This window comes from Micromonospora sp. NRRL B-16802, from assembly GCF_001279555.1.
Taxonomy (GTDB): Bacteria; Actinomycetota; Actinomycetes; order Mycobacteriales; family Micromonosporaceae; genus Micromonospora; species Micromonospora profundi.
Genome location: NZ_LGEB01000001.1, coordinates 1 through 113,343, shown reverse-complemented (window position 1 = coordinate 113,343; position 113,343 = coordinate 1). Strand labels below are relative to the sequence as shown.

The window sequence follows — 113,343 nt, the reverse complement described above, 5'->3', positions numbered from 1 at the left end:
AACGGTAGCCTTCTTTCCCGTGAGAATCGTGGTGGCACACAACCGGTACCGGGAAGCTCAGCCCTCCGGCGAGAACACGATCGTCGACTCGGAGATCGCCCAGCTCACCGCTGCCGGGGTCGAGGTGCTGCCGTTCATCCGCAGCTCCGACGAGATCCCGTCGATGTCGAAGGCGGCCAAGGCGCTGCTGCCGATCTCGCCGATCTGGGCGCCGCGTGCCCAGCAGGACCTGAGCCGGCTGCTCACCGAGCATCGGCCGGACGTGTTGCACCTGCACAACCCGTACCCTCTGATCTCGCCCTGGGTGGTGCGGACCGCGCACAAGCACGGCGTGCCTGTGGTGCAGACGGTGCACAACTACCGGCAGGTCTGCTCCTCGGGGATCTACTTCCGCGACGGCGTGATCTGCCAGGACTGCAAGGGTCGGGCGCTGGGTATACCGGCGATCAAGCACCGCTGCTACCGCGACTCGGCCGCACAGTCCGCGCTGATGGCGACGACCCTGGCCGTGCACCGCGGCACCTGGCGGTCGGTGGACCGGTACATCGCGCTCACCACGGCGATCGCCGACCACCTGCGCGAGTACGGCATTCCGGACGATCGCATCGTGGTGAAGCCGAACGCCGTGCCCGACCCGGGCCGGCCGGCGCCGCTGGGTGACGGGTTCCTCTACATGGCCCGGCTCTCGCCCGAGAAGGGTGTGGACCTGCTGCTGGACGCCTGGCGCCGACACCCAGTGGGCACGCTCGGCACGCTGCGTATCGCCGGGGACGGGGAGCTGCGTCCGCTGGTGGAGGCCGCCGTCGCCGAGCGACCGGACGTGGTCTACCTCGGCCAGCTCGACCGGGCCGGGGTGCAGGCAGCTGTCGAGGCGAGCGCTGTGGTGATCGCCGCCTCCATGTGGCACGACGTGCTACCGACCGTGATCATCGAGGCGTTGTCCAGCGGCCGGCCGGTACTCGGCACCGCGCTGGGCGGCATCCCGTACCTCGTCGGCGCGGACGCCCCGCACGAGCCCGCCGGCACCGGCCCGGCGGCCGTCGCCTCGGCCGTCGCCGGCCATTACCCGCCACCGGCTGGTCCGCCCGCGGTGCCGGCCGGCCTGGTCAGCGGCACCGCCGGCTGGGTGGTCCCGCCGGACCCGGCCGTGTTGGCCGCCGCGCTCCCGGTCGCGCGGGCCGGTGCCGCCGCGCTCTCCGCACCCGCCCGGCTGCGGTACGAGCAGACGTTCCACCCGGACGTCGTCATCAAGCGGCACCTGGACATCTACGCCGGCGTGACCCGCTCTCACTGACCTCCGCATCGCCCAGCGGTGGTTAAAAAGGGGCCCTTCCTATGCAAGAGGCGATAGTAGGGGGCCCTTCCTTACAGGGAGGCTCGGGCGGAGAAAGCGATGCTGGCCAGCAGGAAGCCGCCGTTGACGATGGTGAACGCCACCATCACCCAGAGGACCAGCGCGGGGGCCACGGCCAGCACCACGGCGGCCACGAAGATCACCGCGCCGTAGTCGCGGACCAGCTTCACCAGGCGGACCGGTAGCGAGGTCGAGGTGACCATGCTTGCCGCGTTGGGGCCGGACTGCATCACCGACGTGACCAGGTTGACCATCCAGGTGCCCGCGAAGGTCGCCACAAGCCAGGTCGGCGTGCCCGGCTCCTGCGCCACCGCCGTCGCGGCGAGCGCAGCCACCAGGGCGATCTGCGCGGCCACGTCGCAGAGAATGTCGATCCGCGCGCCGGCCGGGCTGCCCTGGCCGGTCACCCGGGCGAGCTGCCCGTCGGCGCAGTCCAGGGAGTACGCCACCTGCCAGCCGATCAGGGCGAGCAGACCGACCACCCAGGCCGGTACGTCACCGGCGGCGACCGGCCCGGCGAGCGCCACAACTGTGATCGAGGTGGCCAGTCCGAGCACCAGGTTGGTGAGGGTCAGCGCGGTGGGGCGCAGCCCGAGCCGCTGGGCGACGAGCGCGAAGACGGCGCCCAGCCACTGGCTGATCGACTCGCTGAACAGGCCGCCGCCCCGGTTCACCCGGTGGAAGTCGGCGACGGTGGGACGGGGGTCAGCCAAGCTGGTCGCGGATTGCACCGGCGTAGTCTGCCAGCCGCTCCCGCGTCTCGGTAGGCGACAGCGCCAGGTGTTCGAGGATGGTGTACCGGTCCGGTCGGGTACGCGGCGCGAACTGCACGGCCTCCACGAACTGGTCGTCGGTGAGCGCCACCTCGGCGGGGAGACGCGGCAGACCGTGCCGGGCCAGGCAGGCCGACATCTCCCCGAAGCGACGCAGGTCCCCGCGCAGCCAGGTGCAGAACAGCGCGCCCAGGCCGGCGAGTTCGCCGTGTGAGGCGGTGCCGGGGAAGAGCGAGTCGATGGCGTGCATGATCTCGTGGCAGCCACCGCTGCACGGGCGACTGGTGCCGTCGACAGCCATGGCCAGGCCGCTGGAGATCAACGCCTCGGCCAGCACGATGACGAACGCGTCGTCGGTCATGTCGCCCGGGTGGTTGAGCACCGCCTCGGCGCCCGCCCGGGCCAGCGATGCGGCCAACCCGTCGACCGGCTCACCGCGTACCCGGCGGGCCAGCTCCCAGTCGGCCAGGGCGCTGATGTTGCTGATGACGTCACCGATGCCGGCGCGGTTGTGCCGGTCGGGGCCGCTCTCCACGAAGTCCAGGTCGACGATCACCGCGATGGGGATGTGCACCCCGTAGGAGCCCTTGATCCCGTCGGTGATGAGGCTTGCCACCGGGGAGGCGATCCCGTCGTTGGCGAGGCTTGTCGCCACCGACACCATCGGCAGCCCTCGGCGGGTGGCCGCGTACTTGGCCACGTCTATCGTCTTGCCGCCGCCGATACCGACCACCGCGTCGTACGACCGGGCGCGGAGCTTGCCACCCAGGTCGTCGGCGGCGTCCAGGGTCGCCCCGGCGACAGTGAACACGTCGGCAGTCCGCAGCGACGGCCGGATCAGCTCCGCGATCTGGGCACCCTGACCCGGGCCTACCACCACCGCGACGTCACCGCCCGCGGAGATCCGCCCGTCGGCAAGGATCGCGCCCAGGTCGGCGACCGCGCCCCGGCGTACGTCGATGTGCAGCGGGGTGAGGACGCTCCGGGCTAGTAGAGGCACGCGATCTCCCGTGCGCGGGCCAGGTCGGCGTGGTTGTCGACCTCGACCCAGGGGACGTCGCCGATCGGTGCGGCCCGCACCTCTCCGCCCCGGTCGGCGAACTCCTGGTAGCCGTCCTCGTAGTAGAGGTTCGGGTCGCGTCGCCAGGTCGCCTCCAGGGCGTCGGCGAGCGCGTCGGCGACCTGCGGCTCGATGAGCGTGGCGCCGATGTACTCCCCGTACGCCTCGCCCGGGTCCATGATCTTGGTGATCCGGGTGAGCTGGCCTGCGGCGTCGAAGGTGGTCTTCATCTCCTCCTCGGCCAGCGGCTTGAGCGTGTCCACGGCGAGCAGGATCCCCGGGCCGCGCTCGGCGAGCAGGGTCTTCTCCACGCTCACAGGGTGCACGGTGTCGCCGTTGACGAGCAGCACCCCGCGCGCGAAGTGCTCCCGGGCCAGCCAGAGGGAGTACGCGTTGTTCCACTCCTCGGCCTTGTCGTTGTGCACCAGGGTGAGCGTGACCCCGTACTTCTTCTCCAGCTCCGCCTGGCGGGAGACGACCGCGTCCGCCGCGTAGCCGACCACGATCACGATGTCGGTGAGCCCGACCTCGGCGAGGTTGCCCAGCGCGATGTCCAGGATCGTGATCTCGCCGTCCACCGGCACCAACGCCTTCGGCAGGGTGTCGGTGTACGGGCGCAGCCGGCGTCCTGCTCCGGCCGCGAGCACCAAACCGATCATCGCGACATCCTCCCTCGTCCTGCTCCCGTCACCGGTGGAGGATAGCCCCGGGCGGCCCGGTGACTCCGGTCAACCGGTCAGCCGGGCAGCGCGGCCAGGTCGGCGAGCATTGTCAGTCGCTCGTCCGCGGTGAGGACGGCGTACGGGCCGGCCGCCCGTCGGTCGGTCTCCAACTCGATGGCGAGCCGTTCCGGGCCGGGCGGCAGGGCGGCGACGCTCGACGCGGTGTGCCCGGCGGCCGTCCAGGCGGCGGCGTGCGCGTCGGCCCGGTGGTAGCGCAGCGCGCCGAGCCTGTTGAGCAGGAGCACGCCCGGCGGGGTGCCGTACGGCTCGTGCGGCGGCGCCATCGCGGTGAATGCCGAGTCGCCCCGGTCGCCCTCCTCGTCGGCCAGCACCAGGGCGTACGCCAGCACCCGGCCGAGTGACGCCACCAGCCGCGCCACCCGTTCGTCCTGCCCGGCCCACAGTTCGTCGGTGACCTCGGCGTGCACCTGGTACAGCTCGGTGAGGAAGGCCAGCCCGCGTTCGGTGGCGCAGAGCCCGCCGTCGGGGCGGCGATGGATCATGCCGTAGGCGACCTGCTTGTCGACAGTCCGGCGGCTGACCGCCGGATCGAGGTACCTGGTGACCGCCGCGAACCCGGCTTCGTCGACTATGCCGCCGGGTGCGGCGAGCCTGGTCCGTAGTTCGACCAGGAGGCCGGTGGCGGCCGGCCCGCCGTACCGCTGGCTCAGCTCCGCCCCGCCCCAGTCGTGACCGGCGAGCATTCCGGCGCGGTACGCGCGGTCGACGGCTGGGGCGACCAGACCGGCGGCCCGGTGGGGCGCCAACTCGATGGTGTTCACAGACCGATCGACCGCAGGACGGCGAAGCCCTCCTCCGCGATCCGCCGGATCAGGCCGTCGTTGACGTCGCGGTTCTCGTCCAGCACCGTCACCTCGTGCTCGGCCAGCCAGCGGTACTCGGTGTGCTTGCCGGCCTCAAGCGTCGGGTGGGCGAGGTCGCCGTCGACCCGTACCAGGAAGTCGTGTTCGATCCGGGCCAGGCCGTCGTCGCCGACGTAGTGGTATTCGCCCACCGGGCCGAGAACGTGCGACAGGAGCCAGCCGGTCTCCTCGGTGATCTCCCGGCGGAGTGCCTCGTCGACGTCCTCGCCGGGCTCCAGGTGCCCTCCGACGATGTCCCAACAATTGGGAAAAAGTCGTCGGTGCGGCGACCTGCGCTGGAAGAAGATGCGGCCGTCGTGGTCGACGATCAGCGCGCCGGCGCAGCGCAGGGGGTCGGTGGGCACCGTTTGACAGTAGCGAGCGCTCCGGCGATTCGGCGATGCCGTGGTCTTGTCCAGGAAACATCCACAGACCACCATGTCCCTACCGGATGCCAACGTCGGCAGGGGTGATGCGTGATGCAGGTACGGGAAGCAATGTCCAGCCAGGTTCTCGTCGTCGGTCCGGAGCACACGCTCCGCCAGGCGGCCCAGATGATGTCGGCCCGCGGTGTCGGGTCGGCCGTCGTGATCGACCCGGAGTCCGAGGGGGTCGGGATCATGACCGAACGCGACGTGCTGAAGGCCATCGGTGCGGGCCTCGACTGCGACGTGGAACGCACCCGCTCCCACCTGACCTGGGACGTCGTCTACGCCGGGCCGGAGTGGACGGTCGCCGAGGCAGCCGCCGCGATGGCTCGGGGCGGGTTCCGGCACCTCGTGGTGCTGGACGGCCGGGAGGTCGCCGGCGTGATCTCCGTTCGGGACATCATGCGGGTCTGGGCGGAGAACTCGGCCCTCACCACGAGCTGACCGCTCCATGCGGGTGTGCCCGGCGGAATCGACGGGTAAGGATTCCGTGCGGGCGCGGAGATTCCGCCACCCGTGGGGGAGGGCCCGATGCGTGACGCGGAGCGCCTGGTCGAGCAGCAGTACGCCATGCTCCTGAGTCGGGACGTGGCCCGACTCCCGGATCTGTACGCCCCGGAGGCGTTCTACGCCATGCCCGGTGTCACGGTCCGCCCGATCGAACTGCCCGCCCTGCTGCGTACCTGGACGGGTGCCTTCCCCGACCTGCGGGTCGACCCGCTGGGCTCGGTGCGGACGTCCGGCGGCGCGGCAGTCGAGCTGCGCCTGACCGGCACCCACACCGGCACGCTGCACTCGCCGTACGGCACCGTGGCGCCCACTGGCCGGTCGGTGAGCTGGGAGGTGGCGGACGTGGTGCGGGTTCGCCGGGGCCGGATCGTCGCGTGGCGTTCCTACTTCGACTGGAGCCACCTGCTCGACGTGCTCGGCGTGCAGTTGGAGGGGCTTTCCCGGTCGGCGCAGCACGACGCGCTCGCACTTCCGGTCTGATCTGACGGCGACCGGTGGAGTCGGGTCACCCGTCCGGTGGCTCAGGATGCGGACATCGCCGTGCCGTCCGCGCGCGCCCCGCCGTCGCCCGTACGCTCAATGTCCATGACCGCCGAGCAGCTGATCTCCTTTGCCCGTGGGGCGCCCTCGCTGGACATCGTCGATGTCGAGGGCCTCAAGGCCGCCGCCGTACGCGCCTTCGACGCCGACCCTGCGGGGATCACGGCGTACGGCACATCCGTCGGCTACCTTCCGCTGCGGAAATGGATCGCCGACAAGCACGGTGTCGAGGCAAACCAGGTGCTTGTCACGAACGGCTCGCTCCAGGCCGACGCGTTCCTCTTCGACCACCTGGTCCGTCCCGGCGACGCTGTGGTGGTGGAGCGTCCGACGTACGACCGGACGCTGCTCAACCTGCAGCGGATGGGCAGCGAGTTGTACGGGGTTCCGGTCCAGCCCGACGGCGTGGACACCGCCGAGCTGCGCAAGCTCCTGGAGTCCGGGGTACGTCCCCGGCTCGCGCACATCATCCCGAACTACCAGAACCCGGCAGGCGTGACGCTGTCGTTGGAGAAGCGTCGCGAGCTGCTCGACCTTGCCGCGGAGTACGGGTTCATCATCTTCGAGGACGACCCGTACGCGGACATCCGGTTCCGTGGCGAGGCGCTGCCGTCGATGCTGTCGCTGGACACCCGCGGCGTTGTGGTCCACGCGTCGAGCTTCACGAAGACGGTCTGCCCGGGCGTCCGGGTCGGTTACCTGGTCGGCTCCGCGGACCTGATCGCCGACATCGCGAAGAACGCGACGAGCCTCTACATCTCGCCCGGCATGGTGTCCCAGGCGATCGTGCACCAGTTCTGCGTCTCCGGTGACATCGACCGCTCGATCGACACCGTCCGGGCGGCGCTTGGCGAGCGGTCCCAGGTGCTTGCCGAGTCGCTGCGCCGGCACCTGCCGCAGGCCCGGTTCGTCGAGCCCGACGGTGGCTACTTCCTCTGGGTGGAGTTCCCGGAGGACGTCCTTGTGGACAAGCTCGCCCCGGCGGCGGCCGAGCGCGGGGTGGCAGTGGTCAAGGGCAGCGACTTCGTTCTGGACGGTGGGCAGCACGCTCTGCGGCTGGCCTTCTCGGCCGTGACCGCCGACCGGATCGACGAAGGTGTCCGCCGTCTCGCGGAAGCCGTCGAGGCCGTCCGGAGCTGATTCTGTCGGGTTCCTGACAAAACGACGATGCCGGCCGCCCAGGGCTCCCGCCCGGGCGGCCGGCGGCTCACAATGCTGCGAGCGTTATTCGTCATACGTCGTGAGCGTCGCAGGCGACTGCGACCGCCGTGCCGTTGCGGGTCACGCGTGCAGCACAACCCCCGCCCCCAATGGGCGCCGGGTGGGCCGTGTCGTCCTCTCACCCCCCGACGCGACCCGGCCCGCCCGGCGCCGCCCCCGCGACCGCCGTCACACCTGCCGATGGCGACCATCGGCGTAGCCTGCAAGCCGCAGGCGAGCGCGGGGAGGTGTCGAGATGACAGATCGGGCAGATCGCGGCCGGTCGGTGCTGCCGAGCACCGGACGGGCACTGCGACCCCGGGCGTGGCCGTCCCCGGTGCGGGCGGTCACCCGGATGCTCAACGCCGACGGCTCGCCCCCCACGCCGGCCCCCGCCGGCTCCGGCCGCAGCGGCGTGGTCGACTGCGCGCTGTACGTCGACGGCAAGCGGCAGCCCGGCGACTGGACGTACGCGGACGCGCTGGAGGTGGCCCGCCGCGAGGAGCACGGCTTCGTCTGGCTCGGGCTGCACCAGCCTGAGTTGACTGAAATGACAGCCATCGCGGAGACCTACGGTCTGCACGAGCTGGCCGTCGAGGACGCGGTGAAGGCAGCGCAGCGGCCCAAGTTGGAGCGGTTCAACGACGTCACGTTCCTTGTGCTGCGTACGGCCCGGTACTGCGAGCACGCCGAGCTGACCGAGAACTCCGAGGTCGTCGAGACCGGCCAGGTGATGCTGTTCATCGGCCCGAAGTTCCTGATCAGCGTCCGGCACGGGGACGCCTGCCGGCTCTCTCCGGTCCGCGCCGAGTTGGAGACCAAGCGGGATCTGCTGCTGCACGGCCCGTGGGCGGTGGCGTACGGCATCACCGACCGCGTGGTCGACCTCTACCTGGAGGTGGCCGAGCAGCTGGAGGACGACCTGGACGTCCTGGAGGCCGAGGTCTTCGACCGCAACAGCCACGGTCGGATCCAGCGGATCTACCAGATGAAGCGCGAGCTTGTGGAGTTCAAGCGGGCTGTGATCCCGTTGCAGCGCCCGCTGATGACGCTGACCTCCCAGGTCAACCGCGAGGTGCCCAAGGAGATCCGGCGCTACTTCCGGGACGTGCAGGACCACCTGAGCCGCACTGTCGATCAGGTCAACTCCTACGACGACCTGCTGAACTCCATCCTCCAGGCGCGCCTGGCCCAGGTCACCGTCGACCAGAACAACGACATGCGCAAGATCGCCGCGTGGGCGGCCATCGCCGCGTTCTGGACCGGCGTCGCAGGCATCTACGGCATGAACTTCGAGAACATGCCCGAGCTGAAGATGACGTACGGCTATCCCGTCGTGCTTGCCCTGATGCTCGGGGTCTCCCTCGCCCTGTACCGCTGGTTCCGCCGCAACGACTGGCTCTGACCCGCGTACACCGGGCAACCCGGGACCGGTAGGGCGGCCGACGAGCTGGATACGCGAAAGCGCCGGCGAGCGGGGTAACCCGCGTCGCCGGCGCCCGGTAGCGCTGCCGCTGCGGTCAGCGGCGGCCGTTGGTGCGGGCAGTGTCCTTGCCCAGCGCCTTGGTGAGGTCATCGGCCGGGCGGCCGGAGACGTCCTTGGCGCCCTCGGCGACCGCCGGGACCTTGTCGGTCGGGCGGATGCCGGTCGTCGACGGGCCGGGGGTGGCGGGGGCTGTGGTGCTGGCGCTGTCGCCGCCGGCCACCGCCGAGCTGCCCGCGCCGGTCATCCCGGTCATGGCCGACCCGTCGGTACCCTTCGGCGTCGACGGGGTGCGCACCTCGAACGAGTCGACCTCGTCGCGCATCGGCTCCAGGGTGCGGGTCGGGTCGTACTCGGCCCACTCCTGCTGCTCCCGACGACGGCGCAGAGCGACCGCGCCGGCCAGGCCGGCGATGGCACCCGCCGCCAGAAGGCCGGTCATCATCGGGCCGCGACGACGCGGCTGCTTCTTCTTCCCAGTGATCCGCATGCTCTTCGACTTGGCCTTCCTGGTCAACGGCCCTGCCTGCGCGGCGCCGTCACGGGCCGCCGCGGCCAGCGGTGCCAGCGTGGTGAGTGTCGTCCCCCAGCCGGTCGACGCACGATCGCGTACCTTCGCCGCGGTCGGCGCGACGTAGCCGCGGGCGACCTGCACCCGCGGGCCGACCGTCGAGCCAGCGCCCTTAGCGGCGTGGTTGGCTGCTTGCATCAGGTGGCTGATGCTCCGGTTCAGCTCCGCCTTGGCCAGCTGACCCTCAGACTTACGCCGCCCGATTCCAAACACGGTCCCACCTCCTGGGAGTTGTTCCTTCGTCATCCTCCACCTTCGGATGCCTCCGCGATGCCAGATCGGGCACATGGGAGGATCCGCATGGAACTGACCAACGAGTGAGGAGTACCCGTGGCCGAGGCTGTCTACGCCACCTTGCACACCAACGCTGGGCCGATCCGTCTGGAGCTCTTCCCGAACCACGCGCCGAAGACGGTCCGCAACTTCATCGACCTGGCCGAGGGCAACCGGGAATACACCGACCCGCGCACCGGCCAGCCGGGCAGCGGGCCGTACTACGACGGCACCATCTCGCACCGCGTGATCAGCGGTTTCATGGTCCAGATGGGCGACCCGACCGGCACCGGTCGCGGCGGACCGGGCTACAAGTTCGCCGACGAGTTCCACCCGGACCTGCGCTTCGACCGGCCGTACCTGCTGGCGATGGCGAACGCCGGACCGGGCACCAACGGTTCGCAGTTCTTCATCACCGTGTCGCCGACGCCGCACCTCAACAACCGGCACACCATCTTCGGGCAGGTTGCCGACGAGGAGTCGGTGAAGGTCGTCGACTCGATCGCGAACACCCCGACCGGCCCGAGCGACCGTCCGCTCCAGGACGTCGTGATCGAGCGGGTCGAGATCGAGCGGTCTGCTGGCTGACGAACCAGCGAGGTACCTTTGCTCGCATGATTGAGCGCTCCGGAGCACCCCACCGGCCAGCGCCGGTGCCCCGCGCGGTGACGGACGGAGGGTCGGCCCGGTGAGCGAGTCCCCACCGACCACCCCGGTCTGCTACCGGCACCCCGGTCGGGAGACCTACGTCCGGTGCACCCGCTGCGACCGGCCGATCTGCCCGGACTGCATGCGGGACGCGTCCGTCGGGCACCAGTGCCCGGAGTGCGTCAACGAGGGACGTCGTAGTGTCCGGCCGGCGCGTACCGCCTTCGGTGGTGGTGCGGCCGGCCGGCACGGCTACGTCACCAAGGCGCTCATCGCGCTGAACGTGCTGTTCATGGTGCTCTCCATCGCCTCCGACCGGGGTGGAGACGCGGCGGTGGGCGGCTCCGGCTTCGGCGGTCTGATGGGCGGCAGCACGCCGCTTACCAACTGGGGTTCGGTGCTCGGGCTGGCGGTCTTCCCCGACGGCACGCTCGGGGGCATCGCCGACGGCCAGTGGTACCGGCTGGTCACCGCGATGTTCCTGCACTACGGCGTGATCCACCTGCTGCTCAACATGTGGGCGCTCTGGGTGCTCGGCCGTTCGCTGGAGGCCAACCTGGGGCGGGCCCGTTTCGCTGCGCTCTATCTGATCGCGGGCCTCGGCGGTAACGTCGCCGCCTACCTGTTCAGCGCACAGAACTCGGCCACCGCCGGTGCGTCCACCGCCGTCTTCGGTCTCTTCGCCGCGCTGATCATCATCGAGCGCAAGCTGGGCCGGGACATCTCCCAGGTGATCCCGATCCTGGTGATCAACCTGGTGTTCACGTTGACAGTGCCGGGCATCTCGATCCCCGGACACCTGGGCGGCCTCGCGGTCGGTGCCGCGATGGCCCTGGTTCTCGCCTACGCGCCCCGGGGCCGGCGCACGCTGGTGCAGGTCGGCGGCGCTGCGGTGATCCTGCTCATCCTGCTGGCCCTTGTCCTGTTCCGCACCGCGCAACTGTTGGGCTGACCGCCGGCTGTCCGGTCGTGTGGGCTGACCGCAGGTTATCCGGTCGCGCCCGGACGGGCGGCGTGCAGCTCGGCGGCCACCTCCTCGGGCATGGTGCCCAGGTCGTAGCGGCCGAAGAGGTGCAGCGACTCACCCGCGTCGATCTCCAGCATCTCGGTGGTCAGCCCCAACCGGGGTCGACGGTCCACGGTGATCGCCTCGATCGCCGGCCAGGGCAGCATCCGCCGGCCAGCGAATCCGTGGATGACGGTGACCCCCTCCGGGTCGACCGCCAACCGGACCGGCGCGATCAGATCGCGTACCGCCCAGCCCGCCAGCGCGACGGCCGCCAGGCAGGCGAGGACCAGCCGTACCGTGTCGCCGTCGGCGAAGAGCAGACCGAGCGCGACGAGCGCCGCCGCGCCGGCCAGCTTCGCCGCCGGCAGGCTCGCGGGCACCCGCCACTGTCGGGCCGGGGAGATCTCATCCATCCGCCCAGCATGCCCGCGGGCGGACGACCGGTCCACCGACGACGTAGGATCGGGTCAGTCAGGTTACCGGGGAGTAAACATGAGTGACGCGGTCATCGTCGGCGCGGTACGCACCCCGGTCGGGCGGCGCAAGGGCAGCCTCGCCGGTGTCCACCCGGTCGACCTCTCGGCGCACGTGCTGCGCGCCCTCGCCGAGCGCACCGGGCTCGACCCGGCGCAGGTCGACGACGTCTTCTGGGGCTGTGTGTCCCAGGTCGGCGAGCAGTCGTGGAACATCGCCCGCAACGCGGTGCTCGCCGCCGGCTGGCCCGAGTCGGTGCCCGGCACCACGCTCGACAGGCAGTGCGGCTCCAGCCAGCAGGCACTGCACTTCGCCGCCGCGACAGTCCTCTCCGGCCAGGCCGACCTGGTGGTCGCCGGCGGGGTGGAGTCGATGACCCGTGTGCCGATGGGTTCCAGTGTGGGCGGCGGCATGCCGTTCAGCGACCAACTCCGGTCCCGCTACCGGGGCGTCGAGGGCTTCGCCGACGACGAGCCGCTGCCGTTCAACCAGGGCGTCGGCGCCGAGCTGATCGCCCGGCGGTGGCGTCTGTCGCGTACCCAGCTCGACGAGTTCGCGCTGGCCAGCCACGAGAAGGCAGCCGCCGCGCAGGACGCCGGGGCGTTCGACCCGGAGTTGACGCCCGTGCCGCTCGCCGACGGCGGCAAGTTCGCGGCCGACGAGGGCATCCGCCGGACCACCTCCCTGGAGAAGCTCGGTGAGCTGGCCACCCCGTTCCGCGCCGACGGCGTGGTGACCGCCGGCTCCGCGTCCCAGATCTCCGACGGCGCCGCCGCGCTCGCAGTGACCACCTCCGACTGGGCCAGCCGGCACGGCCTGCGCCCGCTGGCACGGATCCACACCGCAGTCGTCGCCGCCGACGACCCGGTCACCATGCTCACCGCGCCCATCCCGGCCACCGCGAAGGCACTGCGCCGCGCGGGGCTGGGCATCGAGGAGATCGGGGTGTACGAGGTGAACGAGGCGTTCGCCCCGGTGCCGCTGGCGTGGCTGGCGGAGACCGAGGCCGACCCGGAGCGGCTCAACCCGCGCGGCGGCGCTATCGCCCTCGGTCACCCGCTCGGCGGTTCCGGTGCCCGGATCATGACCACGATGCTCCAGCACATGCGGGACAACGGGATCCGCTATGGCCTCCAGACCATGTGCGAGGGCGGCGGCATGGCCAACGCCACGATCGTCGAGCTGGTCTGATCCCGAGCCCCTCTGCGACTGGCGAACTGTCGCGGCGCGCCGCCACTGAAAAGGCGTGGCCCGGAAGGGGCAACCGCCCTAGGGTGCCCACCGTGGAGACGATCGCCGGTGAGCGTGCCCCCGACTGGTCCAGCGAGCAGTGGCAGACGCGGGCTCGCGGCTGGGTCGACGAGCAGCTCGCGGCAGCCGGCCGGCGGATCACCGGGGCTGTGGAGCCCCGGGTCCGTCCGTGGTCGCTCGTCTGGCGGGTGCCCACCGACGGCGGGCCGGTCTGGTTCAAGGCAAACAACCAGGGCACCGTGCACGAGGCCGTCCTGATCGCGACGCTGGCCGAGCTGACCCCCGACCGGGTGCTGACACCGATCGCCGTGGACCCGCAGCGGGGCTGGTCACTGCTGCCCGACGGCGGGGAGTCGCTGCGTGACGTGCTGGGCCGAGATCCGGACCTGGCGCATTGGGAACGGGCGCTGCCCGGGTACGCCGCACTCCAGCTCGCCACCGCGCCGCGCGTCGACGAGCTGGTCACCCTCGGGGTGCCGGACCACCGCCCCGAGGTGCTGGCCGGGTTGCTCGCCGACCTGCTGGAAGACCGTGAGTCGCTGCGGATCGGCGCCGAGGACGGGCTCGACCCGGAGACGTACGAGCGGCTGCGGGCGGAGGTTCCGGCGTACGCCGAGCGCTGTCGCCGGCTCGCCGACCTCGGCATCGCGTCCACCATCCAGCATGACGACCTGCACGACGGCAACGTCTTCGCCGGCCCGGACGGGTACCGGTACTTCGACTGGGGCGACGCCTCGGTGGCGCACCCGTTCGGCACGCTGCTCGTGACAGTGCGCTCCATCCGGTACGCCGCCGAACTGGCTGCCGACGACGCCGCGCTGGTCCGACTTCGCGACAGTTATCTGGAGGCGTGGACCGACAGGTACGACCGCCGGACACTTGTCGAGGCAGCCGACCTGGCGATGAACCTGGGCGCGGTGAGTCGCTCACTGTCCTGGCGGCGAGCCCTGGACACCGTCGACCCGGCACGCGCCGAGTACGCCGAGGCGGTGCCCGGTTGGCTCGCCGAGCTGTTCGCCGCCGCCCCGTTGCAGCCCGACTCCTGACCAAGATCCGTCCCCGTCGGAAGTCGGACATGCAGTGCGACGGGCGGCGTGGAACTTCCAAAAAGCGCCGTGACCCGCGTCACCCCTGCCGGGGGGTCGTTGGGCAGGTCATGGACGTCTTCTCCCGAACGTTCCTCCCGGCCGCTGCCGAGGCTGGCCTGGCCGTGCAGACCGTGAGCCGGCACATGCCGGTGTTCCGGCGCTGCGTCGGCTCCGGTGACGCGACAATCCTGGTCACCCGTTGCAGCCGCCCCGACCGCCCGGTCACCGGCGACTACCTGCTCCTGCTCACCCACCGCCGGCTGGTGGTGACCCAGCAGACGCGGCTGCTGCACCGGCTGCGCCTGCACCTCAACACCGAGCTGCGCGAGCTGAGCAACGTCACCTGGAGCCCTGATCCGCGGCTGCACTCGGTCGAGCTGGCCGCCACAGCGATCGACGGGATACGTGAGCGGTTCCTGATCCGCACCACCCACCCCAAGCAGGTGTGGCAGATGGACGCCCTGCTCAACCACGCGTTCCGTACCCGACTGCGGACGCCCCGCGAGCGGATCGTCGCCACCATCGGCGACGCACCGGCGCCCGTACTACCGAGCGTGTTCCGCCCCGCCGTGGCGCGCTGACGGCACGCGCCTTTACCGAACCCGAACACGCGTCGATCGCGCCGGGGCCGCCCGGTCGGCAATCATGGGCCGGTGACCGCCGAAACGTCGTACCGCGGGCTCGTCCTCGTGGTCGAGGACGAGCCGGCCATCGCCGACCTCGTGCGGCTCTATCTCACCCGCGACGGGTTCGGCGTGCAGATGGAACGCGACGGCGAGGCGGGCCTGAGCGCCGCCCGCCGGCTGCGACCGGTGGTCTGCGTCCTGGACATCGCACTGCCCGGCCTGCCCGGCACCGAGATCTGCCGGCGGCTGCGCGAGGCTGGCGACTGGACGCCCGTCATCTTCCTCACCGCCCGTGACGACGAGGTGGACCGGATCGTCGGCCTGGAGTTGGGTGCCGACGACTACGTCACCAAGCCGTTCAGCCCGCGCGAACTTGTCGCCCGGGTGCGTGCCGTGCTGCGCCGCGCCGCAGGCCCCGACGGGGCGGAGCAGCCACGCGCCGTCGGCGCGGTGACGCTCGACCCGGCCCGCCGGACTGTCACCGCGGCGGGCGCCCCGGTGCAGCTCACCTCCACCGAGTTCGACCTGCTGGCGCACCTCATGGCCCGACCGGGGCGGGTGTTCAGCCGGGAGGAGTTGCTGGCCGGGGTGTGGGGCTACGCCGCGCACGCCGGCACCCGCACCGTCGACGTGCACGTCGCCCAGGTGCGGGCGAAGCTCGGCCCGGCAAGTGTCATCCGCACCCACCGGGGTGTGGGGTACGCCGTCGATGCCTGACCACCCCGTACCGCGACAGCCCGCGCGCACCGAAGCGCAGGCCGGGGCGCTGCCTGTGGTCGCCGTTCCGCCGCCGGCAGCACCTCGACGCCGCCGGTTCGGCGAGACGCTCACCGCCCGCGCTGTGCTCGTCACCTGCACTGTGGCGCTGGTGTCGGTGCTTGTCACCGCCATCGTCGCGGTGCCGCTGGCGATCCGGGGCGCGGAGCGGCGCGATCAGGAGGCGCTCGCCGCGCAGGCACGGCTCGCCGCCGAGGTGCTGCGCACACGGTTGGACCGGGGTCGCACCGCCGACGAGGAACGGCTCATCAGGCAACTGCGCAGCCAGGGCATCGACGCGTACCTGATCAGGGGCGGGACCGCCGACCGGGCGGGCCTGCCGCCCCGCGTGGTGCAGCGGGTCGGACAGGGCCGCAACGTGTCGGCGCGCCGCCCGGTCGACGGCCGCCGTGCTCTCGTCGAGGGCCGGGCTCTGCCCGGCGGCAACGGGGTGGTGCTCTCCCGCGCCTCGTCGCCGGGCCTGTGGCGGCAGGTACTGCTCAGCCTCTGGCTGCCGCTGCTGGCAGGGCTGGCCGCCGGCGTGGTGGCCGGGCTGCTGCTGGCCCGCCGCCTGGCCCGGCCGATCCGGGTCGCCGCGACCGCAGCGGCTCGGCTGCGCGCCGGGGACCGCGCCGTACGGGTGCCGGTCGAGCCACCGGACGAGGTCGCCGACCTTGCGGAGGCGTTGAACGGGCTGGCCGCCGCGCTGACCACCAGCGAGGGGAGGCAGCGGGAGTTCCTGCTCTCCGTCTCGCACGAACTGCGGACCCCGCTGACAGCGATCCGTGGGTACGCCGAGGCGCTGGCCGACGGGGTGATCGAGGCGGACGGCACGGCTGCCGCCGGCCGGACGATGCTCGCCGAATCGCAGCACCTCGACCGGCTGATCGGTGACCTGCTGGCGTTGGCCCGGCTGGAAGCCGCCGACTTCCCCCTCGAACCGGCGCCGGTGGACCTGACCCGTCTCGCCGCCGACGCCGAGCCCACCTGGTCGGGCCGGTGCGCGGCGGTGGGAGTGTCGTTCCGGGTGGAGAGCCCCGACCGGCCGGTCCCGGTGTACACCGATCCGGGTCGGATCCGGCAGGTGGTGGACGGGCTGCTGGAGAACGCACTGCGGGTCGTACCCCCGGGAGCGCCCGTGGTGCTCGCGGTCCGGCAGACGGGCGCGGACCCGGCTGCCGGCGGGGTCCTGGAGGTCCGCGACGGCGGGCCGGGCCTCACCGACGACGACCTGGCCGTGGCGTTCGAGCGGGGAGCGTTGCACGAGCGCTACCGGGGGGTGCGCAAGGTGGGCAGCGGTCTGGGGCTGGCGCTGGCTGCCGGGCTGGTCCGTCGGCTCGGTGGAGACATCACCGCGGGTCACGCGCCGGAGGGCGGTGCCGCGTTCACGGTCCGGCTGCCAAGTGATCCTTACCGGATCCGAACATCGGCCTGACGTTGCGCTCGTCATCGCCGGGCAGGCTGAGGGCTCCACTGACGAGAGGGAACGCCATGCCACGTTGGGGACTCGCCACCGCCACCACGTCACTGCTCGCAGCTGTGGCACTCGGCGCCAGCGGCTGCGGAGCGGCCGAGGTGGCCAGCCCACCGGCCCGGGACGCCGCCGTCGAGGTCGCCGCCGCGCTGGGCGTGGAGGGTCAGGCGCTCACCGCGATGGGCTTCGACGCCGATGACCTGGACACGCAACCGGTCGCCGCGCCGGCCAGCCCGTCTCCCACCACTGCGGAGAAGGCCAGGCCGAAGCGCGGTGAGGAGTGGCGTCAGCGCCGCCAGGCCCGGGTGCTGCTGCGCAAGAACACCCTGCACGGGGAGGCCGTCGTGCAGACGAAGGACGGCGGTACGCGGACCGTCGCCGTGCAGCGCGGCGAGGTCACGGCGATCGACGGCAACTCGATGACGGTCAAGTCCACCGATGGCTTCACGATGACCTGGACCTTCGGTGAGGACCTGCGGGTCGTGGAGCGGCGCACCACGGTGCAGCCCAGCGAGGTGAAGGTCGGCGCGAAGCTCGGTGTCGCTGGCGTTAAGGACGGTGACAAGGGCGTCGCCCGGCTCATCCTCATCCCCCGCACCAAGTGAAAGGAAGGGCCCCTTCTTATCGCCGAGGCGATAAGAAGGGGCCCTTCCTTTCGTCAGTAGACGCGGGAGCCGATGAAGTCGCCGTGACCGTAACCGACCGGGTTCGCGGCGGTACGGGCCTCGGACGACCACTGCTGCCGGGTGCTCGTGGAGCAGGCGGCCAACCGCAGTCGGGGAGTGCCCGCGGTGTCGAACGCCACGCAGAGGTTGCTGGCGCTGGCCGGCTTGAGCTGGTTGCCGACGAAGGCGAACTGCTGGGCGGGGGTGCCGTTGCAGTCGTAGATGTTGACAGCGGTGCCGGACGTCATCGATCCACCCGCGACGTCCAGGCAGCGGTCGTGGGAGAGCTCCGAGTGCAGCGAACGCCGTGTCGAGTCGTACCAGAAGCCCTGGTTGCGCCCTCCGTGGCAGCCGTACGACTGCTGGGGTGTGCCGTTGCGTGAGTCGTACCCCTTACCGTCGACGCACGTGTTGGTGGCCAGGTTGCGCAACTGCTTGAACTGGAGCAGGCCGGCGTAGAGCACGCCGCCGCCGGTGCTGGCCGGGTCGACGCAGGTGGCCTGGTTCTGCCCGGAGTTCCAGAACTGCGTGATGCACTGGGCGAACATGCCGTGCCCACGGGCGTTCGGGTGGAACGACTGCCGGGCGGCGTTCTCGTTCCAGATCCCCACCTCGATGAAGAGGCCACGGACCGAGGTGTTGTCGGTGCACACCTCGTGGCCGTGGAACAGCCGACTCGCGTCGAGGTAGCGGGTGCCGGTGTTCGCGGCGGCCGAGCGCAGCGCCGACTCGAACAGAGGCACCGCCTTGTTCCTGGCGAACGCTGCGTCGGCGAGGTAGAGCAGGCAGCCACCGGAGTACCAGCCGGGGAAGTTTGGGTTGTCCTCCACGTCCGGGCTGGCCGGGCCGGGGTACGACATCAGCACCAGCTCGTAGTCCGAGCGCAGGTAGCCGGCTTTGGTCATCGTCGCCCGGATGTCGGTGAGCGCCGCCTCCACCGCGCGCCGGCTGCCGTCGGTCCGGATCGTCCACTGGTCGGTGTAGGCCGGGTAGCAGTTGCCCTGTAGGAAGACCCGGCGTACGGCGCAGTCGGTGGCGACCGGCCCGAACTGGATGGTGCCGTCGCCGTTCGCGCCGACCACCACCCAGATCAGCTTGACGTGCGTGTTGCGCGCCTTGATGCCCAGGTAGTCGCCCTGGTTCAACTCGTTGTGCTGGGTCGGCCCGCCTGCGATGAGGTTCCACGGGGTCGCGCCGGAGCACGCCAGGTTGTATCGCGTGTCCGACTGGATTCCGGTGCGGAACACCGCCTGGTCGTACGAGCGGTCGCACCAGTTGCCGTTCTGGTGGGTGCCGGGGACGTAGTTGCCGACCCCCTCACCGGAGATCTGACTGTCACCCATGGTGATCAGCGCGGTGCGGCGTTGCTCGATCGGGCGGATCGCCGGGCTTCCGTAGAGAGCTGTCGCTTCGGCGGCCCGGACGGTCTCCAGGTTGGCGGGCAGTGGTTGGACAGCGGGTCGGTCGGCGGCAGCGGCGGGAGCGGCGGTGGCGGTGGCGGTCGGTCCGGCGAACATCGGCAGGACAAGAGCGGCGACGGCGACGGCGGTGGTGCAGGCCCGTCGTCGGGTCGCACGTTCGGGCCTGGCGGGGGTGACAGGCATCGACGCACTCCTTTCGGCTCGATCGCGGGACGTCGATCGAGTTACCAGAAGGTAACCCGATGATCGGTGGATGTGAATGCAGCTCGGGTTCTTGCGCGCGGGTTGCCGAACCGCCCGGATCGGACGATCCGGTCACCCGACACGGCTCGCGCGCGTTCGCCCCGCCGGGTCAGCCCCGCCGCGTCAGCCCGGCCAGGCCAGCCCGCCGGGGCGTCAGGTCAGCGCGACGAGTCAGCGGCCGGGCGGCAGCGCGTAGCCGACGTAGCCGCGGAACTCCAGCCGCCAGCCGGCCGGAACCAGCTTGGCGCAGGCCGGCTGGCTGCCTGTGCAGACGATCGCGTCGACCGAGGTGGGGTCGGCGGGCGGCCGTTCCGGAAGGACCGACTGCAACGCCACCAGATCCGGCGACCGCCCGTCGGTGTGGCGCAGCAGCAGCCACCACGGGTACTCCCAGTTGTCGTTCTGCTGCACCAGCCCGATCCGCTGGGCGCCGCTGTCGCGGACGGCCGTCGCGGCCCAGCGGAACTCGTCGGTCCACTGCGGGCGGCGCAGGAACCGGGTGTCCCAGTCCGAGGTGGTGAAGACCGAGCCGTCGCCGACGAGCCGGCGCGGGAAGCCGTAGGACAATGAGAGCACCCCGGCCAGCGCCGAGGTGGCCAGCACCGCGACAGCGGTCATGGTGGCCACCGAACGCCGTCCGCGCCCACCTGTGGCGTGGCGCCGGAAGAGCGCGTCAAGCCACAGGCCGGCGAGCGGGATGGCGAGCACCAGGGCGTAGAGGATCAGGCGGTTGCCCCACGGCTGCCATTTGATCATCGAGGTGTGCAGCAGGACGGCGGCGAGCACCACAACGGCGTACGCCCGCAGCGGCCCCGCCAGCCCGGGGTCGATCCGGCGGGGGCGGGTGAGCGCGACCACCGCGCCGATCAGTGCCAGTACCCCGGCGATCGGAAAGGCCACCCGGTCCTCGTCCGGGTACCAGGCGGGCTCGGGAAAGATCTCCCGGCCGAAGGTGATCTCCCGGTCCTGTGGGTCGACGCCGATCGCCTCCGCGCCGTTGATGATCGCCTCCGCGCCGGCCCGCCGCAGCGGCGCCAACGGCGTGTCGAACGCTGTGTGCCCGATCCGCAGGGCGTTCACCAGGATCGACTGCGGATCGTGGCGTTCCATCGGGATCGACTCGCGCAGCCGGGGCGGGCCCAGCGGATGCCCGAACTCGGCAGTCACCCGGGCCATGAACGGGCCGACCACAGTGGCCGCGACCAGCAGGATCAACACCGAACCGCCGACGGTACGCGCGACCGGACCAACCGGTCGGGCCGTTCCCGCATGCGTACGGCCGCTCACTGCAAGCCGGAGTTGGGCCAGTCCCCAGAGCACAAGCAGCGGACCCACCGCGATGAGGCCACTGGTCTTCGTCACGGCGGTCAGCCCGGTGGCCGCCCCCAGCCCGAGCAGGGTGCCCAGGCCAGCCCGTCGGTGCAGCCCATCCAGCACCAGGGTCGCCGCGCACGCCACCCACGCCGCGCAGACCAGGTCGGTCTGCGTGCTCGTGGCCTGGAGTACGACCATGGGGGTGCTGGCCAGCACGAACGCGGTGATCAGTTGAGCCCGCCGGCTGCCGCCGAGCTGCGCGGTGATCCGGGCGACCGCCAGCAGGCAGATGATCCCGGCGGCCCACTGCACCAGGTTGTGCAGCGCGTCCCCGCCGGTCAGCAGGCGCAGGTGCAGCAGCAGGTACTCCGCGCCGGGCGGGATGGTCACCTGCCTGTGGATGGCGGTCGGCCAGAAGTCGAGGTCGCCCTGGGCGACCCAGTGCTCCACCTTGGGCAGGTGGTACGTCTGCGAGTCGAAGTTGTTCGGCTCGGCCAGCAGTGCGACAAGCAACTCCACCAGCAGCAGGCCGCCGATGGTTCCGGCGAGCAGCCGCTCGCCCCGACCCGCCGTACGCCAGGCGTCGGCCGCTCGGGCGAGTGGGTTCGCGCGTACCCGATCGGGTTGGACCGGCGCGACGTCGTGCGCGCCGCCGTCGGTGACCGGGGCGGGCGTCGCCGGGCCGGTGCCGGCGGTCATCGCCGCGCCGACCGGCACCGGGCGGGGCGCGGCGACCTGGGGCTGCGCGGCAGCCTGCCGCTGGCGCAGCACCGCGGCGGTCCCGGCGGCAAGCAGGAACAGCAGCCAGGCGACCACGAACGCCGGCCGGGTCAGCGCGTGCAGGGCTCCGAGCAGTTCGACGACGAGCACCGCGTACGCGCCGGTGAGCAGGGCGGCGCGCACCACGGCGAGTCGTAGCGGCGCCACCGTGTCAGTCCGGCGCGGCCTCGTCGCGACGGTGAGTAGGAGCACCGAGGCGGCGGGTAGCACCGCGAGCAGGAAGCCGGCAGCCGACATGGCGCGAAGTAAACACCATCCGGCTGAGCCCGCCACGCCGGCTGCCCGATGGTGCGGCCAGCGTTTGGCTGACCAGCCACGCTAGGCTATGCCCGACGTGTTGTCGCCACCGTGGAGAATCCCGTGAAGCTGTCGATCCTCATGCCGGTCTACAACGAGGAAGAACGCATCGCGGATGCCCTCAAGCAGGCATTGGCGGTGGATTACCCGTGCGAGATCGAGTTGGTAGTGGTCGATGACGGCAGCCGTGACGGCACCGGCGAGATCCTCGGTCGCGCCGACGACGCACGCCTGCGGGTCATCACCCACCAGCGCAACGCCGGCAAGGGCGCGGCCATCAAGACCGCGGTGGACAGCGCCGAGGGTGACTACATGGTCATCCTCGACGCCGACCTCGAGTACGACCCGCAGGACATCCCCAAGCTGCTCGACCCGGTGCTCGACGGGCGGGCCACGGTGGTCTACGGCAATCGCACCTTCGGCAGCCACAGCGCCTACAGCTTCTGGTACGTGATGGGCAACAAGGGCGTCACGATGGCGGCCAATGTTTTGTTCAACTCGTACATCGGCGATCTGGAGACCTGCTTCAAGCTGATGCCTGTGGCGCTCTACAGGTCGCTTGAGGTGCGCTCGCGTGGCTTCGGCATGGAGGCCGAGGTGACCGGCAAGCTGCTGCGTCGGCGCATCCGGCCGTACGAGGTGCCGATCAGCTACCGGGCTCGCGGGCGCGAAGAGGGCAAGAAGATCACCTGGAAGGACGGCGTCGAGGCGATCTGGATCCTCGGTCGCGAGCGCGCACGCCGCCGTCCCGCCCCGTCAGCGGTGCGCTGACCTCAGGAACGCGCTTATCGACCGCCGCAGGCCGTCGGCGTCCAGGCCGTGCCACCGGGCGTGGTCGGCCGGGTCGCCGTACCGTCGCAGGTCGGTCTGACCCACCCCGAGCGCCAGCAGCCGATGCGGTACGTCCGCCAGGGCGCGGCTCACGACAGCGCTCGACGTTCCCGCCAGGTACGGCTCGACAAGCACCACCTCGGTCCCGGCGAACGCCCGCAGTCCGGCCGTGTCGAAGGGCCGGGGTGTGTGGGTGTACGCGACAGTCACGTCCATCCCCTCGGTCGCCGCGATCGTGGGATCGAGCATCGGCCCGACGGCCACCACGAGCGGCGCGTTCGTCCCGCCCTGCCGCAGCACCCGGAGGCGGTCGGCGTCCGGGTACCCGTGCGTGTTGCGCTGTTCGCTGAGCCTCAGGTAGACCGGGTCGTCGGTGGCCGCGGCGGCACGCAGCAGCGGCGTGACCTCGTCGGGGTGCCCGGGCGCCCGTACCGTCCAACCGTCGCCCAGCGTGTCGAAGAGCGCCACGTCGGCTGGCGACTGGTGGGTCCGGCCCTCCCGTGACCCGTCGTACGACGCGCCGATGCTCACCAGGACCGCGCCCACGCCCTGGTGGTCCAGGTCCAACTTGATCTGCTCGTACGTCCGGTCCACCAGGAACGTCGCGTACGAGTGCACGATCGGGCGGAGCCCGGTCAGGGCCAGCCCTCCGGCCATGCCGATCATCAGTTGTTCGCGGATGCCGACGTTGAGCACCCGGTCCGGGTGCCGTCGTCCGGCGGGCGCGAACTGGCTGGCCGAGATGTCGGCAAGCACGAGCGCGGTACGCGGGTCCTCGTCGAGCAGCGCGGCGGTGGTGTCGATGAAAGCGGTACGCATGGTGGTCATCCCTTGCTGTCGATGCGGGCGACCACAAGGTGCGGCCGTGGTGGCCGGTGTCCGGTCAGCGCCGTGTACAGGGCGGTGTGGTCCCGGCCGTCGACGGTGTCGGCGGTCCAGCCGTTGACGGTGAACCTGCTGGCGATGCCACCGGCCCAGCCGTGCGTGGTCGACGAGTTGTCGATGACGATCGCGGTGAGACTCTCCAGCCCTGTCGCTCCCGCGTACGCGATGGCCTCGTGGTTGGAGCCCTCGTCGAGTTCGGCGTCGCCGAGCAGGACGTACACCCTGGGTTTGAGCAGGCCCTGGGCTCGCAGGCCGAGGGCGGTGCCGACGGCCAACCCGAGCCCGTGGCCGAGCGAGCCGGAGCCGATCTCGACGCCGGGCACGAGCAGTCGGTCCGGGTGGTGGCCGAGCCGGCTGTCCGGCCCGGCCAGGTCGTCGAGCCAGGCGTCCGGAATGAAGCCGTGCGCGGCGAGCACCGCGTAGTAGGCGGCCGGCCCGTGCCCCTTGGAGAGCAGAAAGCGGTCCCGCTCCGGGTCGTCGACGGTGTCGGGGGTGACCCGCAGGACCCGGTCGTAGAGCACCTGGAGCACGTCGATGGTGGAGTGCGCGCTGGGCCCGTGCTTCTCGTCGCCGGTGAGCCGACGAATCAACTGAGGCAGCCGGGAGCCGGTGTCAGTGGTCAGTGTCGAGGTCATCACACTACTGTGGTAGTTAAAGCGCACTTCACCTCAAGGGCATGGGATGCATGATCTGCTGACGATCGGCGAGTTGTCCGTCCGCTCCGGCGTGGCACCCTCGGCGCTGCGCTACTACGAGCGACTCGGGCTGATCCGCGCCGACCGGACCAGCGGCAACCAGCGTCGCTACGCCCGCTCGGAGCTGCGGCGGGTGGCCTTCATCCGGATCTCCCAGCAGGTCGGAGTGTCGCTTGACGAGATCCGCGCGGCACTCGAATCCCTCCCCGACTCCCGCACGCCCAGCCCGCAGGACTGGGAGCGGCTGTCCGCGAGCTGGCGCGGCCGGCTGGACGAGAAGATCCGCCTGCTCACCAAGCTCCGCGACGACCTCGACAGCTGCATCGGCTGCGGCTGCCTGTCCCTGCAACGCTGCACGCTCTACAACCCGGGGGACGCCCTGGCCGGAGAGGGACCGGGTGCGCGCCTCATGCTGCCCCGCCCGACGGGCACGCCCGCCTGACTGCCTACTCCCGCCGCCCTCACCCGATCGTGAGCACTACCTTGCCGAAGTGCTCGTTCGACTCGACGAGCCGGTGCGCCTGCGCCGCCTCGGCCATCGGCAGCCGCCGGTCCACGACCGGTCGGATCGCGCCGGCCGTGACCATCGGCCACACCTCGTCCCGTACGCCCTGGACGATCTCCGCCTTCTCCGCGAGCGGTCGGGCGCGCAGCGACGTGGCGCTGACGCTCGCCCGCTTCGTCAGCAGCGCGCCGAGATCCAACTCGGCCTTGCGTCCGCCCTGCATCCCGATCACCACGAGACGACCGCCGGTGGCCAGCGCGGCGACGTTCCGCCCCAGGTAGGACGCGCCCATGATGTCGAGGACGACGTCCGCGCCCCGGCCGTCGGTGACCCGCCGAACCTCATCGGCGAAATCCTGCTCCCGATAGTCGATCGTGTGTGCCGCGCCCAACTCACGTAGCCGGTCGTGCTTGGCCGCGCGGGCGGTCGTCAGCACTGTGGCGCCGAGCGCTGCCCCGAACTGGATCGCGAACGTGCCGATCCCGCTGCCGCCACCATGCACCAGCAGCGTGTCCCCGGCGCTGAGCCGCCCCACCTGGATCAGGTTCGACCAGACCGTGCAGGCCACCTCGGGCAGCGCCGCCGCGTCCACCGTGTCGCAGGCCGGCACCGGCAGCAGTTGCCCGGCGGGGACGGCCACCCGTTCGGCGTACCCGCCGCCGGACAGCAGCGCGCAGACCTGCTGCCCGACCGCCCACCCGGCGACGTCCGCGCCCACCTCCGTGATGACCCCGGAGCATTCCAACCCGGGGTACGCGGAAGCGCCCGGCGGCGGCGGGTAGTGGCCCTGCCGTTGCAGCAGGTCAGCGCGGTTGACGCCGCTTGCCCGCACATCCACGATCACCTCCCCGGGACCCGGCTCAGGATCGGGCACCTCGGCCCAGACCAGGGCATCGGGTCCACCGGGCTGCGGAATCGTGACGGCTCGCATGGCTCAGTCTTACCCGACGCCCGACCGGGCCGCAGGCGCACCCAGCTCATCCCACTGGACACTGTGGACCTGGCGGGCCTCCTGCCCGCGTATTCGGGGAGGGACGCCGGGCCGCCCGGCGGGAGCCGTGGCAGACTATGCGTGGCCGTACACCCTTGGGTGACGGCCCGGGAGGGTTCGCCTAGTGGCCGATGGCGCTGGTCTTGAAAACCGGTAAGGCAGCGATGTCTTCGTGGGTTCGAATCCCACACCCTCCGCCCATCTGGACAGCAAAAACGCCCCCTGACCAGCGCGAACGCTGATCAGGGGGCGCGTTTATCGATGGTGAATCAGTCTCACTTTGTCTCGCCCGGTGCCGCCGTGTCTCACTGATTGTGTCGTCTACGTGTCGGCGTCACCCGGCGCTCTCTCGGCCTGGTCGTCGGTGCCTAACGCTCCCTCGATCCGCTTGCGCGCGACCTCGTCCTGTCCGTCGATGCACGAGGCGTAGACCTTGAGCAGGACGTGCACGCTGTGTCCGGCCCATTGGGCAACCTGGGTAGCCGGCACTCCGGCGTTGAGCCAGAGCGACACGGCGGCGTGCCGCAGGTCGTACGGCCGGTGCGCCAGTGGCGAGCGCTGCTGAGCCGGTGCCAACGCTGCCTCGCGTGCCTGCCGCCAGGCGCGCAGATAGGTGCTCTTGGACACCGGGACCGGTCGCGCACCAGCGGCGTTGAACATCCGGCTGTTGGGGTCTCGGCAGTGCTTCCGAACGTGATGCCGCAGGATGCGAACCAACTCCGGGCAGGCGGGCACATCGCGGGTCGCCTTCTTCGCCCGGTGCTTCAACTCCCGGTCTTCCAGCGATTTCCCGCTATCGCTCCAATCCTCGCCGACCTGTTGCGTTGAGCCGCTGAGGTGAAGCCAGCCCCACCCGCTTTCGGGTAGCTCGCATTCGTCGGCGCGTAGGTGGACTACCTCGGAAGGTCGGAGTGCGGCGAAGTACATGCAGGCGAAGAAGCCTTCCAGGTGCGGATCGCGTTTCCGTACTGCCGAGAGCAGGGAACGGGCTTGATCGGGATTTACCACCACCTTCCGGTCGACCTGATCGGTGTTCTTCGGTGCTCGCCACTGAATGAAATCCATCGGGTGTGCGTCGAGGTAGCGGAGTTCAACGGCGTACTTCAAGGCGCTGTAGAGAACGGCCCGCTTCCTTGCGACGGTGTTTGCTGCGGCCGGACCGCCGTCGATCCGAACCGTGAGCGCGTCGAGTGCCTTCCGGGTGGTGGCAGGATTCGCCACGTCGGTTAGCGGCAGCGTGTTCGCGGCGAGCCATCGGATAGCCGGCGCAAGGTTCTCCGGGGAGACGCTGCGCGACGCGCTCGCCGAGGCGCTCGACAAGGTGCGTGTCGGCCGGCTCGCGCCGGAGACGATCGCCGTGCGGGTCCTGATCTCCGACATGGCCGTACCGATGGCGCTGCCGTCGCGGGCCGAGACGCAGGCAGACGATCCAGCAGTACGCGAACGCGCCGAGCGGATCACACGCCGGGCGGCAGACGGCATCATCGATCAGGTAGGCGAGTTGGGCGACCTTGGGCTCATCCGGTCAGCCACCGTTGACGTGCGGATGCATCGGGCGTCCCCGCTGTTCAAGCTCTACATCCTGAACGGCGAAGAGGTCTTCTACGGCTTCTACCCGGTCGTTGAACGCACCGTCTCAATCAAGGGTGAGCCGATGGCGATCTACGACCTCATGGGTAAGGACGTCCCGCTGTTCCACTATGCGGTGACCGACGATGACGCCTCGCACGGCACGCAGTTCGTGGAGGCATCCCGCCAGTGGTTCGACTCGGTGTGGTCGACCATCGCCTACCGGTACGACGGATGAACCCCGATTTGGGCCGGCTGCTCGGCGAGGTTGGCGCGGTGCTGCTCGACTTCGACGGGCCGGTGTGCAGCATCTTCGCCGGTTACCCGGCCCCGCAGGTCGCCGCCGAGCTGGTCGAGGTGCTGAGGCGGCGCGGCGTCGAGGTGTCGCCGGACTTTGCCAGTGAACCGGACCCGCTTGAGGTGCTGCGCCGGATCAGCGTGGCCGGCGACCACGCCATCACGCGGGCCGTAGAGGATGCGCTCTGCGCGGCCGAGCGTAGGGCCGTCGAGACTGCCAAGCCGACGCCATACGGCCGTGAGGTCATCGTGGCTGCGCGGCAAGCCGGGATGTCGGTGGCGGTGGTCAGCAACAACTCGGCCGGGGCGGTAACCGCCTACCTGGCAGCACACCGGCTCGCCGGGTACGTCTCACCGGTGGTCGGCAGGGCGTACGCCGATCCGGACCGCATGAAGCCCAACCCAGAACCGATCCTGCGAGCCGTGCGCGCTGTTGGTGAGCCGTCGAAGCGGTGCGTTCTGATTGGCGACTCGCTATCGGATATTGAAGGGGCGCGGGCCGCCGACGTGCGGGCAATTGGCTACGCGAATCGGTCCTCCAAAGCCAATGCGCTCCGTGCGGCCGGGGCAGATTTGGTGATCACAAGCATGAGCGAATTGGCTGGGGTGCTGATCGGCACTATAGATTAGGAAGGTCTGTCGGTCTGCTCGACCTGCTGGCCCGGTTCGAGGACGCATCAATTATCGCTTGAATCGAGATCAATCTCTGGAGCGAGTGGTGCAAGTCTAGAGTGTCGCAAGACAAGCCACATTATTTGGCCACTTTCGAAGTTGACCTGCGCGCGCTGACCTGCCCCCGCTCCAGCGATATCGATGACTTCCCCCTTTCCGAATTTTGGATGACTGACCAAGTCGCCAACTCCGATTTCGTACTCCGCTTCGCGCTGCTGGTTCGTCTCCGCCCGGTCGACACTCACCCTCTGTGCCGTTGTGAGTTCTCTTTCGCTAAATCGAAGTTGTTCGAGTCGGTTTACCGAGTGGGCGAACTCCGCAATGTAATTTGTCAGGAGGGATAGGCGAGACACTGAGTCGTCGAGTGTCATAACGGCATGGTCAAGCATTCTAAGATCGCGGCGAGATGGTCCGCTAGATTGCTTTTCGGTCTCAGTGTCCCGCTCAAGATTCCGGACACGTGTCACTAGCTCTGCCAGCATGTCGTCTGGGCTGCGGCGGGGGCCTTCGGCGTTGATGTGCTGGGTGGCTGCTAGCCTGACCTGCTCCTCTAGCCCTGGCCACATTGCTTCGAATAAGCGGTCGACGGGTTCGCGAGGCATGGGGTTATCAGACATCTCGCGCAACTCGTGGATCAGACGTCTCATGCCGTCCATGTCCAGCTTCCGCGACTGAAACGATTGAAGTGGTGAAATGACTTCAGCCGGTTCGAGATCAATGCACAACGGTACTAATCGTGCTACATCTAATCGTTTAGCCAGCGCCCCGGATTCGAACATCAACCACGGAGCTGATTGATTAGAGCGAGTTACGCATACTAGGCCGAAGTCGGCGCTTTCTAGGTTCGCGGCGATAACATCATTCCACCTGGTGCCGCTCTCGATCTCGACGTCAGACATCCAGGGCCGAACGTGCTGGACAACGACGCGCAGCCAGCCGTGCAGCTCGGACGCTATGGAGCGGCTCGGTTCGCCGCTCCAGGAGATGAAGACCTTCAACAGCCCTCCTGCGATATCAAATGGGATGACGTTACCTGACTGTGCACGTGAGCGGTAGAGCCATTCGGATGACTTAGCTGGCGCAAACTGGCTTGGTGGCCGACGACGAGGAGTCCTTGCTCCCCTCGGGGGTGACTCTCGGTTGCAGGTGCGGCAAGCTAACCTAGTGACCGCCGCAATCATTGCTGCCAGTGCGAGCATCGTCGTAGCCGTGTTCGCCTTTCTTCTCAACCAGTATGGGCAGGTGCGGCTGGAACGGAGACAGGCTCGCCTCACCCGAATTAACAGTCAGCTCCGTGATCTCTACGGACCCCTAAACGCCATGGTGGACGCGAACGAACGGATCTGGGCAGCGCTGCGCCAGATGCATATGCCGAAGTCATCCGAACGGAATCCAGAGGGAGGCAACCCCGAATGGCAACGATGGCGGGACGAGGTGCTTCAACCCGCGAATCGCCGAATGAGTGACCTCATCCTTGCGCATGCCGACCTGGTGGTGGAGGTCGAGGTCCCGGCACCGTTGCGCGATTTCTGCGCCCACGTAGCGGCCCAGGAGATCCTTCGTGTCGCAGAGTTCGAGGAGGGCGTCCGCGAGCGGGCGCTCATCCGTCATCCCGGCGATGCATATGTCTCCTATGTCCGGCGTACATTCGCCAACCTCAAGAAGGAACAAGCGCAACTCCTGCGCCAGCCAGTGTGAGCCGCCCGTGACGCCAGCCCTCCCGTTGATGTCGTATCCGTGTCGCTCCTTCTGGACTGGTCAGCATTCGCGCTGGTCACGGCCTTGATCGGTGTGGTCTTGAAAACCGGTAAGGCAGCGATGTCTTCGTGGGTTCGAATCCCACACCCTCCGCCCATCTGGACAGCTAAAACGCCCCTGACCGTCGGTCGGGGGCCGCGTCTGTGCTCGTCAGGTTGCCGGCAGGTAATTGGTGATCCAGTCCCTGAGTCGTTCCAGCACCCGGGGATGGACGTCGACCATCTCAATCCGCTCAGCGACTACGGATGGCTCGATGAGCCCTGCCCGGATCAGCGCGTTGGCGAAGGCGTGGTCCTTCTCCCTGCCGGCTATCAGCTTGGACACGACACAGTCGTGCGGTTCGAGCGTGTAGCCACGCCCCGGCTGGGTGCTTTGCGACTCCACCAGGATCAGCCGATCGCGCCAGCCATCGGGCAGCACTGCGGTCGAGACGCTCACGCCTTGGGCGTAGTAACCGTACGTCTCGTGGAACGGTGAGAGTTCGCCGATGGCACCGTCGACCTGGTCAGCCTTATGGTCGTCCGGGTCATCGAAGAATGCCACGTCGACCTCCATGGAGGCGGTGGCCTCCAGCGGGAGTCTGCTCTCCGGGATCGCCCCCAGCACCGACTGGCTACCAATGACGAGGACGTCCGGGTCTCCCGCGATTTGGCACGCGGACCGCAGGACATGCTCCAGTTGCTCGCGCCTCATGCCGCTCGTTTCCAACCGGTGCGCGTGAACGACTCAAGGACCTTCTTGCGCTGGGACTGTGACAGGACCCCGGCGAAGGGCGAGTTCTGTCGTAGCTCCACAGCTTCCGGATCATCCGAGGTCAGCGTCTTGAGAACGGCACCGACGCCCTCTTCGATCGTGATTTCCCAGCGCTTCAGCCACACCTCGGTCATGGTGTCCCGGTGCTGCCGGAGGAGCCGATCGAGATTTTCCCTGGCCTTGCCCAGTACCGCGTCCGGGTCGGTAACCAAATTGCCCGCCACCGCCTGGTGCAGCCACAGTGACTTGAGTTGATCGCGAGTCAGCTCAGGCTTGGGGCGCAGCATCGCCTCAACCTGGCTGCGCTCAATCCTCCGATGCATGCCGACCTTCACGAACGGCAGGTCTCCACGCTCGCAGAGGTTGACCACCTGCTGGCGCGACGACCCCAGCAGCTTTGCAGCCTGACCCGTTGTCAGCAGGTCTCCACCCGTCGTCACCATGGGTGAAGCATGCGTCGCAAACGCTAAAAACGCAACTCGTTGGACCGCTACTCGGGTGGGTCGGCGGGCGGCTGGTGCTTCCGGATCGTCTCGTCGGCCAGTCGTTCGACAGCGCGACGACGCTCCTCGGCGAGCGACCGCTCGTCCGGCTTGCGGAGCGCGGTGACGACGGCGATCAGGAAATCACGCCATATTGATGCCATAAGGTATCCCTGTGGAACATTGTGGCGGCAACAGTATTTTCCCTCACTAGTTCTGTGGCCGGCAGGGCCCATCCGGTCGTCGGCAGCCGCCGAACGGGGTATGAAGGGGCAGGAACTGCCCGCACCGGAAGGACGCGTCCTGATGACCCTGGAACGACCGATCGCCCCGGACCCGTACGAGCTGCTGCCGACGGTGCCCTCGTTCACGCTGACCAGTGACGACGTGCAGAACGGCGAGCCGATGGACGCCCGGCACGCGCACGGCAGCACGGGGGGTGACAACGTCTCTCCGCAGCTGACCTGGTCGGATTTCCCCGCCGAGACGAAGAGCTTCGCGGTGACCTGTTACGACCCGGACGCGCCGACCGGCAGCGGTTTCTGGCACTGGGTGCTGGTGAACGTACCGGTCGACGTGACGCAGCTGCCCAGCGGCGCAGGCGGCGCGGCGGGCACCGACCTCGGCGGTGCGTTCTCCGTCCGTAACGACTACGGCGAGCAGGGCTACGGCGGTGCGGCGCCACCGCCCGGTGACCGCCCGCATCGGTACGTCTTCGCAGTGCACGCCGTGGACGTGGACCGGCTCGATCTGACCCCGGATGCCAGCCCGGCCTACGTCGGCTTCAACCTGACCTTCCACACCCTGGCCCGAGCGGTGATCCGCCCGACGTACCAGGTCAAGGAGTAACCCCAGCCCACCTCCCCCGCGATCTTGCAGTTCCTGTCTCGGCATCCCTGGTGTAAGACGCGCAGGGGCGACCGAAGTTCAAGATCGCGGGGCGGGGCGGGGCCCCGGGGTGCGGGGTTAGGCGGGGACTCGGGCTACGGCGAAGACGGACTGGCCGAACGGGGGGCGGACCAGTTGTTCGGCTGCCTTTGTCGCGGGGAGCACGAGGGTGTCGTACACCTTGACCATCGGGCCTTCCTTCGGCATCAGGCGGAAGACCTTCGTGGCCATGAAGTAGCCGATCAAGCCGAGCGCGTTGGCGTAGTGGATCTTCTCGATGGTCAGGCCGGCGTCGGTCATCGCCGCTCCGAGGGTCTTCTTCGTGTACCGCCGGACGTGCCCGGTGGCGACGTCGGCAGGGCTCATCGCGAACTGGAAGGCCGGCACGATGATGATCACGGCACCGCCGGGGCGGACCAGGTCGCGCATGCTGCGCAGCGCGCCCACGTGGTCATCGATGTGCTCAAGGACGTTGTACGAGACGGCGGCGCTGTAGTCGCCCCGCTCGTGGTGCGGCAGCAGCATCTGCCGGACGTCGATGCCCGGCTGGGCGGCGAGCCGCTCCTTGAGCTGCACCAACCGGTCGGGGTCGGCCTCGGTGGCGGTGAACCGGGGTAGCAGCTGCGACCACTCCAGCGCGTAGTCGCCGAGACCGCTGCCGATCTCGATCGGGTTGTCACCGAGGTACGGCACCGCCAGTTCGACGAACCAGCGGCGGTGGTTGACGGCCGTCGCCAGACCCTCCAGCACCTCGGACTGGACGCGCTGGTCCCCAGTGATTTCTGCCATGCGTCGATTCCTCACGATATGAACTCGACCCGTGCCTGAACCGACAGAGTGAATCATCCGCTTGGATGGCAGAAGAATCGGGGCAGCATTGTGGCCGAATTGCGGTCGGGGGGTGGGCACGTGATCGGCGGTCGGCGAACCCGGCACATAGTACGGCAGTACCCCGAAACATGTCACGGCAGAGCCATACGCTGACTACCCTATGAATTGCGATGACTACTCCCGAACCGGACGCGCCGAGCGCCGGCCCGGCCACTGCGCCCAGTGACGGGCCGGTCACTGTGCTGCCTGTGGAGGGAGTCGGCGGGGACGGGTTGCGCCGCAACGGGAAGTGGGTCGATCTGGCCGCCGTGGTGAGCTTCGTGGCGCTCGCCTTTTGGGTCACTTGCCGCCTCTGGTTGAACCCGGGCAGTGGGGTACGCGACAACCGCACTGACCAGTCGCAGTTCGAATGGATGTTGGCGCACGGTACGCGGGTCGTCACACGCTTCGTGTATCCATTTCATTCCGATCAGATGAACGTGCCTGACGGCGTCAACCTCATGGCCAATACGTCCGTATTATCCATTTCGCTGCCAATGACGCCCGTCACACTGCTGTTCGGCCCGCGCGCGGCATTCCTGCTCTTTCTCACGCTGGGGATGATCGCCACCGCCGTCTCCTGGTACTTCCTGCTCTCCCGCGTCCTCATCGGCGCTCGCGGGCCGTCCTGGCTGGGCGCGGGCTTCTGCGCGTTCGCGCCGGCCATGGTGTCGCACGCCAACGCGCACCCGAACATCGTGTCGCAGTACGTCGTTCCCTTGATCATCTGGCGGACGCTGCGGCTCGCCGAGCCCGGCCGTTGGCTACGCAACGGGGTGCTGCTCGCGCTGGTGATCGTCTGGCAGGCGTTCCTCAACCTGGAGATCCTCCTGATGACCGCGATCGGCCTGGGCGTTGTCGTCGTCGCGCTCGCCATCGCTCGCCCACCTCTGCGGTCGCGCGCCCGGCCGTTCCTCGCCGGCCTGGCCGTTGCCGCCGGGGTCGCCGCCGTGCTGCTGGCGTACCCGCTGTACGTGCAGTTCTTCGGCCCGGGCGCGTACTCCGGGCTGTCCAGCCTGATCCGCGGCTACTCCAGCGACCTCGCCTCGTTCGTCGCGTACGCCCGGGAGTCGCTTGCCGGCAGCCCGCGCACCGCCGGAAGCCTCGCCAAGAACCCGACCGAGGAGAACAGCTTCTTCGGCTGGTCCCTGCTGGTGCTGGTGGTCGCACTGGTCTGGTGGCTGCGGCGCTCGGTGGTGGTGCTCGCGCTGGCCGGGCTCGCCCTGCTCTTCGCGGTGCTCTCGCTCGGCCGGGAGGTCCGTTTCGCCGGTCGGGGCACCGGCGTGCCCGGGCCGTGGGCAGCCTTGGAGAACCTGCCGATCCTGCACTCGGTGGTGCCGACCCGCTGGGCGTTGGCCATAACCCCGATCATCGGAGTGCTGCTCGCCTACGGCGCCGAGCGCGTACGCGAGATGGCTGCCGCACACCCGACGGCCCGGCGGCAGATCCGCTTCGTCACCGCCACAGTGCTGACGATGGCCCTGCTGCCGATCCTGCCCACCCCGCTGCCCGTTGTCCGTCTCGACCCGGTCCCCACATTCGTGACGAGCGGAGCCTGGCGCCCCTACGTGGCCGGCGGACGCAGTGTGGTGACCCTGCCCCTGCCGGACACCACCTATGCGGAGCCGCTGCGCTGGTCGGCTGTGACCCGGCTGGACATGCCGCTGGCCCGCGGCTACTTCCTCGGCCCGGACACCCGCCCGAGCGCGGATCCGCCGAAGGTCGCGCTGTTCGGCGCGCCGCCCCGCACCACCAGCAGCTTCTTCTCCACCATCAGGCGTACCGGTGCGGTGCCGCCGATCACCCCGCAGAGTCGTGTGGACGCGGTCGACGACCTGCGCTACTGGCGCGCCGGCGCGGTAATCCTCGGCCCGCAGGAGCACGAGGACGCGCTGCGTCGGGGGATGACCGAGCTGACCGGAATCCAGCCGGTCTTCACCGGCGGCGTATGGGTGTGGGACGTCCGGCCGCTGACCGACTGAGCGGGGTTCAGGCCTGGAGTACCAGCGCGTTCACGGCTGGCGGACGCAGCAGCCCTGGCAGACCTTCGGGCTGGGCAGCGTGAAGGCGAGGCAGCAGGTGCGCCGCTGCACTGTCGGCTCGCCGGCCGGGCCGGGCACCAGCTCGACCAGGTCCGCCAGATCAAGTGCCCCGAGCACCGAGTCGATGTTCTGCACCGTCGGGCCGGGCAGGGCGTCAGCAGCCCGAAGGAGGCCGTGCGCGATGCCGGAGGCGACCGAACCGAGCAGGGTCCGGGTGCCCACCCGAACCTCGGACTGGATCGCCGTGATCAGCGGCGCCAGGTGCGCGTCGAGCAATGAGGCGCGCAGCTCGCCCAGCAAGGCCGTCTCGTCGGCGACGACGCGTACCTGCGGCAGGCCGGCCACCGCCAGTGGGTCGTTGGGCAGCACCGCCACAGTGATGCTGCGACGCAGGCCGAGGGTGATCAGGGGCCGGTGGTCCTCGAAGTGGATCAGTACGTCGGACGGGTCGAGCAGCGGCACCCGTCGGGCCGAGGCCCAGCCGAGCACGGCCGGCAGCGCCGTCCAGTAGCTGTAGGACTTCCAGGCCAGCGCGGCGCAGGCGTGCGGGGTGCCGCGCCACCGGACGCCTGCGCCGCGCAGCAACTCCGGCAGCCGGGTGCCGTCGATCAGCGTAGTGGCGGGTGCCCAGACGAACTCGTCGTCAACAAGCAGGCCGCGGGCGAGCCCAGGGAGGTCGTCGGTGCCGAACATGGCCTGCAGTGTGGCGGTGACGGGGGCGAGCGGCGTGGCGGTCATGTCCCGCCTCGGCATCACCGCTGTCACCGTGTCATCCCCTGTCCACGTGGCCGAGGAAGACCTCGGCGGACGGCAGTTGCGTCCTGAGCTAAGGCTAGCCTAACCAACCCGGGGTTATAAGGGAAGCCTCACCTCGGTCGGAGGCGGGAGGCCCGGGTCACGTCGGCTCCCAGCACGAGCGGCGCTCCGCCGTACTACCCGACGCTGCTCCTCGAAAACGCCGACCTCACGCCCGCAGCTCCACGGGTGCTTGTCAAGCGGAGTGTCGCCAAGTTGCCAGATGCGTGTGCGCTTCGCCACAGAACGTGAGAATGATATTCCCGGCCACGAGGACGCCGATGACGACATCCCCCCTCGAACGGGCTGCCGACTCCTTCGCGGCCGAACTCGCCCGGCAACGGACCGGACGCGGGCTCTCCAAGAAGCAACTCGCCGTCCTCATGGGGTTCGACCCGTCCTACGTGAGCCACGTCGAAGGGCGCCGGCACCGCCCCACCGAGGACTTCGCCCGCCGGGCCGAAGCCGTCCTGGAGGCCAGCGGCGCGATCTGGCAGCGCTTCCGGGAGTACGACGACCTCCGGCACGCCCGTACCGGCCACCCGCACCGCGAACCCCCCTCGCCCGGCCAGTGGCTGCCACCCGGCACCGGCCTGATCGTCGAACGGGAGCTGGCAGCCCTCACCCACACCGACAACGGCTACCGGTGCGTCATTCGCCGCGAGCTGTACAACGCCGGCACCGAGCCGGTCACCCGCTACCTGGCACGCGTGGCGGTCGACCGTTACCCGAACGACCCCGGCCGCTCCAACCGGCATCACCGCGAGCACCCCCTCACCTTCGCCGAACTGCAACTCCAGGCTCGCCGGGACGACAACGTCGGTGACCCCGAGCCGATGCACTGGCGGGCGAAGCACGACCGGGACGCCTTCAAGGAGATCTGGCTGCTGTTCGAGAACGGTGAGCGGCGCTTCCCGCTCTACCCCGGCGACCGGGCCACAATCGAGTACGCGTACAGCGTCGGCCAGGAGAAGTGGGGGCCCTGGTTCCAGCGGGCTGTCCGGCTGCCCACCCGTCATCTCGCCGTACGGCTGGACCTGCCGGCGGCGCTCGACCCACAGGTCTGGGGCGTGGAGACCTCGCTCTCGGCGGAGGAGGGCCCCCTGAGGACGGCGCCGCAGCGTCGCGACGCGGGCGACCGGGCGCTCTTCGACTGGCAGACCGACGACCCCCCGCTGAACGCCCGCTACCGCATGCAGTGGCGCTTCCGCGCCCGCCCGGACACCGACCCGGACGTCGGGCCCAACGGCGTCCGGGTCCGGCCCAGCGACCGGATGCGGGGGATCGGCATCGTGCAACGCGGCGACGACCTGCTGCGCCAGCGCGTCCGGCAGTTCGACCTGCCCGGCGAGGAACAGGCCGCCCGGGACATCGTCGACCGGCTCACCATGGCGCTTGCCCGCCTCGACGAACTGCATCCGTTCAGCAAGGGCGTCGGTATCGCCGCCCCGCAACTCGGCATCGGCCGGGCCGCGGCGGCAGTCCGGCCTCCCGACCGGTCGGCGGAGCCGGTCATCCTGCTCAACCCCCGGGTTGTCGACGCCGACCCGGAAACCGACGAGCAGTACGAGGGATGCCTCTCCTTCTTCGACCACCGCGGTCTGGTGCCCCGGCCGCTACGCCTCGACGTGGAACACGCCCAGTGGGACGGCAGCCGGGTCATCACGTCGTTCGAGTTCGGCATGGCCCGGCTCGTCGCCCACGAGATCGACCACTTGGAAGGTCGGCTCTACGTCGACCGGATGGCGCCCGGCGTGCCGCTGGTGCCGGTCGAGGAATACCGGGAAACCGGGCGTCCCTGGCGGTACTGAGCAGGGCGCCCCGGGCGGTGCTCAGCGGTGCGGAGCGACGACGGGGGCCGGGGCGCGTGCCCCAGGGGGCAGGGGCACGCGCCCCGGCTATGGGGGGAGGAACGTTCTAAAGGTCGCCGAAGGTGTCGTAGCGAATGTTCGGCGGCGGCACCCCGTCCGCTGCCAGCACCCGCAGCGCGGACCGGACCATCTGCGCCGAACCGGAGACGTAGCAGTCGTGCGTCGTCCATGGCCCGTACCGGGCCACCACGTCCGGGATGTCACCCACCTCGCCGTCGAAATCCCTGTCGTCGCTGCACGCCGCCGTGACGGACAACCACGGGTGTACGGCCACCAACTCCTGCAAGCCGGCCAGCCCGTACAGGTCAGCGGCCTGTCGTGCGCCGTAGAAGACGTGCACCCACCGCGTCCGGTTGTAGGTGGCCAACTCCTCCACCAGAGCCTTGATCGGCGCCAGCCCCACCCCGCCGGCAACGCAGAGGATGTCCCGCTCGGACGTGCGGTCCAGCGTCATCGAACCCATCGGCGCGGCCAGCCGCAGCAGGTGCCCCGGCCGCACCCGGCGGACGAGCGCACCGGACACCCATCCCGCGCCGGGGCTGCGAACGTGGAACTCCAGCACGTTGTCGTCGTTCGGGGCGTTCGCCACCGAGTAGTTCCGCCACACCCTCGGGTGGAAACGCGGCAACTCCAGGCTGACGTACTGGCCCGCCCGCCACGACAGCGGATGCTGCAACGCCCGGCAGGTCAGCACTGCGGTGTCCGGGCCGTACCGCTCATGGGTCAGCACCTCGGCGTGCCAGAACGGCGGGTTGCCGTCGTCGGCGGCACCGGCCACCATCTTCGCCGCGATCGCCGCGTACGCGTCCCGCCACGCCTGGTCGTACTCAAGGTTCCAGCCGTCGCCCGCCGTGCTGCGCAGGGCGTCCAGCAGCGCGACGCCCATCGTCGCGTAGTGCTTGTCGTCGACGTGGTACTTACGGTGGTCCCGGCCCAGCGCCCGCAGGAACTCGTCGAAGCTCTCCGGGTCGTCCACCGTGTGGATCGCCGTGATGATCGCCTCCAGCAGGCGGTCACCCTGACCGGTCATCTGCACCGGGAAGAGCTGCCGCAGGGCTGGGTCCAGCAGGAACAGCCGGGCGTAGAAATGGCCGCTCAGCCGCTCCCGGTCCTCCTCGACCAGGGTCCAGCTCTCCTTCAGCAACCGCGCGACATTCTCCACCGGGTGCTCCTTCTCCAGACGTCAGCGGATCGGGCATCCATAGAATCTCCACGGAGCGTGCACGCCGGTCGCACAGAATGTGCGATCGGCTCACGCGGCCCGATCGGCCGTACCTGCGGTGCCACCCGTCGGGCAGAGTGGTGCGGTGACCGTTGAGCTGACCCGCCCGGTGTCCCGGCGAGTGTTGGGGACAGAGACGCTGCTGGTCCTCGGCCTCTCCCTCGGCCAGTCCGCTGTCTACGCGGTGGTGTCGATCATCGCGAAGCTGACCGCCGAGGGGCCGCTCTCCAAGCAGACCGCCTCGCTGAACACCTCGGCGTCGGCCCGCCCCTGGCTGGACCTGACGTACCAACTGCTCGGCATCGCCTTCGCGCTGCTGCCCGTGCTGCTCGCCGTACACCTGCTCAGCCGCGACCCCGGCGACCCGGCGCGGACCCTCGGCCTGGACGCCCGACGGCCTGGTCAGGACCTGGCCCGAGGCGCCGGCCTCGCCGCGCTGATCGGCCTGCCGGGGCTGGCCCTGTTCTGGGTGGCGGCCCAGCTCGGCATCAACGCGACGCTGGTGCCGGCCGCGCTGCCGGATCTCTGGTGGACCGTGCCGGTGCTGATCCTCGCCGCCATCCAGAACGCCGTGCTGGAGGAGGTGATCGTGGTCGGCTACCTCGTCACCCGGCTGCGCCAGCTGCACTGGCGGCTGGTCACGATCATCGCGGCCAGTGCGCTGCTACGCGGCTCGTACCACCTCTACCAGGGCTTCGGCGCGTTCGTCGGCAACGCCGTGATGGGCGTCGTGTTCAGCCTCTTCTACCTGCGGACCCGGCGGGTGATGCCGCTGGTCATCGCGCACACGCTGCTCGACGTGGTCGCCTTCGTCGGCTACGCGCTGCTGCCCCGTGAGTGGTTCGACTGGCTCTGACGCGGCCGGTAGAGGGCCACCGCCCGCGCCGCGAGCCGTTCGGTCGCCGCCGAGTCGCCCAACGCCGCGGCGAGCACCGCCGCACCCGGCAGCAGCCGGGACGCCAACCGCAACGCCAGCCACCCGCCAGCCTGCGCCGTGAGCGGCGCGGCCAGCCGCCACGCGGCCTCCGCCGCCCTCGGCCACGGCTCCTCCGCCGGATCGCCCGCCGTCTGCGCGGCGGCCAACGCGGCACGCGCGCTCTCCGGATCCGGGTGCACCTGGGTCAGCACCAGCAGGTCGACGGCCCGGTCGGGATGCGCCGGATCCTGCCCGTACGCCGCCGCCAGGTGCAGCACCAGGTTCGACTGGGTCCAGAGCACCGACGCCAACTCCGCCACCGGCGCGAAGAGCCCCGCGAGCGCGGCCGTCGCCCCACCCGCTGCGGCCGCACCGACGTACCGCCGGGTGGCCAGCCGGGCCAGGCCGTCTGCCGGAGCGTCCGGATACCGACCCCGGAGCCGTTCGGCCCACTCGGCGGCGCTCGGCCCGAGCGCGGGCACCGCCGCCAGGGCCAACAACTCCGGCGCGAAACCCGGGTGGTCAAGCACGCGGGCGGTAACCGCCCGAAGATCCCATTCCGGGGTACGCCCCAGAGCTGGTGCCCGCTCGTGCGTGATCTGCTGTGCGGCTGGCGTGTGCACGACCTGCTGTGCGGCTGGCGCGTCCGCGACTGGTGCTTGAGCGGTCTGCTGTGCGGTCGGCTCGTGTGCGGCTGGCTCGTGTGGGGTCTGCTGCGCGGCTGGCGTGTGCGCGCGCTCGTGTGCGGCTGGCTCGTGTGAGGTCTGCTGCGCTGCCGGCTCGCTGCTCGTGGCGGCGCTGCTCGTGGCGGCGCTGCCGGTGAGGGCGAGGGGCGCCGCGACGTCGGGCTGGGGCTGCTCGGTCGCAGTCTCGGGTGCTGCTGTCGTGGCTTTCTTCGACGCGGCACTCTTGCGAGGGCTCGCCGCCCGCTTGGTCGGTGTGGCTGCCTTGGCCGGCGTGGTCGCCTTAGTGGGTGTGGCTGCCTTGCCCGGTGCGGCTCGCTTGGCCGGCGCGGTTCTTTTGGTCGAGGTGTCTTGTTCGGCCCGCCTGGCCTGGGCGGCTTGCTCGCTCTGAGTGGCCTGCTCGCTCGGGTCCGTCGTTGGTTCGATCGGGACGGCTGCCGGCACGGCTGAGGTCGGCGGAACCGGCGGCGCGGTCGTCGCGCTTGGGTCGCCGGCCGACGCTCGCGGCTTCTTGCCGGCGGGAGTCTTCCGCGTTGGGGTGGCGCGCGCCTTCGGTACCCGCGTCGCCGGACCGGCGGCTGCCTCTGCGCTTCTCTCGGGCGCTGACCTGTCCGGCGTGCGCGCCGTCGAACCCTTCGCATCGGCGGTACCCGCTTCATTCGCGTCCGCCGCAGGGGCGTCCGTCGCCACAGGGGCGTTCGGCCGGCTCGGGCCGTTGACGTCCGCTGGCGGGCTTTCCGGCACCTGGTTGGGGCCTGACTCCGCCCGTTCCGCCGGCCCTGCTTGATCGGCGTCCGGTGCCGAGGGTTGCGCGCGGGTGATCGTGCTGTCGGGCGTAAGAGCCGGCGGCCGCCTCGGCTGCCGGGGCAGGGGGCGCTCCGGCTCCGGTGGCTGGAACAGAACCGTCGGGGCGGGTCTGGTGCGCCTCGGGCGCTGCTCACCCGACGTATCCCCGGCCGCTGCAGGCTCCGACGGTGCCTTCTCCACGGCCTGCTCAGCGGCCGTCGGCGGAGTGAAGGTCGCCCGCGGAGGGCGCCGCCGCGCTCGGTCAGCAGGCTCTCGACGGGTCGGCTCGCTGGGCGGCTGCTCCTGCATATCGATGCAGCGTAGTCCCGATCACGCTGCCGCACAGCTCGGAACACGGGCTCCAGGAGCCGTGGCAGACGTACCCTGGAAGTCGTTTTGCTCCCGGTGGGTGGGGACCTGTATCCTCGGGCGCGGTGGTCTGCGGGCCACCTGGGAGACTTCGCCTAGTCTGGTCTATGGCGCCGCACTGCTAATGCGGTTGGGGTCTTAAAGCCCCTCCCGGGTTCGAATCCCGGAGTCTCCGCGCGAAAGTCAGGTGTGTACACTGGCTGAGCACGAGCGCCCGTAGCTCAATGGATAGAGCATCTGACTACGGATCAGAAGGTTAGGGGTTCGAGTCCCTTCGGGCGCACAGCAGATAGGGGCCGTTTCGGGAAACCGAGACGGTCCCTTTTCGGTGCGGTACAGCAACAAAGTGCAGCGCACCTGTGGATTAGTCGACGGCGCCCCCCCCGCACACGGTCGTGACGGTGCGAGCGCGACCAACCGGATCGCACCGCCGGTGACGCCTGGACGGTTCGTCACACCGGCTACCAGGTTCGACGGGCACGGCGTCGTTGATCATGGGCGGAGGGGCGGATCTGCGATTCGGCACCGCGCCCGTCGGCAGAAGCGTCGGACCTGTCGATGTCCGATATACTGCATGCGGCAACGTGACTACCTGTTGGTTCCCCGTCCGGTCCAGCGAAGGCCGCCTCGCAAAGAGGCCGGGGCGCCAGCCGAGCTACGCCGCTGGTGCCCTTGCGGACTGAGTCGCCGCCAGGCGGCCGTGCTGAATGACGGAGGTCACCGCCATGGAGCTGTTCGGGCGCGAGGTAGAGCTGGCGAGCATTACCCGCTTCCTCGAGTCGGCACGCGCTGGCGGTGACGTACGGATTGTCCGTGGCGAACCGGGTGTCGGGAAGTCAGCGCTCCTCGGTGCCGCCGCAAAACTCGCGACCGACTGCGGGATGCGCGTCCTCCGTGCCTCGGGGTCGGAGTTCGAAGCTGACATCAGTTACTCGGTCCTCAACCAGTTGCTGCTGCCCGTCCACTCGGAGATTCCGCGGCAGCCGCCCGGCCTGCGTGACGCGCTGAACGTCGCGCTAGGTTTCGGCCCAGGCCCGCCACCGCCTGTGTTGCTGGTGTGCAACGCGGCGCTGTCACTGCTGTCGACAATTGCGCGGAAGACACCCGTCCTGCTGCTCGTCGACGACGTGCAGTGGATCGACCGGCCGAGCGCTGTCGTGCTCGGTTTCATCGCGCGACGCGTCCAGGGCACACCGATCGGAGTTGTGGCGTCCTCGCGCACCAGCACCGAGAGCTTCCTTGACCGCCGCGGCCTCACCGAGGTGGTCGTACAGCCGCTCAGCCGGGAGGCCGCCACACAATTCGTCACCGTGCGCTATCCGGACATGTCGTCCCAAGTTCGGCAGCGGCTACTGGACCTGGCGGAAGGCAACCCACTCGCTCTTGTCGAGCTGCCGGCCACGTTGGCAGAGGCCGATCTGCCCGATCCCCTGTCGGAGCCGGGCGCGCCCGGCTCCGATGTGGTCCCGCTCAACAACCGGCTGCGGACCGTGTTCGCCGCGCGGGTCGGCGGACTGCCCGAGGCCACCCGACGACTGTTGCTGCTGGCGACCTTCGAGGGCAGCGGGGAGATCCGGGTACTGCGCGGGATGGCCAGCCTCACCGATCTGGCCCCGGCCGAACGCGCCCAGCTCGTTCGGGTCGACGACGTCGCCGGCCGGATAATCTTCCGCCACCCACTGATCCAATCGGCGATCGTCGCCGCGTCTACACACACCGAGCGGCGGGAAGCCCATCTCGACATCGCTGCGGCGCTCCCCAGTAACTGGGAACGCCGCGCCTGGCACCTGGCGGCGGCGGCGGCCGACCCCGACGAGACGATCGCCGCCATGCTTGACGAGGCGGCTCGGCGTGTCATGCAGCGCGGCGACGTGCTCGGCGCGGTGTCGAACCTGGTCCGCGCTGCTGAGTTGAGTGCGCTCGGGGAGAACCGGGCGCGACGGCTCGCGGAGGCGGCCTACCTGGGCGCGGAGGCAGGAGGAGCGGGCGCTGAGCTCGGTACGCTGCTGGCCGACGCGCAGACCGCCGATCTGGGTCCGTCCGGGGCACTCAGCGCGGCCAGCGCGGCCGCCTTGCTGATGATCAACGGCGACGGTGACGTGCACACCGCCCACCGGCTGCTCGCCGGGGCCATCGAGACCGGACAGCACGGCTGGCGAGCCGACGACCCGGCGTTGGACGAGGCGATGCACACCCTGCTTCTGCTCTGCTGGTATGCGGGAACACCCGGGCACTGGGCGGTTTTCCACCGCGCCTTGGACCGTCTCATTCCCGGCCCGTCGGACATTCTCTCGGTGATGAGCAGAACCTTCCCGGACCCGGTACGCACCGGCGCGGCCGCGATACCCGACCTGGACGCCCTGCTCGGCACCCTGGCCGACGAGCGCGACCTCACCAGAGTCATGCGCATCGGAACCGCCTCGGTGTACGTCGACCGGCTCGCCGAGGTCCGGGAGTCGTCGTGGCGGCTGGTCCAGCAGGGCCGTGACGGCGGCGCACCGCGTCGTCAACTCGGAGCGCTCCAGCATCTGTGCGTCGACGGCTACTTCACCGGCCGGTGGGACGAGGTCGAGGAACTGGCGAAAGAGGGCCAGAAAGCCTGCCGTGAAGCTGGTTTGCCTTTCCTCACCTGGTATTTCCTGTTCAACCGGGCGAACGTCGCGGCGGGCCGTGGCCTGACCGACGAGGCCTACGCGCTGGCCGACGAGATAACCCGCTGGGCACTCCCACGAGGAGTCGCCGGCGCCGTGGCCGTCGCGCACTACCCGCGTACGCTCGCCGCCGCGGCTGAGGGCGACTTCCAGTCCGCATACCTGCACGCCACCGCTATCAGCCCGGCCGGAGTGCTGGCACCGTACACGCCGATCGCCATGTGGGCCATCATCGATCTCGTCGAAGCCGCTCTGCGTACTGGCCGGACGACCGAGGCGCGGGCCCACGCCGACGCCGTACGCAGGGCGGACCTGGCTGCGATCTCCCCTCGAATGGCGCTGATCCAGCACGGCGTCGACGCCCTCGTTCTCGACGATGAGGAAGCGAGCCGGCGCCTTGAGGAGGTGCTCAGCGCCCCCGCCACGCAACGGTGGCGCTTCGAGGCTTCTCGCATCCGGCTGGCCTTCGCCGAGAAGCTGCGCCGGGGTAAAGCCTTCGCCCGCGCCCGCGAACATCTGCTCGAAGCGCACACCGGTTTCGCCGCCATCGGCGCCGAGCCGTGGTTGACACGCGCCGCGCAGGAGTTGCGGGCCACCGGATACCGCCCGGCCATCGTCGACGAGCCGGGACCGCTCACGTTGACCACCCAGGAGCTCGAGATCGCTCACCTGGCCGCGAGCGGCCTGAGCAACAAACAGATAGCCGAGCGAATGTTCCTGTCCCATCGCACAGTCGGCGCCCACCTCTACCGGATCTACCCGAAACTCGGAATCTCCTCCCGCGCCGGCCTCCGCGACGCGCTGTCGACCATCCGTCGCTACAGTCCGTGACCTGATCTTCACGAGGTTCACCCCCGGGTGCCTCCTTGCCGAAGGCGCCGCATCGTCGGCGCAGCGGTCCCGTCATCCCCGCAGACGCAGGGCTGCGGGAGAACGCGCGGGGACGGCCGGTTGCCGCGGGTGTCGCCGACGGACCCGGCCGGCTCCCCACCACCGATACCGGACGTCGACGTCCGGGGCGTTGACCGACCCGCCGTATCTGTCGAATGACTTACGTGCTGCCCGTCGCACCGGGCAGGTGGCCGTTAGTGCCGGGTTCGTAGACATGGCGGGTGAGCCGATCCGGGCTGCGGCGGCCTCGCCGATCCGCTCCCGATGCCACGCGTCTTGTCGAACCGGCCAGCAAAATGACTGATTCTCGCAGCGCCCTCCGGGACGAACCTGGAGTTGGCCGGCACACCGAAATTGATGACCGTCGCCAGGCGAGCCACCAACCGGCATTTCCAGTCTGACGCACTGACCCACGCAGGATCACCCGACCATCGTTCACAAGGCGGAGCGCGAGCCTTATGCCCCGTCTGACATGCGATCACATGTCAGAAGTGATGGTCGCCTACCCACATTGACCCGCTCCGGGGAACGCCGGTGCGGCAACGGAAGGAATGACCTCATGAGCATCACCGGTCAAGAAATCAAGAATGTCGTGCTGGTGCACGGCGCGTTCGCTGACGGTTCGGGCTGGCGCGGCGTGTACGACAACCTGACGGCCCGGGGTTACCGGGTGATGATCGTGCAGAACCCGCTCACCTCGTTCGAGGACGACGTCGCGGCGACCACGAGGGTGCTCGACCTGCAGGACGGTCCGACGATTCTGGTGGCCCACTCCTGGGGTGGCACGGTCATCACCGAGGTCGGAGTCCACCCGAAGGTCGCCGGTCTGGTCTACGTGTCGGCGCTCGCCCCCGACGAGGGCGAGACCACCGCCCAGCAGTACGAGGGATTCGCCCCGACGCCCGACTTCGTCATCGACGTCGGCGAGGACGGATTCGGCTTCCTCAACCACGACAAGTTCAAGGCCGGTTTCGCGGCGGACGCCAGCGCCGCCGACGCGGCCTTCCTGCGCGACTCGCAGGTTCCGATCAACATGTCGGTCTTCGGGACGCCGGTGAAGAACGCGGCTTGGCGTGACAAGCCGAGCTGGGCCGTCATCGCGACCGAGGACAAGGCGTTCGACCAGGCCATGCTGCAGCACATGGCCGAGCGTGCCGGTGCGACGATCACCAACGTCTCGGCCAGCCACGACCTGTTCATCACCCAGGCCGATGTCATCTCCGACGTGATCGTGACTGCCGCGCGCAACGCCGCCGGCAGCTCTCACTGACGTTACTCACGGCCGGCTCGCACCGCCGTGCGAGCCGGCCTCGAGCCCGCCGGAGCGTGATCGCATGCTCGTCATGCCGTTTGATGTGGCCCTGTGGATCGAGCTCTTCGCCGCCGGACTCGGTGGCCTTCAGGGTGCCCTGTTCGCGGCCGGAGAAAGGCACCGCCGCATCGACGTGCTCGGTGTCATCGTGATCGGACTGGCCGTCTCACTCGGCGGCAGCCTGCTGCGTGACATCGTGCTCAATCAGCCGCCGGTCGTGATTTGGATGAACTGGTATCTGCTGGTGGCCGGCGGGTCGGCCGTCCTCGGCATGCTGCTGCAGCCGGTGTTCGCACGAGCCGGATGGCTGCTCGCCACGCTCGACGCGGTCGTCATGGGGCTGTTCGGCGCGATCGCCGCCTCGAAAGCGTTGTCGCTCGGCGTCGGCGCGGCCGGGGCGCTCGTCGTCGGGGTCATCGGAGCCATCGGAGGGGGCATACTGCGCGACGTCATCCTGAACCTGCCGGTCTCCTTCCTACAGGTCGGCAGCCTCTATGCCGTCGCTGCGGGGGCTGGCGCCGGCACACTGATCGTGCTCGCCGGATTCGGCACGCCCATCCCGATCGCGGGTCTCATCTGCCTGCTCGTGACCACGGCCATTCGTCTGCCCGCAGTCCGTTTCGGCTGGACCTTCCCCGAGCAGCGCGCACTGAAATCCAGGCGTACGACCGGTCCCTGAGCCCTCGACGATGCCGTGTGGACTGAACTCGTACCGCGGCGGGACGCATGGTGTGGCTCATTCGGAACCATCGTGTGCGGGTCGAACTTCTGCTTGACCCCGAGGAGGCGGTCGTAGTTGGCGCCGCCGCACACTCGCTCAGCGTCCGCGGATCGAGGGCCTCTCCCGGAGAGAGGAAGTCCACCCAGGCCTGCGCCTGCACTGACGTCCGCGTCCAAGCGTGCGTCAGGCGCCTCAGCCGGGCACCGAGGCCACCCTCGAACGACGGCGGCCTCACGCCTGGTTGTTCTTCGGACGCTCGGCCAGATCGACGACAGCACGGTCGCGCGGGAACTCTGCCCCGACGGCGGCGTCGTCCACCAACCACCGCCCCGTGGTGTCCATCAGGCTGGTCACGCTGGTGACCACAGAGACTATGGCTCCATCAGAGCGCCGGATCATCGACTGGACGAGCCGGACGATTTTCGGGGCCAGGTACTCGAAGCGGGTTACGACGTCGACCTCGTCCCCGAGGACCAACTCATCGAGGTACTTGATCGACACCTCCAGATCCACCGGTCCGAGGCCCGCCGCCGCCAGTTCCTTGATCGACAGGCCGGCGTCGGCCAGAGCGGCACACCGGGCCCGGATCGAATAGTCGAGGTACCGCGGGCTCCGGACACTCCCGTTGGCGCCGATGTCGTCACTGCCGACGGTGATGGACGCCGTGTGTGTCGCACCGTCGTAGCGGGAAAACGAACTCCGGCTGCCCGGGATCACCGTACATCGTTCTGATCTCTTCTTCTCCGTTGCGAGCGCGCAGGTCTTGTCCTCTCTCCGTACGCTGGACCACTCGAGAATCTCGCGATAGGCCGCTTGAACCTCGGCGCCGGGGTCCACGCCCAGTTCGTCGAGCAGCTTCCGGCGTAGCGAGTGGTAGCGGGCGATCGCCTCAGCCTGTTGACCGGCGGCCGACAACACCAGGATGAACCTCGCCTGGAGCGCTTCATTGAAGAATTGATGGGTCGCCACCCGTCTCAGTATGTTGAGCACGGAGCGACCGCTGTCGAGACGAAGCGACAGATCGGCTGCCTCGACGGCGGCAGCGGCGCATTCGTGGTCGATGGCGTTGAACGGCGCCAGTTGGTCGACCAGCAGGTCCGAAGCGCCGGCGCACGGCCCCCGCCACATTTCCAGGGCTTTCGTGTACGCCGTCAGCGCCGCATCCGGATTGCCGGTGTCGGCTGCCGCGCGGGCCTCCTCGGCAAGCTTCCGGAAAGCCAGCAGATCCAGGTTGCTCTCGTCGGCCACGACGCGGTAGCCGGCTGCGTCGGAGGTGATCCAGCGCCCCTGGGCCCGGGGTGCGATATCCGGTTCGAAAAGATGGCGCAGGTTCCCGATACAGCGGTGGATTATGTTTTTGGCACTTGCCGGGGGCTGGCTCCCCCACAGCATCGTGATCACCTCCTGAGTGCTCACCGGTTGCCCGGCCCGAGTCAGCAGGAGCGCCAGAATCAGGCGCTGCTGGCGGGGTCCAAGATCGAGATCCTGGCCGTCGCGCCGTACCCGAAGCGGGCCCAGGAGTTCGAACAGCAGAGGCCGGCCCCTGTCACCGAGATCGGTCATGGCTGGTTCTTCCGCCGCGAATGCGGACTGTGCGGGATTGCAGCCATCATGTGGTGTACTCCCTCCGAGGCTCCCGAGGTGGTGCCGTCGGTTACCACCTTCGGGTTCGGGGCGCTCCGGTGAATCAGTCAAGCGTTCATGGATCTCAAGGGAGCGTGGACGCGATGCCGTGCGTGGCGGCTCGAATGCCCGGCCTATGCCCTCATGGGCGTTGTGGCAACCTGCCAGTGCGACATTTCCCGCGTGTTCAAGGTGTGGTCGTTTGACTGAAGACAAGAAACCTGATGCGCCCGTGCCGCCGGGCCTGAGCCCGGAAGAGTTGACAGCCGTCAACCGCTGATCGTGCAATAGTGTCGTACCTCATTGCTGAGCAGCGAGAGCTGTGTCGATCGGGGCATTGTCGTGGGAGGCTTGTTCGGGCGGAGCGCCGAGCTCGCACAGATCGAGCGCTTCCTCGAATCGGTTCGCTCCAGCGGTGACATCTGGATGCTCCGGGGCGACGCCGGCATCGGCAAGTCCGCACTCCTCGCCGCCACCGGCGATCTTGCGGCCGCCAAAGGCATGCGGGTGTTGCGGGCGTCCGGCTCGGAGTTCGAGGCGGCGATCAGCTACTCGATCCTCCACCAGCTGTTGTTGCCGCTGCGCGCCGAGATCAAGCGCCTTCCCCCCGGCCTCCGTGACGCTCTGACGGTTGCCCTGGGCCTCGGCCCCGGCCCGGCGCCTGCCGCTCTGCTGGTCTGTAATGCAGCTCTGTCGTTGCTGGCGGCTGTCGCCAAGCATGCGCCGATCGTCCTGCTGGTGGACGACGCCCAGTGGGCCGACCGTCCGAGCGCCGTCGCGTTGGGCTTCATCGCGAGACGGGTCGAGCATTCCCCGATCGGCGTGGTGGTGTCATCCCGCGTCGGCGCCGTCAGTCATCTCGATTGGCGCGGCTTGGCCGAGCTGGAGATACAGCCTCTCACCCGGGAGGCGTCCGGACATCTGGTGGACGCCCGCTTCCCGAAGCTGCCTCCGCAGATCCGGCAGAGCCTACTCGGTCTGGCGCAGGGCAATCCGCTGGCGCTGGTCGAGTTGCCGGGGACGCTGATGGGCTCGGCCGCGCATGACTGGAAACCGACAGCTGTGGTGCCGCTGACCGAAAGGCTTGAGCAGCTGTACTCCAGACGGATCGCCGAACTGCCGTATGACACCCGCCGCCTACTGCTGATCGCGACGTTCGAGGGCCACGGAGATCTTCGCGCCCTCCGCACCATCACCGATCTCGCCCATCTCGCCCCAGCGGAGCGCGCGCAGCTCCTGACCGTGGACGACACGGCCGCCCGCGTCACGTTCCGCCACCCGTTGATCAAGTCAGCAGTCGTCGCATCGGCGACTCATGAGGAGCGACGGCTGGCCCACATCGCCATCGCCGACGCGCTCGCCGGTGATCAGGAACGTCACGCCTGGCACCTGGCCGCAGCCACCGACGGGCCGGACGAGACAGTGGCGGCATTGCTCGAGCAGTCGGCACCAGAAATCATGCAACGCGGGGACGTGCTGGGGGCTGTCGCCGCCATGGCACGGGCGGCCGAGATGAGCGCCACCAAGGAGAACCGGGCCCGGCGGATGGTCGAGGCCGCCTACCTCGGGGCCGAGGCGGGCGGCGCCGGGAAGGACCTCGGCATGCTGCTTGCCGATGCCCGCGCGGTCAGTCCGGACTCCGCTGATTCGCTGCGTGCGGCTACCGTTGCGGCGTTGCTGATGGTGGACGGCGACGGTGCCCTGCACGCAGCGATCCGGCTGCTCGGCGGGGCTGTCGAGATCGGCGATCACGCCTGGCGAGGCGACGATCCGGCACTGGAAGCAGCCATGCAGACATTGCTGCTGCTCTGCTGGTTTGCGAGCGACCCGGAGAGCTGGGCGCTGTACCAGCGCGCGTTGAGCCGGCTCGAGACAGACCCGTCGGATGTTCTTGCGGTGACGAGCGCGGTCATCCCCGATCCGGTACGCACCGCCGCCGCCGCACGGCCCGCGTTCGACGCTCTGCTCGCCACCTTGGCCGGCGCGAAGGATTTCGCTCGGGCCATGCGGATCGGTTTCGCTGCGTTCTACCTTGACCGGCTCGGGGACATCCGGGATTCGTCGTGGCGGGTGCTTCAGTCCGGCCGCGAGGGCGGTGCGCCCCGGCTGAAGGTCGGTGCCCTGATGTATCTGTGCCTTGACGACTTCTCCACGGGCCGGTGGGAGGAGGGCAGGAGGCTGGCCGAGGAGGGACAGCAGCTCTGCGCCACGAGAGGGTCGCAGTTCCTGATCTTCAACTTCCTGTACTGCCGAGCCCTCCTGGCCGCCGGTCGGGGGGACGTGGGCGAGGCTTTCGAGCTGGCGGACGAGATGACCCGGTGGGCACAGCCGCGCGGTGTGGGTCTCGCGATGACCATCGCGTACCACCCGCGCGTTCTGGCCGCCGTGGCCCAGGGCGACTACGAGTCGGCTTACCGGTACGCCAGCGCGATCAGCCCGGCCGGCGTGCTGGCGCCGTACGTTCAGGTGGCCACGTCCGTGATGTTCGACCTGGTGGAAGCGGCGCTACGCACTGGCCGGACCGCCGAGGCACGCGCACACGCCGACGCCATGCGAGTGGCTGATGTGGCGGCGATCTCGCCGCGGATGGCGCTCATCCAGTGCGGGGTTGACGCCTTGGTCCTCGGTGACGAAGCAGCCGTGGCGCGGCTGGAGGAGGCGTTGGCGGAGCCCAATGCGGAACGCTGGCTGTTCGATGCGTCGCGCATCCGGCTCGCCCTCGCCGAAAGTCTCCGTCGACGCAAAGCACCCTCAGCCGCCCGAGTCCACCTGCTCAACGCGCGGATCGGCTTCGCGGCGATGGGTGCCGAGCCGTGGCTCGCTCGCACCGTCCACGAGCTGCGAGCCAACGGATATCGGCACGGTCCCGCCCGCCGGCCGCCGATCGCCCTGACGGCTCAGGAACTCGAGATAGCCGATCTGGCGGCCAGCGGGCTGACAAATAAACAGATCGCGGAGCGCCTCTACATTTCGCACCGAACGGTGAGCGCCCACCTTCATCGGATCTACCCGAAGCTCGGCATCACGGCGCGGGCCGGACTGCGTGACGCTCTTGCCGAGCAAGAATCCGCAGGCCGGCCCGGCTCCGACGGGTAAGGCACCGCTGAGACGTCTTCCCGGTTCAGGGGCGTTCCGGCGAGGGGGAGAGGGCTGGCCGAGCGACTATGACTGTCGCCGGTCGGCCGGGGCGGCCGTCCCGGCAATGGCGAAAGAGGGTAATCCGGGCCGGCGTCGGAGTCGTCCGGAGAAGAATGACTGATTCGGTGGCTGCCCGGAGCGGGGGAGAGTGGCCCTCCAACCGCCAGGAGAAGAGGGCCGCTGTGAGCGCCGAAGTGAAGATTCTGTCCGTCGGCTACGCGGGCGAGAGGGTCGCCGGGACTGTCGCGCTGGTCCGCGACCGCGATTTCATCGCCGTGATCGATCCCGGAATGGTGGCCGATCGCTCGATGATCCTCGACCCGCTCGCCGCGGCCGGAGTCGACGCCGGCGCGGTGACGGACGTCGTGTTCAGTCACCACCATCCGGACCACACGCTCAACGCGGCGCTATTTCAGAACGCCCGCTTCCATGACTTCCAGGCGACCTACCAGAACGACCTGTGGGTGCCTCGCCAGTTCGCCGACGACTCGGACTTCAGCAGGCTCTCCGACGCGGTACGCCTGGTGCGGACGCCCGGGCACACCGCCCAGGACGTCACCACGCTCATCGAGACCGATGATGGGCTGGTCGCGTGCACGCACCTCTGGTGGTCGGAATTCGGCCCGCTGGACGACCCGTTCGCCGTTGACCGCGACGTGTTGCGAGCCTCCCGGGAGCGAGTGCTGGCCATGAATCCGGCGCTGATCGTGCCGGGCCACGGCCTGCCGTTCGCGCCGGACACCAAGACACCTTTCTAGGTCGACGCCATGCGGGCCGACGCGCGGTTTCTCGATCCCATCGGCTGCGAAGGCGTGACCGGGCGACACGGTGGTCGCCCGGCTCACGCCGCAGTGTGGACACCAGTGGCACAGTTCGTCACCGAAGATCAGAGGGAGCACGAGGTGCACCGGAGCGCACAGCAGCAAGCAGCAGGACGAGAGCTCTTCCGGCTCCTCGTCACCCTCACCGACCGGCTCCCGCAGGACTTCGTCGAAGAGCTGAGAGCCCGGCTCACGGGGGGTCACGAGGTCGAGGTCGCGCAGGCGATCGTGTTCGCCGCCGTCGCTGGGCCGGTGCCGCTGACCGAGCGGGACATCGATCTCCTGATCGCCACGCTCGCCGGCGCGGGCGAGGACACCACCATGGCGAGGGTCATCGAACGCTGCAGTTTCGCGAAGATGCGGGACTAGGTCACGGGCCGCAAGGCCGCAGCAGACCTGAGCTCGGAGAAGAGCAGCAGGTGCCCGTCGGAGGGCAGGTTGATGTCGTGCGACCCGGCCGGGATCGCGGAGAGGTCGAGCTTGGCGAGGTACGTCATGCCGTCTGGCCATTCGACACCTACCGGTGGGCTCGTGTTGCGCCCGATCAAGAGTCGGTTCGAGCCGCCGTGCGACCGCATGGCGCAGGAGTCGCGGAGACAGGCACCTCCGTCGACACGTTGCCCCGAGCGCGGCGGCGGCGGAGTCTCAGCGAAGAGCCGCGGTGTCCCGCACGAGGGGAGACGCTGGATCCGCGGGCGCCGCCGGGCTACGCACCACCCGGGCACCCGGGCGTGTCAGTGCCCGCCGTCACCCGGCCGACGGGGTCACTGGCATCCGACATCGTCAAATGATGGATTGAGAGCATGATGTCCACCTGGATCACCACCCCGATCAGCACCGACCTCCTGCACGGCGCGCTCGACGTGCAGCGCACCGCCCGTGGGGTGCTGCCGCATCGGTTGCCGGCTTGGGCACGTGCCCAGTACACCGACGGGCAACTCGCCATGGTGGAGGCTCAACCCGCCGGCGTGCGGCTGGCCTTCCGCACCCGTGCCACCGCTGTCGAGCTGGACACGCTGCCCACCCGGCACGCCTACATCGGCCTGCCGGGCCGCCCTGACGGTGTTTACGACCTGCTCGTCGACGGTCGGCTGACCGACCAGGCCAGCGTCACCGGCGGGGACCTGGTGACCATCGACCCGGCCAACGGGACCGTGGAGCGCCAGTCCGGTCCGCCCGGCACCGTCCGGTTCACCGGCCTGCCCGACGGGGTGAAGGACGTCGAGATCTGGCTGCCGCACTACGAGACCACCGAACTCGTCGCCCTGCGCACCGACGCCCCCGTCGAACCCGTACCCGACCGGGGGCGCCGGGTCTGGCTGCACCATGGCAGCTCCATCAGTCAGGGCTCCAACGCCACCAGCCCCACCGCCACCTGGCCCGCTGTCGTGGCGTCCCTCGGTGGCGTCGACCTGCTCAACCTCGGCTTCGGCGGCAGCGCGCTGCTCGACCCGTTCACCGCCCGCACCATGCGGGACATCAGGGCCGACCTCATCAGCGTGAAGATCGGCATCAACCTGGTGAACGCCGACCTGATGCGGCTGCGCGCCTTCACCCCGGCCGTGCACGGCTTCCTCGACACCATCCGGGAGGGCCATCCCACCACGCCGCTGCTTGTCGTCTCCCCGATCTACTGCCCCATCCACGAGGACACCCCCGGACCGGGCGCGTTCGACCTCACCGCCCTCAGCACGGGACAGCTGCGGTTCCGGGCCACCGGCGACCCGGCGGAACGGGCGAGCGGGAAGCTCACGCTCGGTGTCATCCGCGACGAACTCGCGCGGATCACTGCTCAGCGGTCGGCCGACGACCCGAACCTGCACCACCTCGACGGCCTCGACCTCTACGGCGCGGCCGACTTCGCCGAGCTGCCGTTGCCCGATCAACTCCATCCAGACACCGCCACCCACCGACGCATCGGCGAACGCTTCGCGAAGCGGGTGTTCAGCGTCGACGGTCCCTTCGCGGGCCCCAGCTCCTGACGGACCGGGTGAACCGGTGGGGAGGGGATCCAACCGTGAGACGCTGGCGATGCCGAATGAGCATGAACACCGCCAGTTCCGTCTTCGACCGCATGCCGGATCCCTGTCAGGGTCGAGTCCTGTCCGACCGGCGCCGCCGCGCCGGACCTCACGACACCGACAAGGAGTGATCATGGCGCTTGCGACACGCCGTCTGGTGGGCGCGCTGGCAGTGGTGTCACTTGCCGCCTGCGGTCCCGCCGATGCTGCCGGGCAGCCGACGCGGACCCCTGCGGCAACGGCGAGCCCGTCCACCGCCGCCGCTGACCGGGACCACGAGTTCCGGCGGCTGGAGGAGAGATTCGACGCGCGGCTCGGGGTCTACGCGATCGACACCGGCACTGGCCGGACCGTGCAGTACCGGGCCGACGAGCGGTTCGCGTACGCCTCGACGTTCAAGGCGTTGGCCGCCGCCGAGGTCCTCGACGAGACCACCGACGCCGAGCTGGACAGGGTGGTGCGGTACTCGGCGGACGACCTGGTGACCTACTCGCCGATCACGGAGCAGCACGTCGCTGACGGCATGACGCTGCGCGCGATCGCCGACGCGGCCGTGCGCTACAGCGACAACACCGCCGGCAACCTGCTGTTGCGCCAGCTCGGCGGACCACAGAAGTTCGAGAAGGAACTGCGCGAGATCGGAGACAAGGTCACCGATCCGGAGCGCTACGAGACCGCGCTCAACGAGGCCAAGCCGGGTGACCGGCGGGACACCAGCACCGCGCGGGCCCTTGCCGGGTCCCTGCGGGCGTACGCGGTCGGCGATGCCCTTGAGTCGGCGGACCGCGACATCCTCAACGGTTGGCTGCGGGGCAACACCACAGGCGACGAGCTGATCCGCGCCGGTGTTCCCGACGGCTGGGTCGTCGGGGACAAGACCGGGTCCGGCGGCTACGGCACCCGCAACGACATCGCGGTGATCTGGCCGCCGGATCGGGCGCCGATCGTCCTCGCGGTGTTGTCCAGCCGTGACGAGAAGGACGCCGACTACGACAACGCGCTCATCGCGAGGGCAACTGAGGTCGTGATCGCCGCGTTGTGACGGTCTGCCGGTGCGGGCGTCCGGGTCGCCAGCTGACTAACTCCACCAGGGCAGGGTGCCCGTGCGGAGGTGGTCGTGCAGTGTCCGGGCGACCTGCGCCATCGTCGCCTCGCTGGCTGGCTGGGCGGCGGCGGGTACCCGGGAGGCGGTGAGCGCGGCGACGGCGTACGACTGACCGTCGGCGTGGTCCGCCACCCCTATCTCGTGGCGCAGGTGCAGCAGGGTGCCGGTCTTTGACGACCAGCGGGACGCGTCGGAGGTGAAGTCCGGGGCGAGCCGCTGCCGGTGCAGGTTGTCGCCCAACAGGGCACGTACCCGATAGGCGGTGGCTTCCTGGATCGTCGAGGGGCGCCAGAGGGCGTGCAGCAGGTCGACGTAGGCCCGGGCCGAGCCGGTGTTGGCGCGGGTGACGTCGAGTTGGGCGACCGGGTGGCCCTGTCCGGGGGTCCCGGCGCCGATGGCGAGGGAATGGGCCAGGTGTACGTCGTCGGGGCCGAAACGCTCCGCAGGCGTGTCGGCGAGGTCGCCGACCCGGTGTCGTACGGCGATGCCCTCGATGCGCAGTCGCCGCAGCTCGGCGGCGACCTCAGCCGGCGGGACGAGGTCGAACAGGGCGTCGGCGGCGACCCCGTCGCTGATGGAGGTGCTCAGGTAGAGCAGGTCGTCCACGGCGATCCGCGCGGGATGACGGAAGCGGCTCAACCCGGTCGGGCCCGGTGTGGTGATCCGACCGGGCGGGACGTCGACAGGTGTCGCCGGGTCGAGTTCCCCGCGCGCGATCCGTTCGAGCACGGCGACCGCCAGCGGCACCTTCGCCAGCGACGCCGCCGGGTACGGGGTGTCCGCGTCGAAGCCGATCTCCTCGCCGGTGTCGAGGTTGCGGACCAGGAACGCGCCGCGCAACCCCGCCTCGTCGAGCAGGTCCTGGGCGTTGCGGACGACTGCGACGGCGCTCACGCGGGATCTCCTGTCGTGCCGACCCTGGCCGGCTCCGGGTGCACGTCGGGCGCGCCGAGGCATCGGGCGATGTCCGCGTACAGGACCGTGCTGAGCTGATCGAGGTCCTCGCGTACGCCGGCGGCGACGTCGTAGCCGCGTAGGAGCCGTGGGCCGACGAGGGGGCACCAGTGCAATCCGAAGTCCTCGGCCTGTTGACGGGAGCAGAGCAGCAGGTCGGGGGAGCCGAGGGCCGCTGCCGCGGCGTCCACGAGGGACGGGGCGACCGTCACCTGGGCCGGCACCAGGCCGGCCGACTGGCCGGCACGGGTCAACGGATCCCGCAGGTGAGCGACGTCGTCCTCGGGTTGGATCAGGACCCGCCGGCGTGCCTGCGTGCGGGCCCGGCCGCTGCGCAACGTCTCCAGGAACACCGTCGGCGCCGGGAAAGGGGTCCGGGCGGCCAGCCCGAGCTGCACCTGCCAGGACGCCCCCGCCTCGGGAACCGCCACGATCCCGGCACCGGCCTCCAGGGTCTGACAGAGCCGGGCGCGCTCCGACGGCCCGGCCGGCCGTACCTCCAGGTGGATCCGCTGCCGCCGCGCCGCGACCACCAGATCGGCGAGGCGGCGCGGCGGGCAGATCTCGGGTACGGCGACCCGCAGCGGACGCAACCGCGCACGCTCGGCGTCGTCGCCCATGGCATCGGCGAGGTCGACCAGGCGCCGGGCCGACGGCAGCATGTCCTGCCCGAACGACGTCAGCCGCACCGCGCGGGACGACCTGTCGAACAACCGCGCCCCGAAATGCTCCTCCAGTGCGGCGATGCGGCGACTGGCGACCGACTGGGGAATACCCGCCGCGGCGGCTCCGGAGGTGAAGCTGCCGTGGCCGCTGACCGCCACGAAGGCCCGGCAGGCGGCGACGACATCCACCCACCGAACGTATCGCGGCCGCGTGCCGCCCTGAACGGCAGCCGACTGGCGACGTCTTCTCGCGGAGCGTCTCGGATCATCCGCCCCGTCTGAGAGCAGGCAGCGTCTACTCCGCGATAGCGGTCGCCTCCAGTTCGACGAGCACGTCGGGCTCGAAGAGGTAGTCCACGCCGATCAGCGACGCCGGCGGAAGGGGCCAGGGCAGGCCGAGTTCCTCGACGACCGACTCGATCCCGGCCATGAACGGCCCGATCTTCTCGGGTGCCCAGTCGGTCACGTAGAAGGTCAACCGGACCACGTCCTCGAATGAGGCGTCGGCTCCGGCGAGGGCCCGGCCGGTGTTGCGCAGCGCCTGCGCCACCTGCCCGGCCAGGTCGCCGGGAGCAACGGCTGTGCCGTCGCCCAGGCGTGCGATCTGACCGCTCACGTGAATGTGACGCGACCCGGTAGCCACCGCCACGTGAGCGTAGGGCGTGTGCGGCTGAAGACCGTCGGGGCTGAAGCGGGTGACAGGCATCGTGTCTCCTCTGGTGGAACCAGCTAGGTTTACTATTGATACCTAGTTGACGAAGGACACTTCAAGGAGACCTGGTTTCATGCGCGATACCACCCCCGCCCGGGCCAGCGAGCTACGTATCGACGCGCCTCACCGCGAGCTGCTCGACCAGGTGTTGGACAAGTGGTCGCTCAGCGTTCTCAACGAACTGTGCGAGCGCCCGAGCAGGTTCAACGAGCTGCGCCGGGCGGTTCCGGCGGTGACGCAGAAGTCGCTCACGGCGACGCTGCGACGACTCGAGCGCAACGGGATCATCGAGCGCCACGTCGTAGCTACCCGCCCGGTCGCCGTGGAGTACCGGATCACCCCGCTGGGGAAGACCCTGCGTGCACCGATCGACACCCTCCTCGAGTGGGCGGACGCGTACATGCCGCAGATCGAACACGCCCGCACGGCGTTCGACGCCCAGATCGACTAACGAGGATGGGCCGCGACCGCGGTGCTACGCGTACGGGTCCGCTGGCGGCGAACTCGTCGAGCACCGCGGTCACCGCGTCATCGGGCGGGGGTGCGGAGCAGTCGCTCGACCACGTCGCTGAGGGTGGTCACCGCCGGGCCGTCCGGTGTGGTGACCACCACGAGGTGGTGGCGGGTGTTCCGCATCCTGGCCAGGGCTTCGTAGACGAGCGTCGAGCCGTCCAGCACGAGAACGTCGCGCATCACCTCGCCAGCGGTCCGGTCGTCCGGTTGGTCCATGGTGTCGCGGACGTGCACCACGCCGACGGCCGCGCCGTCACGCAGCACCACCACCCGCAGGTGGCCCGTGGCGCGGGCCGTCGCGCGGACGGTGAGCACCGTGTCGGCCGCTTCGACCGAGGTCAACCCGCGTTCCGGGCCGGTGAGGTCGGCCAGGGTGAGCTGGTCAAGATCGAGGGCATCGGTGAGTTGCGCGGAGTACGACGCGTCGAGCGCACCGACGTTCGCCGAGTGCTCGACAAGGTGCCGCAGGTCGGCGGCGTTCTGGCCGGTGGCGATGGTGTCCCGGGGCTCGACGCCCACCCGGCGCAGGCACCAGTTCGCGCTGGCGTTGAGGGCACGCAACACCGGGCGGGTGAGCCACATGAAGCCGCGCATCGGGATCGCCAGGAAGATGGCGGTCTTCTCCGGGTGCGCGATGGCGTACGACTTCGGTGCCATCTCCCCCACGACAAGGTGCAGGAAGGTGACGACCAGCAGCGCCAGCGCGAACCCGACCGCGTCGGCAGTCCAGCCCGGCGCGCCCCAGGACAGAAACACGGGGGTCAGCGCGTAGTTGACGGCTGGCTTGGTGACCGCGCCGAGGCCGAGTGCGCAGGCGGTGATGCCGAGTTGGCAGCCGGCCAGCAGCACTGTCAGCTCGTCGAAGCTGCGCACCGCTGCCCGGGCCGACCGGCTGTGCTCGGAGCGCGCGTCGAGGCGGTGCCGGCGTGCCGCCAGCAGCGCGAATTCGGCTGCCACGAAGAAGGCGCTGAGCACGATCAGCACTACGGTGACGGCCACCACGACCCAGGGGTTGCCGATCACCGGTTCTCCTCCGTACGTAGCCGGACCAGCGACGGGACGTGCCGTTCCAGCTCCATCACCTCGAGTGTCAGGAACACCGCGTCGAGGCTCAGCTCAGCCGTGGCACCTGGGGCAGGTAGCTCGCCGATCAGTTCGATGACCAGGCCGGCGAGGGTCTCGCTGTCCGATTCGGGTAGGTCGTGCCCGATGATGCGTTCGACCTCGTCCAGTGGCAGTTGGCCGGCAAGTTCCCAGGCGCCGTCCGCCGGCCCGACCGGCAGCGTGGCCACTGTGGTGTCGTCGTGTTCGTCCTCGATCTCCCCGACCAGCTCCTCGGCAAGATCCTCGACGGTGACCACGCCGGCCAGCCCGCCGTGCTCGTCGAGCACGCAGGCGAGCTGGGCGCGCCGCTCGGTGAGGGTCTGCACGACCCGGGGCAGCGGCATCGACGTGGGGACCAGCACCGGTGGCCGCATGATGTCGGCGACTGTGCGGGCGGCGTCGCGGTCGACAGCGAGCAGGTCGGCGAGGTGCACCACTCCGATCACGTCGTCGCGCTCGTCGAGCACCGGGTAGCGCGAGTGGCCACCGGCCATCGTGGCCCAGAGTTCCTGGGTGGTCAGGTCGGGCTCCACGACATCGACCCGGGCCCGCGGAACCATCGCGTGGGCGGCGTCACGGTCGGGGAAGTCGAGCACCCTGTCGAGCAGCATCGACAGCTCGGCGGGGAGATCACCGGAGTCGCGGGACTCGCTGACGATGTATTCGAGGTCGCGGCGGCTGGCAGCGTGTTCCACGTCGTGCACCGGCTCCATGCCGAAAAGGCGCAGCAGGGCATTGGAAGACTTGTCGAAGAAGGCGATGATCCAGCCGAACACCCGCAGGTAGACCTGGGTGGAGCGGGCCAGCCAGACGGCCACCGGCTCGGGTCGCGAGATGGCGAGGTTCTTCGGGAACAGCTCGCCGAACAGCATCTGTACGAACGTCGAGAGCAGCAGCGCGCTCACAGTGCCGACGACGATGCCGACACCGGTCGGGACGCCGACGCCGCCGAGGGCTGTGCCGAGCGACTTGCCGACCAACGGTTCGGCGACGTACCCCACAAGCAGGGCGGTAACGGTGATCCCGAGCTGGGCGCCGGACAGCATGAACGACGTCCGCCGGGTCACGTCCAGTGCCCGACCTGCGGCCTTGTCACCCGCCGCCGCGCGGGCCTTGAGCCGCGACCGGTCGACGGCCATGTACGCGAATTCCTGCGCCACGAAGTAGCCGGTGGCTGCCGTGATCACCAGGATCACCAGCAGCCCCAGGAGGAGGCTCAACACCCACACGTCGTCGCGCTCCTGCTGTTTGTCGCCTCAGATGAATCAGGCCCGCGCCAGCGGGCCAAAGGTCTCAGGCGGTGGTCTGCGCCCATCAAGGTCGTGCTCCTCCTCGTACCGACAGTGCCGGAAGCTTGGCACGGCTTTCTGGAAGCAACCTGGTAGCTCCGCTGCTAGCTGACCAGGAAAAACGTGTTCCGATCGCCGCCAGGCTGGATCAGCCCGCGTAGCCCGATGTGAGCTGCGCGGCACCTGCGAACTTTGCCCCGGGCGCGCCGTCATTACCTGAGCGACGACGCATACGCGCCTGATCGGAGACGCCAAGTGATGGCCTGGATCACCCGCAAGCTCGCCTTGACCCCTGCCCGTCGTCACCCGGTCAGATCGCATTCCCGACCGTCGACGGAGAGGCCGCCCGTGATCGACCTAGGCTCGTACGCCGTGGTGCGACAGGGGTATGCGAAGGGCCGCGTGGCAGCGCGGCATCGGGCCGTGACCGTGACGTTGGCACTGGAGCTCGTTCTCGTGCTGCTCGGCTGCGGCGCGGCGTGGCAGGTCGCAGCCGGCGGTGGGGCGCGTCAGGCAACGGCGACCGGCCTCCTGGGCTCCGATTTCGTCGACATCAGCTTCGTCGCGCCCGGCCCGACCTCGTCCGCCACGGCGCCCGGCGCGGCGACCGGCACCTACACCTGGGACTGCGGCCGCAACGAGAACGGCCACCGCAACACCGCAAACATCGTGGTGGCGCCTGGCTTTCCCGGGCAGCCGCATCACGTGCACGATTACGTGGGCAACCTCTCCACCGCCGTCGGCTCGACGCCGAAGACCCTCTCGGCCGCGGGGACGACCTGCGGCAACGGCGACCGGTCGACGTACTTCTGGCCGGTGCTCCGTACGGTCGGGCCGATGGACGCCGGGGAGCACGCCGTCCACGGCGGCGAGATCCAGGTGCCTGTCGACGTGACGCTCGCCTTCTCCGGCAACCCCCGAGGAAACGTCGTGCCGATGCCGCAGCAGCTCGCCGGCACGGTCGGGGACGCGGTGGCTTTCACGAACGGTCCCCAGAAAGCAGCAGCGACCTGGACCTGCTCCAGCACCCCGGAGCGCCGCACCACCGCGTACCCCCGGTGCCCGGCCGGTGATCAGGTGCAGAGGGTCTTCGACTTTCCGAGCTGTTGGGACGGGCGGCAGGTGGACAGCGAAAGCCACCGCGCGCATCTGGTCTTCCCGTCCCCTGACGGCTCCTGCGCCCGCAACACGTTTCCGGTGCCGCAGCTCCGGCTGACAGTGGCGTACGACATCGCGCCGGATGCCCTGTTCCGGATCGACGCCTTCGAGGGCCAGAACAACAGCCCGCTGACCGATCACGCGTTCTTCGTCAACCTGATGCCGGAGCCCCTGATGGCGAAGGTCGTGGACTGCCTCAACAGCGGGCAGAGCTGCCAGGACGATTGACCGTACGCCGAGGTGGTCGTACCTCACTGAGGACGCGCTACCTCGAACCGGCCGTCGGAGGACACCACCGTGACCGTGATCGTCTTCGGTGCGCCGGCGACCTGCGCGGAGCAGGAGAAGCGGCTGCCCACAGTGACCGGCCGGCCCGGCGGGCAGGTGACGAGGTCGGCGTCGAGCAGGTAGTCGTCACGCAGCACCGACAGCACCCCCTGCTGCAACGCCGCTGTGTCGAAGACCTTCTTGTCGAGGAATCCGGGCCGGGTCAGGCCCAGCACGGCCACCAGCGCCACCACTGCCACGACCGGGCCGGCAACGGCGATCACGAGTCGCCGGGAGAAACGCCGCCGACGCTCAGGGGGCGCCGTCGAGCCGGTGGACGCCGGGCCCCACTGCGCCGGTGGTGCCGGTGCCCAGCCAGGGGCGGGCGTCGGGGAGTCGCCGTCGGATCCCCGGTACGAACTGGTCAACGTCGTCTCCTCCGGATTCAGGGGGCGGTGGGCGTGGTGACCACCTCGGGCAGGGAGGTGGTGCGGTCACCGACCGGACTGATCGCGAACCAGGTGCCACCAACCCCCTGGCCGTTGATGTCGCCCGGCTTGGCGTCCTTGTCGAACAGGTAGACGGGCCAGCCGTCGATGGTCACCTGGCAGGTGCCGTCGGCCCGCTCCACGTAACCGACGAGCTTCGGGTTGATCCCACTCGGGTAGATCTGCCCGCCCCCCTTGACGAGAAGTGGCGGCCACGTCTTCGCGCAGTCGCCGTTGCAGTTCGACTTCGACGGCTTTGCGGTGTCCTTGTCGAACCGGTAGAGCGTCCGGCCCTGCCCGTCGGCGACGTACGTGCCGATGTCTTCGGACGCCGTCGCGTTCAACTGGATGATGTTGCTGCCCCGCCCGGTGTCGGGTGCGGGCGTGAGGGGGACGTCGGACGGGCCGCTGTAGATCCGTACGCGACCCTGGGTCTTCGCCACCGTCGGCGCCGGCTGCGGGGCCGACGGAGCGTCGACCACCTCGGGTGTCGTGTCGGCGCCGACGGTCGGGCTCGGCGCGGTCGCCTGTGACGCGGCCGCTGTGGCCGGCGCCGCTGGTCCGGTCGTGGCGTCATCACATGCGGCCAGGACGGCCACGCTTGCCAACGCGATCGCCGTCCGGGCGATCCGGCTGTGCAACAGCATCTCTGTTCCACCTCGTGTTCGGAGGACCGTGCCCGTGCGCGCGGTCCGGCACCCACACGGTGCGGTCGGCGAAGTGGTTCACCGTCGGGATCGGACGAGTCTGCCGTCACGAGGTCGCACCCTGCGCTGAACCGTTTCGGGCCAGCGTCCGTGTGGGTGGCGGCACCAGCGAAGGGCAGCCCAGGAATGACCGCCCGGAGCCGGCGAAACGATGACACGAGGGGAGCGCAACGTGGCCACGTACCACATCGTCAGCGAGGACATCGAGGAATCTTCGACCTGGCTGAAGCAGAACATGCAGACGCTGCTGGACGGGATGAACCAGGCCAAGAGCAAGATCGACACCCTGATCCAGGGTGGCTACAACACCCCGGCCGCGCAGCAGAAGTTCGGCCCGTACTTCGACGAGTACAAGGGCAGCGTCGACCAGACGCTGAACGGCATGGAGGGCATCAGCCAGTACCTCTCGCAGGTCAGCACCGCGTTCTCCGACACGGACAACCAGACCGGGGCCAGCCTCGGCCGCTGAACGACCGGCCGGACCCGGGGCCGCGTGGTGATTCGCTCACCACGCGGCCCTCGGCCGTTTCCTCCGCCGGACCATCCGACCAGGAGAATCTCGTGCGCCTGCAGCTCACCGTTGCGGATCCGTCCACCGCCGTCATCGACTACCAGATCGAGGCTGCCCCTGACACCACCGTCGGGGAACTCGCCGAGGCGCTCGCCGCGCGTCGGCCGGAGCCCGCCGGCACACCGCCGACGATCTTCGTCGCCGGTGCGCCGCTGGATCCGCGACTCACCTTCGCCGAAGCCCCGCTGCGGCAGGGCACGGTGCTCGGCCTGGACCGCCCGGTGCCCGAGGCGTCCGCGCAACAGCCGGGTCTGATCGAGGTACGGGTGGTCAGCGGCACCAACGCCGGTGCGGTCCATCAGCTCGACCTCGGTGAACACACCATCGGCACCGCCAGCACCAACCGCGTACGCCTCACCGACCTCTCGCTCGCCGCCGTCGTGGCGTCGGTGCGGGTCACCCCCGACGGAACGTGCCGTGTGCGACCGGTCGGACCCAGCCTCCTGCTCGACCGGGTCGAACTCGACGACGAACAGGTCTGGCCACCCGGCGGTCAGCTCGCCGTCGGATCGTCCCTGCTGGAGCTGCGCAAACCGGTCCGGGCGGAGGCCGCACTGCAGATCTCCGAGGATCGCACCGGCCTTGACTACAACCGCCCGCCCCGGTTGCTGCCGGAGGCCCGCACCACCCAGTTCACGCTTCCCACACCACCGTCGCCTCCGGAACGGCGACCGCTTTTGCTGATCACGGTGCTGGCACCGCTTGTCGTCTCCGGAGCCGCGTACCTCATCACCGGCAACCCGCTGACGCTGCTCTTCGCCATCCTGTCGCCGGTGGCGCTGATCGCCGGTCAGGTCGGCGCCCGACGCCAGGGGAAAGTCAGCTACCGTACGCGGCTCGCCGACTACGAGGCCAAGAGGGAGCGGATCAGCACCGACGCGCAGGAGGCACTGACCGCCGAGCGGCTGGCCCGGCGGGACAACTTCCCCGACCCCGCCGCCGTACGGCTGATCGCTGTGGGACCCGAGCGCCGCCTGTGGGAACGGCGACGCACCGACCCCGACTTCCTCGAACTGCGGGCCGGCAGCGCCGACCTCCCGTCCGAGGTGGTGCTCCGGGATCCGAGCCAGGACGAACACCGCCGGGAGGTCCGGTGGAGCGCCCTGGACGTGCCGGCGACAGTGCCGCTCCGCAAACACGGCGTGGTCGGCATCGCCGGTGACGCCGCCGCCCGGGTGACAGCCCGCTGGATGGTCGCGCAGGCGGCCACCCTGCACAGCCCCGAGGACCTCCAGATCTACCTGCTCGCCGGCGCGGGCGACGAGGAGGGCTGGTCCTGGGTCGGCTGGCTACCGCACGTGGCGCCGCGCGACGGCCAGGGCACTCTCGCCACCGTCGGAACCGACACTCAGACCACGGCCCGACGGGTTGCCGAACTGGTCGCCGTGATCTCCGCCCGCGCCGCCGAACGGTCCGACGCGGCCTTCCGCGACATCCTCGTGGTGCTCGACGGGGCACGCCGGCTGCGTTCCCTGCCCGGGGTGACGCAGATCCTGCGGGAAGGACCCGCCGTCGGGGTGTACGCGATCTGTGTCGACGCCGAGGAGAAGCTCCTGCCGGAGGAGTGCCAGGCCGTCGTCGCCGAACAGACCGACGGCTCGCTGCTGGTGACCCGTACGCTCGCCGCGCCGATCCCCGGCGTGCATCCGGATCTGCTCTCGACGGAGTGGCTGCGTACCGTTGCCCGCGCGCTCGCCCCGCTGCGTGACACCGGCGGCGCGGACGACGGCGCCGTACTGCCGGACGCGAGTCGGCTGCTCGACGTGCTCGGCATGGAGCCGCCGGAGCCGGACGCGGTGGCGGCCAGGTGGACCACCGGAGGCCGGACCACCGAGGCGGTGCTCGGCGTCTCGCTCGACGGGCCGTTCGCGCTGGACCTGAAGCGGGACGGGCCGCACGCCCTGGTCGCCGGCACCACCGGATCCGGCAAGTCGGAGCTGTTGCAGACCCTCGTCGCCTCGCTCGCCGTCGCCAACCGGCCGGACGCGATGACCTTCGTGCTGGTGGACTACAAGGGCGGCAGCGCGTTCAAGGACTGCGTCCGGTTGCCGCACACGGTCGGCATGGTCACCGACCTCGACACGCACCTGGTGAGTCGGGCGCTGACCTCGCTCACGGCCGAGCTGCGGCGGCGGGAGCACATCCTCGCCGAGGCGGGGGCGAAGGACATCGACGACTACGTCGACCTGCTGCGCCGCGAACCGACACGGACCCCGATGCCGCGACTGTTGATCGTGATCGACGAGTTCGCGTCGATGGTCCGCGACCTGCCGGACTTCGTGACCGGGCTTGTCAACATCGCGCAGCGGGGCCGGTCGCTCGGCATCCACCTGGTGCTGGCGACCCAGCGTCCGGGCGGGGTCGTGTCGCCCGAGATCCGGGCGAACACCAACCTGCGGATCGCGCTGCGCGTCACCGACACCAGCGAGAGTCAGGACGTGCTGAACGCCCCCGACGCCGCCTCGATCCTGAAGTCGACGCCGGGCCGGGCCTTCGTACGCCTCGCGCAGTCGTCGCTGGTGCCGTTCCAGGCCGGGCGGGTCGGCGGGTTCCGCCCGGGTGCCCGCGTCGACGTCCGGCAGCCGCCCTGGCTCGCACCCGTCTCGTGGACGGACCTCGGCCGGCCCGTACCCACCCGCCCTGGCGTGAAGGCGGAACCATCCGCCGAACTCACCGACCTCGCCGTGCTGGTGGAGGCCGTCCGGAGCGCCAGTGAGCAGTTGGCCATCCCGCCGCAGCACAGCCCGTGGCTACAGGCACTGCCGGACACGCTCACCGTCGATGCCCTTCCCCCGCCCCGCGGCAGCGGCTACCACCTGGCCCCGGTGTCGTACGGCCTTGTCGACCTGCCGGCCCAGCAGGAGCAGGCGCCGCTGGAGCTGGACCTGGGGACGCTGGGGCACCTGCACATCATCGGTTCGTCGCGCAGCGGCCGGTCCCAGGCGTTGCGGACGATCGCCGGCACCGTGGCCCGCACCCACTCCACAGCAGACGTCCACCTCTACGGCGTCGACTGCGGCAACGGGGCACTGCTCGCCCTCGCCGAGCTGCCGCACTGCGGTGCTGTGGTGCAGCGTACGGAGGCCGAACGGCTCGGTCGCCTGTTCACCCGACTCGTCGCGGAGCTGGGACGCCGGCAGCAACTGCTCGCGTCCACCGGCTCGGCCGGGCTCGTGGAGTACCGGGCCGGCGTGGCCGGGGCCGACCGACCGCCGCACATCCTCCTGTTGCTGGACCGGTTCGAGGTCTTCGACAAGACGTTCGCCGACTACGACAACGGCAACGTCATGGCGGCCCTCCTGACTCTGCTGCGCGAGGGCGCCGGCGCAGGCATCCACGTGGTGCTGGCCGGCGATCGGAGCATGTTCACCACGAGGATTTCCTCGACCACGGACGACAAACTGGTGCTCCGGCTGAGCGAACGCAGCGACTACAGCATGGTCGGCATCAACTACCGGCAGCTGCCGGACGAGATCGGAACGGGCCGGGCGATCCGGGCGGTCGACAGCGCGGAGGCGCAGATCGCCCTGCTCACGAAGGACAGTTCCGGCCAGGGGCAGGCCCGCGCCATCGCTGCGATCGCCGAGGCGGCGCGGCTGCGGGACTCCGAGGTCGGCGACGCCGCCCGCCCGTTCCGGATCGACGTACTGCCGGACGAGCTGACCCTGGCGCAGACCAGCGGCCTGGCGCGGCCCAGCAGACCACTATGGACGATGCTGGGGGTCGGCGGGGACGAACTCTCGGCAATCGGCCCGGACCTCGGGACCAATTCCACGTTCATCCTGGCGGGACCGCCACGCTCGGGGCGGAGCACGACACTGCTCACGATGGTCGCCGGTCTGTTGACGAAGGGGACACCCGTGGTGATCGCGGCACCCCGCCGGTCGCCGCTGCGGGACCTCGCCGGCCTGCCCGGCGTACTCGACCTGGTGACGAGCGAGAACTTCACCTCCGCCGGGCTGGCGGCGGCCCTCGACGGTCGTGCCGGACCCGCCGTTGTCGTCCTGGACGACGCCGAGCAACTGCTCAAGTGCGATGCCGGCAGCGACCTCGGTGACATCGCGCGGGTCGGAACGGAGAAGGGCCTCGGCCTGATCATGGGGGGCTCGATCGACGGGCTCTCCAGCGGTTTCGGCGGCTGGCACGTCGACGCCCGCCGGAACCGCCAGGGAGCGCTGCTCAGCCCGCAGGGCCTCGGCGACGGTGAGCTGATCGGCGCAAAGCTCTCCCGCGGCCAGCTCGGCGGCGGGCGGCCGGGCCGGGTGCTCGCGCATTTCGGCGACGGCAAGCTGCATCTGGTGCAGGTGCCCCGGACCGAGCCCGCTGTGCTGCGAGAGCTGCTGGGCGGGGCCGGCGAAGCCGCGTAGACGCCACCGATCCGGACTCCGCTGGTAAGGCCGGGGTACCGAAACGCGATCGGGGGGACACCCCCCAGGTGTCCCCCCGACGCGGGCCGGCAGCCATCCCCTAGCTGCCGACCTCCCCCACGGAGGCCGCCGGCGGCGTGAGCGCGGCGGCCTCCCCCTCATAGGAGAAAGCAAGCGTCGCGGTGATCGTGGCGAACAGCTCGAACAGCTCCTTCGCCTCCGCGATGTTCGGGCTGGAACCGGTTACCACCAGCACGTTCGCGGTGCCCGGCAGCGGTACGACGGTGTGCATCACGGCGCAGCGCATTGTGGCGCCGTCCTGGGTCACGTTCTGAATGCCGTGGATCCGGCCGACGGTGCCGATCGCGGGGATCTGTGCGGTGCTCACCCGACGCCAGGTCCCGTCGGCACGGACGGGCTGCACGACAGCTGTCAACGCGCCGAGAATGTCCCCGGTCGCGGGCGGGTTGACCACCGACACCAGCACCGTTGCGGTGAGCGGGCCGTCCTCGTACACCTGGAAGGTGCCGGCGGCGTGCACCGCGCCGGCGTTGCGAGCCAGCCGCACCGACCGGCGTAGCTGCTCGGCGTACTGACCCGCCTGCTGCTCGGTGAACCCAGCCTCGACGGCCCGCGTCCACACCTCGTTCGCCACCCGGTTCTCGCTCGCCTCGTCGTCGACCGAGAAGTCGACCCAGTCCTCCGGCGTACGCAACTCGAATCCGGTCGGGACAGTCGCTTCGGTCATCGACGTGACTCCTCCGCTTGTCAACTCGTGGCCCCCGCAGGGTTCTCCAGAGCGGCGACCGTCTGCTCGTCGGTTTCCCGGAACGCGTCGGCCACCGCCTTCGCGGCGTCGCGGACCCCGTCGAGGTCCTTGGCGATGACGTACCGTCCGTCACCCCACCGCTTCTCGAACTCGCGCGCGGCACCTTCCAACTCGCGCTGCCCGAGCGTGTCGACGACAGCGCCCATCGACCTGATCGACGCGCTGTCCATCAGCTCCTTGGTGCGTCGCAGCAGGTCGTGCACCCGCTCCAGTTCCCCACCGGGTACGTCGATCACGCTCATGCCGGCACCTCGGTGCCGAGCCTGATCCGCTCGCTCATCCCCGCTTCCCTTCCCGACCGGTCAACCACTTCCCGCCGTACACGGGCGGTCGGGCGGATTGGTTCAGCCGGGCTGAACCGATCCCGCATCCGCTACGTGTGCGAGTCGGCTTCCGGCGTCGACCGGAGCGGCGGGACCGATCGGGTGCGATGGGGAGGTTGGGCATGACGCGTCCAGGGGACGCCGAGTGGTCGGTGTTGCAACTCGACTCCGATCCGGTGCCGGGTGATCCGGAGTCCTTCGCGGAGATCACGCGGGCCTACCAGGAGCTGGCCACCGCCACCCGGGAGGCGCACGACCTGCTGGCCTCCGGCGGCCGGATCGACGTGGGCCAGGGCAAGGCGATGGAGGCGTTCAAGGATCTGGTCGGGCAACTGCCGGGTCGGCTGGACCGGATGGCGCATTCCTACTCCACCGCCGCGGAGACGTACCTGAGGTATCTGCCGTCCCTTGAGGAGGCGCAGACGATGTCGCTGCGTGCCCTGGAGCAGGCGCGGCAGGCCGCCGGTGACCAGGGCGCGGCGCAGGCGGCACTGGTCTCGGCGCAGGCGGCGCTCACCGGGCTCGGTGCGGATCCGGAGGCGGGCCAGGTCGCCAGGGACGAGGCGACCGACGAGGCCACCGCTGCGCAGAACCGCGCCGACGACGCTCAGCAGGCCATCGACCAGGCGAAGGCGTTGCTGGGTCAGGCCACCGCGCTGCGCGACCAGGCGGCTCGGACGGCAGCCGAGACGTTGCGGCAGTTGGCGAAGGACGCTCCGCAGCGGTCGCTCTGGGAGAAGATCGTCGAGGCGTTCGAGGCGTTCATCGACTTCCTCCGCAGCACCGTCATCGAGTGGATCACCACAATCCTGGACGTGATCGCGACGATCGCGTCGTTCATCTTCCCGCCACTCGGCGCGGCAATCGGGATGCTCTCCGGCGCGATCGACCTCGCCGCCACGGCGCTGTCCGGGGACCCTGCCGCGATCGGGTTGGCCGCTGGCGGTCTGGCCCTCGGCCTGGTCCCGGGCGGCCGCATCGCCTCACGGGTCATGAAGTTCGCCGCCAAGGGCACGATCAAAGACGGCGTCAAGGCTGGCACCAGACAACTCACCAACACGAAAAGCCCCGACGCGACGAGCTATGGCCCAGGGAAGATGATCAAGGGTGCATTCGTGTCCGTCGGGCAGAACCTGAACGACCTAAGCAACGTTGTGTCGGCACGGTTGAGACCCCGACCCCCGGTGAACGAGAGCACCATCGTCGGCAAGAACAGTTGGGGCATCAGGACGACTTTCGACCTCAAGGAGGTCCGGGCCGACCCGGTTCTCGACGCTCACGGCCGGCAAGTCGGTGTGAGTTTTCCGTTGAGCGACCGCGACAGGCAGAGCCGCAAAGAGTGGGCGGCCATCGGGACCAACCTCGCCACCGGCCGATACGAGGGCCCGGACCTGGCCCCCGACGGTCGAAAAGTTTTCAAGAGCGCGCCTGGCCTCATGCCAGCTGAGGCGGCGGGTAAGTCGCGCAACGGGCCAGCGCCGGAATTCGAGTTCGATCAGCTTCGTCGCGCGCCCTGGGACGGGGAAGCGAACGACCCAATTCTTGTCATGGCGCACAGCGGTCCGAAGGACGTTGGGCTGCAGCTGAGCAACGGCAAGGTGGTCAACGTACCGGGTGGGGAATTCGCCAAGGTGCTACACCACAACACGGTGTTCCAGAGCGCGACCGGGGCTAACCCCGGCAGTTCAATCACCATGATCGCCTGCAAATTCGCTGCGCCGGATGGCAGCGCCGCCCCAGAGTTCAGCCGGGTGATGCGTGACCTCGGCAATGATCGGCAGATCTACGCCGCGACCGACACCGTGTGGACCACTCGCGCAAATGATTTCGGCAACACACTCAATCCCAACGTCATGAGCGGGGATTTCGCCACCATTGCGGTCTCCAACAGCGGAAAGTTCCGCCCGCTGGTCTCTCCAGCTGACCTGCCCCCTCCGCGGCTTCCCGACTTGGACTTGGGCGAGCAACTGCCCGACTTCAGCCGGTAAGCGTCTGCGGACAGAGCTAATGAACAGTAGACAGGACAGAAGGAAGGATCGTCCATGGGCGCATTCGTCGAATTAAAGCCGAGCGGTTCTTTCAAGGGGGCGGCCAGGTGAGCAAACAGGACGAAACTGGTTTTGAGCGTAACTGGATGCTGCTGCTGGACAGTGACTGGTCGCCGCCACCGGAGGCTGACGACCGGTCCCGGGCGGTACCGCCGGTGGAGTCGATCGTCGGCGGTTGGCTCGTCAACGACGAGGGAACGGTTGAGGCCTTCGAGCCCAACCCGCTCTATCTGCCCGTCGGCGAGGACGCGCCGACCGGACCTGTCGATGCGGCGGCGAAGCTGGTCGTGGCAGGGCGTGCCGAGCCGAGCATTGTGGTGCTCGCGATACGTGACAGCCTGGTCGAGGTCGCGGTCGACGACGAGGAACGCGTCATCGTGGCCCCCGCTCCCGACGGGGTGCCGTGTGTGTGGGTCACCACGGGGGCGGCGGACCAGCTTCGGGTGTCAGCACCAGGCTGGCTGCGGGTCAGTAGCGCCGAGTTGGTGGAGCTGCTACCCGAGGACGTCGACGTGCTGCTCAACCCGGGCGGTTCCGCCTCGATGCGGCTGTTCGCCAACGTGCTGCGCGAGGCCGTCGTCGGAGCGAACGAGCCCGGCGAATCCTGGGCGGGCGCGGAGCTTTCTACGGATCCGGGGCCGAGATGAACCCGTCGGTTCCGAGTGCGTGTTCGGCTCGGCCGAATCCACGCCTGCGGCTCATCAGTGCGAGTTACGGCTTCGCCGTGAGCGGGGTATTCGTGCGGCGGCTGCTCCGTACCGCCTTTGCCTGTGCGTCGCGCACGGCGGGGGGCGGGTTGCTGGCCGTCGCTGCTGTGTTCCTGCTCCTGCCGCTGAGTGTAGGCACGGCGAGCGCCGTCGAGCCGTCGGCGCCGTACTGGGTGGTGCCTGGAGAACCAGGCGCGGTGAGCGACCTGACGCTGCCCGGGGTCGCCGACCGGGTGCTCGGCGACAGTCAGCGCTGGCCGGAGATTTTGGAGCTCAACCAGGGGCGTATCCAGCCGGACGGCGGCGCGCTCACGGACCCGGCTCAGCCGATCCGCGCCGGCTGGGTGTTCGTCCTGCCCGAGGGCGCGACCTCCGGTGAGATCCGGGTCGGCACGCCGCCGGCGGCCAGGCCAAACGAAGGGCAGCCCGAGGCACCACCTGTCGACCGACCACCGCCGGTGGCGGACGGCGGCGGGATGCTGGGGCTCCGACCGGTCACAGCCACCTTGGTCGGTGTCGGCACGGTGCTGCTGACGCTCGCCGTGCCGATGCTGATCATGCTGGTCCGGCGACGCCGCGCGGCCGTGGCGGCGCGACCGGCCCCGACCCCGGGCTCACGGCAGGTTCTGGACCGCGCCCTGCGGCAGCTCACCGCGCAGGCCGCCCAGGCCAAGGTGTACGCGGCGCTGATCGGTCCGGAGCAGGTCTCACTGCGGCTGGCACCCGCGCTGCCGGACGCGCCGCCTCCGTGGCGGGCGCGGGAGCAGGGTGCGATCTGGGAGGCGCCGAGCTGGCAGTTCGACGAGAGCGTCGACGCGGGCGACGGGTTGCCGCTGCTGGCCACCGTCGGCACGGTCGAGGGCGAGTTGGCAGTGGTCAACCTGGGCCGCGCGCCGGGAATCGTCGCGCTCACCGGGGATCCGGTAGCTGCCATGCGCACAGCCCGAGCCTTCCTCGACGAGATCGGCTGGCACGCCGCAGCCGCGTCCCTCACGGTCAGTGTGGTAGGCCCGCCGTCGCCCATGTGGCCGCCATCGGAGCAGGTACGGGTCGTTCCCGACGCGCGTTCGGTCCTGACGTCGCCCGGTGACGGCGCGACCGGTCAGCCCGACGTGCTGCACGACCACCTGGTGCTTGTCACCACCACGCTTCCGCAGGCGGAGCTGGAGCAGCTCGGCGCGCTTGCGGCCGCCTCGGTCGGTACGGCGGCGGTAGTGGTCGTCGGCGACGTACCGAACGCCGCCTGGCGGTTCGAGGTCGATGCCGACGGGACGCTCGACGTCGGTGTGCTGGGGCTCGACCTCGACAGCCCGGCACCGAGTGGTCGGCTCGTCCCGAACCTGCGCCGCTGACCCGTCTTCCCCGCCCGGACACGTCGATCGATTGGTGTGACGATGATGGCACTCACCCCCCGTACCCTGGCCGGTTCCCTCGCGCTGACGCTCGCGCTCCTGGCCTCCGGGTGCACCACCACTGTCACCGACCCGGTCGGCGCACCGCAGCCGGAGGCCGGCGGGCCGGGGCCGCAGCCAAACGCGGCGCAGAGCTCGCAGGGGTCCGCCGCGCCGGACGACCTGGGGCAGCGCAGCCGGGACGGGGGTTACTGGCCGGCGTCGGTGCAGCTCGGCGAACACCCGGAACTCGGCCCTGTGGTTCTCGACGGGCAGGGCTTCACGCTCTACCGGTTCGACCGGGACAACGCCGCACCCTCGCAGTCGAACTGCACGGAGAGTTGCCTGACCCGGTGGCTGCCGGTGCTGGTGAACGAAAAGGTGAAGTTCAAGGATCTTGACCCGTCCCGGCTCGGCGCAGCGGCCCGTCCCGATGGAACCCAGCAGGTGACGGTGGGCGGGTGGCCGGCCTACCGCTTCGTGGACGACCGGGTGCCCGGCCAGATCTCCGGACAGGGTGCCGACGGGCTCTGGTTCGTCGTCGCTCCGGACGGAGGCAAGGCCGCCGCACCGATCGGCCAAAACGGCGAAAGTTCACCCAGGTGAGCATAGAAACACATGCGCTCCGGGCTGCCGGTTTTCGCAAGTACGGCAGGCATCCTGGTGACCCGGATGCGCCGGTGGCCACGCCAGCGCGGGGTCAGCAGAGGACGGTAAGAATGGCGGGGCTGAGACCCGTTCGCCAACGGGAAGTAGCGGACGAGGCGTTGGTCCGAACGCTCTACGAAGAGCACGGCCGGGCGATGCTCGCGTACGCGACGCAGTTGACCCGCGACCGTGCTGCCGCGGAAGACATCGTCCAGGAAGCGCTGGTGCGAGCCTGGCGCCACCCGGACAGCCTGGTCAACGGCAAGGGGTCGGTACGGGGGTGGCTGCTCACCGTTGTTCGTAACCTCTTCACCGACTCCGTGCGCGCCCGGAAGGCGCGGCCGCCGGAGGTGCCGGAGAGCCCGACAGACGTCGCGGTCGAGCGGGACCACGCCGACCAGGTGGTCAATTCGATGGTGGTGGTGGACGCTCTCAACCGCCTCTCGCAGGAGCACCGCGAGGTCCTTGAGCAGGTATACCTACTCGGGAGTACAGTCGCGGAAGCCGCGAAGGCGCTGGGTATCCCGCCAGGCACGGTCAAGTCACGCTCCTACTACGCACTCCGTGCGTTACGCGACAGCGCGGGACGCTCGACCGGGGTGGAACGGTCTGCCTCATGAAATCGGACAGCTTGATGCCGGCCGGTGACCACGTGGACATCGGCGGCTACCTGACGGGCGAGCTCGACCCCGAGCAGCTCCGGCAGGCGGAGGAGCACCTGGCGGGCTGCGCGGAGTGCCGCACCGAGGTCGAGTCCCTCAAGGAGTGGCAGACCGCGCTCGAAGCCGTACCCGAGGCGATGTTGCTCGACGGCCCGCCGGAGGGCGGCGACCTGCTGTTGCAGCGGACCCTGCGCCAGGTGCGCAGCGAATCGGCCGGGCATCGCCAGCGCCGCGGGATGCTCCTGAGCGCCGCCGCTGTGGTGGCTCTCGCCGCCGCGACCGCTGGCGGCGTCCTGCTCGGCCGCAGCACCGGTGACGCGCCTGACACGCGTGCGCTGCCGACCCCGCCCGCCCCGTCGACAGCGGTGTCCGCCGCCAACCCCGCCACCCGGTACGCCAGCACGACCGACCAGGGCACGGGTGCCCGACTCACCGTCGCGGTGGTCCCGGCGGCTGGCTGGGTGCGTGTCAACGCTGCGGTGTCCGGGATCCCGCAGGGGGAACGCTGCCGGTTGCTGGTCCTCGGCAAGGACGGAAGTACGGTGGTGGCGGGCAGTTGGCTGGTGTCCGAAGACGGGGCGGCCGGGGGCACCACGCTCGATGGCAGCGCCCTGATCGACCCCGCCCAGGTCGACGGTGTGCGTGTGGAGAACACCGACGGCAAGACGTACGCCGTCGCGAAGCTGTAGCCGGGCGGACCCGTGCCGTGGCCCAGCGCCCGGCCCATCGGCTCTGCGCCCATGTTGTGAGACCTCATCTTTCGTCGCCCTCGCGGCGGCGAGGCGCGGGCACGGCACCTCGATCGGCAAAGGTCGACAGGGCGCATGCCGGCCACGGCTCGACCGGTACGAAAACGGGTGTGCCCCCCGGCAAGGAGCCGGGGGGCACACCCGTTTGTCGAGCTGGGACCGTCGGTCAGTTGAAGCGGACCGAGACGACGGCCTCGTCGAAGCCGATCGTCGCCAGGTCGGCGACGTCCCCGTCGATGACCTGGGACCGGCCCGTGCAGTCGCGACCCGCCCAGATCTTCAGCGAGCCGAGGGCCGCGACGGAGGAGGCAACGCCCGGACGGGCCAGGTTCTGGCACCCGTTGCCGGCCACGCCCTGCGAGGCGCCGTTGTCGCTGAAGTTGGCCTCGTCGAAGAAGACGGCGCTGGTGGCGGGCGGAGCGGTTCCGTTACCGGTGCCCGGGGTTTCCTGACCGCCCTCCGGCGCGCCGGCCTTGCCACCGGCCGGGGTTACGCCGAACCAGGTGCCTCCGACGCCCTGACCGAGGGTGTCCCCACGCTTGGTGTCCTTGGCGAAGCGGTACACCGGCCATCCGCCGATGGTGACCTGCCGCGTGCCGTCGGCGCGCCGGACCGTACCGACCTTTGACTTCTTGATCCCCGCGATGAAGATCTTGCCGCCCGGTGCCACCGTGACCGGCGGCCAGGTCTGGGCACACTCGCCGTTGCAGGTCGAGGTGGGCGGGTTGTTGCTGTCCTTGTCGAAGCGGTAGAGCGTCAGTCCCGCACCGTTGACGACCACCGGGTTGAGGTCGCCTGCCCGGCTCGCTGTCAACTGGACCCACCGTTGCGCCGACTGCCGGGCCGCGCCCGCCGCGACACCGCCGTTCGGCACCGCCCAGTCACCGGTGTTGGCTGCCGAGTTGTTCGACTTCGCGGTGCCGGAGAGCAGCGCGAGGTCGCCGCCCACAGCGTCGTTCGCGGGTGCCGTGGCCTCGCCACCGGCCGGTGCGGACGCCCTCGCCGGGGCAGGCGCCTCGGGGGTCGAACTGCACGCCGACAACGCCACCGTGCCGGCCGCCATGACGGCGACGAGGGGCACCAGGTGCTTGCGCATCATTTTCGGGATCTCCCAGGTTCTCTCCGCTTCCAGTACGTCCGGAAGCCGTTCGGCATCCACACGGACCTCACTCGGAATCGGTTCAGCCGACTTCGGCCCTGACTACCTCCGGCGCCTCAGCGGAGAGTCACCGCACGAACACTATTGAGGTGCAGTGATAGATCCACTAAGTTCGATCACAGTCCAGCTTCGACGTTCCCGGAGGGTGACCCCATCGCACACATCGATCTAGGGGTGGACGAGACCGAACTCCCCGGCATCCGTGGCCCCCTGCGCTTCCGGCCCGAGACCGGCGGACCGTTGCTTGAGCTGGTTGAGGTGCTGCTACGCGGGCCGCACCCCCTCTCACCGGGGGAGCGGGAGTTGATCGCCGCGTACGTCTCCGGTCGCAACGAGTGCACCTACTGCTGCTCGGCGCACTCGGCGTACGCGGCGGCGCAGCTCGACGAGGGCATGACCCTTGTCGACCAGGTGCGCGCCGATCCGGACAGCGCCCCGATCTCCGCGAAACTGCGCGCACTGCTGCGCATCGCCGGTGCCGTCCAGGTCAGTGGCCGGGAGGTCACCTCCGAAATGGTCGCGGCGGCCCGTGCCGAGGGCGCCACGGATCTGGAGATCCACGACACGGTGCTCATCGCGGCGGCCTTTTGCATGTTCAACAGGTACGTCGACGGCCTCGGCACGCAGCCGGCGGCCGACCCGCTGTGGTACGCGCAAGCGTCCGACCGCATCGTCAACATCGGTTACCGCCAGGTCGTCTGACGACGACGATCCCGGCGTCACCGCACCGAGCCCTGCCCACCTACGAGCAGAACCCGGAGTTGCAGGCAATGGCACACATCGACCTGGGCGTGGACGAGACCGAGTTTCCCGGGGTCCGGGGCCTGATGAAGTACCGGCCGGTGACCGGGAAGCCGATGATGGAGCTGGCCGAAACCCTGCTGCGTGGGCCGCTGAGTCTGCCGACGGCTGATCGGGAGTTGATCGCCGCGTACGTCTCCGGTCGCAACGAGTGCACCTACTGCTGCTCGGCGCACTCGGCATTCGCGGCGGCCCTGCTCGACGAGGGCATGACGGTTGTCGACCAGGTACGCGCCGATGTGGACACTGCCCCGGTCGGCGCGAAACTGTGCGCTCTGCTGCACATCGCCGGGGCCGTGCAGCGCAGCGGCCGCGAGGTCACCCCCGAGTTGGTCGAGGCGGCCCGCACCGAGGGCGCCACCGACGAGGAGATCCACGACACGGTGCTGATCGCGGCGGCCTTCTGCATGGTCAACAGGTACGTCGACGGCCTGGGCACGTTCGCCCCGAGTGATCCGAAGTTCTACGACGAGGCGGCCCAAAGGATCACCAGCGTCGGCTACCGCAACATGGCCTGAGCGCTCTTGTCGATCCGCGCCCGGGCGGCCGAGGGCGGCAACAGTCGTACCCATGGACCGGTTTGTTGTTTGGTAGCGCCATGATGCGTGCGTGAACATGTGGCGACGACGCTCGTCGGTCTGGGCGAACCTCGGTTGCGTGTTGCTGGTGGTGGCCGGAGGCGCATTGCTGTGGCTGCCGTTCCACACCCAGTTCGAGCTGGACGACTGGGCAGCCGAGCTGAGGACGAGGGGCGTGCCGGCGCGGGCGGTCGTCGACGACCGCGTGACGAAGGAAGGCGGCAATCGGGAGAGCCCGTCCACCACAATGTATTTCCGGTACGACCTGTCCGGCCGGACGTACGAGCAGGAGGTCGGCTGCGTCGAGGTGTGCCGGTCAGCCGGAGACGAGGTGTCGATCTGGGTGAACCCCGCCGACCCTGGGGACTTCGTCACGGATTTCGGCCAGCTCAGCGGGCATCGCGGTCGCGTGCAGGGAGTGCTGGGGGCCGCGGGGTTCGGGATCCTGGTCCTTGCGGTTCCGCTGCTGCTGTCACGCGTTCCGTTCCGCCGGTGGTTTCCTCGGCGTACCCGGCGCCGGCCTGTCGCGCTGGTACGGGGTGGCGGCAGATTCACGGGCCGCTCCAAGCACAAGGGGTACGGCCGGCGTTGACAACGCCGGCGGGAAGGTGAACCTCTACCGTCCGTCCTGTCCACAGGTGGAAAGCGGACGGAAGGGCGATGGCAAGGATGTGTTGCCAAGCTTTGCGGCATCGAGTCGAAGGCGGTCCGTAGTTCGCAGGGCACCGCCAGGAACGCTTGAGCTGTGAAGGGGTGAACCATGATCCGTATGATCGAGAACATCGGATACAAGGCGCTTTCGCGTCTTGTTCCGACCGCCTCGGCCTCCGCGTACAACTGCCTTTGCGAGGCCAATTCCTGGTGGCGCAGCATGGGAAAGATTTGTTACTGCACGCCGGACTGCAAGTCGGTCAAGTGCTACTGGGGATAGTGGCCGGTAGCCGGAACAGGTAGGAGACGGCCGAACTCCGTGCACGATCAAGTGCGGGGGCGTGTGACACACGTGGACGGGTGGTGAGCAGTGCGCTCACCACCCGTTCGGCTGCTTGGGGTTGAGCCGGGGTCAGAGCTCGTCGGCTGCTCGGCGGCGGTCCGCCTCGGCGTCCGCCGCACCGACCGGGGTGCCGTCGTTGTCGCGGTGGGCGCGGGACAGGTCCACGTCCGCTCCGGCTCGGGCGGCGTCGGCCGCAGCGTCGTCCGCTCCGACGACGGTCCCGCCAGCCTCGTGGCCGGCGTCGTCGATCAGTCGTTCAGGCGCGGCCAGCCCGATGGGTGCATATCTGGGGTCGGTCATCTCGATCCCTCCTTGGGTCACGGCTACCCCTATTCGCTACCCAGGTTGGAGCCGGGCACACACATAGGCGTACACATCGACGAGGATCGACGTATGGTGATTGGGTCACCTTTCCTCTCCGAAGGGGCTGCCATGATCCCGTCAGCTCTCCCCGTACCCCGGCTTGGCAGCCGCCTCGCCGTGCTGGTCGCAGCTATCGCGGTGGTCGCGGCCGGCGGCGCGGTGGTGACCGCGCGCCCGTCGGACGCCGCGCCGCCCGGTGCCGCGGTCCCTCTGGCCGCCGCCACCCCGACCGTCCCACCGGCCGCCTACCCCAACCCGGGAGTGGTGACGGGCAACGTCGGCGTGCACGACCCGACGATTGTGCGCCGGCCCACCGGCGGCTATCTGCTGGCGCATACCGGCGACAACATCGCCCTGAAGACCTCCACCGACCGGACCGCGTTCCGCAATGCCGGCAGCGCGTTCCCCGGCGGTGCCCCGTGGACCACTGCGTACACCGGAGGCAGCCGCAACCTGTGGGCACCGGACCTCACCTACCGCGACGGCCGGTACTGGATGTACTACTCGGCCTCCACCTTCGGGTCCAACCGGTCGGCGATCTTCCTGGCGACAAGCACCACAGGTGAGTCCGGCAGTTGGACCAACCAGGGCCTGGTGATCGAGACCCGTACCTCGGACAACTTCAACGCCATCGACCCGAACCTGTTCGTCGACTCCGACGGCCGATGGTGGCTGAGCTTCGGCTCGTTCTGGTCCGGCATCAAACTGATCGCGCTCAACCCGACGACCGGTAAGCGCGCCGACAGCACGATCCACAGCATCTCCGGCCGTGGCGGCGGCGCCATCGAGGCGCCGGTGATCGTCAAGCGCGGCTCCTACTACTACCAGTGGGTGTCCTTCGACAGGTGCTGCCAGGGCGCCTCCAGCACGTACCGGGTCATGGTCGGCAGGTCGACAAGCGTCACCGGCCCGTACGTCGACCGCAACGGCACCCCGATGAACGCGGGCGGCGCGACCCAGGTGCTTGCCAGCCACGGCAGCATCCACGGCCCCGGTCACCAGGCCGTCATGGTGGACAGCGACGCCGACGTGCTCGTCTACCACTACTACGCGAACAACGGCACTTCGCTGCTCGGCATCAACCTCATCGGCTACGACACCGCCGGCTGGCCGTTCGTCTACTGAGAGGACAGCGCTGCGAGTATGTGGGGGCTGCGAAGAGTTCCGCGCGGCCGCGACGTTGGACTACCGACAGGACCGCTCGGAAGCTCCTCGACTTCGCTCTGATGGCGGCCGTCAGGTCACAACTGCAGAGCCGACGGTGAGCACGTGCGCACTGTCCACAGTCACCCTCAGCCGTTAGCATGGTGAGGTTCTTCAGCTGACGGACTTCGATGTTGCCCGCCGCGGTCCCACGCCGGCCCAATCGGCCGTGCCGGATGGTGACTGCTGAGCACATGCGAACGGTAAGGAGATCAGGGCATGGAGGTTCCTGCCGGCTGGCCGGTGACACCGGCGGAACGTCCGCAGTGAGGTTCCTGCGCCGCTACGTGCCGCGAGAGCCACAGATCCGTACGCTGGCCATCGCCGCACTCGTGGACTCGATCGGTAGCGGGCTCTTCCTTGCTCTTCTTCCGGTCTTCGTGGTGACGGAGCTGCACGTTCCGGCCGTGCAGGTTGGCCTGGTGGTAGGGGCGGCCAGCGTGTTCGGGCTGGTGTCACCCTTCCCCGCCGGCCACCTGGCTGACCGGTTTGGCGCGGCCCCTGTCTGGAGTGGGCTGCTGGTCACCCGGGCGGCCTGCTACACCGGCTTCCTGTTCGTCGACTCGCTGGTGCAGTACGCGGTCATCGCGTGCCTCTGCACGATGCTCGATCGAGCCAGCGGCACGGTGCAACAGACCTACGTCGTGTGCCTCGCCGCCGGAAGCAACCGCTCCGAATCGATGGCAGCCCTACGGACGGTGAAGAACATCGGACTGAGCGTAGGTCTGGTGGGTGCCGGTGGCCTCATCGCGATTGGCGGCCGAGGGGCATTCCTGGCCGGCTTCGCGGTAAACGCCGCCTCGTACCTGGTGCTGCTGACCACGGTACGCACGATCGAACGTCGTCGACGCGCTGGAATGGCCACCGCCGCGCCTGCCCCGGTACAGCAGGCGGTGCCGGACTTGACCGCTTCCCCGAGCGCCGCCCACGGGGCCGGTCCACCACCCGTGCTCGGCGGCCCAGCATCACCGCTGCGTAATCGCGCGTACGTGCTTCTCACGGCCGGAAACGCGATCCTCCTGCTGCACGACTCGGTACTTTTCACCCTCCTCCCACTCTGGGTGATCACCCGCACGTCGCTGCCGCACGGCTTGGTCGGCCCCCTGCTGGCACTGAACACCGTGCTCACCGTCGCCGTGCAGGTGCCGCTGACCCGCTGGTCCGATGGCGTCACGGCGGCCCGGCGGATGCTACTGCTAGCGACGGTGCCACTGTTGGGAGCGTGCGCGCTCTTCGCTGCGTCCGAGCCAGCGCCGCAGCTGGTGGCTATCCTCCTGGTCGCGGCGGCGGTGGTTCTGCTTACCGCCGGGGAGAATCTGCACACGGTGGGCGCATTCGAACTGGCGCACCAGTTGGCCCCGGACCGTTTCGCCGGAAGGTACCTCGGTCTGTTCAACGTCGGCGTGTCGGCGCAGATGGTGTTCGGGCCGCCGGTCATGACCGGGCTGGTACTGCGGGGCCCGCTGGGGTGGCTGGGCCTGGCCGCCGCGTTCGCGGCCGGAGCGGGTGCGCTGCTGGCCGGGGCACGCGACCCGGACAAGAACCAGACCCGCCTGGCACGTCGTTCGGACACCCCGCGGCGCTTCCGGTCGCGGCCGCCCAGCATCCCCGTTCCAGCCCCGACACCCGTCGCCGGCGCCAGTGCACCGACGGTTGGGTCGACGTCGGAGCAGACCTGAAGGAGAGACGATGTCGGGCACCGAACACGTGCTGATCGTCGGCGGCGGCCGGGAGATTCCCCAGTTGCTGCGGCGGCATGGAGCTGGCAGTCGTACGTCGGTGCTGTGCCAGCTCCCTCTGCTGCCGAAGCTGCGTGACGTCGACGAGCACGAGCGTGTCATCGGGTTGCGTGCGGACGCCTCCGACGAGGAGTGGATCGTGGCGGCGCAGCAGGTTCACGGGGCCTCCCCCGTTACCCGCATCGCATCCTTCGGCGAGCGTGACCAGATTCGGCTGGCGGTGGTCGGCAGCGCTCTGGGGCTGTCCACGCACACTGCCGAGACGGTGGCGGCTGTGCACGACAAGCACCTGATGCGGCGGGTCCTCGCCGACGCGGGCGTGGAGAAGGTCGTGGCCGTCCGGCTCGACAACGAGGCGGCCGTCGTCGAGTGGGTGCGCGCGAATCCGGGCACCTGGGTCCTCAAACCCGTCGACGGTACGGCGAGCGCCGGGGTGGCGCTGGTCCGTAGTCATCGGGAGGCGGCGGCGGCCTACCAGCGCTGCGTGGCCACGGAGCACACCGGCCGACGCCACTCACCCGAGGTGCTTCTGGAGGAGTATCTGACCGGGCCGCAGGTGAGCGTCGAGTCGCTGTCCGAAGACGGCGAACACGTCGTCGTGGCATACACCGGGAAATACTCCGACCCGGCAACCTTCGTCGAGTTGGGGCACGTGGTGCCGGCTGTGATCGACGACGCCGCCCGCGCCGGACTTGCGGCGCACACCAGCGAGGTACTCGACGCGCTCGGCGTACGCGACGGGACCTGTCACACCGAGTTCGTGCTCACACCCGACGGGCCTCGCACCATAGAAACCCACCTTCGGGTCGCCGGAGACGAGATCCCCTACCTGGTGCATGACGCGACCGGGGTGGACCTCATCGGGTGCGTGGTGCGGCAGACATTCGGCGAGCGGGTCCTACCTGAGGTTCGCCGTACGCTGGCGGCGACACCTGTTCGTCCGCAGGCGATCTGGTTCGGCACGGCGCCCTGTGCGGGCGAGGTGGATCGGTGGGAGGGGCTCGACGAGGCCCGCGCGGCAGGTCCGTCAGTGACGCTGACGGTGGAGGCCCACCCCGGCGATCGGGTGGTGCCGCTCGGAGACTCGCACTCCCGGGTGGTGTGGGCCCGTGCCGAAGGCGGGACCGCCGACGAGGCGCTGCGTCGCGCGTACACGGCCGTCGCCGCGTGTCGGTTGGTCGTGACCGTACCGACCGTGCCCGACGGCGGCTTCCAGACAGCCCTGTGACAGGTGGCAGGCCGTGCCCCGGCACCGGGTCACTCCGGGTGCCGTGCCGGGGCGTCGGCCGTGTCGCTCAGGAGAGGATGTCGCGGGTATCGAGTACGCCGAAGCGCTCCGGTCGGTACCAGCGGGCCTCACGGTCGGTGTCGGCGACCTGGTCGGCGACGTCGAGAACGAGCGCGAACAGGGCCATCCGGACCGGGATGCCGTTGTCGGTCTGCCGGAAAATCGCGAGCTCGGGACGGCTGTTGAGGTCGTCGGCGAGTTCGCTGGCCCCACCGCGGCTGTCGCGCGGGAGTGGGTGCATCAGCACGGTGCCGGGCCGGCACACCTTGTCGTACAAGGCGGCGTCGATCCTGAAGCGGTCCCCGTTGGCAGCGACGGTGCTGCCCTGCGGCAGACGCTCCTGCTGCACCCGCGTGGCGTAGATGACGTCCACGTCGCGGATGCCTTCGGCCAGGTTGTCGGTCAATTCGACGGTGTGTCCCTGCTGCCGTAGCTTGAGCACCAGTTCGTCCGGGATCTGTAGTTCCTCTGGCGCGACGCAGACGAACGTCAGCCCGCTCTCCAACGCCAGCAGCTTGGTGAGGCTGTGCACCGTCCGTCCGTAGCGGAGGTCGCCCACCACCGCGATCCGCATCCCGCCCAACCCGCCTGGATGTAGTCCCCGCTCGCGGCACAGCGTGTACAGGTCGAGTAGCGCCTGGGTGGGGTGTTCGCCCGGTCCGTCGCCACCATTGATCACGGGGACGTTGATTGCGGCGGCGAACTCCGCCACCGCACCCTCCTCCGGGTGCCGTACGACGAGAATGTCCATGTATCCGCTGACCACGCGGCTGGTGTCGTAGACCGACTCGCCTTTGGCCATCGAGGAGAAGGCGAACCCCGTGGTCTCGCGGACGTATCCGCCAAGACGGTTGAAGGCCGCCCCGAAGCTCAACCGCGACCGGGTACTCGGCTCGAAGAACAGGTTACCGAGCACCGCTCCCTCGAGCACCCGCGTCGACCGCTCCCGTCGCGCGTACGGCAGCATCCGGTCCGTCACCTCGAAGAGCCGCTGGATATGGGCCAGCTCGAACTGCTCCACGGTAAGAACGTGCGCCCCGGCGAACACCACTCGACCGCCTCCTGTCACCTGCCCGACGGCGGACCCATCGGGGCACTCGCCACCGTAGGAGCTTACCGAGGTCAGACGCCTGACCCGACGTCGGCCACCGTGAGCGGTGAGGTGAAGTCGAAAGGGGCGCTCAGGTCGCTCCGACCGTGACGGTGAGCGTGTCGATCGCCCGTCGGGCGGCCTCCTCGGCCGTCTCGCTGTCGTCCGCCACGCTGGTGCAATAGCCGACCCGATCGACGGAGTCCCGGATGGGGGTGATCAACTCGTCGCCCGGATCCTTGAGGAGCGCACACCCGGTGACAAAGGGCAGCGACACGGCGTGCCCGGTGTGCTCCACCGAGACGAGCCGACCCGACCGTGGCGGAACCAGATACCGGATGGCACCGACCCGGCGCGGCCGGTCGGGTGCGACGAGTAACGCGTCGAGGCGCGGGAGTACGCGTTCACCCAGCACCTGTCGGACGGCCAGCTCCACCAGGTCGATGCCGGCCGCCGCAGCTAACAGGGCAGGGATCTGGTCGCCACCGGCCCGTGTGTGGGTCTCCACGACGCGGGGTCCTCCGCCGGTGAGGATCAACTCCGTGTGCGTGGGGCCCTGGGTGATTCCCATGGCGTTCAGGACCTGCCGCACGTAGGCGACCACGTGGCTGTCGTCGGGGCCAGGCTCGCGGACCACATGCCCGAGTTCGACGAAGTTGTCGTCTTTGATCTTGTGGGTGATGCCGACGATCCGGTGCTCACCTCGCTCCGAGAAAGCCTCGACGCTCACCTCGGCGCCAGTGAGGAACGGCTCGACCACCACCGGGGACCCGGGCGGTGCCGAGTGGACCGCACGATCCAGCCCTTGATCGAGGTCAGTGAGATCATCGACCCTGACGATGCCGAGGCTGCCTGTGCCGCACTGGGGCTTGAGGATCACGGGGAGCCCGTGGTCGTCGGCGAAGCGGCGCAGTTCTCCGACCGTGGAGACGGTCGTCGAGGGCACCTCCTCGACGCCCGCGGCGCTGAGCCGGCGGCGCATCGCCACCTTGTCGTACACGGCCGCGATGACCTCTTCGCGATGAAACGGCAGGTTCAGGGCCGACGCGATGGCCGCCGCGTGGTCCTGGTCGAACTCGCCGAACGCCCCGACCGCCTCGATCGGCTGCCGTCGGTGCACGTGCTGCGCGACGGCCACCCACTCCTGCGGGTCAGCGGCCTCGTCGAGAGCGAGTACCCGCGCACACTCCGTCGGGTGGCGGACCTTTGCCAGTCGCTGCGTCGCGACGAGGGTGGTGATGCTGACGGCGGGGTTGAGGCGACGTAGCACCGGCGTGACATCCCGAGCGCCGGCTACGACGAGCACGTGCTTGAACACCGTCATCAGGCTCCAGATCGACGATTGTGATAGTCATTCGTACTAATTAGACAGACCCAGTGGTGTATTCCAGCCAACTGGCAGGTTGATGCGACTGCAACGAGCAGCGACCTAGCGTATACAAAGCCCGATGCGGCGTGGCAGGCTGAGCAAGCGCTGCGCAGCGTCCTTTATGGACACCGATGGTGGACGTCCATGACTGTCCCCATTGCACATGTCCGCGCCGCAGCAACACGTGCCTTCGCGTCACCGTCGACGCTCGAAACTCCACGGACGACGTGATCGTGAGGAGAACCATGAGCAAGGCCAAGAGCCTCGCCGACCTGTTCCAGCGTCCCTCGCTGGACTTTCTGATGGGAGCGCACGACGCCCTGTCGGCGCAGATTGCGCAGGATTGTGGCTTTCCCGGTGTATGGGTCTCGGGGCTCGGGCTCTCGGCCTCCAGCGGCCTCCGTGACTCCAACGAGCTCTCGTGGACCCAGGTCATGGAGCGCACCGAGCTTGTGGCGGACCGGGTCTCGGTGCCGGCACTTGTCGATCTGGACACCGGATACGGTGACTTCAACAACGTCCGGCTGGTGATGCGCAGGCTGCAACGGGCGGATGTGGGCGGCGGATGCATCGAGGACAAGCTGTTCCCGAAAACCAACTCGTTCATAGGTGCGGGACAGCAACTGGCCGACCCGCACGAGTTCGGTGGCCGGATCAAGGCAGCCAAGGACACGGTCGGGGACGAGGTCTTCCTGGTCGCCCGATGTGAGGCGCTGGTCGCCGGCCGGTCGATGACCGAGGCCACCGACCGGTGTGGCGGTTACGCCGAGGCGGGCGCCGACGCCATTTTGATCCACTCCAAGATGACCTCACCTGACGAGATCGTCAGCTTCATGGCCTCGTGGGACGGACGGGTCCCGGTCGTGATCGTGCCGACCAAATATTCGAAGGTGCCTGCGGATGTCTTCGAGCGGGCCGGAATCTCGGTGGCGATCTGGGCTAACCAGACCCTTCGGGCAGCGATCCGCAGCATGGAAAAGCTCTGCGTGGCCCTGCGCGAGCAGCGCACGATGCTGCACCTGGAAGGCGAGATCGCTGACCTGTCGCAGGTGTTCGACCTGACCAACAACGCCGAGCTGGAGCTGGCCAAAGAGCTGTACGCGAGCCACCCGGCGGGCAGCTCGCTGAAGGCGCTGGCCGATGACGGCGGGCCTGCGGGAAACCACCTGGTCGGCGCGGGCCCGACGTCGGCTTGAGCCACATGGACAGCAGGACGACAACGGCCCCAGACAGCGGCGCGGCACCATGACGACAACCGCCACATCCGGGGCCGGCCTGGATCCGGTCCAGGAAACCGACCGCCTCCACCGGGCCTGGTCGCACCGGTCGGCGAATCTCGGTGATCCGGTCGCCGACCTGCTGGGACACCTGCACGACAAGGTGCCGTACTACCGCGGCGGCCGGGGCGGACGGCTCCCCGGGTTGCCGGTCGTCGACCGCGCGCTGTACCGGGCGCGCGGCGATGAGTTCCGGGCGGCAGGGGCGACACCTGCCTACACCATCACCTCCAGCGGCAGCACCGGCGAGCCGCTGGAGGTGGGGCTCGACGAGGCGGCGTGGTACGCGGTCAACTACCACTTCTTTCACCAGATCGTCGAGCTCGCCGATGTGCCGATGGAGACGTTCCACGCCGGTTCGGTGGCGGTCGCGTTCGTCAGCAACAAGCCATCCCGTCGGGCGGTCGTTCGGCCACTGCCCGAGCTGCGGCATGGCCTGTACGCGCGGGTCCAGCTCGCCGCGCCGGCCGCCGACCTCGCCGCGCTGTTCGACCGGCTCCGGCCAGCCATCCTGTACGGCAAGCCCACCTACCTGCTCGACTTGCGACTGGCCCTCCTGCAAGCCGGCGTCACCTGCCCGACCTGGGCACCCCGGCTGCTGCTGACGAGCGGTGAGCCGCTGCACAGTGACGACCGGGCGAGGCTCACCGGCTACTTCGGCGCGCCTCTGGTCGACGCTCTCGCTTCCACGGAGGGCGGGCTGATCGCAGCCACTCGTCCAGACGAGCCGGAGTACGAGGTGTTCGGCGACAACGTCCGCCTCGAGGTGCGCACTGGCGAGGGCTCGGTGGCCGCCGCCGGGGAGGGCGAGCTGCTGGTGACGAATCTGATCTACCGCGACATGGTGTTCGCGCGGTACCGCACCGGCGACCGGGCGGTGCTCGACCCCGGGAGAGCCGACGGCATTCAGCGGCTCGCCCGGCTGTGGGGGCGTGAGCCGCAGGAGGTCAGGTTCCGCACTGGTCCGATTCTGGCCGAGACCCTCACCCGGCGGCTCGGGTTCCTTCCAGGCCTGGCGGATTTCCAGGTGCGGATGGAGCCGGTCGGTGCGGTGCTGCGGTGGATGCCGGACGGCATCGGTGCCGACCCGGAGCCTGCCCTTCGGGAGGTCATGGCCGAGCTGCTACCGAGGGAGGACGTCCGGTACGAGCGGTGTGCCCGGATAACGCCGCTGGGTGGCAAGAAACGGAGATTCGGATGACGTTCGATCTGACCTGGACGGGTAGCCAGTTCCTGGACCCCACCGCGCACAGCCGGGGCGTCCTGTCGGCCTTGGAAGCGGTCGACCTGACCACCAAGGACGACACCTGGTCCAGCCGGGTAGCCGAGGCGATCGCCGAACACTTCACGGTCCCGACGCCGTGGATCCGGGTCGGCGCCGGATCGACACAGCTTATCGAGGTGCTGCTGCGTGAGCTGAACCGTGGTGCTGTCGTCGACGTCGTACCGAACTTCCACCTCGCCGCCACGGTGGCCCGGCAGGAGGGGTGGGCCTACCACAGCGTGCCGGTCCGCGAACCGGCCGAGTTGCTTCCCGCACTGGAGCCGTACCTCGGCCGCGCCGACGTCACCATCGCACTGTCCTCGCCGCGCAACCCCCTTGGTTACCAGTTCGACCTTGCTGACATCGAGGACCTGCTGCGCCGGGCAGCCGGCCCGGTGATCCTCGACGAGGTCTACGCCGACTTCGCCCCGGACTCCGCGCTGCGGCTGCTCGGCGCGTACCCGAACCTGTACATCGCGCGGACCTTCTCCAAAGCATGGGGGCTGGCAACCCTGCGGGCCGGGTTTGTCGCGTCCTCCGCCTTCGACGACCCCTCCGGGTCTGTCCGCCGGCGGCTGCTGCCCAACAGCGTCTCGGGCATCGCCCAGCACGCTGTGCGCCACCTGCTGGCGCATCCGGAAGCCGTACGGGACAGCATCGCCGCCGCGCAGCGCGCCCGCGACCTGATGCTGGCCGGACTCGCTCGGATCCCCGGTGTGCGCGTCTGGCCGTCCGCGGCCAACTACGTCTGCCTGGAGACCCCGCTCGCCGGGCCGGTGACCGAGGCCCTGGCGGCTGCCGGTTACCGGGCACGACTGCTGCACGATCTGCGCGGGTTCCCGGAGAGCTGGCCGGCTGGGATCCGGCTGTCGGTCCCGCCGCAGCCGCACCTGGACAGGGTGGTGGCCTGCGTCGAGGCATGCCATCGCGGCGCGGTCGAAACGGTTCAGGCGACGGGGTTCGCTGAGGTGGTTCCATCCCCTCAGGCAGCACGGTGAGCGTCCCGGGCGCCCTGGGTGTCCCCGTCGGGGAACTCAACGGACAGCCGTCCATGAGCGCCGACGGCCGGTACGTCGCCTGGCTGACCAGCGGCGCAGCGGGGAACCGCCTCGTGCTCTACGACGTGACGGCCCGGCGGCCGTCCGCCAGCCTGCCCGTCGCGGCCCGGCGGGTGCGGGCCTTCACCTGGACGCACCTGCCCGGCGTCGGTATCGGGGTGGCCGATCCCACGGGCGGTGAGAACTGGTCCCTGTACCGGGTCCGGGTCGACACAGGGGAGTGGGACGTGCTCGGGCCACCCGTCGGGGCGCAGACCCGTGTGGTCCGGCTGAGCCCACGCCAGCCGGACTCGGTGCTCGTAGCCACGAACGGGCGCGATTCCCGGTTCCATGACTACGATCTGGTCTCCCTGGGCACCGGTACCCGTCGACGGCTGCTGGCGAACACCGGGTACGCGGCGGCCTACTTCGACGACGAGTTCGCGCTCCGGCTGGTGGAGACCGTCGACGACGACGGAGCACGTACGTGGTGGCACGGTGATCCGGCCGGGGGACGGCGGTTCCTGCATGTTCCGCACGAGGACGCGCTGACCGCCCGGATCCTGAATTTCTCCGGTGACGGACGCATTGCCTATGCCGTGCTGCCGGGCGGCGACGACGCGGTGCGTCTGGTCGGTCTGCACTGCGTCGTTGACGAGCCGGCCACGGTGGTGGAGACACTGCTGACCGTGCGGCGGGCCGACATCGACCGGATCCTGGTCGCACCGGAGACCGGTCGGCCGGAGCTGGCGCGGGTGGAGCGCTTCCGACCCCGTACGGTCGCACTCGCCCCCGGTCTGGTGCCGGCCCTTACCGCGCTGAGGGCCCGGCTCGGCGAGGAGCCCACTGTGCTGCAACGCCACGACGATGGCCGACTGTGGCTGGTGGCCGTGCACCGACCCGAGGTGGACGAACGGTACTTCGGTTACCAGCCGCACGACGACGCGTTGTGGCCGTTGTCGGCCGCCAGGCCCGACCGCCGACCGCTGGCGATCTCCTGTCGCCCGGTCGACATCCCGGTCCGGGACGGTCGGCGCGCTGTGGCCTACCTGACCACACCGAAACGGGCGGCGTCCGGCTCGGCGCCGGCGGTCCTGCTCGTCCACGGGGGCCCGTGGCGGCGCAGCCGGTGGGACTACACCGAGCGACGTGGCTGGCTGGCGGCCCTCGGCTACACGGTGATCGAACCGAACTTCCGCGGTTCGACCGGCTTCGGTCGGGGCTGGATCAACGCCGGTGACCGGCAATGGGGTGCCGCGATGCAGGACGACCTGCTGGACGCGCTCGACTGGGCGGTCCGCCGGGGAGTGTGCGACCCCGACCGGGTGGGCCTCGTCGGCGGGAGCTACGGCGGGTACGCAGCCCTTCAGCTCGCCACCGCCGCGGAACGCCCGTTCCGGTGTGTGGTGGCCACCTCCCCCGTCACCGACCTGGTGGCGTTCCTGGAAGCGCCGCCGCCGTATTGGCGCTCGGCCGTACCCATGATGCGCCGTCGGATCGGCGACCCGTCCGATCCGGCGCAGCGCGAGGCCCTCGCCGACGTGTCACCGGTGCACCACGCCGACCGGATCCGCTGCCCGGTGCTGCTGGTCCACGGACTGAACGACAGCCGGCTGCCCGCTGAGATGACCACGAGGATGTTCATGGCACTGGCCAACGCCGATCGGGACGCCAGCATGGCCCTGTTCCCCGACGAAGGCCATGAGATCGTCAGCGCCGCGAACCGGGTGGCCGTCGCCGACCTGCTCGCCGACTTCCTCGCCCGGCACCTGCCCGCCGCCGGCTTCCCGCCGGTCGCGGCGGTTCCTTCCGAGCCGGCGGATTCCGGGCCGGCCGAGGCGTCGCCGGAAGCGGACCGGATACCGGCGGGATCGACGCTCAAGCTGTTTCACACCCCGCGTCACCAGCGGACGAAGGCCGACCGGACCATACAGAAGGTGCGTCCATGATCGATCCAGCCTGGTTCCTGTCCGAACTGACCCGACACCGGATCGGCTGCGTCACTGGTGTGCCCTGCTCGTACGTCTCGGGCCTGTACACCCTCCTTGAGGGTGAGAAGGAGCGCTACGTCTCGGCGACCAACGAGGCAGAGTCGGTGGCGATCGCCGCCGGTGTCTGGCTCGGCGGTTCGCAGGCGGTCGCGCTGTGCCAGAACTCCGGCCTGGGCAACATGACCAATCCGCTCAGCTCGCTCGCGGGCCCGTACCGGATCCCGGTGCTCCTCGGAGTCTCGCGGCGAGGCTGGCCAGCCGGCACCGACGAGCCCCAGCACGCCCTGATGGGGCGGATCACGCCGGAGCTGCTCGGCCTGCTGGAGGTGTCGACCGAGATCCTTGACCCCACGCCGGAGTTCGCGGCGCAGCAGATTGAAGCGGCGGTCCAACGGTGCGCCGACCGGCGTTCCGCCGCGCTGATCATCGAAAAGGGCGTGTTCGACAACGCTGTCCCGGCACCGGCCGTACCGAATGTCGACGTACTTCCGCCCGCAGTGGTACACACGCTGTCCGGCGGGAAGCGGCCCCGGCGTGGCGAGGTGATCGCGGCCTATCTGGCGATGGCGCCGGCACGCGTCACCGTGGCTACCACCGGTTACACGGGCCGTGAGCTGTACGGCATTGACGACCGGGACACCAACTTCTACATGGCCGGCTCCATGGGTTGCGCGGCAGGCATCGGGATCGGCCTTGCCATGACCGGCCATCCGGTGACCGTCCTCGACGGGGACGGCGCACTGCTGATGCGGCTCGGCTCACTCGCGACGGTGGGTCGCTACGTGCGTTCGCCCTACCTGCATGTCGTCCTCGACAACGGCCAGCACGAATCGACAGGTGGCCAGCGTACGAACGGCTCCGCCGTCGACTTCGCCGCAGTGGCCGTGGCCTGTGGTTACCGGGCCGCGTGGCGATGCGACGGCGTCGACGCGGTCCGGACGGCTCTGCACCAGGCCGCCCAGGTGACCGACGGCCCGGTCCTGGTGCACTGCCGCGTCGAGGCCGGCTCCAGCGGCACCCTTCCCCGCCCCGAGCAGCGACTGGACGACCTCGCGTCGCGGCTGCGTGCCCACCTGAACCGAGTGACCGTACCCGCGTCCGTCTCGCTCTGACCTTAGGAGAAACTGTGGCACTCCTCTTCACTCGTACCAACGCTCTCCTGTTGCTGGTGCCGAAGACCGGCAGCACGTGGATCCGGGCCAAGGCGCGGCAACTCGGGCTCGCCGTCGAAACGGTCGGTGATCCGGCGATGCGTGATCACGACCTGCTCGACCAGTACGACCGGTCCCGGTACCGGCACATCGGGGCCTTCGTCCGCGACCCGATCGAGTGGTACCGGTCGTACTGGGCCTACCGGATGGAGCGGGGCTGGCGTCCGCAGTATCCGCTGGACGAGCACTGCGCCAGCGACGACTTCGAAACCTTCGTCCGTAAGGCGGCGTCGATCCTGCCGGGTGCTCTGGAGAACATCTACGCGTCCTACGTGGGCCCTCCGCAGGCGAAAATCGACTTCGTCGGGCGGCAGGAGCACCTGGTCGATGACTTCGCCCGTTTCCTGCGCCTGATCGGTGAGGAGTTCGACGAGGCGACGTTGCGGGAGGGTAGCCGGGTCAACGCGACGACGACGGTGCCGGACTATCCGGAGGAGCTGAAGGAACTCATCACCCTGTCCGAGTGGAACACGATGCGGCGATTCGGCTATCTCGCCGACCGGCCCGATCCGTTCGGACTGGCAGAGATGCAGGCACAGTTCCCCGAGTATGCGGAGGACCACCGTCTGCTGGCCCTCTGGACGGAGAAGATCCACTGGGCACCGGACGACGTGAAGAGGGCAGCTGGCCGGCCGATCCGCCAGCAAACCCGGCACGCTCGCGTACACAGCAACTTCGCCCTCCTCGCCCAGCACAAGTACGGCGACCAGGACTACGCCGAACGGCGGTATCAGCGGGCGCTCGAGCTGGATCCCAACCACCCGCGCACGCTGTGCAACTACGCGCTGTTCCGCTGGCAGGTCCGGGGAGAACCGCAGGAGGCCCGCCGTCTGATGCTGCGTGCCCTGGCCGGCCGGCCGATGCACCCGTACACCCTAGGCAAGCTGGCCCGGCTCTCGGACCGCGCGCTGGGCGACCCGGATCTGGCCGAGGTGCTGTACCGGCAGAGTCTCGCCGGCAATGACAGTCAGCAGGATGTGCCTGTCGAACTGGCCGAACTGCTCGTGCGACAGGGACGTCCCGGTGCGGCGGTCGGTTTGCTCACCGAGCGGGCTGCCCGCCCGGATGCGAGCGACATCATTCGGTCGGCCCTGGCGGTTCTGCGGCAGCGCGTCGAGCCGGCGGACTCGGCCCAGCTCCAGCCAGCGTTGGCCTGACGAACCAAACCCTCTGAGGAAGGACACCACGAATGTCTGGCGACGACTTCTCGGGCGAGAGCATCGTCCGTAACCATGTAGCTGCCGGCGGCAAATCATTCGACGCGCTGGTCGCCGAGTCACGCGCGATGCTCGAACGCAACCGCATCGTCCTGATCCGCGATTTTCCGCTCGACCCTGATCAGTACCTGGCCTTCCTGGGGCAGTTCGGCACCCCGTTGTCGAATTACTCCTCCCGCAGCGACCTGGCCAAGGACGATCCGCATCCGCAGATCAACCGGGTCAAGTACAAGCCGAAAGGCCAGTACGTCAAGCAATCCGTGCACTACGTCGGCGGCGAGCTACGACCGCACTCCGCCCGCTCCTGGTGCACCCCTCGGCCGGCGTACTTCGCGATGCTGATGGTCGACCCGGGTTGGCGGGACACGCCGGAGGGCGAACGGGGTGAGTCGGTGGTGCTGGCCTGGCGGCACCTGTTCGAGCAGCTGTCAGCCCGGGACGGTGAGGCGTTCGAGGCGCACCTGGCCCACCTCACCGGTACCGCGATCACGTTCGAGGCGAACAACGTACGCGAGGAACTGTCGAACCTGCCGCTGTGCTACCCACTTGCCGACGCTGCCGCTCCGCTCGATCTGGGAGTACGGATGAAGCAGGATATCCAGGACAAAATTATGGGTCTGCGTGATCAGATCGCGGACTACGACGGTTACCGGCGTGCGCTCGACTACGTGGTGGAGAACGCCGCCGAGGAGAAATTCCAGGCGTGCTTCCCGATGGACAGTGGCGACCTGCTGCTCCTGGACAACAACCGGTTCGGGCACGGCCGCCGGAAGATCGTCGGTGAACGTACCGAGGATGGCGCCACCGCGGTCAACAAACGGGAGCTGTGGAGCGTCACCGTTGTCTGACCGCCCCAACCACAACGGAGGAGATTCCGCATGACCAGTCCCGAGACCACTCCCGCCGCCGACCGGGCCGCCCTGGCCGATAGCTGTGCCCAACTCCAGGGTGAACTGGACGCTCTGCTGCAGGGCCAGGACGGGCAGAAGGCCGTCGACTCGTTGGACAACGCCGTCGCCTCGCTCAAAGAGGTGGAACAGCGCAACGTCTCGTCGGTGCAACTCGTCGCCCTGGCCGACTGACGGCCCGGACGTATGGATGGGTGGACGCAGCTGAGCGTCCGCCCGTCCCCGTACCGCCCACCTACCCACCCACCGACGAAACAGGTAGATGATGTCGTTGGCACCGACGAACGGCTGGCGTGCCCGTGCCGGCGGACTCTCGGTCAAGCTGATCAACTCGTGTGTGCGGCGGGCCGCCGATCTTCTCGACGGACGTGAGCAGCTCATCCCCCGCAACCCGGCCCCGCGCGATGGTGACCTCGTCGTCGTGCGGTGCCTGGCCGGAACCGGCGCCTACGATCATGTCGAGGACAGCGCCGGAATGCCGGTCAAGCTGTACCCGGGTGACCTTTTCGTTGCGACGCTCGGAACACGACGCTCCGGCACCAACCTCATCGGCGAGGTGCCGACGGCCCCCGTCGCGGCCGGCGACCGGCTGGATCTCGTCGCGCAGGGTGGCCTGGTGGCCAGGTGCACGGCGGTCCCGGCCTACTACGGCACCCGTGCGCTGCCGCTGGAGGTCGTCGGTTTTCCGGCGGACGTCGCCGGGCGCGTCCGCAACATCGACGAAGCCCCCGTCGTGCCGATCCGCGACAGCCGACGGCCGCGCACCGACACTCCCGTGCTGTTCGTCGCCGGAACCTCGGCCGAGGTGGGCAAAACCACGCTCGTCTGCCGGCTGAACATCGTGGCCAGGGAGTACCGACCGGGTCTGCGTACCGCGGCCATCAAGGCGTGCGGCACCGGGCGGGCGAAGGACGTGTTGAGCTACCGCGCCGCGAACTACGACGTGGTGACCGATTTCGTGGACGCGGGCATGCCGTCGACCTACGGCGTGGACCCGCACCGGTTCCGGGCCATGCTGCACACGCTCATTGAGCACTGCGCGGAACGCGTCGACCTCATCGTGGTGGAGATCGGCGGCGACTTCCTGGAGGCGCGGGCACCCGAGGCGCTGGAGATCATGGCGGAGATCGACGCCGCCTGCGTGATGATGGTCAACGACGCGATGGGCGCGCTGGAAGGCCTGCGCCAGCTCCGGGAGCTCGGAAGGGCACCGCTCATGATCGGTACGTTCCGGCAGAACCTGCACGCACTTGCCGACCGACTCGCCGTACCCGTGGAACGGGTCATCAACTCCACGGACGCGGCTGCGCTGCGGCGCCTCCTCGACGCGACGTGCCCGTCGGAGCAGACGGCCGGCCTGATGGCCGGAGCGGCTGGCTGACCATGGACGAGCTCATGCTCCTCGCCGCGGTGGCGTTACTGGCGGTGGTCCAGTCGGTGTTCGGGGTCGGTCTGCTGCTCTTCGGCACGCCCCTGCTGCTGCTGGCCGGTTACCCCTACCTCGAACTGCTCTACGTCCTGCTGCCGGCGTCGGCCACACTGAGCGCGTTGCAGCTGCGCTTCGACCACTCCGTACGGCCGCGTGAGGTCGGCGGCTACGTCCTGTGGGTCGTCCCGGCGATTTTCGTTGGCACGGTTACGTCACTGCTCTATCTGACAGGCCTCGACATCCGCATTCCGGTGGCGGTTCTGCTCGCGGTCACCGGCGTGCTGCGCCTGAGCCAGCGGACCCGGGTGAAGCTTCAGGCGGCATGCGCTGCGGCCGGTCGGCCGGCGTTGAGCCTCATCGCCCTCGTGCACGGGCTGACCAACATGGGTGGCGGCCTGCTGGCCATGTACGCGGGTGCGCGCAGCGACCAGAAGCGCGAGGTCCACCGGATCGTGGCGGTGGTCTATCTGCTGTTCGCCGGATCCCAACTGGTGGTGCTGTACGTCGTGCACGGCCCGCCTCCGCTGGATCTACGCCTGGTCGTGTCGACGGTCGGCGTGGCCGTGCCCTACCTGCTGCTGGGCCGGCGGGTGTTCCAAGCCATGTCGGACCGCCGGTATCAAACCGCCTTCTCGGCCTTCATGTTGTGCTGTGCGGGAGTCCTCACCTGGCAGGCGGCACAATGAGCGCCGCACCGGAGAGCGCCTCCTGGCGGTACCGGCACGAAGGGCTGCGGATCGGCGGGGAGACGCTGAACCGGGACCGCACGTTCGCGGTCCACCATCCGCACACCGGCGACCGGGTCGCCACCGTCGCCATGGCGACCGCCGACGACGTGCGCCACGCGGTGCTCGTCGCCGAGCGGTTCCGCAGCCGGCTGAGCCGGCACGATCGGTACACGATTCTCATGCGGGCACGCGAGCTGATCGACAGCCGGCGTGAGGAGTGGGCACGTCTCATCACAATGGAGTCCGGCCTGTGCCTCAAGGACACCGATTACGAGGTGGGCCGCGCCTGTGACGTCCTGATGTTCGCCGCCAACCAGGCACTTGTCGACGACGGTGAGATCTACTCCTGCGATCTGACCCCGCACGGTCGTGCCCGTAAGGTGTTCACCACGCGGGAGCCGCTGCTCGGCGTCATCGGCGCGATCACGCCGTTCAACCATCCGCTCAATCAGGTGGTGCACAAGGTGGCGCCGGCGGTCGCGACGAACAACCGGCTGGTGCTCAAGCCGTCGGAGAAGACTCCGCTGGCCGCACTGGCCTTCGCTGACACCCTGTACGAGGCGGGACTACCGCCCCCGATGTTTCAGGTGGTCACCGGCGACCCCGCCGAGATCGGTCCGGTGCTGATCGGGGACCCGCACGTCGAGTTGGTGACGTTCACCGGCGGCACCGAGGTAGGCAAGCGGGTGGCCGCTAGCGCCGGGTATCGACGTACCGTCGTCGAACTCGGCGGGACCGATCCCGCGATCGTGCTCGACGACGCCGACCTGGCGGAGACGGCGCGGCTGATCCTTCTCGGGGCCTGCAAGAACTCGGGGCAGCGCTGCACAGCCGTCAAACGAGTCCTGGTGCAGGCCGGGGTCGCTGACGAGTTCGTCGCTCTCCTGACCGAGCAGGCGCGGCAGTTGCGGACCGGCGACCCGTTCGACAGCCAAACCGACATCGGCACGGTCATCGACGAGCAGGCGGCCCGCAGGATCGGGGCCGCGGTCGACGATGCCGTCCGGGCTGGTGCCGTGCTACGGCACGGCGGTGTCCGTTCCGGCGCACACTACGCTCCGACGGTGCTCGACCATGTCGTGCCCACCATGGCCGTCGTGACCGAGGAGGTCTTCGGACCGGTTGCCCCGGTGGTGCGGTTCACCACCGACGAGGAGGCCGTGCAAATTGCGAACTCCAGTCGGTACGCCCTGTCGGCCGGCGTCTTCACGAAGGGCCTGGACCGAGCCCTGCGATTCGTCAACGAGCTGCACGCCGGCACCGTCAACATCGGCGAGGTTCCCGGCTACCGGATCGAGTCGACGCCCTTCGGCGGCATCAAGGACTCCGGACTCGGCTACAAGGAAGGCGTGGTCGAGACCATGAAGGCGTACACGAACGTCAAGACCTTCTCGCTGCCGTGGCAGCCGTGACCTGACGAGCAATTGGAGGCATACGTGCGCATCCTCGTCCTGCACCAGAACAAGTTCGACCGCCTCGGGTACGCCAACGCCTTCGATCACACCCGCCACGACGTCACGTACGCCGGCACTGCCGGGTACATCGACACGATCCCGGCTGACGTGCGCTGCACCAGGGTGGTTCTGGAGCCGGACCAGCCGGTGGTCGACCAGCTGCGTCCCCGGCTGCTGGCGTGGCCGCCGTTCGATCGGATCCTCACCCGGCACGAGCTGCTCATCGCTCCGGCAGCCGAGCTTCGGGCCGAGTTCGGTGTCCGCGGTATGCGACCCGACCTGGCGCGCAACTTCCGCGACAAGGTGGCGATGAAGACCGCCGTCGCCGGCCGCGGCCTGCGGGTTCCACGGTTCTTGCCGGCCACCGACCTGCTCAAGGTGGACGTGGAGGTGCCATGGCGGGGCCGCACCATCGTCAAGCCGCGTGGCGGGTCCGCCAGCCGAGGAGTGTCCCTCTGCGAGGATTTCCACCAGGCCCGCGAGTTTGTCGCACGGGAGCAGCGCGGCGACGCCAGCTTCGCCGAGCGGTACGAGGTCGAGGAGTACGTCGAGGGTGGCCTCTGGCAGATCGATGGTTTCCTGTTCCGTGGCGAACCGGTTGCGATCCAGGCCAGCCGGTACGTGGGCAGTTGCCTGTCGTTTGAGAACGGCGGGCCGCTCGGCGTGGTCCAACGTCCCCACCCCGAGCTGGAGGCGTTCGCCGTCGACTGCCTGCGTGCGCTCGGCGGTGACACGCTTACCTTTCACCTGGAGGCAATCACCACCCCGCAGGGACCGGTCTTCCTGGAGGCGGCCGCCCGGTGCGGCGGCGGCTACACGGTGACGGCCTTCCGTCGACGGACCGGAATCCACCTGCACACCCTGGACATGGCCACCGAGGTGGCGGATGAGCTGGCCACCGAGCACATCCACGCACCGGAGACCACCGAACTGCACGGGGAGTTCCAGTTCCCCGGCCACGTCTACGGCGGTGCACCGATCACCGTCGACGTACCGGCCGAACTGCTCGCCGACCCGCGCGTCCTGACGTACCAGGTCTACCCGGCCGGCAAGCCCACCCCGATGAAGGGCTCGTACCGTCCGGAGAACCTTCCGCTGTCCGGTCTGATCACCGACTCGGACCCGGATGTGCTGGAGAGCTGGCTCAGCGATCTGTTCGCCAAGGTCACCGTTACCCCGCAGTCGGGCGTCCCGGCACCGCTTGTCGCCGCGCAGGCGGCCTCGTGACGGTACGGGTCCGGGCCATCGTCCTCACGCCTACCGACGGTTGGTTGGTGTTCCGGCGCACCCGACCCGGCCGCGACGTCTACTGGTCCCTGCCGGGTGGCGGCGTGGAGCCGGACGACGCGGATCGCCGGGCCGCGCTGCTGCGGGAGATGCGCGAGGAGGTGGGCGGTGCGGTCTTGATCCACAGCCTCCGGCACATCCTTGACACGCCGGCGGGCCAGCAGCACATCTACCTCTGCCGGATCGAGACGTGGCGCGAGGCGGAGCGGACCGGGCTGGAGTTCAGCGACCCGGCGGCGGGCGAGTATCTGCTCGAGACGCGGCGACTGGACCACGAGACGCTGGCGGCGATCACTTTGAGCCCGCCCGGTCTTGCGGACCTGCTCGCCGACGATCTACGCCGATCCGGTGGAAACCTGTTCAGCCTGCCGGGATTGCAGGAAGGTCCGGGTTGACGGATCCGCTGGGCGGTGGCTTTCCCAGCGGACCTCACTCGTTGCTGTCGTCGTCGATCAGCCGCCCGGCGGCGGCCAGCCCGATTGGTACTTACGGATGCGGTCGCTGGGCCGCAGCGGCGGATCACACCACCTCGTACTCGAGAAGGAGCACGCCCGTGCTCGTCGGCGTGCAGGAGGTCAGCCGCAGCGGCCTCGGCCGGGCCGTCTCGCGGAACAACCGCTTGCCGGTGCCGAGTAGGAGGGGGTGCAGGAACAGCCGGTACCCGTCGACCAGATCGTTCGCGACGAGGTCCTGCACGAGCATCCCGCTGCCCAAGACGGCGATCGTGCCGTCGCCCTGCGCCTTCAGGTCGGCGACCGCCGGGGCGAGGTCTCCGTCGAGCCGCCGGGCGTTCGACCAGGTGAAATCGGTCAGAGTACGGCTGGCGACGTACTTCGGTGTCGCGTTGAGGTGTGCGGCCATCGGGTTGTCGTCGGGCTGGTTCGGCCAGAACTCGGTCATCTTCTCGTAGGTCCGGCGACCGAACAGGTAGGCCGTCGTCGACCGCAGCCCTTCCACCGCACTGGCTGTCTGGATGTCGTCGAAGTACGGCGCTGCCCAGCCGCCGTGCTCGAACCCCCCGTCGCGGTCCTCGTCCGGAGACCCTAGCCCCTGCATTACCCCGTCCAGCGTCACGAACTCGATGACCACCAGCTTGCGCATGACGGCACCCCTCAACTCGGTGGGCGACACCGCGTCACCCGCTCGCCCTCTACACGAACGCAACGCGCGCCGATCGACACTCGATCCGGCCGAGTTTCCAATCGGGCGGGACCACCGTCAGAGCCAGACGACGATCCCGGTCAGGTCGTTGAGCACGGCGGCCACGCCCGCCCGGATGGCGGCGGCGCACCGCTCGGCCGTGAACGAGTCCGGGTCGTACGTCGAGGACATGCCGAGCCCTTCGCCGCGGAACGACGCGCCCGACCAGTCGACGGCTGTGACGTTGTGGGTGGGCTCGGCCAGTTCGGCGCCCACCACGAGGAACTTCTCGTCGAGGTGGTTGGGGGTGACCATCGCTAGAGCGTCGATGAGGTCGTTGCCCGCGCTGACGACGAGATCCGGGCCCATCTCCATGGCCTTGACGATGCTCGGAACGGCGTCGTGGGCGGTGCCTACCGTGATCGTCCGAAGGGCGACGTCCTCGTCCTCGGCCCAGTCCTTGACCGCCGTCACGAGGGCCCTGGTCGGCTCGTCGTCACCGGCGGTGAGCAAGACGACCCGATAGTCCTTCGGCGGGTGGACGCCGGCCCACGAGCCGGGCTGCGGCGTGATTGTCGCCTCCGGTGTGGGCTTCGCCGAGGGATCGACGAACCCTGGGCCCAGGGTGCCGACGGCGCTGGGCGCGGGGCGTGGCTGTGACCAGTCGTTGCTGGAGTCGCAGCCGGCGACCAGCGCGGCGGTCGCGACCAGGATGGCAACGGCCCGAAGCGGAGGGCGCAAGGCGGTCGTCCTTTCGAAGGTGTGGAGAGGTGCGCGTACTGCCTCGTATTCCTATCTCAATTCCGGCCGCCGACAATCGGCGTGCTGCCCTGCCGGTTGTTTGTTCTTCGGCGGTTCGTCAACGGTCGGTTCGCTGTTCACCCACGGCATGCAACGTGCACTGGCCAACCGAGGGAGTCGCATGTCAGGGCACGTCCGCCGTACCGTTGTCGCCGTCGCTGCCGGAATCGCTCTGGCGGTGTTTCCGTTTCTGGGCGTCAAGGCGGCGTCAGCGCACGGCTTTTCGTCCACTGTGTACGCCAAGATAATCGCCGGCGACGAGGGTCACATTCGCACGGCTGTGGAACTCGAATACGACCTCCTCGTCGTGTCGGCCGCCGATGCCGGCGACGACGACCCGCTCTTCAGGGCCGGCACCGCCGCCTTCGAGGCGGGCGACAAGGGGGCGCAGGCAGCGGCGCTGAAGGCCCACACCGCGACAGTGTTGAGGTACGTCGCCGACCGCTTCTCGATCGACGCGGGGGGTGCGGCCTGCCGACCGGGTCAGGTGGGCGACCCGACGATCGGCGAGCGCGAGGGCGTGCCGTACGCGACTCTGGTGCTGGGCTGGACCTGCACCGGCGGAGCCGACGAGCACGAGGTGCGCAGCGGCCTGTTCCCCGACGACGAGGGGTACGTCAAGGGCACCAAGACGATCGTCACCTACGAGATCGACGGCCGCTCCGGCAGCGCGGCGCTCGACGCCGACCACCCCTCCTTCTCGACAGCGCAGGCCTGGTACGAGCGGTTCGGGGAGTTCTTCCTGCTCGGTGCCGAGCATCTGCTGTCCGGCATCGACCACATTCTGTTCCTGCTGGCGCTCATCGCCGGGTCGCGGCGCCTTCGGGAGATAGTGCTCGCGGCCACGAGTTTCACAGTGGCGCACTCGGTGACGTTCATGCTGGCGGCACTGGGCCTGGTCGAGGTGCCGGGGACGATCGTGGAGCCGGTCATCGCGCTGTCGATCGCCGTCGTCGCGGGCTGGCACCTGTGGGGAATCTGGCGGCGCGGTGAGCACGCGGCTGACCTGGACACGACCGGACGCGGTCACGTCAGCCTGGACCGGGCCGGCTGGATCCGCCTCGGTGTGGTGTTCTGCTTCGGCCTCGTGCACGGGCTGGGTTTCGCGGGCGCGCTCGGCATCGACGAGGCGTGGTCGTGGACGCTGCTGTGGTCCCTGCTGGTGTTCAACATCGGCATCGAGGTCGTCCAGTTGGGGATCATCGCGGTCGTCTTTCCGCTGCTGCTCGTGCTGCGCCGCCGTACGCCGAAAGCTGGCGTCTGGATGACAGGCGCTGTTTCGGCAGGCGTGTCCATTATGGGGCTGGTCTGGTTTGTGCAGCGTGTTTCCGGGTCGTGAGCAGAGCTGATTAGTTCGGGAAGTGCAGCCATCTGCAAGATCGCGTTCATTGTCGGTTCATCGGGCAACGAAAGCTTGGATCCGCCTGCCCGGCGTCGGGCAGGGACAATCCATCTCTCTATTCGAAAAGGGAACAATGTCGATGACATTGAGCACCTCGACACGGGCCTCCGGGCTCGTGCGGCGGCGCCTGGTCGCCGGGGTCGTAGCCGGATGCCTCGGGATGGGCGCGGCCCTCGGCAGCGGCCTGATGACCGGCGCCAGCGCGGCCGAGTCCACCACGATCAGCAGCGTCATCCTCGGCGTCGGCGCCAACGAGACCCAGCGCATCGTGACCTGGTACTCCTCCGCCGACACCGCGCAGAAGATCCAACTCGCCCCGACCGCCGAGATCGTCAACGGCGAGTTCCCGGCCAGCGCGGTCAACTTCGACGCCGTCGGTGCGGCGAACACCTCGACCACCGGCTTCAACCGGCACGCCACGATCAGCAACCTGCGCGAGAACACGGCGTACTCGTACCGGGTCGGCTCCGAGGGCAGCTGGTCCCCGGCGTACGCATTCAAGACGCAGGACTTCGAGGGCGACTACGACTTCCTGTTCTTCGGTGACCCCCAGATCGGCTCCTCCGGCGACCGGCTGATGGACCAGGCCGGCTGGGAGGAGACCCTGAAGGTCGCCACAGCTGCCAACCCGAACGCCGAACTGCTGGTCTCCGGCGGCGACCACGTCGAGTCCGCGAACGACGAGGGGCAGTGGACGTCGTTCATGGCACCCGACCAGCTGCGCCAGTACCCGGTGGTCGCCACCATCGGTAACCACGACGTCGGCGGCAAGTCCTACGAGCAGCACCACTTCACCCCGAACACCGACCGGTCGGCCCCGTACTACGACAACGGGAACCCGGCCGGCACCAAGTCCGGCGGTGACTACTGGTTCGTCTACAAGGACGTGCTGTTCATCGACATCAACAGCAACAGCTACAAGCTGTCGACCGACGGCAGCAACGCCGGTGACGCCGCGCACGTCTCGTACATCACCGACGTGGTCAACAAGCACGGCTCCGAGGCCAAGTGGAAGGTGCTTGTCTACCACCACTCCATCTACTCGCCGGCCAGCCACGCGACTGACAGCGACAACAAGCAGCGGCGCGAGGACTTCACCACTGCGTTCTCCAACCTCGGCATCGACATGGTGTTGCAGGGCCACGACCACAGCTACTCGCGCAGCTACTCCATCAAGAACGGGCAGAAGGAGAACCCGGCCGAGAAGCCGGGTGCCGCCGACGTGTTCCCCGGTCCGGGCGGCGTCATCTACGTGACGGCCAACTCGGCCTCCGGCTCGAAGTACTACGACATCAAGAAGCCGGACAGCAGCGGCACCGGCATCCGTGGCAACGGACCGGACCCGCTGGACCCGAGCAAGTACTGGTACAACTCGGTGCAGAACCAGGAGCACGTCCGCAGCTACGTCAAGGTGCAGGTGCGCGGCGACAAGCTGGTCCTGGCCAACGTCCGCAGCGGCACCTGCGCGGCACCGAACGCGGCCGTCGAGAAGGGCCTCTCCTGCGTCAACACCCCGGACGGTCAGCCGGTCGGCTCGATCGTCGACAACGTGACGGTGCACCCGTACAACGGTGACGGCCAGTCCATCCAGGTCAACGTGCCGAACCCGGCGCCGGGCGAGTTCGGTTGGACGATCGACGGCTACAACGGTCTGGTCGACCTCGGTGTCGCGCAGGAGCGTGACGGCACCTACTTCCAGGCCAACGGCAAGATCAACCCGATTCTCGTGTCGGACAGCCGCCGCTCTCTCGCCCCGTGGTCGATCTCGGCAAACGTGGGTGACTTCCAGGACGGCGACAAGAAGTTCTCCGGCTCGTACCTGGGCTGGACCCCGTACGTCCTCGACGCCGGTGCCGGCGCCGAGGCCGGTGCTCCTGTCCTGTCGTCCTTCGACGACCAGGGCAAGGGCCTCTCGGTCTCCAGCGGCCTCGGTGCGGCCGCCCAGGGCCACCCCCGGGGCGGCGCGAAGCTCGGCGCCGACCTGGACCTGAAGATCCCGGACAACGTCGTGAAGGGCAGCTACCGCGCCACCCTCACGATCACCGCGCTGAGCAGCTGACCGGCCCCGTGTGAGCCGCGGGGTAGGCACCTTCGCGGGTGCTTACCCCGCCGCTCGTTCCCACCTCCGACCCGCCTGAGGACCCCGAGATGCCAACGACCGCAACGCGCCGGACAGCTACCGTCGCCGCCCTGCTCCGTACGACAGCTCTGTCCCTGCTCGCCGCCGTCGCTGCCGTCGGCGTGGGCGCCGGGCCCGCCGTGGCGGCGGACGGCGACGTCGCCTGGACGGTCCGGACGGCCTCCAACAGCTACGGCGCCGCCCGGTCCAGCTACAGCTACAACGTCAACCCCGGCGGCACCGTCGAGGACGCCATGGTGGTGGCCAACCGCGGCACCGCGGCACTGAAGCTGTCCGTGTACGCCGCCGACGGTTTCACCACCGACGCCGGCCAGCTCGACCTACTGACCAGGGACAAGAAATCCGTCGCGATCGGCGCCTGGGCGCACGTCGGCACCGACAGCGTGGTGATCCAGCCCGGAAAGACCGCGCAGGTCCCGTTCCGGATCAGCGTTCCCGGCAACGCCACGCCCGGTGACTACGTCGGTGGCGTCCTCACCGCGCTGACCCAGGCCAACCAGGCCGAGGGCATCAACGTGGACCGTCGCCTCGGCATCCGGATCAAACTGCGCGTCGGCGGCGAACTCACTCCGAACCTCGCCATCGAGGACTTCCACGTGCGCTACGACGGCACCCTCAACCCGTTCGGCAAGGGCGACGCGACAGTTTCGTACCGGATCCACAACACCGGCAACGCGGCCCTGTCCGGCCAGCAGGACGTCTCCGTCTCGGGCCCGTTCGGCATGCTGCGGGTACGGGCCGACGAGATCGCCGCGCCCCCGGAGCTGCTTCCCGGCGAGAGCTGGGACGTGACGGTGCCCGTGCACGGCGTGACCCCCGCGGTCCGGCTCGCGTCGACCGCCACCCTCACACCTCTGCTCACCGACGTGTCCGGCTCCACCACCTCGCTCAAGCCCGTTCGGGCCACGGCGCACGGATGGGCAGTGCCCTGGATGCTGACGTTGGCGGTGGTCGCCCTGATCGTCGTACTCGTGGGTGCTCTTCTGTACCGGCGGCGCAGCCGGTCCCAGCGCAGGACGCGGGAGGACGCCCGGGTCCGGGACGCCGTCGCCAAGGCGCTGCGCGGCCAGGGCACGCAGACGGCCTGACGCCCGGCCCCTTGTGGGTGAACACCGCCCAGCCGAGGGCCGGCAGCACCGCGTAGCCGGCATGCTGCGACGGATGACGCCGGCACGGAGGGGGATTCCAGATGATTGACGGGGATGTGCCAGAGCGGATGCAGGTCGCGGCCTTCGACGAGTTCGGCGGGCCGGAAGTGATCACCCTGCGGAAACTGCCAGTGCCGGAGGTCGCCGCCGACGAGGTGCTGATCAAGGTGTTGAGCGCCGGCGTGGGCGTGTGGGACGTGTTCGAGCGGCAGGGTGTGCTGGTGCCCGAGGGCACCGAGTTCCCGATCGTGCCCGGCTCCGACGGCGCCGGGACGGTCGTCACAGTGGGCAGCCAGGTCACCGGCATCGCGGAGGGCGACCTCGTCTACGTCTCCGCCACCACGCGACCGAAGGGCGGCTTCTACGCCGAGTACGCGGTGGCGAAGGCGGAGTACGTGGCGAAGGTGCCCGACGGTGTGCCGGCCGAGCACGCCGGTGCCCTGTCCACGGACGCGCTTACCGCCCTGGCCGGACTGGACGCCCTCGGCCTGCCGTCCAACGCCTGGCTGCTGATCTTCGGGGCGAGCGGCGGTCAGGGCCACCTGGCCGTCCAGTTGGCCAAGCGGCAGGGGCTCAACGTGATCGCCGTCGCCTCCGGCCCGGACGGGGTGGCTCTGGTGACCCGGCTCGGCGCCGACGTGTCCCTCGACGGCCACGGCGACACCGCCGAGCTGCTCGCGCGGATCCGGGACTCGGCACCCGACGGGGTGGCAGGCATCCTGGCGATGGCCGGCGGCGAAACGCTCGACCGCCTTACCGAGGCGCTGGCCGACGGTGGCGCTGTCGCGTTCGCCCACGGCGTGCGACCGGAGCCGAGCGAACGGCCCGGAGTGCAGGTCCGGGCGTACGACGGTGTATCCAACCCCCGCCAGTTGCAGCGCCTCAACGAACTGATCGAGGCCGGGCCGTTCGTGGTGCACGTGGCCGAGAAGTTCCCGCTGGGCAAGGTACGGGAGGCACACCAGCGCCTGGAGACCTCCTACCTGGGCAAGCTGCTGCTGACCATCGCCTGAGGCGTCACGCGGTGCGCTGCTGCGGCACGCGTACCGACGCCATGCCCGCCGCGGTCGCGGCCTGGATGCCCAGGTCGGTGTCCTCGAAGACCAGGCAGGAATCCGGGGGTACGCCCAGCTGCCGCGCCGCGAGCAGGAACGCCTCCGGGTCCGGCTTGGCACGGGTGTAGTCGTCCGCGCAGACCAGCACGTCGAAGCGGTCCAGCAGACCGAGCGCGTCGAGCGAGGAGGTGACCGACGCCCGGGTGCTGCCGGAGACGACGGCGAACGGGACCCGCCGGTGCGCGTCGTGGATGTGCGCCAGCACCTCCGGCACGGCGGCCAACTGCGGCAGCAACTCCTGGTAGTAGCGCTCACGGTTCTCGACGACTGCCGCCACCGGCATGCGCAGACCCTGCTGCTCGTTCAGCGCCACCACGATGTCGGCGGTCGGCCGCCCGCCCCACGCGTAGAAGAGGTCCTCCGGGAACTCGCAGCCCCACTCGTCGAGGGCATGCTGCCAGGCCAGATAGTGCAGCGGCATCGAGTCGACGATGGTGCCGTCGCAGTCGAACAGGTACGCGGCGAACTCACCGGGAGGCAGAGGCAGACTCACCGGGGAAAGGGTACAGCGCTTCAGCCGTCCGCCACGGACGCCAGCCGGCGCAGCAGGTGCGCCCGTTCCGGCTCCGTGCCGACAAGAGCCAACGCGCTGCGGTACGACGCCGCGGCCTCGTCGTCGCGGCCGAGCCGGCGCAGCAGGTCGGCGCGGGTCGCCGGATACAGGTGGTAGCCGCGCAGCCGTGGATCGTCGGCCAACCCGTCCAACAGCGCGAGCCCCGCCTCCGGCCCGTCCCGCATCGCCACGGCGGCAGCCCGGTTGAGCGCCACGACCGGCGAGGGGACCATGGTCAGCAACACGTCGTAGAGCGCCACCACCTGCGGCCAGTCGGTGCTTGCCACATCGGCGGCCTCGTCGTGCAGCGCGGCGATCGCCGCCTGCACGCCGTAGGGGCCCGGCCGCCCTCCGGTGAGCGCTACCAGCACCAACGCCCGCCCCTCGTCGATCATCGCGTGGTCCCAACGGGTGCGGTCCTGGTCGTCCAGGAGGACGACCTCGCCGTCCGGGCCGGTTCGCGCGGCACGCCGGGCGTCGGTGAGCAGCATCAACGCCAGCAGCCCGGCGACCTCCTGCTCGCCGGGCAGCAGCCGGCGCAGGATCCGGGCCAGCCGGATGGCCTCCTCGGTGAGGTCGGTCCGCTGCAGGTCCGGGCCGGAGCTTGCCGCGTACCCCTCGGTGAAGATCGAGTAGACGGCCTGAAGCACCGTGGGCAGCCGTTCGGGCAACTCGTCGGCGCCGGGCACCCGGAACGGGATGCGCGCGTCCCGGATCTTCCGCTTGGCCCGGACGAGCCGCTGGGCCATTGTCGTCGGCGGCACCAGGAAGGCACGCGCGACCTCGGTAGTGGTGAGACCGGCGAGGAAGCGCAGGGTGAGCGCCCCGCGATCCTGGGCGGGAAGGGCCGGATGCGCGCAGGTGAAAAAGAGCGCCAGCCGGTCGTCGGGCAGGTCGCGGTCGGCATCGGCGGGCGGAGCGGGCCCGGCCCGCTCGGCCTCCGCCTGGAGCACCGCGAGCCGGGTCGCCAGCACCCGGTCGCGACGCAGCCGATCCACGGCGCGGCGGCGGGCCGTGGTGAGCAGCCACGCGCCGGGCCGGCTCGGGACACCCTCGGCCGGCCAGTGCACCAACGCCGCCTCGATGGCCTCGGAGGTGACCTCCTCGGCCAGGTCCAGGTCGCCGAATCGGTGCACGAGCGAGGCGAGCAGCCGTCCGCGTTCCTCCCGGAACACCGCCTCCACGGACGAGCCGACGGCTGCCCCCTCGCCGCGCACGTGTCAGACCCCGACCGGGATCTCGGCGATCGGACGCACCTGCACCGACGCGCCGCCGGTTGCCCCGGGGCTGCGCGCCGCCCACTTCAGCGCCGCGTCCAGGTCCGGGACGTCGATGATGTCGTACCCGCCGAGCACCTCGCGGGTCTCGACGAACGGCCCGTCGGTGATCGTGCGTTCGCCGTCCGCGCCGACCCGCACGCTCGTGCACGTCGTCAGGTCCTGCAACGGGTGCCCGGAAACCCAGATCCCGGAATCCTTCATCTCCCGCTCGTAGCGGATCCAGTCCTCGAAGGTGCACTGGTCGCCGGCCTCCGCGTCGGTGGCGGCGCTCATGTACAGCAGCATGTACTTCACGTTTTGGCTCCTCTCGGTGCGGCAGGGTCGCCGTACAGCATGACGACGAACGAAGCCCGAGGATGTCGACACGGCAGTCGGAGAACTTTTTGCGGCCCGCCGTCCGACGGTCTCAGGCCGGGGCGTCCGTCCGGCGGCGGCTCCGCTCGGCCCGCCGCCGCACCTGCTGGTACGCGCCGGTCAACCCCATCGCCCGGCGTACCTCCACCAGGGTATGCCGCACCACCTGCCGGGTCCGTTCGGTGCCCTCGACGATCAGCCGGTCGACAAGCCCACGGTCCGCCTCGATCTCCGCCCGCCGCTCCCGGATCGGCGCCAGGAACCGTTCCAGCGCCACGACCAGCCGCTCCTTGACCTCCACGTCACCCACCTGCCCGGCCCGGTACCGCCGGGCCAGGTCCGCGACCTCGTCGCGGTCCGAGTTGAAAACCTCGTGGTACGCGAAGACGGGGTTTCCCTCCACCGATCCCGGTACGTCCGCCCGTACCCGGTTCGGGTCCGTGTACATCCCGCGCACCTTCCGGCGCACAGTTGCCGGGTCGTCGGAGAGGGCGATCGTGTTGCCCCGGCTCTTGCTCATCTTCGCCGCGCCGTCGGTGCCCACCAGACTCGGTGTGTCCGCCTGGATCAGCTCGGGCACCGGGAAGACCGGCCCGTACAGATGGTTGAACCGACGGGCGATCTCCCGGGTCACCTCGACGTGCGCGGCGTTGTCCCTGCCGACCGGGACCACCTCGCCCTTCACGCAGAGGATGTCAGCGGCCTGGAGCACCGGATAACCCAGCAGCCCGTACGGCATCTCCTCCTTGCCAGCGTCGCGGGCCATGTCCTTGAGCGACGGCACCCGTTCCAGGCGCGGCACGGTCACCAGGTTCTGTAGCAGGGTGTTGAGGTCGCCCACCTCCGGGATGGCCGACTGGAGGTAGAAGGTTGCCCGGTCCGGGTCGACGCCTGCGGCGAGGATGTCGGTCACCATCTCCCGGGCGTTGCCGGAGACCTGGTCGATGTCCTCGCGACGGTTGCGCGTGGTGAGCATGTGCAGGTCGGCGATGATGAAGAAGCTCTCGTACCGCTGGTGCAGCCGCACCCGGTTGGCGATGCTGCCGACGTAGTGGCCGAGGTGCAGGCGACCGGTTGGCCGGTCGCCGGTGAGCATGCGTGGGACGGACATGGTGGTGTGCCTTTCGTGCGGGAAGGTGGGCTACGCGTGGGCGCGCGTCGAGCGGGGCGAATCCGCCCCGCTCGGTCGGCGGGATCGACTCAGCGAGCCGTCCGCCATCGCGCGCCGGCGCGGTAGCGCAGGCCACCGGCACGGAGGACATCCAGGAGCTGCTCACGGCCGTCGCCGGAGCTGGTCGGGAACGGGGGCACCACAACAGTCAGGAGATCGTCGACCGTCTCCGATGTGCAGCTGCCCGTCTGGACCACGGGCTCAGATTACCCGCGGCGCCGACCCGGGGGGCGGAACGTACCGGTCGCTGTAGTAGTTGCCGACGCGCTTTCGGTACTCCGGGTCGACCTGCTCCGCTTCGAACGGCGGAGCGTCCTTGATCTCCTGCCGGGTCCTGTCGACGTGCACGACGCGCTCCTGGTGGTTCACCTCGGCCACCGTGCCGGCCGGCAGCAGCACCTTCTGGCCGAAGATCCACGGCCCGGTGTCCACCACCAGGTACCCGGCATCGGTCTCGTCGCTCGCCTCGTCGATGGTGCCGATGCGCCCGTCACTCGCCTGCACCTGGTAGCCCACCAGGTCCACGGGCGTTCCGGGTCCGGGTGCGTCCGGGCGGCCGTCCCCGCCGTCCTGGCGCTGCGGCGGTGTTACCGACGGGGTGGTCTGGCTGTACCCGCCAGCGAGGGCGGACGGGTCCCGCCAGGTCCAGGGATTGAAGATCGAGGGTTGCATGGGCACCTCCGGTGGACGGCGACAAGCTGTCCCCTCTCGCAGTGCCCACCAGGCTGTCCCCGGAAACGGACGCGCTCCCCACCGGCAGGACCCGTCGACGCCGGCTCGCGTCCGTGATCAGGCTGTTGAGCAGGGCCGGTGGCATACTCGACTGCCATGGTGTTGTCACGGGGGTGGGCCCTCTTCCTTGTCGGCGTCGGGATCTGGACCTGGGTGATCTGGCCGAGATTCGCTGTCGCCATCTGGCAGGACCCACGCTCCTGGGCGTCCGGCACGGTGGCCGACGGCGCCGGCACGAGCTTCCTCTGGGTGCACGCACTGCTGATCGCCGCGTCGCTGCTCATCGGGACGACAGTCGGCGTCCTGGGCGTCCGGGCCTGGTTGGCCGCCCGTCGGCGGCAGGCGTCCTGACCTCTCCGGAGCAGCTCGACGCCGGCCACCTCGATCGCCGCTCGCCGGGCAGGCCAGTCCGCCCCTCAGGGGTGAGTCATCCGGCCGCGGCGGAAGTGTGACGCGGACCGCTACCCACGGATTTGACGATCAAACCCGTAGGCGCGTAACTTTCTCTCTGCCAGCGCGGAACGGGGCAAACGGGACGAAAGTTCTGGAGCCCCGAAACGGACTGGCACCGGGTCAAGCAGGGGTTCGCTCCTGTGCGACGCGGTCCGGGCGGGGCTCGCCGGATCGGCCGTGAGGCGGATTTGGCGCAGCGAGACCGACCGGGTAAGGTTCACCTCCGGCAGGGCACCGGGCGAGCCCGCAGGAAACTGCGGCGGCCGGCCTGCCAAATCCGACGATCTGACGCAGCAGTTCGCTGCTGCGTGAGCGCGCCGGGACCAACCCGTACCAAGCACGACAGACCGGGACACACGGTTTGACACGGCGCAGACGGTGAGGTAACGTAGTAAAAGTGCCCGGCGCGAGAGCGGCGGGCAACGGAACGAAAAGCCCCGCGAGGAAGCCTTCGGGTTTCTGGTCGGTGTGTGGTTGTTCTTTGAGAACTCAACAGGGTGCTTTGTAAAGCCAGTGCCAATTATGATTT

General features: G+C 69.6%; 107 protein-coding genes, 3 tRNA genes and 1 pseudogene. 68 read left to right on the top strand and 43 right to left on the bottom strand.

Annotated features, from left to right (window positions below):
• Window positions 1-19 precede the first annotated feature (19 nt).
• Window positions 20-1,294 carry a glycosyltransferase gene (locus ADK66_RS00545; protein WP_053651529.1) on the top strand — a complete coding sequence of 425 codons (1,275 nt, stop codon included), beginning with the start codon at window positions 20-22 and terminating at the stop codon, window positions 1,292-1,294.
• 71 nt (window positions 1,295-1,365) lie between these two features.
• Here the strand turns inward: ADK66_RS00545 and ADK66_RS00540 are convergent, their stop codons facing one another.
• From ADK66_RS00540 to ADK66_RS00520, 5 genes are all read right to left on the bottom strand, one after another.
• Window positions 1,366-2,085 carry a CDP-alcohol phosphatidyltransferase family protein gene (locus ADK66_RS00540; protein WP_053651527.1) on the bottom strand — a complete coding sequence of 240 codons (720 nt, stop codon included), beginning with the start codon at window positions 2,083-2,085 and terminating at the stop codon, window positions 1,366-1,368.
• Window positions 2,060-3,127 carry an iron-containing alcohol dehydrogenase family protein gene (locus tag ADK66_RS00535; RefSeq protein WP_053651525.1) on the bottom strand — a complete coding sequence of 356 codons (1,068 nt, stop codon included), beginning with the start codon at window positions 3,125-3,127 and terminating at the stop codon, window positions 2,060-2,062. The genes ADK66_RS00540 and ADK66_RS00535 overlap by 26 nt, the downstream gene beginning before the upstream one ends.
• Complete coding sequence (locus ADK66_RS00530; RefSeq protein WP_053651524.1) at window positions 3,115-3,846, bottom strand: sugar phosphate nucleotidyltransferase; 732 nt, start codon at window positions 3,844-3,846, stop codon at window positions 3,115-3,117. Before ADK66_RS00530 ends, ADK66_RS00535 begins: the two co-directional genes overlap by 13 nt.
• Before the next feature lie 77 nt (window positions 3,847-3,923).
• Entirely contained in the window at window positions 3,924-4,691 is a 768-nt protein-coding gene (locus ADK66_RS00525) for a hypothetical protein (protein WP_053651521.1), read from the bottom strand.
• On the bottom strand, window positions 4,688-5,137 hold the full coding sequence (locus ADK66_RS00520) for an NUDIX domain-containing protein (RefSeq protein ID WP_053651519.1): 450 nt from the start codon (window positions 5,135-5,137) through the stop codon (window positions 4,688-4,690). The genes ADK66_RS00525 and ADK66_RS00520 overlap by 4 nt, the downstream gene beginning before the upstream one ends.
• 114 nt (window positions 5,138-5,251) lie before the next feature.
• Between ADK66_RS00520 and ADK66_RS00515 the strand changes: the two genes are divergently transcribed.
• The 4 genes from ADK66_RS00515 to corA all read left to right on the top strand — a co-directional run bounded on the left by ADK66_RS00515 (window position 5,252) and on the right by corA (window position 8,855).
• Window positions 5,252-5,644, top strand: a complete 393-nt coding sequence (locus ADK66_RS00515; RefSeq protein ID WP_053651517.1) for a cyclic nucleotide-binding/CBS domain-containing protein — start codon at window positions 5,252-5,254, stop codon at window positions 5,642-5,644.
• 87 nt (window positions 5,645-5,731) lie between these two features.
• Window positions 5,732-6,190, top strand: a complete 459-nt coding sequence (locus tag ADK66_RS00510) for an ester cyclase (protein WP_053652305.1) — start codon at window positions 5,732-5,734, stop codon at window positions 6,188-6,190.
• A gap of 105 nt (window positions 6,191-6,295) precedes the next feature.
• A complete protein-coding gene (locus ADK66_RS00505; protein ID WP_053651515.1) occupies window positions 6,296-7,390 on the top strand; it encodes a PLP-dependent aminotransferase family protein in 1,095 nt (364 codons plus the stop codon).
• 316 nt (window positions 7,391-7,706) lie between these two features.
• Complete coding sequence (gene corA, locus ADK66_RS00500) at window positions 7,707-8,855, top strand: magnesium/cobalt transporter CorA (RefSeq protein WP_053651513.1); 1,149 nt, start codon at window positions 7,707-7,709, stop codon at window positions 8,853-8,855.
• A 115-nt stretch (window positions 8,856-8,970) separates the two neighbouring features.
• On the opposite strand, the gene ADK66_RS00495 is transcribed toward corA, so the two are convergent.
• Window positions 8,971-9,750: a hypothetical protein gene (locus ADK66_RS00495; RefSeq protein WP_053651512.1), complete on the bottom strand. Its 780-nt coding sequence runs from the start codon at window positions 9,748-9,750 to the stop codon at window positions 8,971-8,973.
• An 84-nt stretch (window positions 9,751-9,834) separates the two neighbouring features.
• Between ADK66_RS00495 and ADK66_RS00490 the strand changes: the two genes are divergently transcribed.
• Window positions 9,835-10,365 carry a peptidylprolyl isomerase gene (locus tag ADK66_RS00490; RefSeq protein ID WP_053651510.1) on the top strand — a complete coding sequence of 177 codons (531 nt, stop codon included), beginning with the start codon at window positions 9,835-9,837 and terminating at the stop codon, window positions 10,363-10,365.
• A gap of 100 nt (window positions 10,366-10,465) precedes the next feature.
• The gene (locus ADK66_RS00485; protein ID WP_053651508.1) at window positions 10,466-11,377 is read left to right on the top strand and encodes a rhomboid family intramembrane serine protease; all 912 of its coding nucleotides are present in this window, start codon (window positions 10,466-10,468) and stop codon (window positions 11,375-11,377) included.
• Between the two features lie 35 nt (window positions 11,378-11,412).
• Here the strand turns inward: ADK66_RS00485 and ADK66_RS00480 are convergent, their stop codons facing one another.
• A complete protein-coding gene (locus tag ADK66_RS00480; protein ID WP_053651505.1) occupies window positions 11,413-11,847 on the bottom strand; it encodes a PH domain-containing protein in 435 nt (144 codons plus the stop codon).
• Window positions 11,848-11,926: 79 nt separating this feature from the next.
• Here ADK66_RS00480 and ADK66_RS00475 point away from each other — a divergent pair, with 79 nt between their 5' ends.
• From ADK66_RS00475 to ADK66_RS00450, 6 genes are all read left to right on the top strand, one after another.
• Window positions 11,927-13,099 (top strand): acetyl-CoA C-acyltransferase, encoded by a 1,173-nt coding sequence (locus tag ADK66_RS00475; protein ID WP_053651503.1) that lies wholly within the window; start codon window positions 11,927-11,929, stop codon window positions 13,097-13,099.
• A 92-nt stretch (window positions 13,100-13,191) separates the two neighbouring features.
• Complete coding sequence (locus ADK66_RS00470) at window positions 13,192-14,205, top strand: phosphotransferase (protein ID WP_053652304.1); 1,014 nt, start codon at window positions 13,192-13,194, stop codon at window positions 14,203-14,205.
• A gap of 110 nt (window positions 14,206-14,315) precedes the next feature.
• A complete protein-coding gene (locus ADK66_RS00465; RefSeq protein ID WP_053651501.1) occupies window positions 14,316-14,828 on the top strand; it encodes a hypothetical protein in 513 nt (170 codons plus the stop codon).
• 72 nt (window positions 14,829-14,900) lie between these two features.
• Entirely contained in the window at window positions 14,901-15,590 is a 690-nt protein-coding gene (locus ADK66_RS00460) for a response regulator transcription factor (RefSeq protein ID WP_053651499.1), read from the top strand.
• Window positions 15,583-17,064 carry an ATP-binding protein gene (locus ADK66_RS00455; RefSeq protein WP_053651497.1) on the top strand — a complete coding sequence of 494 codons (1,482 nt, stop codon included), beginning with the start codon at window positions 15,583-15,585 and terminating at the stop codon, window positions 17,062-17,064. Before ADK66_RS00460 ends, ADK66_RS00455 begins: the two co-directional genes overlap by 8 nt.
• A 56-nt stretch (window positions 17,065-17,120) precedes the next feature.
• Entirely contained in the window at window positions 17,121-17,708 is a 588-nt protein-coding gene (locus ADK66_RS00450; RefSeq protein WP_053651495.1) for a hypothetical protein, read from the top strand.
• Between the two features lie 53 nt (window positions 17,709-17,761).
• Here ADK66_RS00450 and ADK66_RS00445 read toward each other — a convergent pair whose 3' ends face one another.
• Together ADK66_RS00445 and ADK66_RS00440 are read right to left on the bottom strand one after the other, a co-directional pair.
• The gene (locus ADK66_RS00445) at window positions 17,762-19,372 is read right to left on the bottom strand and encodes a ricin-type beta-trefoil lectin domain protein (protein ID WP_053651493.1); all 1,611 of its coding nucleotides are present in this window, start codon (window positions 19,370-19,372) and stop codon (window positions 17,762-17,764) included.
• Between the two features lie 231 nt (window positions 19,373-19,603).
• Window positions 19,604-21,763 carry a glycosyltransferase family 39 protein gene (locus ADK66_RS00440; RefSeq protein ID WP_053651491.1) on the bottom strand — a complete coding sequence of 720 codons (2,160 nt, stop codon included), beginning with the start codon at window positions 21,761-21,763 and terminating at the stop codon, window positions 19,604-19,606.
• A gap of 123 nt (window positions 21,764-21,886) precedes the next feature.
• Here ADK66_RS00440 and ADK66_RS00435 point away from each other — a divergent pair, with 123 nt between their 5' ends.
• Window positions 21,887-22,594: a glycosyltransferase family 2 protein gene (locus ADK66_RS00435; RefSeq protein ID WP_053652303.1), complete on the top strand. Its 708-nt coding sequence runs from the start codon at window positions 21,887-21,889 to the stop codon at window positions 22,592-22,594.
• On the opposite strand, the gene ADK66_RS00430 is transcribed toward ADK66_RS00435, so the two are convergent.
• Complete coding sequence (locus ADK66_RS00430) at window positions 22,580-23,473, bottom strand: transketolase family protein (RefSeq protein WP_053652302.1); 894 nt, start codon at window positions 23,471-23,473, stop codon at window positions 22,580-22,582. The two genes, ADK66_RS00435 and ADK66_RS00430, sit on opposite strands and share 15 nt — an antisense overlap.
• A 5-nt stretch (window positions 23,474-23,478) precedes the next feature.
• Window positions 23,479-24,174 carry a transketolase gene (locus tag ADK66_RS00425; protein WP_053651489.1) on the bottom strand — a complete coding sequence of 232 codons (696 nt, stop codon included), beginning with the start codon at window positions 24,172-24,174 and terminating at the stop codon, window positions 23,479-23,481.
• Between the two features lie 46 nt (window positions 24,175-24,220).
• Between ADK66_RS00425 and soxR the strand changes: the two genes are divergently transcribed.
• Complete coding sequence (soxR, locus tag ADK66_RS00420) at window positions 24,221-24,676, top strand: redox-sensitive transcriptional activator SoxR (RefSeq protein WP_053651487.1); 456 nt, start codon at window positions 24,221-24,223, stop codon at window positions 24,674-24,676.
• A gap of 19 nt (window positions 24,677-24,695) precedes the next feature.
• Here soxR and ADK66_RS00415 read toward each other — a convergent pair whose 3' ends face one another.
• The gene (locus ADK66_RS00415) at window positions 24,696-25,670 is read right to left on the bottom strand and encodes an NAD(P)H-quinone oxidoreductase (RefSeq protein WP_053651485.1); all 975 of its coding nucleotides are present in this window, start codon (window positions 25,668-25,670) and stop codon (window positions 24,696-24,698) included.
• A gap of 170 nt (window positions 25,671-25,840) precedes the next feature.
• On the opposite strand from ADK66_RS00415, the gene ADK66_RS00410 reads away from it, so the two are divergent.
• Window positions 25,841-25,927 (top strand) — tRNA-Ser (locus ADK66_RS00410).
• Window positions 25,928-26,051: 124 nt separating this feature from the next.
• Here the strand turns inward: ADK66_RS00410 and ADK66_RS00405 are convergent.
• The gene (locus tag ADK66_RS00405) at window positions 26,052-26,951 is read right to left on the bottom strand and encodes a tyrosine-type recombinase/integrase (RefSeq protein ID WP_369814746.1); all 900 of its coding nucleotides are present in this window, start codon (window positions 26,949-26,951) and stop codon (window positions 26,052-26,054) included.
• Between the two features lie 46 nt (window positions 26,952-26,997).
• On the opposite strand from ADK66_RS00405, the pseudogene ADK66_RS00400 reads away from it, so the two are divergent.
• Window positions 26,998-27,537: pseudogene (locus ADK66_RS00400) on the top strand (GntR family transcriptional regulator); the annotation flags it as partial.
• Window positions 27,534-28,226, top strand: a complete 693-nt coding sequence (locus ADK66_RS00395; protein ID WP_053651483.1) for an HAD family hydrolase — start codon at window positions 27,534-27,536, stop codon at window positions 28,224-28,226. The pseudogene ADK66_RS00400 and the gene ADK66_RS00395, both read left to right, overlap by 4 nt.
• A 47-nt stretch (window positions 28,227-28,273) precedes the next feature.
• Here the strand turns inward: ADK66_RS00395 and ADK66_RS30395 are convergent, their stop codons facing one another.
• Window positions 28,274-29,266 (bottom strand): toll/interleukin-1 receptor domain-containing protein, encoded by a 993-nt coding sequence (locus tag ADK66_RS30395; RefSeq protein ID WP_197281385.1) that lies wholly within the window; start codon window positions 29,264-29,266, stop codon window positions 28,274-28,276.
• 166 nt (window positions 29,267-29,432) lie between these two features.
• On the opposite strand from ADK66_RS30395, the gene ADK66_RS30390 reads away from it, so the two are divergent.
• Window positions 29,433-29,966: a hypothetical protein gene (locus tag ADK66_RS30390; RefSeq protein ID WP_197281384.1), complete on the top strand. Its 534-nt coding sequence runs from the start codon at window positions 29,433-29,435 to the stop codon at window positions 29,964-29,966.
• Window positions 29,967-30,176: 210 nt separating this feature from the next.
• Here the strand turns inward: ADK66_RS30390 and ADK66_RS00385 are convergent, their stop codons facing one another.
• From ADK66_RS00385 to ADK66_RS31185, 3 genes are read right to left on the bottom strand one after another with little or no spacing between them, the layout of a single operon-like run.
• Window positions 30,177-30,719 carry a DUF6036 family nucleotidyltransferase gene (locus ADK66_RS00385; RefSeq protein WP_053651479.1) on the bottom strand — a complete coding sequence of 181 codons (543 nt, stop codon included), beginning with the start codon at window positions 30,717-30,719 and terminating at the stop codon, window positions 30,177-30,179.
• Window positions 30,716-31,222 carry a helix-turn-helix domain-containing protein gene (locus ADK66_RS00380; RefSeq protein WP_053651477.1) on the bottom strand — a complete coding sequence of 169 codons (507 nt, stop codon included), beginning with the start codon at window positions 31,220-31,222 and terminating at the stop codon, window positions 30,716-30,718. Before ADK66_RS00380 ends, ADK66_RS00385 begins: the two co-directional genes overlap by 4 nt.
• Window positions 31,223-31,269: 47 nt before the next feature.
• Window positions 31,270-31,425, bottom strand: a complete 156-nt coding sequence (locus ADK66_RS31185; RefSeq protein ID WP_157552129.1) for a hypothetical protein — start codon at window positions 31,423-31,425, stop codon at window positions 31,270-31,272.
• A gap of 142 nt (window positions 31,426-31,567) precedes the next feature.
• Between ADK66_RS31185 and ADK66_RS00375 the strand changes: the two genes are divergently transcribed.
• Window positions 31,568-32,110: a YbhB/YbcL family Raf kinase inhibitor-like protein gene (locus tag ADK66_RS00375; RefSeq protein WP_053652301.1), complete on the top strand. Its 543-nt coding sequence runs from the start codon at window positions 31,568-31,570 to the stop codon at window positions 32,108-32,110.
• Window positions 32,111-32,227: 117 nt separating this feature from the next.
• On the opposite strand, the gene ADK66_RS00370 is transcribed toward ADK66_RS00375, so the two are convergent.
• Window positions 32,228-32,938: a bifunctional 2-polyprenyl-6-hydroxyphenol methylase/3-demethylubiquinol 3-O-methyltransferase UbiG gene (locus ADK66_RS00370; protein ID WP_053651475.1), complete on the bottom strand. Its 711-nt coding sequence runs from the start codon at window positions 32,936-32,938 to the stop codon at window positions 32,228-32,230.
• A gap of 212 nt (window positions 32,939-33,150) precedes the next feature.
• Here ADK66_RS00370 and ADK66_RS00365 point away from each other — a divergent pair, with 212 nt between their 5' ends.
• A complete protein-coding gene (locus ADK66_RS00365; RefSeq protein WP_231639854.1) occupies window positions 33,151-35,001 on the top strand; it encodes a hypothetical protein in 1,851 nt (616 codons plus the stop codon).
• A 30-nt stretch (window positions 35,002-35,031) separates the two neighbouring features.
• Here the strand turns inward: ADK66_RS00365 and ADK66_RS00360 are convergent, their stop codons facing one another.
• Entirely contained in the window at window positions 35,032-35,814 is a 783-nt protein-coding gene (locus ADK66_RS00360) for an IucA/IucC family C-terminal-domain containing protein (protein WP_053651473.1), read from the bottom strand.
• 323 nt (window positions 35,815-36,137) lie between these two features.
• On the opposite strand from ADK66_RS00360, the gene ADK66_RS00355 reads away from it, so the two are divergent.
• Window positions 36,138-37,667 carry a peptide deformylase gene (locus ADK66_RS00355; RefSeq protein ID WP_053651471.1) on the top strand — a complete coding sequence of 510 codons (1,530 nt, stop codon included), beginning with the start codon at window positions 36,138-36,140 and terminating at the stop codon, window positions 37,665-37,667.
• Window positions 37,668-37,773: 106 nt separating this feature from the next.
• Here ADK66_RS00355 and ADK66_RS00350 read toward each other — a convergent pair whose 3' ends face one another.
• Window positions 37,774-38,889: a globin domain-containing protein gene (locus ADK66_RS00350; protein WP_053651469.1), complete on the bottom strand. Its 1,116-nt coding sequence runs from the start codon at window positions 38,887-38,889 to the stop codon at window positions 37,774-37,776.
• A 145-nt stretch (window positions 38,890-39,034) separates the two neighbouring features.
• On the opposite strand from ADK66_RS00350, the gene ADK66_RS00345 reads away from it, so the two are divergent.
• Window positions 39,035-39,805, top strand: a complete 771-nt coding sequence (locus tag ADK66_RS00345) for a CPBP family intramembrane glutamic endopeptidase (protein ID WP_053651467.1) — start codon at window positions 39,035-39,037, stop codon at window positions 39,803-39,805.
• Here the strand turns inward: ADK66_RS00345 and ADK66_RS32080 are convergent.
• A complete protein-coding gene (locus ADK66_RS32080) occupies window positions 39,766-40,395 on the bottom strand; it encodes an EcsC family protein (protein ID WP_231639853.1) in 630 nt (209 codons plus the stop codon). The genes ADK66_RS00345 and ADK66_RS32080 overlap by 40 nt on opposite strands.
• A gap of 60 nt (window positions 40,396-40,455) precedes the next feature.
• Here ADK66_RS32080 and ADK66_RS32075 point away from each other — a divergent pair, with 60 nt between their 5' ends.
• From ADK66_RS32075 to ADK66_RS00315, 6 genes are all read left to right on the top strand, one after another.
• Window positions 40,456-40,626, top strand: a complete 171-nt coding sequence (locus ADK66_RS32075) for a hypothetical protein (protein WP_231639852.1) — start codon at window positions 40,456-40,458, stop codon at window positions 40,624-40,626.
• A gap of 1,161 nt (window positions 40,627-41,787) precedes the next feature.
• Window positions 41,788-41,878 (top strand) — tRNA-Ser (locus ADK66_RS00335).
• 35 nt (window positions 41,879-41,913) lie between these two features.
• Window positions 41,914-41,986 (top strand) — tRNA-Arg (locus ADK66_RS00330).
• Between the two features lie 424 nt (window positions 41,987-42,410).
• Window positions 42,411-45,185: an AAA family ATPase gene (locus ADK66_RS00325; protein WP_053651466.1), complete on the top strand. Its 2,775-nt coding sequence runs from the start codon at window positions 42,411-42,413 to the stop codon at window positions 45,183-45,185.
• A gap of 619 nt (window positions 45,186-45,804) precedes the next feature.
• Window positions 45,805-46,515 carry an alpha/beta hydrolase gene (locus ADK66_RS00320; RefSeq protein ID WP_082377096.1) on the top strand — a complete coding sequence of 237 codons (711 nt, stop codon included), beginning with the start codon at window positions 45,805-45,807 and terminating at the stop codon, window positions 46,513-46,515.
• Window positions 46,516-46,579: 64 nt separating this feature from the next.
• Window positions 46,580-47,236 (top strand): trimeric intracellular cation channel family protein, encoded by a 657-nt coding sequence (locus tag ADK66_RS00315; protein WP_053651461.1) that lies wholly within the window; start codon window positions 46,580-46,582, stop codon window positions 47,234-47,236.
• Window positions 47,237-47,509: 273 nt separating this feature from the next.
• Here ADK66_RS00315 and ADK66_RS00310 read toward each other — a convergent pair whose 3' ends face one another.
• On the bottom strand, window positions 47,510-48,841 hold the full coding sequence (locus ADK66_RS00310) for a BTAD domain-containing putative transcriptional regulator (RefSeq protein ID WP_082377095.1): 1,332 nt from the start codon (window positions 48,839-48,841) through the stop codon (window positions 47,510-47,512).
• Window positions 48,842-49,204: 363 nt separating this feature from the next.
• On the opposite strand from ADK66_RS00310, the gene ADK66_RS00300 reads away from it, so the two are divergent.
• The 3 genes from ADK66_RS00300 (at window position 49,205) to ADK66_RS00290 (ending at window position 53,229) form a co-directional block, all read left to right on the top strand.
• Complete coding sequence (locus ADK66_RS00300) at window positions 49,205-51,997, top strand: AAA family ATPase (RefSeq protein ID WP_082377094.1); 2,793 nt, start codon at window positions 49,205-49,207, stop codon at window positions 51,995-51,997.
• A gap of 224 nt (window positions 51,998-52,221) precedes the next feature.
• Complete coding sequence (locus ADK66_RS00295; RefSeq protein ID WP_053651451.1) at window positions 52,222-52,797, top strand: MBL fold metallo-hydrolase; 576 nt, start codon at window positions 52,222-52,224, stop codon at window positions 52,795-52,797.
• Window positions 52,798-52,806: 9 nt separating this feature from the next.
• Window positions 52,807-53,229, top strand: a complete 423-nt coding sequence (locus tag ADK66_RS00290; RefSeq protein ID WP_157552125.1) for a hypothetical protein — start codon at window positions 52,807-52,809, stop codon at window positions 53,227-53,229.
• Here ADK66_RS00290 and ADK66_RS32540 read toward each other — a convergent pair.
• Window positions 53,226-53,357 (bottom strand): hypothetical protein, encoded by a 132-nt coding sequence (locus ADK66_RS32540; RefSeq protein ID WP_255352997.1) that lies wholly within the window; start codon window positions 53,355-53,357, stop codon window positions 53,226-53,228. The genes ADK66_RS00290 and ADK66_RS32540 overlap by 4 nt on opposite strands.
• A gap of 306 nt (window positions 53,358-53,663) precedes the next feature.
• Here ADK66_RS32540 and ADK66_RS00280 point away from each other — a divergent pair, with 306 nt between their 5' ends.
• The gene (locus tag ADK66_RS00280; RefSeq protein WP_197281381.1) at window positions 53,664-54,842 is read left to right on the top strand and encodes an SGNH/GDSL hydrolase family protein; all 1,179 of its coding nucleotides are present in this window, start codon (window positions 53,664-53,666) and stop codon (window positions 54,840-54,842) included.
• 172 nt (window positions 54,843-55,014) lie between these two features.
• The gene (gene bla / locus ADK66_RS00275) at window positions 55,015-55,923 is read left to right on the top strand and encodes a class A beta-lactamase (RefSeq protein ID WP_053652298.1); all 909 of its coding nucleotides are present in this window, start codon (window positions 55,015-55,017) and stop codon (window positions 55,921-55,923) included.
• Window positions 55,924-55,959: 36 nt separating this feature from the next.
• Here bla and ADK66_RS00270 read toward each other — a convergent pair whose 3' ends face one another.
• From ADK66_RS00270 to ADK66_RS00260, 3 genes are all read right to left on the bottom strand, one after another.
• Window positions 55,960-56,880: a serine hydrolase gene (locus tag ADK66_RS00270; RefSeq protein ID WP_053651444.1), complete on the bottom strand. Its 921-nt coding sequence runs from the start codon at window positions 56,878-56,880 to the stop codon at window positions 55,960-55,962.
• Window positions 56,877-57,794, bottom strand: a complete 918-nt coding sequence (locus ADK66_RS00265) for a LysR family transcriptional regulator (RefSeq protein ID WP_053651441.1) — start codon at window positions 57,792-57,794, stop codon at window positions 56,877-56,879. Before ADK66_RS00265 ends, ADK66_RS00270 begins: the two co-directional genes overlap by 4 nt.
• Before the next feature lie 106 nt (window positions 57,795-57,900).
• Entirely contained in the window at window positions 57,901-58,311 is a 411-nt protein-coding gene (locus ADK66_RS00260; protein ID WP_053651439.1) for a RidA family protein, read from the bottom strand.
• A 79-nt stretch (window positions 58,312-58,390) separates the two neighbouring features.
• On the opposite strand from ADK66_RS00260, the gene ADK66_RS00255 reads away from it, so the two are divergent.
• Entirely contained in the window at window positions 58,391-58,768 is a 378-nt protein-coding gene (locus tag ADK66_RS00255; protein ID WP_053651437.1) for a helix-turn-helix domain-containing protein, read from the top strand.
• Window positions 58,769-58,845: 77 nt separating this feature from the next.
• On the opposite strand, the gene ADK66_RS00250 is transcribed toward ADK66_RS00255, so the two are convergent.
• Complete coding sequence (locus ADK66_RS00250; RefSeq protein ID WP_231639850.1) at window positions 58,846-59,853, bottom strand: hemolysin family protein; 1,008 nt, start codon at window positions 59,851-59,853, stop codon at window positions 58,846-58,848.
• Window positions 59,850-61,154 carry a hemolysin family protein gene (locus tag ADK66_RS00245; RefSeq protein WP_197281380.1) on the bottom strand — a complete coding sequence of 435 codons (1,305 nt, stop codon included), beginning with the start codon at window positions 61,152-61,154 and terminating at the stop codon, window positions 59,850-59,852. The genes ADK66_RS00250 and ADK66_RS00245 overlap by 4 nt, the downstream gene beginning before the upstream one ends.
• Before the next feature lie 492 nt (window positions 61,155-61,646).
• Between ADK66_RS00245 and ADK66_RS00240 the strand changes: the two genes are divergently transcribed.
• Window positions 61,647-62,609 (top strand): DUF1996 domain-containing protein, encoded by a 963-nt coding sequence (locus ADK66_RS00240; RefSeq protein ID WP_231639849.1) that lies wholly within the window; start codon window positions 61,647-61,649, stop codon window positions 62,607-62,609.
• Window positions 62,610-62,632: 23 nt separating this feature from the next.
• Here the strand turns inward: ADK66_RS00240 and ADK66_RS30385 are convergent, their stop codons facing one another.
• Together ADK66_RS30385 and ADK66_RS00230 are read right to left on the bottom strand one after the other, a co-directional pair.
• Window positions 62,633-63,076, bottom strand: coding sequence for a DUF4333 domain-containing protein (locus ADK66_RS30385; protein WP_167946585.1), 444 nt, complete (start codon window positions 63,074-63,076; stop codon window positions 62,633-62,635).
• Window positions 63,077-63,093: 17 nt separating this feature from the next.
• On the bottom strand, window positions 63,094-63,783 hold the full coding sequence (locus ADK66_RS00230; protein ID WP_082377090.1) for a hypothetical protein: 690 nt from the start codon (window positions 63,781-63,783) through the stop codon (window positions 63,094-63,096).
• Window positions 63,784-64,015: 232 nt separating this feature from the next.
• On the opposite strand from ADK66_RS00230, the gene ADK66_RS00225 reads away from it, so the two are divergent.
• Together ADK66_RS00225 and ADK66_RS00220 are read left to right on the top strand one after the other, a co-directional pair.
• On the top strand, window positions 64,016-64,312 hold the full coding sequence (locus tag ADK66_RS00225; protein ID WP_167946587.1) for a WXG100 family type VII secretion target: 297 nt from the start codon (window positions 64,016-64,018) through the stop codon (window positions 64,310-64,312).
• A 92-nt stretch (window positions 64,313-64,404) separates the two neighbouring features.
• Window positions 64,405-68,781: an FtsK/SpoIIIE domain-containing protein gene (locus ADK66_RS00220; RefSeq protein ID WP_053651429.1), complete on the top strand. Its 4,377-nt coding sequence runs from the start codon at window positions 64,405-64,407 to the stop codon at window positions 68,779-68,781.
• A 100-nt stretch (window positions 68,782-68,881) separates the two neighbouring features.
• On the opposite strand, the gene ADK66_RS00215 is transcribed toward ADK66_RS00220, so the two are convergent.
• Both ADK66_RS00215 and ADK66_RS00210 read right to left on the bottom strand, forming a co-directional pair.
• On the bottom strand, window positions 68,882-69,529 hold the full coding sequence (locus tag ADK66_RS00215) for a hypothetical protein (RefSeq protein ID WP_053651427.1): 648 nt from the start codon (window positions 69,527-69,529) through the stop codon (window positions 68,882-68,884).
• A gap of 20 nt (window positions 69,530-69,549) precedes the next feature.
• The gene (locus ADK66_RS00210) at window positions 69,550-69,852 is read right to left on the bottom strand and encodes a hypothetical protein (RefSeq protein ID WP_053651425.1); all 303 of its coding nucleotides are present in this window, start codon (window positions 69,850-69,852) and stop codon (window positions 69,550-69,552) included.
• Window positions 69,853-70,085: 233 nt separating this feature from the next.
• Between ADK66_RS00210 and ADK66_RS00205 the strand changes: the two genes are divergently transcribed.
• The 6 genes from ADK66_RS00205 (at window position 70,086) to ADK66_RS00180 (ending at window position 76,078) form a co-directional block, all read left to right on the top strand.
• A complete protein-coding gene (locus tag ADK66_RS00205) occupies window positions 70,086-71,921 on the top strand; it encodes a hypothetical protein (RefSeq protein ID WP_157552123.1) in 1,836 nt (611 codons plus the stop codon).
• Between the two features lie 146 nt (window positions 71,922-72,067).
• A complete protein-coding gene (locus ADK66_RS00200; protein ID WP_053651421.1) occupies window positions 72,068-72,628 on the top strand; it encodes a type VII secretion system-associated protein in 561 nt (186 codons plus the stop codon).
• A 257-nt stretch (window positions 72,629-72,885) separates the two neighbouring features.
• Window positions 72,886-74,040 carry a hypothetical protein gene (locus ADK66_RS00195; protein WP_157552121.1) on the top strand — a complete coding sequence of 385 codons (1,155 nt, stop codon included), beginning with the start codon at window positions 72,886-72,888 and terminating at the stop codon, window positions 74,038-74,040.
• A 45-nt stretch (window positions 74,041-74,085) separates the two neighbouring features.
• The gene (locus ADK66_RS00190; protein ID WP_167946597.1) at window positions 74,086-74,685 is read left to right on the top strand and encodes a hypothetical protein; all 600 of its coding nucleotides are present in this window, start codon (window positions 74,086-74,088) and stop codon (window positions 74,683-74,685) included.
• 113 nt (window positions 74,686-74,798) lie between these two features.
• The gene (locus ADK66_RS00185) at window positions 74,799-75,347 is read left to right on the top strand and encodes a sigma-70 family RNA polymerase sigma factor (RefSeq protein ID WP_053651415.1); all 549 of its coding nucleotides are present in this window, start codon (window positions 74,799-74,801) and stop codon (window positions 75,345-75,347) included.
• Entirely contained in the window at window positions 75,344-76,078 is a 735-nt protein-coding gene (locus ADK66_RS00180; RefSeq protein ID WP_082377089.1) for an anti-sigma factor, read from the top strand. The genes ADK66_RS00185 and ADK66_RS00180 overlap by 4 nt, the downstream gene beginning before the upstream one ends.
• Window positions 76,079-76,304: 226 nt before the next feature.
• Here the strand turns inward: ADK66_RS00180 and ADK66_RS00175 are convergent, their stop codons facing one another.
• A complete protein-coding gene (locus ADK66_RS00175; protein ID WP_231639848.1) occupies window positions 76,305-77,297 on the bottom strand; it encodes a hypothetical protein in 993 nt (330 codons plus the stop codon).
• A 153-nt stretch (window positions 77,298-77,450) separates the two neighbouring features.
• On the opposite strand from ADK66_RS00175, the gene ADK66_RS00170 reads away from it, so the two are divergent.
• From ADK66_RS00170 to ADK66_RS00160, 3 genes are all read left to right on the top strand, one after another.
• Window positions 77,451-77,999 carry a carboxymuconolactone decarboxylase family protein gene (locus tag ADK66_RS00170; RefSeq protein ID WP_053652292.1) on the top strand — a complete coding sequence of 183 codons (549 nt, stop codon included), beginning with the start codon at window positions 77,451-77,453 and terminating at the stop codon, window positions 77,997-77,999.
• Window positions 78,000-78,067: 68 nt separating this feature from the next.
• Window positions 78,068-78,616 carry a carboxymuconolactone decarboxylase family protein gene (locus ADK66_RS00165; RefSeq protein ID WP_053651413.1) on the top strand — a complete coding sequence of 183 codons (549 nt, stop codon included), beginning with the start codon at window positions 78,068-78,070 and terminating at the stop codon, window positions 78,614-78,616.
• A 97-nt stretch (window positions 78,617-78,713) separates the two neighbouring features.
• Window positions 78,714-79,268 carry a DUF3592 domain-containing protein gene (locus ADK66_RS00160; RefSeq protein WP_053651411.1) on the top strand — a complete coding sequence of 185 codons (555 nt, stop codon included), beginning with the start codon at window positions 78,714-78,716 and terminating at the stop codon, window positions 79,266-79,268.
• 471 nt (window positions 79,269-79,739) lie between these two features.
• On the opposite strand, the gene ADK66_RS00155 is transcribed toward ADK66_RS00160, so the two are convergent.
• Entirely contained in the window at window positions 79,740-79,970 is a 231-nt protein-coding gene (locus tag ADK66_RS00155; RefSeq protein ID WP_053651410.1) for a hypothetical protein, read from the bottom strand.
• Between the two features lie 132 nt (window positions 79,971-80,102).
• Between ADK66_RS00155 and ADK66_RS00150 the strand changes: the two genes are divergently transcribed.
• The 3 genes from ADK66_RS00150 (at window position 80,103) to ADK66_RS00140 (ending at window position 84,203) form a co-directional block, all read left to right on the top strand.
• Window positions 80,103-81,158: an arabinan endo-1,5-alpha-L-arabinosidase gene (locus ADK66_RS00150; protein ID WP_082377088.1), complete on the top strand. Its 1,056-nt coding sequence runs from the start codon at window positions 80,103-80,105 to the stop codon at window positions 81,156-81,158.
• 344 nt (window positions 81,159-81,502) lie between these two features.
• Window positions 81,503-82,915: an MFS transporter gene (locus ADK66_RS00145; protein WP_053651408.1), complete on the top strand. Its 1,413-nt coding sequence runs from the start codon at window positions 81,503-81,505 to the stop codon at window positions 82,913-82,915.
• A gap of 10 nt (window positions 82,916-82,925) precedes the next feature.
• Window positions 82,926-84,203, top strand: coding sequence for an ATP-grasp domain-containing protein (locus ADK66_RS00140; protein WP_053651406.1), 1,278 nt, complete (start codon window positions 82,926-82,928; stop codon window positions 84,201-84,203).
• 67 nt (window positions 84,204-84,270) lie between these two features.
• Here ADK66_RS00140 and pyrB read toward each other — a convergent pair whose 3' ends face one another.
• Together pyrB and ADK66_RS00130 are read right to left on the bottom strand one after the other, a co-directional pair.
• Complete coding sequence (gene pyrB, locus ADK66_RS00135) at window positions 84,271-85,284, bottom strand: aspartate carbamoyltransferase (RefSeq protein ID WP_197281379.1); 1,014 nt, start codon at window positions 85,282-85,284, stop codon at window positions 84,271-84,273.
• Between the two features lie 160 nt (window positions 85,285-85,444).
• The gene (locus ADK66_RS00130) at window positions 85,445-86,677 is read right to left on the bottom strand and encodes an ATP-grasp domain-containing protein (protein ID WP_053651402.1); all 1,233 of its coding nucleotides are present in this window, start codon (window positions 86,675-86,677) and stop codon (window positions 85,445-85,447) included.
• Between the two features lie 176 nt (window positions 86,678-86,853).
• Here ADK66_RS00130 and ADK66_RS00125 point away from each other — a divergent pair, with 176 nt between their 5' ends.
• The 13 genes from ADK66_RS00125 to ADK66_RS00065 all read left to right on the top strand — a co-directional run bounded on the left by ADK66_RS00125 (window position 86,854) and on the right by ADK66_RS00065 (window position 100,920).
• On the top strand, window positions 86,854-87,918 hold the full coding sequence (locus ADK66_RS00125) for an isocitrate lyase/phosphoenolpyruvate mutase family protein (RefSeq protein ID WP_082377085.1): 1,065 nt from the start codon (window positions 86,854-86,856) through the stop codon (window positions 87,916-87,918).
• 49 nt (window positions 87,919-87,967) lie between these two features.
• Window positions 87,968-89,200, top strand: coding sequence for a hypothetical protein (locus tag ADK66_RS00120; protein WP_053651401.1), 1,233 nt, complete (start codon window positions 87,968-87,970; stop codon window positions 89,198-89,200).
• The gene (locus ADK66_RS00115) at window positions 89,197-90,261 is read left to right on the top strand and encodes an aminotransferase class I/II-fold pyridoxal phosphate-dependent enzyme (RefSeq protein ID WP_053651398.1); all 1,065 of its coding nucleotides are present in this window, start codon (window positions 89,197-89,199) and stop codon (window positions 90,259-90,261) included. Before ADK66_RS00120 ends, ADK66_RS00115 begins: the two co-directional genes overlap by 4 nt.
• Window positions 90,262-90,314: 53 nt before the next feature.
• Window positions 90,315-92,249: a S9 family peptidase gene (locus ADK66_RS00110; RefSeq protein WP_053651396.1), complete on the top strand. Its 1,935-nt coding sequence runs from the start codon at window positions 90,315-90,317 to the stop codon at window positions 92,247-92,249.
• Window positions 92,246-93,403, top strand: a complete 1,158-nt coding sequence (gene aepY / locus ADK66_RS00105; protein ID WP_053651394.1) for a phosphonopyruvate decarboxylase — start codon at window positions 92,246-92,248, stop codon at window positions 93,401-93,403. The genes ADK66_RS00110 and aepY overlap by 4 nt, the downstream gene beginning before the upstream one ends.
• Window positions 93,404-93,417: 14 nt before the next feature.
• Window positions 93,418-94,659 carry a hypothetical protein gene (locus tag ADK66_RS00100; protein WP_053651392.1) on the top strand — a complete coding sequence of 414 codons (1,242 nt, stop codon included), beginning with the start codon at window positions 93,418-93,420 and terminating at the stop codon, window positions 94,657-94,659.
• A gap of 32 nt (window positions 94,660-94,691) precedes the next feature.
• Window positions 94,692-95,567, top strand: coding sequence for a TauD/TfdA family dioxygenase (locus tag ADK66_RS00095; protein WP_053651391.1), 876 nt, complete (start codon window positions 94,692-94,694; stop codon window positions 95,565-95,567).
• Between the two features lie 30 nt (window positions 95,568-95,597).
• Window positions 95,598-95,801 carry a hypothetical protein gene (locus ADK66_RS00090; protein WP_053651388.1) on the top strand — a complete coding sequence of 68 codons (204 nt, stop codon included), beginning with the start codon at window positions 95,598-95,600 and terminating at the stop codon, window positions 95,799-95,801.
• A 91-nt stretch (window positions 95,802-95,892) separates the two neighbouring features.
• Window positions 95,893-97,008 (top strand): hypothetical protein, encoded by a 1,116-nt coding sequence (locus ADK66_RS00085; protein WP_157552117.1) that lies wholly within the window; start codon window positions 95,893-95,895, stop codon window positions 97,006-97,008.
• A gap of 2 nt (window positions 97,009-97,010) precedes the next feature.
• Window positions 97,011-97,742: a TSUP family transporter gene (locus ADK66_RS00080; RefSeq protein ID WP_053651384.1), complete on the top strand. Its 732-nt coding sequence runs from the start codon at window positions 97,011-97,013 to the stop codon at window positions 97,740-97,742.
• A complete protein-coding gene (phnY, locus tag ADK66_RS00075) occupies window positions 97,739-99,196 on the top strand; it encodes a phosphonoacetaldehyde dehydrogenase (protein ID WP_053651382.1) in 1,458 nt (485 codons plus the stop codon). Before ADK66_RS00080 ends, phnY begins: the two co-directional genes overlap by 4 nt.
• A 24-nt stretch (window positions 99,197-99,220) precedes the next feature.
• Window positions 99,221-100,465, top strand: a complete 1,245-nt coding sequence (locus ADK66_RS00070) for an acetyl-CoA carboxylase biotin carboxylase subunit family protein (protein ID WP_053651380.1) — start codon at window positions 99,221-99,223, stop codon at window positions 100,463-100,465.
• Complete coding sequence (locus ADK66_RS00065; protein WP_082377084.1) at window positions 100,462-100,920, top strand: NUDIX domain-containing protein; 459 nt, start codon at window positions 100,462-100,464, stop codon at window positions 100,918-100,920. Before ADK66_RS00070 ends, ADK66_RS00065 begins: the two co-directional genes overlap by 4 nt.
• A gap of 124 nt (window positions 100,921-101,044) precedes the next feature.
• Here ADK66_RS00065 and ADK66_RS00060 read toward each other — a convergent pair whose 3' ends face one another.
• Together ADK66_RS00060 and ADK66_RS00055 are read right to left on the bottom strand one after the other, a co-directional pair.
• Window positions 101,045-101,626, bottom strand: coding sequence for a dihydrofolate reductase family protein (locus ADK66_RS00060; protein ID WP_053651378.1), 582 nt, complete (start codon window positions 101,624-101,626; stop codon window positions 101,045-101,047).
• Window positions 101,627-101,743: 117 nt separating this feature from the next.
• Window positions 101,744-102,406 (bottom strand): hypothetical protein, encoded by a 663-nt coding sequence (locus ADK66_RS00055; RefSeq protein WP_053651375.1) that lies wholly within the window; start codon window positions 102,404-102,406, stop codon window positions 101,744-101,746.
• Window positions 102,407-102,587: 181 nt separating this feature from the next.
• Between ADK66_RS00055 and ADK66_RS00050 the strand changes: the two genes are divergently transcribed.
• From ADK66_RS00050 to ADK66_RS00035, 4 genes are all read left to right on the top strand, one after another.
• Window positions 102,588-103,805, top strand: coding sequence for a HupE/UreJ family protein (locus ADK66_RS00050; RefSeq protein WP_053652290.1), 1,218 nt, complete (start codon window positions 102,588-102,590; stop codon window positions 103,803-103,805).
• Between the two features lie 142 nt (window positions 103,806-103,947).
• Window positions 103,948-105,927, top strand: coding sequence for a metallophosphoesterase family protein (locus ADK66_RS00045; protein ID WP_053651374.1), 1,980 nt, complete (start codon window positions 103,948-103,950; stop codon window positions 105,925-105,927).
• Window positions 105,928-106,016: 89 nt separating this feature from the next.
• Window positions 106,017-107,096, top strand: a complete 1,080-nt coding sequence (locus tag ADK66_RS00040) for a WxL protein peptidoglycan domain-containing protein (RefSeq protein ID WP_053651371.1) — start codon at window positions 106,017-106,019, stop codon at window positions 107,094-107,096.
• Window positions 107,097-107,197: 101 nt separating this feature from the next.
• Window positions 107,198-108,169, top strand: a complete 972-nt coding sequence (locus tag ADK66_RS00035) for an NADP-dependent oxidoreductase (RefSeq protein WP_197281378.1) — start codon at window positions 107,198-107,200, stop codon at window positions 108,167-108,169.
• A gap of 4 nt (window positions 108,170-108,173) precedes the next feature.
• On the opposite strand, the gene ADK66_RS00030 is transcribed toward ADK66_RS00035, so the two are convergent.
• From ADK66_RS00030 to ADK66_RS00010, 5 genes are all read right to left on the bottom strand, one after another.
• Window positions 108,174-108,764 (bottom strand): HAD family phosphatase, encoded by a 591-nt coding sequence (locus ADK66_RS00030; protein WP_053651367.1) that lies wholly within the window; start codon window positions 108,762-108,764, stop codon window positions 108,174-108,176.
• A gap of 20 nt (window positions 108,765-108,784) precedes the next feature.
• Complete coding sequence (locus ADK66_RS00025; protein ID WP_053651365.1) at window positions 108,785-110,041, bottom strand: RNA polymerase sigma factor; 1,257 nt, start codon at window positions 110,039-110,041, stop codon at window positions 108,785-108,787.
• 3 nt (window positions 110,042-110,044) lie between these two features.
• Window positions 110,045-110,389, bottom strand: coding sequence for a YciI family protein (locus ADK66_RS00020; RefSeq protein ID WP_197281394.1), 345 nt, complete (start codon window positions 110,387-110,389; stop codon window positions 110,045-110,047).
• A 121-nt stretch (window positions 110,390-110,510) separates the two neighbouring features.
• Window positions 110,511-111,569, bottom strand: coding sequence for a tryptophan--tRNA ligase (gene trpS / locus ADK66_RS00015; protein WP_053651361.1), 1,059 nt, complete (start codon window positions 111,567-111,569; stop codon window positions 110,511-110,513).
• 261 nt (window positions 111,570-111,830) lie between these two features.
• Window positions 111,831-112,301 carry a PRC-barrel domain-containing protein gene (locus ADK66_RS00010; RefSeq protein ID WP_053651359.1) on the bottom strand — a complete coding sequence of 157 codons (471 nt, stop codon included), beginning with the start codon at window positions 112,299-112,301 and terminating at the stop codon, window positions 111,831-111,833.
• 156 nt (window positions 112,302-112,457) lie between these two features.
• Between ADK66_RS00010 and ADK66_RS00005 the strand changes: the two genes are divergently transcribed.
• Window positions 112,458-112,712, top strand: coding sequence for an SCO4848 family membrane protein (locus ADK66_RS00005; RefSeq protein WP_053651357.1), 255 nt, complete (start codon window positions 112,458-112,460; stop codon window positions 112,710-112,712).
• Window positions 112,713-113,343 lie beyond the last annotated feature (631 nt).

Coding starts and splice junctions, on each gene's coding strand:
- corA (WP_053651513.1), top strand. CDS start 7,707: ATGACAGATCGGGCAGATCGCGGCCGGTCGGTGCTGCCGAGCACCGGA.
- ADK66_RS00060 (WP_053651378.1), bottom strand. CDS start 101,626: ATGCGCAAGCTGGTGGTCATCGAGTTCGTGACGCTGGACGGGGTAATG.
- ADK66_RS00155 (WP_053651410.1), bottom strand. CDS start 79,970: ATGACCGACCCCAGATATGCACCCATCGGGCTGGCCGCGCCTGAACGA.
- ADK66_RS00085 (WP_157552117.1), top strand. CDS start 95,893: ATGTCGTTGGCACCGACGAACGGCTGGCGTGCCCGTGCCGGCGGACTC.
- ADK66_RS00115 (WP_053651398.1), top strand. CDS start 89,197: ATGACGTTCGATCTGACCTGGACGGGTAGCCAGTTCCTGGACCCCACC.
- ADK66_RS32540 (WP_255352997.1), bottom strand. CDS start 53,357: ATGACGTACCTCGCCAAGCTCGACCTCTCCGCGATCCCGGCCGGGTCG.
- ADK66_RS00050 (WP_053652290.1), top strand. CDS start 102,588: ATGTCAGGGCACGTCCGCCGTACCGTTGTCGCCGTCGCTGCCGGAATC.
- ADK66_RS00110 (WP_053651396.1), top strand. CDS start 90,315: ATGAGCGCCGACGGCCGGTACGTCGCCTGGCTGACCAGCGGCGCAGCG.
- ADK66_RS00380 (WP_053651477.1), bottom strand. CDS start 31,222: ATGGTGACGACGGGTGGAGACCTGCTGACAACGGGTCAGGCTGCAAAG.
- ADK66_RS00325 (WP_053651466.1), top strand. CDS start 42,411: ATGACGGAGGTCACCGCCATGGAGCTGTTCGGGCGCGAGGTAGAGCTG.
- ADK66_RS00130 (WP_053651402.1), bottom strand. CDS start 86,677: ATGACGGTGTTCAAGCACGTGCTCGTCGTAGCCGGCGCTCGGGATGTC.
- ADK66_RS00150 (WP_082377088.1), top strand. CDS start 80,103: ATGATCCCGTCAGCTCTCCCCGTACCCCGGCTTGGCAGCCGCCTCGCC.
- ADK66_RS00160 (WP_053651411.1), top strand. CDS start 78,714: ATGTGGCGACGACGCTCGTCGGTCTGGGCGAACCTCGGTTGCGTGTTG.
- ADK66_RS00190 (WP_167946597.1), top strand. CDS start 74,086: ATGGCACTCACCCCCCGTACCCTGGCCGGTTCCCTCGCGCTGACGCTC.
- ADK66_RS00505 (WP_053651515.1), top strand. CDS start 6,296: ATGACCGCCGAGCAGCTGATCTCCTTTGCCCGTGGGGCGCCCTCGCTG.
- ADK66_RS00210 (WP_053651425.1), bottom strand. CDS start 69,852: ATGAGCGTGATCGACGTACCCGGTGGGGAACTGGAGCGGGTGCACGAC.
- ADK66_RS00455 (WP_053651497.1), top strand. CDS start 15,583: ATGCCTGACCACCCCGTACCGCGACAGCCCGCGCGCACCGAAGCGCAG.
- ADK66_RS00310 (WP_082377095.1), bottom strand. CDS start 48,841: ATGACCGATCTCGGTGACAGGGGCCGGCCTCTGCTGTTCGAACTCCTG.
- ADK66_RS00365 (WP_231639854.1), top strand. CDS start 33,151: ATGACTACTCCCGAACCGGACGCGCCGAGCGCCGGCCCGGCCACTGCG.
- ADK66_RS00020 (WP_197281394.1), bottom strand. CDS start 110,389: ATGCTGCTGTACATGAGCGCCGCCACCGACGCGGAGGCCGGCGACCAG.
- ADK66_RS31185 (WP_157552129.1), bottom strand. CDS start 31,425: ATGGCATCAATATGGCGTGATTTCCTGATCGCCGTCGTCACCGCGCTC.
- ADK66_RS00040 (WP_053651371.1), top strand. CDS start 106,017: ATGCCAACGACCGCAACGCGCCGGACAGCTACCGTCGCCGCCCTGCTC.
- ADK66_RS00255 (WP_053651437.1), top strand. CDS start 58,391: ATGCGCGATACCACCCCCGCCCGGGCCAGCGAGCTACGTATCGACGCG.
- ADK66_RS00090 (WP_053651388.1), top strand. CDS start 95,598: ATGACCAGTCCCGAGACCACTCCCGCCGCCGACCGGGCCGCCCTGGCC.
- ADK66_RS00320 (WP_082377096.1), top strand. CDS start 45,805: ATGAGCATCACCGGTCAAGAAATCAAGAATGTCGTGCTGGTGCACGGC.
- ADK66_RS00355 (WP_053651471.1), top strand. CDS start 36,138: ATGACGACATCCCCCCTCGAACGGGCTGCCGACTCCTTCGCGGCCGAA.
- ADK66_RS00440 (WP_053651491.1), bottom strand. CDS start 21,763: ATGTCGGCTGCCGGCTTCCTGCTCGCGGTGCTACCCGCCGCCTCGGTG.
- ADK66_RS00450 (WP_053651495.1), top strand. CDS start 17,121: ATGCCACGTTGGGGACTCGCCACCGCCACCACGTCACTGCTCGCAGCT.
- ADK66_RS00260 (WP_053651439.1), bottom strand. CDS start 58,311: ATGCCTGTCACCCGCTTCAGCCCCGACGGTCTTCAGCCGCACACGCCC.
- ADK66_RS00530 (WP_053651524.1), bottom strand. CDS start 3,846: ATGATCGGTTTGGTGCTCGCGGCCGGAGCAGGACGCCGGCTGCGCCCG.
- ADK66_RS00370 (WP_053651475.1), bottom strand. CDS start 32,938: ATGGCAGAAATCACTGGGGACCAGCGCGTCCAGTCCGAGGTGCTGGAG.
- ADK66_RS00120 (WP_053651401.1), top strand. CDS start 87,968: ATGACGACAACCGCCACATCCGGGGCCGGCCTGGATCCGGTCCAGGAA.
- ADK66_RS00495 (WP_053651512.1), bottom strand. CDS start 9,750: ATGACGAAGGAACAACTCCCAGGAGGTGGGACCGTGTTTGGAATCGGG.
- soxR (WP_053651487.1), top strand. CDS start 24,221: ATGCATGATCTGCTGACGATCGGCGAGTTGTCCGTCCGCTCCGGCGTG.
- ADK66_RS00475 (WP_053651503.1), top strand. CDS start 11,927: ATGAGTGACGCGGTCATCGTCGGCGCGGTACGCACCCCGGTCGGGCGG.
- ADK66_RS00230 (WP_082377090.1), bottom strand. CDS start 63,783: ATGCTGTTGCACAGCCGGATCGCCCGGACGGCGATCGCGTTGGCAAGC.
- ADK66_RS00280 (WP_197281381.1), top strand. CDS start 53,664: ATGATGTCCACCTGGATCACCACCCCGATCAGCACCGACCTCCTGCAC.
- ADK66_RS00395 (WP_053651483.1), top strand. CDS start 27,534: ATGAACCCCGATTTGGGCCGGCTGCTCGGCGAGGTTGGCGCGGTGCTG.
- ADK66_RS00465 (WP_053651501.1), top strand. CDS start 14,316: ATGGACGTCTTCTCCCGAACGTTCCTCCCGGCCGCTGCCGAGGCTGGC.
- ADK66_RS00095 (WP_053651391.1), top strand. CDS start 94,692: ATGTCTGGCGACGACTTCTCGGGCGAGAGCATCGTCCGTAACCATGTA.
- ADK66_RS00510 (WP_053652305.1), top strand. CDS start 5,732: ATGCGTGACGCGGAGCGCCTGGTCGAGCAGCAGTACGCCATGCTCCTG.
- ADK66_RS00385 (WP_053651479.1), bottom strand. CDS start 30,719: ATGAGGCGCGAGCAACTGGAGCATGTCCTGCGGTCCGCGTGCCAAATC.
- ADK66_RS00180 (WP_082377089.1), top strand. CDS start 75,344: ATGAAATCGGACAGCTTGATGCCGGCCGGTGACCACGTGGACATCGGC.
- ADK66_RS00445 (WP_053651493.1), bottom strand. CDS start 19,372: ATGCCTGTCACCCCCGCCAGGCCCGAACGTGCGACCCGACGACGGGCC.
- ADK66_RS00360 (WP_053651473.1), bottom strand. CDS start 35,814: ATGCCGAGGCGGGACATGACCGCCACGCCGCTCGCCCCCGTCACCGCC.
- ADK66_RS00480 (WP_053651505.1), bottom strand. CDS start 11,847: ATGGATGAGATCTCCCCGGCCCGACAGTGGCGGGTGCCCGCGAGCCTG.
- ADK66_RS00375 (WP_053652301.1), top strand. CDS start 31,568: ATGACCCTGGAACGACCGATCGCCCCGGACCCGTACGAGCTGCTGCCG.
- ADK66_RS00185 (WP_053651415.1), top strand. CDS start 74,799: ATGGCGGGGCTGAGACCCGTTCGCCAACGGGAAGTAGCGGACGAGGCG.
- ADK66_RS00290 (WP_157552125.1), top strand. CDS start 52,807: ATGCGGGCCGACGCGCGGTTTCTCGATCCCATCGGCTGCGAAGGCGTG.
- ADK66_RS00165 (WP_053651413.1), top strand. CDS start 78,068: ATGGCACACATCGACCTGGGCGTGGACGAGACCGAGTTTCCCGGGGTC.
- aepY (WP_053651394.1), top strand. CDS start 92,246: ATGATCGATCCAGCCTGGTTCCTGTCCGAACTGACCCGACACCGGATC.
- bla (WP_053652298.1), top strand. CDS start 55,015: ATGGCGCTTGCGACACGCCGTCTGGTGGGCGCGCTGGCAGTGGTGTCA.
- ADK66_RS00415 (WP_053651485.1), bottom strand. CDS start 25,670: ATGCGAGCCGTCACGATTCCGCAGCCCGGTGGACCCGATGCCCTGGTC.
- ADK66_RS00315 (WP_053651461.1), top strand. CDS start 46,580: ATGCTCGTCATGCCGTTTGATGTGGCCCTGTGGATCGAGCTCTTCGCC.
- phnY (WP_053651382.1), top strand. CDS start 97,739: ATGAGCGCCGCACCGGAGAGCGCCTCCTGGCGGTACCGGCACGAAGGG.
- ADK66_RS00035 (WP_197281378.1), top strand. CDS start 107,198: ATGATTGACGGGGATGTGCCAGAGCGGATGCAGGTCGCGGCCTTCGAC.
- ADK66_RS00005 (WP_053651357.1), top strand. CDS start 112,458: ATGGTGTTGTCACGGGGGTGGGCCCTCTTCCTTGTCGGCGTCGGGATC.
- ADK66_RS00080 (WP_053651384.1), top strand. CDS start 97,011: ATGGACGAGCTCATGCTCCTCGCCGCGGTGGCGTTACTGGCGGTGGTC.
- ADK66_RS00045 (WP_053651374.1), top strand. CDS start 103,948: ATGACATTGAGCACCTCGACACGGGCCTCCGGGCTCGTGCGGCGGCGC.
- ADK66_RS00215 (WP_053651427.1), bottom strand. CDS start 69,529: ATGACCGAAGCGACTGTCCCGACCGGATTCGAGTTGCGTACGCCGGAG.
- ADK66_RS00010 (WP_053651359.1), bottom strand. CDS start 112,301: ATGCAACCCTCGATCTTCAATCCCTGGACCTGGCGGGACCCGTCCGCC.
- ADK66_RS00200 (WP_053651421.1), top strand. CDS start 72,068: ATGCTGCTGCTGGACAGTGACTGGTCGCCGCCACCGGAGGCTGACGAC.
- ADK66_RS00425 (WP_053651489.1), bottom strand. CDS start 24,174: ATGACCTCGACACTGACCACTGACACCGGCTCCCGGCTGCCTCAGTTG.
- ADK66_RS00125 (WP_082377085.1), top strand. CDS start 86,854: ATGGTGGACGTCCATGACTGTCCCCATTGCACATGTCCGCGCCGCAGC.
- ADK66_RS00140 (WP_053651406.1), top strand. CDS start 82,926: ATGTCGGGCACCGAACACGTGCTGATCGTCGGCGGCGGCCGGGAGATT.
- ADK66_RS00515 (WP_053651517.1), top strand. CDS start 5,252: ATGCAGGTACGGGAAGCAATGTCCAGCCAGGTTCTCGTCGTCGGTCCG.
- ADK66_RS00430 (WP_053652302.1), bottom strand. CDS start 23,473: ATGCGTACCGCTTTCATCGACACCACCGCCGCGCTGCTCGACGAGGAC.
- trpS (WP_053651361.1), bottom strand. CDS start 111,569: ATGTCCGTCCCACGCATGCTCACCGGCGACCGGCCAACCGGTCGCCTG.